The 112,270-nt window shown below is 71.1% G+C and carries 101 protein-coding genes and 8 pseudogenes (2 of these 109 running past the window's edge); 37 read left to right on the forward strand and 72 right to left on the reverse strand.

The window, feature by feature from the left end; all coding sequences use genetic code 11:
* The 5 genes from AB0D48_RS04510 to AB0D48_RS04530 all read right to left on the reverse strand — a co-directional run.
* Nucleotides 1-528, reverse strand: partial view of a dihydrodipicolinate synthase family protein gene (locus tag AB0D48_RS04510; RefSeq protein WP_362390692.1) — the 5' portion only. 411 nt of this gene lie to the left of the window's left edge; 528 of the gene's 939 nt are visible here — the first part of the coding sequence; its start codon is at nt 526-528; its stop codon lies off the left edge, out of view.
* A gap of 76 nt (nt 529-604) precedes the next feature.
* Nucleotides 605-2,158 (reverse strand): NAD(P)/FAD-dependent oxidoreductase, encoded by a 1,554-nt coding sequence (locus tag AB0D48_RS04515; RefSeq protein ID WP_362390694.1) that lies wholly within the window; start codon nt 2,156-2,158, stop codon nt 605-607.
* Nucleotides 2,159-2,165: 7 nt separating this feature from the next.
* Nucleotides 2,166-2,477 carry a (2Fe-2S)-binding protein gene (locus AB0D48_RS04520; protein ID WP_362391107.1) on the reverse strand — a complete coding sequence of 104 codons (312 nt, stop codon included), beginning with the start codon at nt 2,475-2,477 and terminating at the stop codon, nt 2,166-2,168.
* Nucleotides 2,478-2,608: 131 nt separating this feature from the next.
* Nucleotides 2,609-3,808: an FAD-binding oxidoreductase gene (locus AB0D48_RS04525; RefSeq protein WP_362390696.1), complete on the reverse strand. Its 1,200-nt coding sequence runs from the start codon at nt 3,806-3,808 to the stop codon at nt 2,609-2,611.
* A gap of 72 nt (nt 3,809-3,880) precedes the next feature.
* Nucleotides 3,881-6,271: a collagenase gene (locus AB0D48_RS04530; RefSeq protein WP_362390698.1), complete on the reverse strand. Its 2,391-nt coding sequence runs from the start codon at nt 6,269-6,271 to the stop codon at nt 3,881-3,883.
* A gap of 193 nt (nt 6,272-6,464) precedes the next feature.
* On the opposite strand from AB0D48_RS04530, the gene AB0D48_RS04535 reads away from it, so the two are divergent.
* Nucleotides 6,465-7,835: an aminopeptidase P family protein gene (locus tag AB0D48_RS04535; protein ID WP_362390700.1), complete on the forward strand. Its 1,371-nt coding sequence runs from the start codon at nt 6,465-6,467 to the stop codon at nt 7,833-7,835.
* Between the two features lie 12 nt (nt 7,836-7,847).
* Here AB0D48_RS04535 and AB0D48_RS04540 read toward each other — a convergent pair whose 3' ends face one another.
* Nucleotides 7,848-8,756 (reverse strand): LysR family transcriptional regulator, encoded by a 909-nt coding sequence (locus tag AB0D48_RS04540; protein WP_362390702.1) that lies wholly within the window; start codon nt 8,754-8,756, stop codon nt 7,848-7,850.
* A 110-nt stretch (nt 8,757-8,866) separates the two neighbouring features.
* Here AB0D48_RS04540 and AB0D48_RS04545 point away from each other — a divergent pair, with 110 nt between their 5' ends.
* Together AB0D48_RS04545 and AB0D48_RS04550 are read left to right on the forward strand one after the other, a co-directional pair.
* A complete protein-coding gene (locus tag AB0D48_RS04545) occupies nt 8,867-9,601 on the forward strand; it encodes an SDR family oxidoreductase (protein ID WP_362390704.1) in 735 nt (244 codons plus the stop codon).
* Between the two features lie 36 nt (nt 9,602-9,637).
* Entirely contained in the window at nt 9,638-9,844 is a 207-nt protein-coding gene (locus AB0D48_RS04550; RefSeq protein WP_362390706.1) for a 4-oxalocrotonate tautomerase family protein, read from the forward strand.
* Nucleotides 9,845-10,115: 271 nt separating this feature from the next.
* Here AB0D48_RS04550 and AB0D48_RS04555 read toward each other — a convergent pair whose 3' ends face one another.
* Both AB0D48_RS04555 and AB0D48_RS04560 read right to left on the reverse strand, forming a co-directional pair.
* The gene (locus tag AB0D48_RS04555) at nt 10,116-10,514 is read right to left on the reverse strand and encodes a RidA family protein (protein ID WP_362390708.1); all 399 of its coding nucleotides are present in this window, start codon (nt 10,512-10,514) and stop codon (nt 10,116-10,118) included.
* Nucleotides 10,511-11,638 carry an acyl-CoA dehydrogenase family protein gene (locus AB0D48_RS04560; protein WP_362390710.1) on the reverse strand — a complete coding sequence of 376 codons (1,128 nt, stop codon included), beginning with the start codon at nt 11,636-11,638 and terminating at the stop codon, nt 10,511-10,513. The genes AB0D48_RS04555 and AB0D48_RS04560 overlap by 4 nt, the downstream gene beginning before the upstream one ends.
* Nucleotides 11,639-11,756: 118 nt before the next feature.
* Here AB0D48_RS04560 and AB0D48_RS04565 point away from each other — a divergent pair, with 118 nt between their 5' ends.
* The 3 genes from AB0D48_RS04565 (at nt 11,757) to AB0D48_RS04575 (ending at nt 15,151) form a co-directional block, all read left to right on the forward strand.
* On the forward strand, nt 11,757-13,415 hold the full coding sequence (locus AB0D48_RS04565; protein WP_362390712.1) for an AMP-binding protein: 1,659 nt from the start codon (nt 11,757-11,759) through the stop codon (nt 13,413-13,415).
* Between the two features lie 4 nt (nt 13,416-13,419).
* Nucleotides 13,420-14,220, forward strand: coding sequence for a PaaX family transcriptional regulator C-terminal domain-containing protein (locus tag AB0D48_RS04570; protein WP_362390714.1), 801 nt, complete (start codon nt 13,420-13,422; stop codon nt 14,218-14,220).
* A gap of 91 nt (nt 14,221-14,311) precedes the next feature.
* Nucleotides 14,312-15,151 carry a GNAT family N-acetyltransferase gene (locus tag AB0D48_RS04575; RefSeq protein WP_362390716.1) on the forward strand — a complete coding sequence of 280 codons (840 nt, stop codon included), beginning with the start codon at nt 14,312-14,314 and terminating at the stop codon, nt 15,149-15,151.
* Nucleotides 15,152-15,181: 30 nt separating this feature from the next.
* On the opposite strand, the gene AB0D48_RS04580 is transcribed toward AB0D48_RS04575, so the two are convergent.
* The 9 genes and pseudogenes from AB0D48_RS04580 to AB0D48_RS04620 form a co-directional block, all read right to left on the reverse strand.
* The gene (locus AB0D48_RS04580) at nt 15,182-17,446 is read right to left on the reverse strand and encodes a bifunctional salicylyl-CoA 5-hydroxylase/oxidoreductase (RefSeq protein ID WP_362390718.1); all 2,265 of its coding nucleotides are present in this window, start codon (nt 17,444-17,446) and stop codon (nt 15,182-15,184) included.
* A 4-nt stretch (nt 17,447-17,450) separates the two neighbouring features.
* Complete coding sequence (locus AB0D48_RS04585; RefSeq protein ID WP_362390720.1) at nt 17,451-18,278, reverse strand: enoyl-CoA hydratase family protein; 828 nt, start codon at nt 18,276-18,278, stop codon at nt 17,451-17,453.
* 233 nt (nt 18,279-18,511) lie between these two features.
* The gene (gene argF, locus AB0D48_RS04590) at nt 18,512-19,534 is read right to left on the reverse strand and encodes an ornithine carbamoyltransferase (RefSeq protein WP_362390722.1); all 1,023 of its coding nucleotides are present in this window, start codon (nt 19,532-19,534) and stop codon (nt 18,512-18,514) included.
* 93 nt (nt 19,535-19,627) lie between these two features.
* A complete protein-coding gene (locus tag AB0D48_RS04595) occupies nt 19,628-20,854 on the reverse strand; it encodes an arginine deiminase (protein WP_362390724.1) in 1,227 nt (408 codons plus the stop codon).
* 46 nt (nt 20,855-20,900) lie between these two features.
* Entirely contained in the window at nt 20,901-21,413 is a 513-nt protein-coding gene (locus AB0D48_RS04600) for a hypothetical protein (RefSeq protein WP_362390726.1), read from the reverse strand.
* Between the two features lie 188 nt (nt 21,414-21,601).
* A complete protein-coding gene (locus AB0D48_RS04605) occupies nt 21,602-24,157 on the reverse strand; it encodes a polynucleotide kinase-phosphatase (protein WP_362390728.1) in 2,556 nt (851 codons plus the stop codon).
* A complete protein-coding gene (locus AB0D48_RS04610) occupies nt 24,154-25,644 on the reverse strand; it encodes a 3' terminal RNA ribose 2'-O-methyltransferase Hen1 (protein ID WP_362390730.1) in 1,491 nt (496 codons plus the stop codon). The genes AB0D48_RS04605 and AB0D48_RS04610 overlap by 4 nt, the downstream gene beginning before the upstream one ends.
* A 38-nt stretch (nt 25,645-25,682) precedes the next feature.
* A pseudogene (mmuM, locus tag AB0D48_RS04615) lies at nt 25,683-26,557 on the reverse strand (homocysteine S-methyltransferase).
* A 17-nt stretch (nt 26,558-26,574) separates the two neighbouring features.
* Nucleotides 26,575-27,498, reverse strand: a complete 924-nt coding sequence (locus AB0D48_RS04620; protein WP_362390732.1) for an LLM class F420-dependent oxidoreductase — start codon at nt 27,496-27,498, stop codon at nt 26,575-26,577.
* A gap of 214 nt (nt 27,499-27,712) precedes the next feature.
* Here AB0D48_RS04620 and AB0D48_RS04625 point away from each other — a divergent pair, with 214 nt between their 5' ends.
* A complete protein-coding gene (locus AB0D48_RS04625; protein WP_362391129.1) occupies nt 27,713-27,961 on the forward strand; it encodes a hypothetical protein in 249 nt (82 codons plus the stop codon).
* Nucleotides 27,962-28,011: 50 nt separating this feature from the next.
* Here AB0D48_RS04625 and AB0D48_RS04630 read toward each other — a convergent pair whose 3' ends face one another.
* From AB0D48_RS04630 to AB0D48_RS04645, 4 genes are all read right to left on the reverse strand, one after another.
* Complete coding sequence (locus tag AB0D48_RS04630) at nt 28,012-28,497, reverse strand: DUF6099 family protein (protein ID WP_362390734.1); 486 nt, start codon at nt 28,495-28,497, stop codon at nt 28,012-28,014.
* Nucleotides 28,498-28,621: 124 nt separating this feature from the next.
* Nucleotides 28,622-28,963, reverse strand: a complete 342-nt coding sequence (locus AB0D48_RS04635; RefSeq protein ID WP_362391109.1) for a nucleotide pyrophosphohydrolase — start codon at nt 28,961-28,963, stop codon at nt 28,622-28,624.
* A 119-nt stretch (nt 28,964-29,082) separates the two neighbouring features.
* Complete coding sequence (locus AB0D48_RS04640; RefSeq protein ID WP_362390736.1) at nt 29,083-30,417, reverse strand: ATP-binding protein; 1,335 nt, start codon at nt 30,415-30,417, stop codon at nt 29,083-29,085.
* A 67-nt stretch (nt 30,418-30,484) separates the two neighbouring features.
* Entirely contained in the window at nt 30,485-30,880 is a 396-nt protein-coding gene (locus AB0D48_RS04645; protein ID WP_030012729.1) for a cell division protein SepF, read from the reverse strand.
* Between the two features lie 159 nt (nt 30,881-31,039).
* Between AB0D48_RS04645 and AB0D48_RS04650 the strand changes: the two genes are divergently transcribed.
* On the forward strand, nt 31,040-31,756 hold the full coding sequence (locus AB0D48_RS04650) for a DUF2470 domain-containing protein (protein WP_362391111.1): 717 nt from the start codon (nt 31,040-31,042) through the stop codon (nt 31,754-31,756).
* Between the two features lie 45 nt (nt 31,757-31,801).
* Nucleotides 31,802-32,722: an NADP-dependent oxidoreductase gene (locus AB0D48_RS04655; protein ID WP_362390738.1), complete on the forward strand. Its 921-nt coding sequence runs from the start codon at nt 31,802-31,804 to the stop codon at nt 32,720-32,722.
* A gap of 117 nt (nt 32,723-32,839) precedes the next feature.
* On the opposite strand, the gene AB0D48_RS04660 is transcribed toward AB0D48_RS04655, so the two are convergent.
* The 6 genes and pseudogenes from AB0D48_RS04660 to AB0D48_RS04685 form a co-directional block, all read right to left on the reverse strand.
* The gene (locus AB0D48_RS04660; RefSeq protein WP_362390740.1) at nt 32,840-34,183 is read right to left on the reverse strand and encodes an LLM class flavin-dependent oxidoreductase; all 1,344 of its coding nucleotides are present in this window, start codon (nt 34,181-34,183) and stop codon (nt 32,840-32,842) included.
* Nucleotides 34,184-34,193: 10 nt separating this feature from the next.
* Nucleotides 34,194-35,237 (reverse strand): ABC transporter permease, encoded by a 1,044-nt coding sequence (locus AB0D48_RS04665; RefSeq protein ID WP_362390742.1) that lies wholly within the window; start codon nt 35,235-35,237, stop codon nt 34,194-34,196.
* Nucleotides 35,234-36,028 carry an ABC transporter ATP-binding protein gene (locus AB0D48_RS04670; protein WP_362390744.1) on the reverse strand — a complete coding sequence of 265 codons (795 nt, stop codon included), beginning with the start codon at nt 36,026-36,028 and terminating at the stop codon, nt 35,234-35,236. The genes AB0D48_RS04665 and AB0D48_RS04670 overlap by 4 nt, the downstream gene beginning before the upstream one ends.
* Nucleotides 36,029-36,034: 6 nt before the next feature.
* Entirely contained in the window at nt 36,035-37,075 is a 1,041-nt protein-coding gene (locus tag AB0D48_RS04675) for an ABC transporter substrate-binding protein (protein ID WP_362390746.1), read from the reverse strand.
* 39 nt (nt 37,076-37,114) lie between these two features.
* On the reverse strand, nt 37,115-37,675 hold the full coding sequence (gene ssuE, locus AB0D48_RS04680) for an NADPH-dependent FMN reductase (RefSeq protein ID WP_362390748.1): 561 nt from the start codon (nt 37,673-37,675) through the stop codon (nt 37,115-37,117).
* 35 nt (nt 37,676-37,710) lie between these two features.
* Nucleotides 37,711-38,674 (reverse strand): annotated as a pseudogene (locus tag AB0D48_RS04685) (TauD/TfdA family dioxygenase).
* A 2,272-nt stretch (nt 38,675-40,946) separates the two neighbouring features.
* Here AB0D48_RS04685 and AB0D48_RS04690 point away from each other — a divergent pair.
* From AB0D48_RS04690 to meaB, 3 genes are read left to right on the forward strand one after another with little or no spacing between them, the layout of a single operon-like run.
* Nucleotides 40,947-42,812 (forward strand): methylmalonyl-CoA mutase family protein, encoded by a 1,866-nt coding sequence (locus tag AB0D48_RS04690; RefSeq protein ID WP_362390750.1) that lies wholly within the window; start codon nt 40,947-40,949, stop codon nt 42,810-42,812.
* Nucleotides 42,809-44,995, forward strand: a complete 2,187-nt coding sequence (scpA, locus tag AB0D48_RS04695; protein WP_362390752.1) for a methylmalonyl-CoA mutase — start codon at nt 42,809-42,811, stop codon at nt 44,993-44,995. Before AB0D48_RS04690 ends, scpA begins: the two co-directional genes overlap by 4 nt.
* A 10-nt stretch (nt 44,996-45,005) precedes the next feature.
* The gene (gene meaB / locus AB0D48_RS04700; protein WP_362390754.1) at nt 45,006-45,986 is read left to right on the forward strand and encodes a methylmalonyl Co-A mutase-associated GTPase MeaB; all 981 of its coding nucleotides are present in this window, start codon (nt 45,006-45,008) and stop codon (nt 45,984-45,986) included.
* Nucleotides 45,987-46,043: 57 nt separating this feature from the next.
* Here meaB and AB0D48_RS04705 read toward each other — a convergent pair whose 3' ends face one another.
* On the reverse strand, nt 46,044-47,045 hold the full coding sequence (locus AB0D48_RS04705) for an asparaginase (protein ID WP_362390756.1): 1,002 nt from the start codon (nt 47,043-47,045) through the stop codon (nt 46,044-46,046).
* Between the two features lie 149 nt (nt 47,046-47,194).
* On the opposite strand from AB0D48_RS04705, the gene AB0D48_RS04710 reads away from it, so the two are divergent.
* Complete coding sequence (locus tag AB0D48_RS04710; RefSeq protein WP_362390758.1) at nt 47,195-47,650, forward strand: Lrp/AsnC family transcriptional regulator; 456 nt, start codon at nt 47,195-47,197, stop codon at nt 47,648-47,650.
* Between the two features lie 74 nt (nt 47,651-47,724).
* On the opposite strand, the gene AB0D48_RS04715 is transcribed toward AB0D48_RS04710, so the two are convergent.
* The 3 genes and pseudogenes from AB0D48_RS04715 to AB0D48_RS04725 all read right to left on the reverse strand — a co-directional run.
* Entirely contained in the window at nt 47,725-48,084 is a 360-nt protein-coding gene (locus AB0D48_RS04715; RefSeq protein ID WP_362390760.1) for an ABC transporter permease, read from the reverse strand.
* Nucleotides 48,085-48,345: 261 nt separating this feature from the next.
* Nucleotides 48,346-49,313: pseudogene (locus AB0D48_RS04720) on the reverse strand (ATP-binding cassette domain-containing protein).
* 91 nt (nt 49,314-49,404) lie between these two features.
* Nucleotides 49,405-49,863 (reverse strand): annotated as a pseudogene (locus AB0D48_RS04725) (3-deoxy-7-phosphoheptulonate synthase); the annotation flags it as partial.
* Between the two features lie 10 nt (nt 49,864-49,873).
* Here AB0D48_RS04725 and AB0D48_RS04730 point away from each other — a divergent pair.
* Together AB0D48_RS04730 and AB0D48_RS04735 are read left to right on the forward strand one after the other, a co-directional pair.
* Nucleotides 49,874-50,476 carry an ATP-binding protein gene (locus AB0D48_RS04730; RefSeq protein ID WP_362390762.1) on the forward strand — a complete coding sequence of 201 codons (603 nt, stop codon included), beginning with the start codon at nt 49,874-49,876 and terminating at the stop codon, nt 50,474-50,476.
* Nucleotides 50,477-50,580: 104 nt separating this feature from the next.
* Nucleotides 50,581-50,766 (forward strand): annotated as a pseudogene (locus tag AB0D48_RS04735) (helix-turn-helix transcriptional regulator); the annotation flags it as partial.
* Between the two features lie 116 nt (nt 50,767-50,882).
* Here AB0D48_RS04735 and AB0D48_RS04740 read toward each other — a convergent pair.
* On the reverse strand, nt 50,883-51,536 hold the full coding sequence (locus AB0D48_RS04740; protein WP_362390764.1) for a response regulator transcription factor: 654 nt from the start codon (nt 51,534-51,536) through the stop codon (nt 50,883-50,885).
* Nucleotides 51,524-52,690, reverse strand: coding sequence for a histidine kinase (locus tag AB0D48_RS04745; RefSeq protein WP_362390766.1), 1,167 nt, complete (start codon nt 52,688-52,690; stop codon nt 51,524-51,526). The genes AB0D48_RS04740 and AB0D48_RS04745 overlap by 13 nt, the downstream gene beginning before the upstream one ends.
* Before the next feature lie 178 nt (nt 52,691-52,868).
* Between AB0D48_RS04745 and AB0D48_RS04750 the strand changes: the two genes are divergently transcribed.
* The gene (locus AB0D48_RS04750) at nt 52,869-53,042 is read left to right on the forward strand and encodes a hypothetical protein (RefSeq protein WP_362390768.1); all 174 of its coding nucleotides are present in this window, start codon (nt 52,869-52,871) and stop codon (nt 53,040-53,042) included.
* Nucleotides 53,043-53,075: 33 nt separating this feature from the next.
* Here AB0D48_RS04750 and AB0D48_RS04755 read toward each other — a convergent pair whose 3' ends face one another.
* The 6 genes and pseudogenes from AB0D48_RS04755 to AB0D48_RS04780 all read right to left on the reverse strand — a co-directional run bounded on the left by AB0D48_RS04755 (nt 53,076) and on the right by AB0D48_RS04780 (nt 60,176).
* On the reverse strand, nt 53,076-53,879 hold the full coding sequence (locus AB0D48_RS04755; RefSeq protein WP_362390770.1) for a hypothetical protein: 804 nt from the start codon (nt 53,877-53,879) through the stop codon (nt 53,076-53,078).
* Nucleotides 53,880-53,955: 76 nt separating this feature from the next.
* Nucleotides 53,956-55,125, reverse strand: coding sequence for an aminotransferase class V-fold PLP-dependent enzyme (locus AB0D48_RS04760; RefSeq protein ID WP_362390772.1), 1,170 nt, complete (start codon nt 55,123-55,125; stop codon nt 53,956-53,958).
* Between the two features lie 3 nt (nt 55,126-55,128).
* Entirely contained in the window at nt 55,129-56,403 is a 1,275-nt protein-coding gene (locus AB0D48_RS04765) for a SidA/IucD/PvdA family monooxygenase (RefSeq protein ID WP_362390773.1), read from the reverse strand.
* Between the two features lie 2 nt (nt 56,404-56,405).
* The gene (locus AB0D48_RS04770) at nt 56,406-57,620 is read right to left on the reverse strand and encodes an ATP-grasp domain-containing protein (RefSeq protein WP_362390775.1); all 1,215 of its coding nucleotides are present in this window, start codon (nt 57,618-57,620) and stop codon (nt 56,406-56,408) included.
* Nucleotides 57,617-58,828 (reverse strand): annotated as a pseudogene (locus tag AB0D48_RS04775) (MFS transporter); the annotation flags it as partial. The gene AB0D48_RS04770 and the pseudogene AB0D48_RS04775, both read right to left, overlap by 4 nt.
* 73 nt (nt 58,829-58,901) lie before the next feature.
* Nucleotides 58,902-60,176 (reverse strand): DinB family protein, encoded by a 1,275-nt coding sequence (locus AB0D48_RS04780; protein WP_362390777.1) that lies wholly within the window; start codon nt 60,174-60,176, stop codon nt 58,902-58,904.
* An 868-nt stretch (nt 60,177-61,044) separates the two neighbouring features.
* Here AB0D48_RS04780 and AB0D48_RS04785 point away from each other — a divergent pair.
* Nucleotides 61,045-62,259, forward strand: coding sequence for a lysine 2,3-aminomutase (locus AB0D48_RS04785; protein WP_362390779.1), 1,215 nt, complete (start codon nt 61,045-61,047; stop codon nt 62,257-62,259).
* Complete coding sequence (locus tag AB0D48_RS04790; RefSeq protein ID WP_362390781.1) at nt 62,256-63,197, forward strand: GNAT family N-acetyltransferase; 942 nt, start codon at nt 62,256-62,258, stop codon at nt 63,195-63,197. The genes AB0D48_RS04785 and AB0D48_RS04790 overlap by 4 nt, the downstream gene beginning before the upstream one ends.
* A 2-nt stretch (nt 63,198-63,199) precedes the next feature.
* Here AB0D48_RS04790 and AB0D48_RS04795 read toward each other — a convergent pair whose 3' ends face one another.
* Complete coding sequence (locus AB0D48_RS04795) at nt 63,200-63,643, reverse strand: rhodanese-like domain-containing protein (protein ID WP_362390783.1); 444 nt, start codon at nt 63,641-63,643, stop codon at nt 63,200-63,202.
* A gap of 164 nt (nt 63,644-63,807) precedes the next feature.
* Here AB0D48_RS04795 and AB0D48_RS04800 point away from each other — a divergent pair, with 164 nt between their 5' ends.
* The gene (locus tag AB0D48_RS04800; protein ID WP_362390785.1) at nt 63,808-64,368 is read left to right on the forward strand and encodes a GNAT family N-acetyltransferase; all 561 of its coding nucleotides are present in this window, start codon (nt 63,808-63,810) and stop codon (nt 64,366-64,368) included.
* A gap of 153 nt (nt 64,369-64,521) precedes the next feature.
* On the opposite strand, the gene AB0D48_RS04805 is transcribed toward AB0D48_RS04800, so the two are convergent.
* The 5 genes from AB0D48_RS04805 to AB0D48_RS04825 are packed head-to-tail and all read right to left on the reverse strand — an operon-like array spanning nt 64,522 to nt 69,393.
* Nucleotides 64,522-65,757 (reverse strand): aminotransferase class I/II-fold pyridoxal phosphate-dependent enzyme, encoded by a 1,236-nt coding sequence (locus AB0D48_RS04805; RefSeq protein ID WP_362390787.1) that lies wholly within the window; start codon nt 65,755-65,757, stop codon nt 64,522-64,524.
* A complete protein-coding gene (locus AB0D48_RS04810; RefSeq protein WP_362390789.1) occupies nt 65,747-66,484 on the reverse strand; it encodes an alanyl-tRNA editing protein in 738 nt (245 codons plus the stop codon). Before AB0D48_RS04810 ends, AB0D48_RS04805 begins: the two co-directional genes overlap by 11 nt.
* Nucleotides 66,477-67,460, reverse strand: coding sequence for a pyridoxal-phosphate dependent enzyme (locus AB0D48_RS04815; protein ID WP_362390791.1), 984 nt, complete (start codon nt 67,458-67,460; stop codon nt 66,477-66,479). The genes AB0D48_RS04810 and AB0D48_RS04815 overlap by 8 nt, the downstream gene beginning before the upstream one ends.
* Nucleotides 67,457-68,494 (reverse strand): DMT family transporter, encoded by a 1,038-nt coding sequence (locus AB0D48_RS04820; protein ID WP_362390793.1) that lies wholly within the window; start codon nt 68,492-68,494, stop codon nt 67,457-67,459. The genes AB0D48_RS04815 and AB0D48_RS04820 overlap by 4 nt, the downstream gene beginning before the upstream one ends.
* On the reverse strand, nt 68,491-69,393 hold the full coding sequence (locus AB0D48_RS04825; protein WP_362390795.1) for a hypothetical protein: 903 nt from the start codon (nt 69,391-69,393) through the stop codon (nt 68,491-68,493). Before AB0D48_RS04825 ends, AB0D48_RS04820 begins: the two co-directional genes overlap by 4 nt.
* A 323-nt stretch (nt 69,394-69,716) precedes the next feature.
* Here AB0D48_RS04825 and AB0D48_RS04830 point away from each other — a divergent pair, with 323 nt between their 5' ends.
* Nucleotides 69,717-70,661, forward strand: coding sequence for a LysR family transcriptional regulator (locus AB0D48_RS04830; protein WP_362390797.1), 945 nt, complete (start codon nt 69,717-69,719; stop codon nt 70,659-70,661).
* 41 nt (nt 70,662-70,702) lie between these two features.
* Here the strand turns inward: AB0D48_RS04830 and AB0D48_RS04835 are convergent, their stop codons facing one another.
* Entirely contained in the window at nt 70,703-71,536 is an 834-nt protein-coding gene (locus tag AB0D48_RS04835) for a hypothetical protein (protein ID WP_362390799.1), read from the reverse strand.
* Complete coding sequence (locus AB0D48_RS04840) at nt 71,533-72,168, reverse strand: ABC transporter ATP-binding protein (protein WP_362390801.1); 636 nt, start codon at nt 72,166-72,168, stop codon at nt 71,533-71,535. The genes AB0D48_RS04835 and AB0D48_RS04840 overlap by 4 nt, the downstream gene beginning before the upstream one ends.
* A 324-nt stretch (nt 72,169-72,492) precedes the next feature.
* Between AB0D48_RS04840 and AB0D48_RS04845 the strand changes: the two genes are divergently transcribed.
* From AB0D48_RS04845 to AB0D48_RS04860, 4 genes are all read left to right on the forward strand, one after another.
* Nucleotides 72,493-73,794, forward strand: a complete 1,302-nt coding sequence (locus tag AB0D48_RS04845) for an NAD(P)/FAD-dependent oxidoreductase (protein WP_362390803.1) — start codon at nt 72,493-72,495, stop codon at nt 73,792-73,794.
* A gap of 435 nt (nt 73,795-74,229) precedes the next feature.
* Entirely contained in the window at nt 74,230-74,439 is a 210-nt protein-coding gene (locus AB0D48_RS04850) for a hypothetical protein (RefSeq protein ID WP_362390805.1), read from the forward strand.
* A 412-nt stretch (nt 74,440-74,851) separates the two neighbouring features.
* Nucleotides 74,852-75,247 (forward strand): STAS domain-containing protein, encoded by a 396-nt coding sequence (locus AB0D48_RS04855; protein ID WP_362390807.1) that lies wholly within the window; start codon nt 74,852-74,854, stop codon nt 75,245-75,247.
* A complete protein-coding gene (locus tag AB0D48_RS04860) occupies nt 75,223-75,876 on the forward strand; it encodes an acyl-ACP desaturase (protein ID WP_362390809.1) in 654 nt (217 codons plus the stop codon). Before AB0D48_RS04855 ends, AB0D48_RS04860 begins: the two co-directional genes overlap by 25 nt.
* Nucleotides 75,877-76,408: 532 nt before the next feature.
* On the opposite strand, the gene rpsN is transcribed toward AB0D48_RS04860, so the two are convergent.
* The gene (gene rpsN, locus AB0D48_RS04865) at nt 76,409-76,714 is read right to left on the reverse strand and encodes a 30S ribosomal protein S14 (protein ID WP_362390811.1); all 306 of its coding nucleotides are present in this window, start codon (nt 76,712-76,714) and stop codon (nt 76,409-76,411) included.
* Complete coding sequence (gene rpmB / locus AB0D48_RS04870; RefSeq protein ID WP_362390813.1) at nt 76,714-76,950, reverse strand: 50S ribosomal protein L28; 237 nt, start codon at nt 76,948-76,950, stop codon at nt 76,714-76,716. The genes rpsN and rpmB overlap by 1 nt, the downstream gene beginning before the upstream one ends.
* A gap of 69 nt (nt 76,951-77,019) precedes the next feature.
* Between rpmB and rpmG the strand changes: the two genes are divergently transcribed.
* The 4 genes from rpmG to rpsR are packed head-to-tail and all read left to right on the forward strand — an operon-like array spanning nt 77,020 to nt 78,867.
* Nucleotides 77,020-77,184, forward strand: a complete 165-nt coding sequence (rpmG, locus tag AB0D48_RS04875) for a 50S ribosomal protein L33 (protein WP_030162346.1) — start codon at nt 77,020-77,022, stop codon at nt 77,182-77,184.
* A 29-nt stretch (nt 77,185-77,213) separates the two neighbouring features.
* Nucleotides 77,214-77,462, forward strand: a complete 249-nt coding sequence (locus AB0D48_RS04880) for a type B 50S ribosomal protein L31 (protein WP_362390816.1) — start codon at nt 77,214-77,216, stop codon at nt 77,460-77,462.
* Complete coding sequence (locus tag AB0D48_RS04885) at nt 77,459-78,601, forward strand: GTP-binding protein (protein WP_362390818.1); 1,143 nt, start codon at nt 77,459-77,461, stop codon at nt 78,599-78,601. The genes AB0D48_RS04880 and AB0D48_RS04885 overlap by 4 nt, the downstream gene beginning before the upstream one ends.
* Before the next feature lie 26 nt (nt 78,602-78,627).
* Nucleotides 78,628-78,867 (forward strand): 30S ribosomal protein S18, encoded by a 240-nt coding sequence (rpsR, locus tag AB0D48_RS04890; protein WP_362390820.1) that lies wholly within the window; start codon nt 78,628-78,630, stop codon nt 78,865-78,867.
* Between the two features lie 284 nt (nt 78,868-79,151).
* Here rpsR and AB0D48_RS04895 read toward each other — a convergent pair whose 3' ends face one another.
* From AB0D48_RS04895 to AB0D48_RS04940, 10 genes are read right to left on the reverse strand one after another with little or no spacing between them, the layout of a single operon-like run.
* Complete coding sequence (locus AB0D48_RS04895; RefSeq protein WP_362390822.1) at nt 79,152-80,672, reverse strand: ATP-binding cassette domain-containing protein; 1,521 nt, start codon at nt 80,670-80,672, stop codon at nt 79,152-79,154.
* Nucleotides 80,669-81,487 (reverse strand): ABC transporter permease subunit, encoded by an 819-nt coding sequence (locus AB0D48_RS04900; RefSeq protein WP_362390824.1) that lies wholly within the window; start codon nt 81,485-81,487, stop codon nt 80,669-80,671. Before AB0D48_RS04900 ends, AB0D48_RS04895 begins: the two co-directional genes overlap by 4 nt.
* The gene (locus AB0D48_RS04905) at nt 81,484-82,431 is read right to left on the reverse strand and encodes an ABC transporter permease (RefSeq protein ID WP_362390826.1); all 948 of its coding nucleotides are present in this window, start codon (nt 82,429-82,431) and stop codon (nt 81,484-81,486) included. Before AB0D48_RS04905 ends, AB0D48_RS04900 begins: the two co-directional genes overlap by 4 nt.
* Entirely contained in the window at nt 82,428-83,993 is a 1,566-nt protein-coding gene (locus tag AB0D48_RS04910; RefSeq protein ID WP_362390828.1) for an ABC transporter substrate-binding protein, read from the reverse strand. Before AB0D48_RS04910 ends, AB0D48_RS04905 begins: the two co-directional genes overlap by 4 nt.
* On the reverse strand, nt 83,990-84,808 hold the full coding sequence (locus AB0D48_RS04915; RefSeq protein ID WP_362390830.1) for a class I SAM-dependent methyltransferase: 819 nt from the start codon (nt 84,806-84,808) through the stop codon (nt 83,990-83,992). Before AB0D48_RS04915 ends, AB0D48_RS04910 begins: the two co-directional genes overlap by 4 nt.
* Nucleotides 84,805-86,082, reverse strand: coding sequence for an MFS transporter (locus tag AB0D48_RS04920; protein WP_362390832.1), 1,278 nt, complete (start codon nt 86,080-86,082; stop codon nt 84,805-84,807). The genes AB0D48_RS04915 and AB0D48_RS04920 overlap by 4 nt, the downstream gene beginning before the upstream one ends.
* Nucleotides 86,079-87,140: a dipeptide epimerase gene (locus AB0D48_RS04925; RefSeq protein WP_362390834.1), complete on the reverse strand. Its 1,062-nt coding sequence runs from the start codon at nt 87,138-87,140 to the stop codon at nt 86,079-86,081. The genes AB0D48_RS04920 and AB0D48_RS04925 overlap by 4 nt, the downstream gene beginning before the upstream one ends.
* On the reverse strand, nt 87,137-88,258 hold the full coding sequence (locus AB0D48_RS04930) for a pyridoxal-phosphate dependent enzyme (RefSeq protein WP_362390836.1): 1,122 nt from the start codon (nt 88,256-88,258) through the stop codon (nt 87,137-87,139). The genes AB0D48_RS04925 and AB0D48_RS04930 overlap by 4 nt, the downstream gene beginning before the upstream one ends.
* On the reverse strand, nt 88,255-89,088 hold the full coding sequence (locus tag AB0D48_RS04935; RefSeq protein WP_362390838.1) for a DUF364 domain-containing protein: 834 nt from the start codon (nt 89,086-89,088) through the stop codon (nt 88,255-88,257). Before AB0D48_RS04935 ends, AB0D48_RS04930 begins: the two co-directional genes overlap by 4 nt.
* On the reverse strand, nt 89,085-90,371 hold the full coding sequence (locus AB0D48_RS04940; RefSeq protein WP_362390840.1) for an ATP-grasp domain-containing protein: 1,287 nt from the start codon (nt 90,369-90,371) through the stop codon (nt 89,085-89,087). The genes AB0D48_RS04935 and AB0D48_RS04940 overlap by 4 nt, the downstream gene beginning before the upstream one ends.
* Before the next feature lie 181 nt (nt 90,372-90,552).
* Between AB0D48_RS04940 and AB0D48_RS04945 the strand changes: the two genes are divergently transcribed.
* On the forward strand, nt 90,553-91,140 hold the full coding sequence (locus AB0D48_RS04945; protein ID WP_362390842.1) for a GNAT family N-acetyltransferase: 588 nt from the start codon (nt 90,553-90,555) through the stop codon (nt 91,138-91,140).
* A 253-nt stretch (nt 91,141-91,393) separates the two neighbouring features.
* Here the strand turns inward: AB0D48_RS04945 and AB0D48_RS04950 are convergent, their stop codons facing one another.
* Nucleotides 91,394-91,558 (reverse strand): hypothetical protein, encoded by a 165-nt coding sequence (locus AB0D48_RS04950; protein ID WP_362390844.1) that lies wholly within the window; start codon nt 91,556-91,558, stop codon nt 91,394-91,396.
* 21 nt (nt 91,559-91,579) lie between these two features.
* On the reverse strand, nt 91,580-92,209 hold the full coding sequence (locus AB0D48_RS04955) for a sulfite exporter TauE/SafE family protein (RefSeq protein WP_362390846.1): 630 nt from the start codon (nt 92,207-92,209) through the stop codon (nt 91,580-91,582).
* Nucleotides 92,210-92,673: 464 nt separating this feature from the next.
* Between AB0D48_RS04955 and AB0D48_RS04960 the strand changes: the two genes are divergently transcribed.
* On the forward strand, nt 92,674-92,874 hold the full coding sequence (locus AB0D48_RS04960) for a hypothetical protein (RefSeq protein ID WP_362390848.1): 201 nt from the start codon (nt 92,674-92,676) through the stop codon (nt 92,872-92,874).
* Between the two features lie 29 nt (nt 92,875-92,903).
* On the opposite strand, the pseudogene AB0D48_RS04965 reads toward AB0D48_RS04960, so the two are convergent.
* Nucleotides 92,904-93,225, reverse strand: a pseudogene (locus AB0D48_RS04965) (metalloregulator ArsR/SmtB family transcription factor).
* 842 nt (nt 93,226-94,067) lie between these two features.
* Between AB0D48_RS04965 and AB0D48_RS04970 the strand changes: the two are divergent.
* Together AB0D48_RS04970 and AB0D48_RS04975 are read left to right on the forward strand one after the other, a co-directional pair.
* Nucleotides 94,068-94,634 (forward strand): hypothetical protein, encoded by a 567-nt coding sequence (locus AB0D48_RS04970; protein ID WP_362390850.1) that lies wholly within the window; start codon nt 94,068-94,070, stop codon nt 94,632-94,634.
* Nucleotides 94,635-94,711: 77 nt separating this feature from the next.
* Nucleotides 94,712-95,548 carry a DUF4097 family beta strand repeat-containing protein gene (locus tag AB0D48_RS04975; protein ID WP_362390852.1) on the forward strand — a complete coding sequence of 279 codons (837 nt, stop codon included), beginning with the start codon at nt 94,712-94,714 and terminating at the stop codon, nt 95,546-95,548.
* Nucleotides 95,549-95,676: 128 nt separating this feature from the next.
* Here AB0D48_RS04975 and AB0D48_RS04980 read toward each other — a convergent pair.
* Nucleotides 95,677-96,054: pseudogene (locus tag AB0D48_RS04980) on the reverse strand (histidine kinase); the annotation flags it as partial.
* A gap of 227 nt (nt 96,055-96,281) precedes the next feature.
* Here AB0D48_RS04980 and AB0D48_RS04985 point away from each other — a divergent pair.
* The 3 genes from AB0D48_RS04985 (at nt 96,282) to AB0D48_RS04995 (ending at nt 100,639) form a co-directional block, all read left to right on the forward strand.
* Entirely contained in the window at nt 96,282-98,528 is a 2,247-nt protein-coding gene (locus AB0D48_RS04985) for an MMPL family transporter (protein ID WP_362390854.1), read from the forward strand.
* Nucleotides 98,529-98,816: 288 nt separating this feature from the next.
* A complete protein-coding gene (locus tag AB0D48_RS04990; RefSeq protein ID WP_362390856.1) occupies nt 98,817-99,818 on the forward strand; it encodes an ATP-binding cassette domain-containing protein in 1,002 nt (333 codons plus the stop codon).
* Nucleotides 99,815-100,639: an ABC transporter permease gene (locus tag AB0D48_RS04995; RefSeq protein ID WP_362390858.1), complete on the forward strand. Its 825-nt coding sequence runs from the start codon at nt 99,815-99,817 to the stop codon at nt 100,637-100,639. The genes AB0D48_RS04990 and AB0D48_RS04995 overlap by 4 nt, the downstream gene beginning before the upstream one ends.
* Nucleotides 100,640-100,824: 185 nt before the next feature.
* Here the strand turns inward: AB0D48_RS04995 and AB0D48_RS05000 are convergent, their stop codons facing one another.
* From AB0D48_RS05000 to AB0D48_RS05015, 4 genes are all read right to left on the reverse strand, one after another.
* On the reverse strand, nt 100,825-101,244 hold the full coding sequence (locus tag AB0D48_RS05000; RefSeq protein WP_362390860.1) for a hypothetical protein: 420 nt from the start codon (nt 101,242-101,244) through the stop codon (nt 100,825-100,827).
* A 42-nt stretch (nt 101,245-101,286) separates the two neighbouring features.
* Nucleotides 101,287-101,607 carry a hypothetical protein gene (locus tag AB0D48_RS05005; protein ID WP_362390862.1) on the reverse strand — a complete coding sequence of 107 codons (321 nt, stop codon included), beginning with the start codon at nt 101,605-101,607 and terminating at the stop codon, nt 101,287-101,289.
* 43 nt (nt 101,608-101,650) lie between these two features.
* Nucleotides 101,651-102,988 carry a class I SAM-dependent RNA methyltransferase gene (locus AB0D48_RS05010; RefSeq protein ID WP_362390864.1) on the reverse strand — a complete coding sequence of 446 codons (1,338 nt, stop codon included), beginning with the start codon at nt 102,986-102,988 and terminating at the stop codon, nt 101,651-101,653.
* Nucleotides 102,989-103,102: 114 nt separating this feature from the next.
* Nucleotides 103,103-105,151 carry an APC family permease gene (locus AB0D48_RS05015; RefSeq protein ID WP_362390866.1) on the reverse strand — a complete coding sequence of 683 codons (2,049 nt, stop codon included), beginning with the start codon at nt 105,149-105,151 and terminating at the stop codon, nt 103,103-103,105.
* 197 nt (nt 105,152-105,348) lie between these two features.
* On the opposite strand from AB0D48_RS05015, the gene AB0D48_RS05020 reads away from it, so the two are divergent.
* Both AB0D48_RS05020 and AB0D48_RS05025 read left to right on the forward strand, forming a co-directional pair.
* Nucleotides 105,349-106,017: a TrkA family potassium uptake protein gene (locus AB0D48_RS05020; RefSeq protein ID WP_266614489.1), complete on the forward strand. Its 669-nt coding sequence runs from the start codon at nt 105,349-105,351 to the stop codon at nt 106,015-106,017.
* Nucleotides 106,014-106,676, forward strand: coding sequence for a TrkA family potassium uptake protein (locus AB0D48_RS05025; RefSeq protein ID WP_362390869.1), 663 nt, complete (start codon nt 106,014-106,016; stop codon nt 106,674-106,676). Before AB0D48_RS05020 ends, AB0D48_RS05025 begins: the two co-directional genes overlap by 4 nt.
* Before the next feature lie 196 nt (nt 106,677-106,872).
* On the opposite strand, the gene AB0D48_RS05030 is transcribed toward AB0D48_RS05025, so the two are convergent.
* The 5 genes from AB0D48_RS05030 to AB0D48_RS05050 all read right to left on the reverse strand — a co-directional run.
* Nucleotides 106,873-107,619 carry a DUF3159 domain-containing protein gene (locus tag AB0D48_RS05030; RefSeq protein WP_362390871.1) on the reverse strand — a complete coding sequence of 249 codons (747 nt, stop codon included), beginning with the start codon at nt 107,617-107,619 and terminating at the stop codon, nt 106,873-106,875.
* A 3-nt stretch (nt 107,620-107,622) separates the two neighbouring features.
* Nucleotides 107,623-108,042 (reverse strand): OB-fold nucleic acid binding domain-containing protein, encoded by a 420-nt coding sequence (locus AB0D48_RS05035; protein WP_362390873.1) that lies wholly within the window; start codon nt 108,040-108,042, stop codon nt 107,623-107,625.
* 24 nt (nt 108,043-108,066) lie between these two features.
* Nucleotides 108,067-108,753 carry a response regulator gene (locus tag AB0D48_RS05040; protein ID WP_362390875.1) on the reverse strand — a complete coding sequence of 229 codons (687 nt, stop codon included), beginning with the start codon at nt 108,751-108,753 and terminating at the stop codon, nt 108,067-108,069.
* Complete coding sequence (locus AB0D48_RS05045; RefSeq protein ID WP_362390877.1) at nt 108,750-111,344, reverse strand: sensor histidine kinase KdpD; 2,595 nt, start codon at nt 111,342-111,344, stop codon at nt 108,750-108,752. Before AB0D48_RS05045 ends, AB0D48_RS05040 begins: the two co-directional genes overlap by 4 nt.
* 272 nt (nt 111,345-111,616) lie before the next feature.
* Nucleotides 111,617-112,270: the 3' portion of a DUF3710 domain-containing protein gene (locus AB0D48_RS05050; protein ID WP_362390879.1), read on the reverse strand. The gene runs 135 nt beyond the window's last position; only the last 654 of its 789 coding nucleotides appear in the window; its start codon lies beyond the right edge, outside the window — the gene reads right to left on this strand; the stop codon is at nt 111,617-111,619.

Here is a 112,270-nt window from a genome sequence, read left to right on the forward strand (position 1 = left end):
GATGCTGCCGTCGGCGTGCAGCCGGGCGAGGAGGGCCGGGGTCAGGTCCACCTTGGTGTCGATGGGGTTGTTGTACGCGACGACGGGCAGCCCCGCGCGGGCGACCTCGGCGTAGTGGGCGCGTACGGTCCGCTCGTCGGCCCGGTAGGCGTTGGGGGGCAGGAGCAGCACCGAGCCGGCCCCCGCCTCCGCCGCCTGGTCCGCCCAGCGGCGGGCCTCGGCGCTGCCGTAGGCGGCGACGCCGGGCATGACGCGGCCGCCGTCACCGGCCGCCTCGACGGCGGTACGGACGACGCGGGCCCGCTCGTCGTCGGTGAGGGTCTGGTACTCCCCGAGGGAGCCGTTGGGAACCACGCCGTCGCAGCCGCCCTCGATCAGCCAGGCCACGTGCTCGGCGTAGGCGTCGTAGTCGACGGTGAGGTCCTCCCGCAGGGGCAGTGCGGTGGCGACCATGATTCCGTGCCAGGGGCGGGCCCGCGTGGCCGGGTGGGCGTCTGTGCGGGGCGCGGGGGTGGGCGCGTGGGTCATGTGGTGACTCCCTAGTGTGGTGTGTGACATTTTACTAGTGGGTGTGAGGCGGCCACAAGGGTCCGGGAGGACCTGATCAGCCGTCTGCGGCGGGAAGTTCGGCGAGGTGGCGCAGCGGGACCGGGCAGGACAGCGGCCGCCGGTCGGGTGCCGGGGCTTCCCCGGCGAGGGCGGCGACGGCCGGACCGCACATGCGGCCCTGGCACCAGCCCATGCCGGCGCGGGTGAGGAGTTTGACGGTACGGGCGTCCCGCGCGCCGAGGTCATCGGCGGCTTCGCGGATCCGGCCGGCGGGCACCTCCTCGCAGCGGCACACGACGGCGTCGTCCCGCAGCCAGCCGGTCCAGCCGGGGCCCGGGCGGTGCGCGGCGGCCATCGCGTCGGCGAAGGCGCGGAGCCGCGAGCGGCGGCGGGTGAGGGGTGCGGGGACGGGCCGTCCGGCGATCGCGTGGGCCGCGATCTCCCCTTCGGTGATCGCGAGTGCGGCCCCGCCGATGCCGCCGGTCTCGCCTGCGGACCAGATGCCGGGGACGGAGGTGCGGCCGTCGGCGGCCAGGTCCAGGGCGACGGTGCCGTCGGGGCCGCGGCGGGTGGCGCAGCCGAGGCCGGTGGCGAGTTCCAGCTGGGGCACGAGGCCGTGACCGACGGCGACGGCGTCGCAGGGGATCCGGCGGGCGGCGGCGGGCAGCGGGCGCCAGTCCCGGTCGAGCCGGGTCACGGTGACGGCCTCGACGCGGTCGGTGCCGTGCACCTCTGTCACGGCGTGCCGGGTGAGGAGGCGGACGCGGTGTCTGAGCAACGCGCTCCCGTACGTCGCGCCTTCGACGAGCTTGGCCGGGTTGCGGAGCAGGACGGCCGCCCTGCCCGCGTACGCGGTGTACGCCGATGCCTCCACCACGGCGGGCACGGTGGCTCCGGCGGCGGCGAGGGAGCCCGCCACGGCGAGCAGGAGCGGGCCGCTTCCCGCGACGACGATCCGCTTGCCGGGGAGGACCAGGCCGGCCTTGAGCATGGCCTGGGCCCCGCCGGCCCCGACCACACCGGGCAGGGTCCAGCCGGGGAAGGGCAGCTGGCGTTCGTACGCGCCGGTGGCGATCAGGACGGCCCGGGCCCTGACGGTGGCTGCGGCGCCCTCGTCCCCGGTCACGGCGTGCAGGGTCCACGCCGTGGACCGCGCGGCGGGCTCCCCGGTACGCGCGGCGCCGCGGGCGGCCGGCGGAGCGGAGGCGGGGTCCGCGACCACCGTCCAGACGTGGTGACCCGCCAGGCAGGTGATCCGGCCGGCCGACTCATGGGCGCGCAGGGCGGCTTCGCGGTTCGCGAAGGCGGCCCAGTCGTGGTGCAGGGCTTCCGGGCGGGCGGCTCCCAGGCCGGGTGCGGGGTGGCGGTAGAACTGCCCGCCGGGGCGGTCGCCCGCGTCGAGGACGGTGACGCGCAGGCCGAGGCCGGCGGCGGCGACGGCGGCGGCGAGCCCGGCCGGGCCCGCCCCGACGACGGCGAGGTCGGCCAGGTCGGCCGCGTCGTCGGCCCGGTCGGCCGCATCGGTCAGGTCGGCCAGGTCGGTCCGGTCGGTCCGGTCGGTCCGGTCGGTCCGGTCGGTCCGGTCGGTCAGGTCGGCCTGATCGGTCATGGGCGGGTCAGACGGCAAGCTCGGCACGGCCGGTTCCCTCCTGGGTGGTCACGACGTCGCCCTCCCGGGCGGGGACGAGGCAGGCGCGCTGGTTCGGGCGGCCGTTGACGGTGACGAGGCAGTCGTAGCAGCTGCCGATCCCGCAGAAGGCGCCGCGCGGGGCGCCGCCGTCGCGGGTGGTCCGCCAGGCGAGGATCCCGGCGGACCAGAGGACGGCGGCGATGGACTGGCCCTCCTGCGCGGGGAGTTCGCGGCCGTCGAAGTCGACCGTGTACTGCGACGCGGGGCTGCCGCCGACCAGCTTGCGGGGGCTGCGCATCTGGGGGTCCTCCTCGGGGGGCGTGGTGCGGGCCGGGGCCGGGGCCGGGGTCGGGGTGTCGTCCGGGACTGCATGATTCATGGCGCCCTGGGTCTTGCTTCGGCTCTTACGGGCCGAAGCCGCGCCACTGATCACGTTTTACGTCCCGGACAAGACCCCGGCCCGTCCCCGTCCCCGGCCTTGTCGGACGGTTCCTCGCCGAAGCGTTCCGGGCGGAAGGGGGTCAGGGGGAGCGGTGGTTCGGCTCCGGTGAGGGCGGCGGCGATCAGTGCGCCCGTTGCCGGGGCCAGGCCGATGCCCGCGCCCTCGTGGCCGCAGGCGTGCAGCAGGCCGGGGCGGCGCGGGTCCGGGCCGATCGCGGGGAGGTGGTCGGGGAGGTACGGGCGGAAGCCGTGGTAGGTGCGCAGGACCCGGACGTCCGCCAGGACCGGAAAGAGGGCCGCCGCCTGGCCGGCGAGACGGCGCAAGGCCTCGGTGGAGAGCGTGCGGTCGAAGCCGACCCGTTCGCGGGTGGCTCCGATCAGGACCGGGCCCGAGGGGGTGCCCTCGACGACCGCCGAGGACTGCAGGGCCGCGGAGCCGCTGGCGACGTCCGCGATGTAGTCGGCCGCGTAGACCTTGTGGCGGACCACGCGGGGCAGCGGTTCGGTGACCAGGACGAAACCGCGGCGCGGGAGGACGGGCAGGCTCACGCCCGCGAGCTCCGCCACGCGGCCGCCCCACGTCCCCGCCGCGTTGACCACGGCCGGAGCCAGGAGTTCGCGGTGCGTGGTGCGGACCCCGCGGACCGTCCCGCCGGAGCGCAGGATGCCCGTCACCTCCTCACCGAGATGGACCTCGGCGCCCGACGCCGCCAGCAGGCGGGCCGCCGCCTGGGCCGGCTGGACCTGGGCGTCCTGCGGGTACAGGAATCCGCCCGCGAGGCCCGGGGCCAGGTGGGGTTCAAGGCCGGGCAGGTCGTCGGACCCCGCCTCGACCGCGTCGACCCCGGCCTTGCGCTGGCCTTCCGCGAAGCTCCGCAGGGCCTCCAGCGCGGCCTGGTCCGGGGCGACGACGAGGCCGCCCTTGGCCTCGTACTCGATCTCGTGGGGGAGGACGCGGGCCAGTTCGGTCCACAGGCCGGTGGACAGCAGGGCCAGGTCGAGCTCCGGTCCCGCCCCCTTGTCGGAGACGAGCAGGTTGCCTTCGCCGGCGCCCGTCGTGCCGCCCGCGACGGGGCCGCGGTCGACCACGGCCACGGAGAGTCCGGCGCGGGCCGCGTAGTACGCGCACGCCGCTCCGACGACGCCGGCGCCGATGATCACGGCGTCCAGAGAGTGTCTCTTGAGCACGGCAGTAATATGTCACATTCCTTAGTGGCTGCCCAGACCGGTCCCGCGGGTACGGGACCGGTCCGGGAGGGGTCAGCTGCGGAGCGGGCCCTCACAGCTGTAACTCGACGAGCCCGCCTTCTTGTTGCTCCATATCTCCAGCGGACCGAAGGAGCAGTTCATGTCGGCGAGGTTGTTGGAGGCCGTGCCGGCCCGGTCGAGGATGAAGTAGTCGACCGTCTCGGACATGTCCTTGAAGTTCTGGTCGTCGTTGCGCCAGTTCTTCAGGTTCGCGGTGATCCGGCCGGTACAGGTGAAGCGGCGCTTGCCGGGGTCGCCGTTCTCCACGCAGTCCGGGGTGTTGTACGTGGCCGTGGCGAAGGCCGACTTCACCGACGCCAGCGCCGAGTCACGCAGCTGGTCGTTCGGGGTGAAGGAGGTGTTCGGCACGAAGAGCTGGTCCACCTTGGCGATCTGCGCGTCCAGGAAGCGGTCGTAGTCGCGCTGGAGGTAGGTGTCGGCACCCATCCGGTGGCGCCAGGCGTCGTACGCGGCCACGTCGTTGCCCCGCAGGTGCGTGTACATCTCGCGCAGCAGGGTGGGCTTCTCGGTCCACAGGAACTCGAAGAAGGTGCCGGCGTAGCTGTAGAAGCGGAAGCCGTCGCCGTCGTAGGTGGCGTTCAGCAGCTGCTCGACGCTCATGCGCGGGCCGCCGCCGGCCGTGTCGCTGATGATGCTCTTGACCAGGGACTTGCGGACGGCGATGCCGTTGTCGCGGGTGGCGCCGTCGAAGAACTCGGCCGTCCCCTCGTCCATGGCGGTCGTACGGTCGCCCTCGTACCAAGGGCCCTCGCCGAAGAAGCCGGGGACGGCGAAGCGGCCGTTGAGGTAGTGCGTGTACTCGTGGCGGAAGAGCTCCTCGAGGGTGAGGGAGGAGTCCTGGGGGACGCGGCGCTGGTAGGTGTAGAAGGTGGCGCCGTTCTCGATGTAGATGCCGCCGTTGTTGGTGCCGTAGCCCGTCAGGATCGGGTGGTAGTTCTCGTAGTCCGCGCGTGAGGCGTAGAGCACGATGTTCAGCGTGGTGTTGGGGTCGCCGGCGAGCGGCTGGTCGGTGCCGAGGACCCGGTGGAACTGGGTCTTGACCTGCTTGCTCGCGTAGTAGAGCTGGTCGACGGTGGCCCGGTCGAGGGCGGTGCGGACCTTGATGCCGCCGTTGTCGTAGGTGTAGGTGTACGGGAATATCTGCTTCTCGATGTCCTCCTTGCAGACCCCGTACTGCTTGCACGCCCCGTAGTAGTTGAGCCAGGAGACGATCTTGGCCCACGGCTCGCTGCCGAAGGTGGACTTCACCGGCTCCAGCAGGGTGCCGAGGTCGGCGACGATCTGGTCCTTGAGGGCCGGGATCTGGCCGAAGCGGCCGTACTCGCCGAGCGCGTCGCGCACCACCCAGGCGTTGCCGGTTCCCTTGAGGTGGGTGTAGCCCGAGAAGGCCTTGAAGACGGCCCGGTAGGCGGGGTCGGCCGCCACCGCCGCCTGGAAGGCGGTGTCGTGGTTGCCGTCGTAGACGCCGAGGTAGTTGACGGAGAGGGCGGCGAGCGCCGCGCCCGCCCAGCCGGCGTCCAGGTTCGTGGCCGGGTGGGCCGGGTCCATGGTGGCCAGGACCTTCTTGATGAGGCCCAGCTGGTGCTGGCGCAGGCCCGGCGCGCTGCCCGCGTAGAGGGCCTCGCGCAGGGTCCGGGCGTTGGAGGCCGTGACGTCGAAGGTGTGGGCGGCGTTGCCGAAGTCGGCGATGGCCTGGCGCATGGCGTTCACGGTCGGCGCGTCGGTGACGTCGATCTCGTCGCGCGAGTAGTCGTGGTAGGCGACCGCGTGCAGGTAGGTGAACATCTCCTCCAGGTGGGAGGAGTTACGGCCGTCGTGGGCGGCGGCCAGGCCGGATATCCGGCGCGAGACGGCCTGGACGTGCGCGTCCGACATCACCGGGGCGAGGCGGGCGTCCCAGGTCCAGATGAGGCCGCGCAGGCAGCCGTCGGCGAGGACGGCCTGGTCGCCGAGGAAGTCGGCGAACTGCTCCGGGGTGAGGTTCGTGATCCCGTCGAGGGTGCAGGGGACGCCCGCGGCGACGCTCCGCGCTGTGGGGGCGGTCCGGGCGGCCGCCTTGCCGCTCTTCTCGGCCCGCTCGGCGGTGGCGGCGGTGGCGGCCGTCGCGGCGCCGGGGACCTGCCCGGTGAGGGCCTGCCCGCCCGGGGCCGGGGCGGGCGCGGGGTCGGTCTTCGGCGCGTTGGCGAGGTGGTCGACCTCGTCGAACGGGTTCGCGCCGGGGCCGGGGGCCGGGGTGGCGGGGGCGGCTGACCGGGCGCCGGTGAACGCGGCCGGGGCCCCGGGCTCCGCGGCCTGCGTGGTGGCCTGGCCCGCCGTGGCGAGGAGGGTGACCGCGACGGCGGAGGCGAGGAGGGACGAGCGCACAGCTCTGTGCTGGAACACCGAGAACTCCTGATTGGAGAGGGTGAGGTGGGGGGTGGTGCGTGTGAACTGCCCTGGTTGCTTCAACTGCTCTGTGTCACACGGCGTTTGACGGGGATTAACGTGCCGCGGTGTGAGCTGTAACATAGTAATGTGAAATTGCACTGACAAGACCTGTGCGCCCACCAGTTCGCATCTTCTTGAGGGAGACCCCGTGACCGACACCTCCTCCCGCCTCAACACGGGCAGCCACGACCTGCCGGTATCACCGGAGTTGTCCCGGTACATGGCAGGCAATTGGGCCGCTTCCCCGCTGCCCGGCTCCGCCCGGGTGCCCGGCCACGCCGTCACGCCGGCCCGCCGGGCGCGCCTCTCGGCCCGCTTCCCGGGCGAACGGCTGATCATCCCGGCCGGCGGGCTGAAGGTCCGCTCCAACGACTGCGACCACCGTTTCCGCCCGCACAGCGCGTACGCCTGGCTGACCGCCCTGACGGGCGAGGACCAGGTGGGCCACGTCCTGGTCATGGAGCCCTCGGGCCCGCACGGGCACGAGGCGGTGCTGTACCTGCGGCCGCGTTCGGCGCGCGCGGACGGCAGCGGGGAGTTCTACCGCGACCGCCGGTACGGGGAGTTCTGGGTGGGCCGCCGGCCGGACCTGGCGGAGGCGGAACGCCTCACCGGCATCCGGTGCGCGCACCTGGATGAGCTCGGGTCGCCGGCGGGCCGGAACGCGTCCACCGACGCGGAACTGGCCGCCGCGCTCTCCGAGTTGCGCCTGGTGAAGGACGCGTGGGAGGTGGAGCAGCTGCAGCTGGCCGTCGACCACACGGCGGCGGGCTTCGAGGACGTCGTACGGGCGCTGCCGCGCGCGCTGGCCCATCCGCGCGGGGAGCGGTGGATCGAGGGGGTCTTCGGCCTGCGCGCGCGGGCCGAGGGCAACGGCACCGGGTACGAGACGATCGCGGCGTCGGGCGCGCACGCGTGCACGCTGCACTGGATCCGCAACGACGGCCGGCTGAACGGGGACGAACTGCTGCTCCTGGACGCGGGCGTGGAGACGGACACCCTGTACACGGCGGACATCACGCGCACCCTCCCGCTGTCGGGCCGCTTCTCCCCCGTCCAGCGCCAGGTGTACGAACTGGTCCTGGCCGCCCAGGAGGCGGGCATGGCGGCCCTGCGGCCGGGGGCGAGCTTCGGGGACTTCCACCGGGCCGGGATGCGGGTGATCGCGGAAGGCCTGGCGGAGTGGGGCGTCCTGAAGGACGCGGAGGGCGACCTGCACCGGCGGTACACGCTGTGCAGCAGCGGTCACATGCTGGGCCTGGACGTCCACGACTGCGGGAAGGCGCGGGCGGAGACCTACCTGGAGGGCGTCCTGGAGGAGGGCCAGGTCCTGACGGTGGAGCCGGGCCTGTACCTCCAGCCGGACGACGAGACCCTGCCGCCGCAGCTGCGCGGCATCGGGGTCCGCATCGAGGACGACCTCGTCATCACGGCGGACGGCGCCCGCCTGATGTCGGGCGCCCTGCCGCGCACGGTGGCGGGCATCGAGGAGTGGATGGGCCGCCTGCTGGAAGGCTGACCCGGACAGCCCTCAGCCGCTCACGGGGGCTGTGAGGCGGCTCGTCAGCTCCTCGACGAAGGCGTCCACGTGGGGCGGGCGCGGGCCGGGGCGGGTGGCGCAGAACCAGGTGCGGGTGAGCGGCCGGGCGCCGATGCGGACCAGCGCGAGGCCGTGCGAGGACGCGTACGGGGCGGCCACCCAGTTGGGCAGCACCGTCACGCCCTGGCCGCCCGCCACCATCTCGACCACCAGGTCGGTCACCACAGGCATGGTGGTGATCCTGGCCGGCCGCGCCCCGGCCGGGATCGGCAGCGGCATCGACGGGATGCGCTTCTGGTCGTAGAAGTCGTACAGGACCAGGTCGGCGCCGTCGAAGTCACGGGCGGTCAGGTGCGCGCGGGAGGCCCACGGGTGTCCGGCGGGCACCACGGCCACCATCTCGTCGTCGAACAGTCTGGTCAGGGACACCCGGTCCATCTGCAGGTCCGGCTTGGTGACCAGCGCGACGTCGACCAGGTCGGCGAGCAGCGCCGGGATCGGCGCGTCGTCGGCGACGGTCTCGATGCGCACGTCGATGCCCGGCTCGCGCTCGCGGAAGGCGCGCAGGACGGGCGGCAGCCACGGGAAGGTGGTGCTGCACTGCGCGGTGAAGCGGACCCGCCGGTCGCGCCCGTCGCGGAGTTCGCGCAGGTCGCGGGAGGCCGACTCCAGTTCGCCGAGGACGTGGCGGGCGGCCACCAGCAGCCGGCGGCCCGCCGCGTTGGGGATCAGGCGCCGGCCCTTGCGGTCGAAGAGGGGCATGCCGAGGCGGGCCTCCAGCCGGGTGAGCCGCTGACTGAGGGCCGGCTGGCTGACGAAGAGCCGCTCGGCGGCGGCGGTCAGCGAGCCGGCCTCGGCGGTGGCGTCGAGGAGCTCCAGGTCACGCAGGTCCACATCCATAACATGGGATTATGACATGCTCCAATATCCGTCGTGGTGTTATGAGTTGAGAGTTCGTACGTTTCTGGTGTCACCGGACGAACTCCCCCGCCGCGAAAGGCGCATGAACCATGAACACCAGCACCGCATTGATCACCGGCTCCTCCAGCGGCATCGGCCTCGACATCGCCCGCGCCTTCCTGGCGAGCGGCGCCGGCGTCGTCCTCAACGGCCGGGATCCCGAGCGTCTCGCGAAGGCCGCGGCCGGTCTCGGCCATCCGGAGCGGACCGCCTGGGTCGCGGGCGCCATCGCCGATCCGGCGACCGGCGAGTCACTCGTCCGTACCGCACTCGACCGCTTCGGCCGGATCGACGTCCTGGTCAACAACGCAGGTACGTTCGCCCCCAAGCCCTTCACCGAGGTGACGGAGGAGGAGCTCGACGGTTTCCTGACCGGCAACCTCAAGGGCACCTACCTCACCACGCAGGCCGTGGTGCGGGCGCTGCGCGCCCAGGGCGAGGGCGGCAGCATCGTCAACATCGGCACCGTCCTCGTGGACCACGGGCTGGCCGGTTTCCCGGCCTCCGCGCCGGTGGTCAGCAAGGCCGGTGTGCACGCGCTGACCACGAGCCTGTCCGCGGAACTCGCGGCCGACGGCATCCGCGTCAACCTCGTCTCGCCCGGCATCATCCGCACGCCGCTGCACGCGGGTTCCGACGTGGACTCCTTCGGCGGTCTCGCCCTGCTGAACCGGGTCGGCGAGGTCTCCGAAATCGCCGAGGCCGTGCTCTACCTCGCGGGCGCCACGTTCGTCACCGGCCACGCCCTGCGGGTGGACGGGGGCCACGTGACCGGCCGCGCCTGATCCGCGCTCTCCCCTGACCCAGGAAGGACGTCCACCATGCCGTACGTCAATGTCAAGATCACCCGTGAGGGTGCCACCGCGGCCCAGAAGGCCGAGATCATCGCCGGGGTCACCGACCTGCTGGTCCGGGTCCTCGACAAGGACCCGGCCACCACGTTCGTCCTCATCGACGAGGTCGCCCTGGAGGACTGGGGCGTGGGCGGCGTCCGGACGGACGAGTACCGCCGGCGCGTGCGCGGCTAGCCCCCGGGGCCGGGCCGCTGCCGCGGGGCCTCCCGGGCGCCCCCCGAACCCGCGCCTCAATCGCCGGGCGGGGCTCGAAGACCGGGGCTCCGCCCCCGGACCCCCGCGCCTCAATCGCCGGCGGGGCCGGAATTGCCCTGCGGGCGATCCAGCCCCGCGTGTGCCGTGTGCCGTGTGCCGTGTGCGGACGGCATCAGCCAAATCCAGCCCCGCCGGCGATTGAGGCGCGGGGTCTGGGGCGGAGCCCCAGTGGCGGCGGGCCCCGGCGGGGCTACGGCAGGATCGCGACGCCGTCGAGTTCGAGCAGGGCCTGGGTGTCCCAGAGGCGGGTCACTCCGATGACGGCCATCGCCGGATAGTCGCGGCCCGCCAGCCTCCGCCAGATCCGCCCGAGTTCGGCGGCGCAGCCCCGGTACGCCGCCACGTCCACCGCGTAGACGGTCACGCGCGCCAGGTCCCCCGGCGCGCCGCCGGACTCGGCGAGGGCGGTCAGGAGGTTGGACAGGGCCCGCTCGAACTGCTCGGGCAGGGTCTCGCCCACCACCTTGCCCGCCGGGTCCAGCGCGGTCTGGCCCGCCAGGAACACCAGCCGCGAACCGGTCGCCACCACCGCGTGCGAGAAACCGGCCGGCGGCGACAGCTCGGCCGGATTGATCCGCTCCAGACTCATCGCGGCGCCACCACCCGGTACAGCTCCTTCGCGATGATCGTGCGCTGGACCTCGCTCGCGCCCTCGTAGATCCGCGGGGCCCGCACCTCCCGGTAGAGGTGTTCGAGCAGGTGGCCCCGCTGGAGGGCCACGGCTCCGTGCAGCTGGACCGCGTGGTCCACCACGTACTGGGCCGTCTCCGTCGCGAGGAGCTTCGCCATGGCCGCGCGGCGCGGGACGTCCGGCGAGCCGCCGTCGTACGCTCCCGCCGCCGCGTAGACGAGGAGCCGGGCGGCCTCGGTGCGCGTCGCCATCTCCGCCACCCGGTGGGCCACCGCCTGGAGGTCGCCGAGCACCCCGCCGAAGGCGGCCCGGCCCGCCGTGTGCGCGAGCGTCGCGTCGAGCGCCGCCCGGGCCATGCCCACCGCGAACGCCCCGACGCTCGGCCGGAAGAGGTTCAGCGTGTCCATCGCGACCCGGAAACCGCGCCCGGGCTCGCCGAGCAGGTCCTCGGGGCCGACGGGGACCCCGTCGAAGGCCAGCGAACCGATGGGGTGCGGGGACAGCATGTCGAGCGGCTCGCCCGTGAGCCCCGGCCGGTCCGCCGGGACCAGGAAGGCCGACACCCCCTTGGCGCCCGGCCCTTCACCCGTCCGGGCGAACACCGTGTAGAAGTCCGCCTCCGGGGCGTTGGAGATCCAGCACTTCTCCCCGTCGAGCCGCCAACCGCCTCCGGAGTCCGGGACCGCCGCCAGCGCCAGCGCCGCCGCGTCCGAGCCCGCTCCCGGCTCGCTCAGGGCGAAGGCCGCCACGGCCCGTCCGGCGCGCACCCCGGGCAGCCAGCGCGCGCGCTGCGCCTCGCTCCCCGCGCGCAAGACCGGGTACGCCCCCAGCCCCTGGAGCGCGAGCGCCGTCTCGGCCTCCGTGCAGCCGTACGCGAGGGATTCCCGCAGCAGGCACAGCTCCAGCGCGCCGGAGGCGAACACCCTCTCCAGCAGGCCCAGTTCACCCAGGGCCGCGAGCAGCGGCCGGTTGATCCGCCCCGGCTCGCCCTTCTCGGCCAGCGGCCTCAGCCGGTCGGCCGCCAGTGCGCGCAAGTGCGCGCACCACTCCTCCTGGTCCACCCCGAGCGCGAATCCGGTCATCCGAACATCCCCGCTTCTATCGCGTCCTGTTGACTGCCGTCACCATCACGATACGCTCGTGTGGTACCGCACGGCCGGCTCCACCCCAATCCGGACGTTGCAAGGGGGCGTACCCGCCTTGGAGCTCAAGCCTTCCGCTCACGCCGACACCTTCGCCCGCGACCATCTGCCGCCCGCCGACACCTGGCCGGAACTCCTCTTCGAGCTGCCCGAACTGGCCTACCCGGACCGCCTGAACTGCGCGGCCGAGCTGCTCGACGCCACCATCGCCCGGTTCGGGCCCGGCGGCGCCGACCGCCCCGCCTTCCGCAGCGGCACGGGCGACGTGTGGACGTACGGCGGCCTGCGCGAACGCGTGGACCGCCTCGCCCACGTGCTCACCGTCGATCTCGGCGTCGTCCCCGGCAACCGGGTGCTCCTGCGCGGGCCCACCGGCCCCTGGCTCGCCGCATGCTGGCTCGCGGTGGTCAAGGCGGGGGCGGTGGCGGTGACCGTACTGCCCCAGCAGCGCGCCCAGGAGCTGGCCACGGTCTGCGCGATGGCCCGGGTGGGCCACGCCCTGTGCCACGCGGATGTGCTGGACGACCTGGTCAAGGCCGAGGTGCCGGGGCTGCGCATCACCGCGTACGGCGGCGAGGCCCCGGGCGATCTGCTGCACCTCGCCGAGCGGCACGCGGGCCGGCCGTTCCCCGCCGCCCCGACCTCCTGCGACGACGTCGCCCTGATCGCCTTCACCTCCGGGACCACCGGACGGCCGAAGGGCTGCATGCACTTCCACCGTGACCTGCTGTCCGTGGCCGACACCTTCTCGCGCGGCGTGCTGCGCCCCCGCCCGGACGACGTCTTCGCGGGCAGCCCGCCGCTCGGGTTCACCTTCGGCCTCGGCGGCCTGGTCGTCTTCCCGCTGCGGGCCGGGGCGTGTGCGCTGCTGCTGGAGGAGGCCGGGCCGCGCCACCTGCTGCCCGCGCTCGCCGAGCACGGGGTGACGGTGCTGTTCACGGCGCCCACCGCGTACCGGGCGATGCTGGACGCTCTGGGCCCTGACGACGTGGGCCCGAACGACGTGGGCGCGTACGACCTCTCCGCGCTGCGCCGCTGCGTCTCGGCCGGGGAGAACCTGCCCGCCGCGACCTGGCAGGCCTGGTACGAGCGCACCGGCCTGCGGATCATCAACGGCATCGGGGCGACCGAGCTGCTGCACATCTTCATCTCCGCCGCCGACGAGGACATCAGGCCGGGTACGACCGGCCGGGTGGTCCCGGGCTGGCAGGCGCGGGTGGTGGACCGGTCCGGCCGGCCGGTCGCGGACAACGAGCCGGGGCTGCTGGCCGTACGGGGCCCCGTGGGCTGCCGCTACCTGGCCGATCCCCGGCAGGGGGAGTACGTACAAGGCGGCTGGAACCTGACGGGCGACACCTACGTGCGTGATCCGGAGGGGTACTTCCGCTACGTCGCCCGCGCCGACGACATGATCATCTCGGCGGGCTACAACATCGCGGGGCCCGAAGTGGAAGAGGCCCTGCTGCGTCACCCCGACGTGCTGGAGGCGGCGGTGGTGGGCCGCCCGGACGAGCGACGCGGGCAGGTCGTGGTGGCGTACACCGTCCCGCGTGACGGTGTACTGCTCACGGAGGAGGACCTGCGAGCCTTCATGCGGACCGAGCTGGCCCCCCACAAGTGCCCGCGCTCCTTCGTCTTCCTCCCCGCCCTCCCCCGCACGGCGACGGGCAAGCTGCAGCGCTTCCGCCTGCGGGATCCGGGACAGGTCCTAGAGTGAACCCGTGGCCGAGCAGCACACTCCGCGATCTCTGATCGTCACGTTCTACGGCGCCTACGGGCGGGCCTTCGAGGGTCCGGTCCCGGTGTCCGCGCTGGTCCGCCTGCTGGGCGCGGCCGGCGTGGACGCCCCGTCGGTCCGCTCGTCGGTGTCCCGGCTGAAGCGGCGCGGCTTCCTGCTGCCCGCGCGCGCCGCCGACGGCTCGGCGGCGTACGAGCTCTCCGACGAAGCCCGGCAGCTGCTGGACGACGGCGACCGGCGGATCTACGGCAGCCCACAGCTGTCGGACGAGTGGCTGGTGGCGGTGTTCTCCGTCCCGGAGCAGGAGCGGCACAAGCGGCACCTGCTGCGCTCCCGGCTGGCCCGGCTCGGTTTCGGCGCGGTGGCTCCGGGCGTGTGGATCGCCCCGGCCCGGCTGGCCGAGGAGACCGGACACACCCTGGAACGGCTGCACCTGACGCCGTACGTGGAGCTGTTCCGCGGCGCCCACCTCGGCTTCGCGCCGACCGCCGAGGCCGTGGCCCGCTGGTGGGACCTGACGTCCCTGGCCAAGCAGCACGAGGAATTCCTGGATCTGCACGGACCCGCCCTGCGCGCCCTCCAGTCGGGCCCGGACCCGACCCCCGAGGAGGCCTACCGCGGCTACCTCCTCGCCCTGGACAGCTGGCGCCGCCTCCCGTACGCCGACCCGGGCCTGCCGCGCGAGCTGCTCCCGGCGGACTGGCCGGGCGACCGCGCGGCGGCCGTCTTCGCCGAACTCCACGCGCGGCTGCGGGACGTGGGGGAGCGCTTCGCGCAGCCCTGACCTCCCGGCCTCCCGGGAGGCCGGGAGGCCGGGAGGCCGGGAGGCCCGAAACTCGGGTGCGCGGGGGTCGGGTGCCGCGCCAGGATGGGCCATGACCTGGACCTTCACCTCGGACCTGGCGGCCTATCTGGCCGCGGCGGGCCCGGCCGTGGCCGCGGATCCCGTTACCAACACCCTCCTGCTGACCGTGACCGACGGACTGCAGCGGCGCGGGACCGCCGCCTACGGGTCCGGCGCGCCCTTCTTCGGCTGGTGGACCGGCGCCGAGGGGACCGTTGCCGGGGGCCTGTTGTGCACCCCGCCGTTCCCGCTGCTGCTCAGCGCGGTGCCCGAGGAGGCGGTCCGGACACTCGGGGCCGCTCTCACCACCGAGCCGCTGCTCGCCGGGCTCCACGGGATCAACGCTCGCCGCCCGGACGCGGACGCGCTGGCCGGGGCCTGGGGGCGGCCCACCCGGATCGCCGAGGAGATACGCCTGTACCGGCTGGACGGGCTGGTCGCCCCGGATCCCGCACCGGCCGGGCGCGCCCGGCTCGCCGCCGAGGCGGACCTGCCGCTGCTGAAGGTGTGGATCGAGCATTTCAACGCCGAGGCCGGGGTCCCGGGCTCCGCCTCCGAGGCGGTCCTGCGCGACCGGATCTCGTACGAGGGCATCCTGCTCTGGGAGCACGAGGGCGCCCCGGTCTCGCTGGCCTCCTTCAACCGCCCGATCGGCTCGGCCGCCCGCGTAGGCCCGGTCTACACCCCACCCGGGGCCCGTGGCCGCGGCTACGCCGCCGGGGTCACGCACGCGGCGAGCGAAGCCGCGTACGCGGCCGGTGCCTCCGAGGTGCTGCTCTTCACCGACCTGGCCAACCCGACCAGCAACGGTGTCTACCTGCGCCTGGGCTACGTCCCGGTGGAGGACCGCGCCGAGATCGTCCCCGCCTGATCCGCTGACCTGCCCGCCGCCGCCCTGGCTTCAGCCGCGGCCCGTCGGGGGTTTGCGGCTGCCCGCCCGGTAGGGCAGGGGCCAGGGTGCGGCCGGGCCCTCGTAGGACTGGTCAGCGGCCGCGTGCAGGGTCCAGTGGGGGTCGTACAGGTGGGGGCGGCCGAGCGCGCAGAGGTCCGCGCGCCCGGCCAGCAGCAGCGAGTTCACGTCGTCCCAGGAGGAGACGGCTCCGACGGCGATGACGGGGACGCCGAGCGCGTTGCGGATCCGGTCGGCGTACGGGGTCTGGTACGAGCGCCCGTATTCCGGGGCCTCGTCCGCGACGACCTGGCCGGTCGAGACGTCGATGGCGTCCGCGCCGTGGGCGGTGAAGGCGGCCGCGATCTCCACGGCCTCCTCGGGCGAGGTGCCGCCCGGTGCCCAGTCGGTGGCCGAGAGGCGGACCGTCATCGGGCGGTCCTCGGGCCACACGGCGCGCACCGCGTCGAAGACCTCCAGCGGGAAGCGCAGCCTGTTCTCCAGCGGGCCGCCGTAGGCGTCCGTGCGCCGGTTGGTCAGGGGCGAGAGGAAACCGGAGAGCAGGTAGCCGTGGGCGCAGTGCAGTTCGAGCAGGTCGAAGCCGCAGTCGGCGGCGCGGACCGCGGCGGCCGCGAAGTCCGAGCGGACCGCCGCCATGTCGTCCGCCGTGAGGGCGCGCGGGACGGCCGATACACCCGGCCGGTAGGGCAGCGCCGAGGCGGCCGTCAGCGGCCAGCCGCCCTCCGGGAGGGGGTCGTCCATCCCCTCCCACATCACGCGGGTGGCGCCCTTGCGCCCCGAGTGCCCGAGCTGGACGCCGAGCGCGGCACCGGGCGCGGAGGTGTGCACGAAGTCGGTGATCCGCTGCCAGGCGGCTGCCTGCTCCTGCGTGTACAGGCCGGTGCAGCCGGGGGTGATGCGGCCCTCGGCGCTGACGCAGACCATCTCCGTCATGACCAGGCCCGCCCCGCCGAGCGCCCGCGCGCCCAGGTGTACGAGGTGGAAGTCGCCCGGGACGCCCTCCTCGGCCGAGTACACGTCCATCGGTGAGACGACGACCCGGTTGCGCAGGGTCAGCCCGCGCAGGGTGAACGGAGTGAACATGGGCGGGGTCCGCTCGTCCGGGCAGCCGAAGTCCCGTTCCACGGCCCGGGTGAAGCGGTCGTCGCGCAGCCGCAGGTTGTCGTGGGTGACCCGTCGGCTGCGCGTGAGCAGGTTGAAGGCGAACTGCCGGGCGGGCTGGCCGACGTATCCGGCGGCCTCCTCGAACCAGCGCATGCTGGCGGCCGCCGCCCGCTGGGTACTCTCCACCGCGGGCCGCCGCGCGGCCTCGTACGCCGCGAGCGCGGCGGGTACGCCGGGCTCGGCGGCCACGGCTCCGGCGAGCGCGAGGGCGTCCTCGACGGCGAGTTTGGTGCCGGACCCGATGGAGAAGTGGGCGGTGTGCGCCGCGTCGCCGAGCAGGGCGACGTTGCCGTGCGACCAGCGCTCGTTGACGACGGTACGGAACTGCGTCCAGGCCGAGCGGTTGCCCTGCAGCGGCCGGCCCCGCAGGGCTTCGCTGAAGGTCTTGGCGCAGCGGGCCGCCGACTCGTTCTCGTCGCACAGGTCGAATCCCGCCGCCCGCCACACCTCCTCCCGCATCTCGACGATCACCGTGGAGGCGTCCGCGGAGTAGGGGTAGGCGTGCAGTTGCATCACCCCGTGCTCGGTTTCGGCGATCTCGAAACGGAAGGCGTCGAAGGCGAAGTCGGCGGCGAGCCAGATGTACCGGCACCGCCCGCCGGTCACGGTCGGCCCGAAGTGGGCGGCGCCCGCCTCGCGGGTCGCGCTGTGCACTCCGTCGGCCGCGACCACCAGGTCGTGGGAGGCCGCGAGTGCCGCGGCGTCCACCGCGCCGGTACGGAAACGCAGCCGGACGCCCAGCCCGGCGCAGCGCTCGTGCAGGATCTCCAGCAGCCGGCGCCGCCCGAGGGCGGCGAAACCATGGCCGCCGGAGGTCAGCAGCCGTCCCCGGTGCACGACGTCCACGTCGTCCCAGCGCACGAACTCCGCGCTGAGGGCCTCGTAGACCACGGTGTCGGCCTGTTCGATGCCGCCGAGGGTCTCGTCGGAGAGGACGACGCCGAAGCCGAAGGTGTCGTCGGGCGCGCCCCGTTCCCAGACCTCCACGGTGTGGCCCTGGCGGGCCAGCAGTGCGGCGGCGTACAGCCCGCCCGGTCCCCCGCCGACGACGGCGACCCGCATGGCGCCTGCGGACATCCGGCGCGCTGACATCTGACTACCTGCCCTTCCACTCCGGCGGCCGTTTCCCGGTGAAGGCCGCGTGGAACTCCGCGTAGTCCCGGCCGTTCATCAGCAGGGCCTGGGTGTTGGCGTCCAGCTCGACGGACGCGGCCAGCGGCATGTCCAGCTCGGCGGTGAGCAGCGCCTTGGTCTGCGCGTAGGCGAGGGCGGGACCGGCGGCCAGGTGCGCGGCGAGTTCGGCGGCCCGCACGTGGGCCTTGCCCTCCTCGGTGAGTTCGCTGAGCAGGCCGATCCGTTCGGCCTCGGCGGCGCGTACGGGCTCTCCGAGCATCAGCAGCCGGGTGGCGTGGCCGAGGCCGACGACGCGGGGCAGCAGGTATGCGGCGCCCATGTCCCCGCCGGAGAGGCCGACGCGGGTGAAGAGGAACGCGAAGCGGGCGCTGGGGTCGGCGATCCGGAAGTCGGCGGCGAGCGCGAGGACGGCTCCGGCTCCGGCGGCGACACCGTGCACGGCGGCGATGACCGGGAAGGGGCATTCTCGGATGGCCCGGACCACCTGGCCTGTCATCCGGTTGAAGTCGAGGAGCTGGGCGGTGTCCATGGCGAGGGTGGCGCCGATGATCTCGTCCACGTCCCCGCCGGAGCAGAAGCCGCGCCCCTCGCCGCCGAGCACCAGGGCGCGTACGGACCGCTCACGGGACAGTTCGGCCAGCAGATCGCGCAGGTCGGCGTAGGCGCCGAAGGTGAGCGCGTTCAGCTTCTCGGGGCGGTCGAAGGTGACGGTGGCCACGCCGTCCTGCCGGGTCACCCGGAGGTGGCGCCACCGTTCGGTCGCTTCTGTGGAACCGGTGAAGGGGCTCACACGATCGACGGTATCACCAGATCGTGACTGCCGTCAGAGAAGCGCGACATGTTCCAGCACCCCACCCCGGCAGGAGCACGGCGGCGGGCAGCTGCTGATCCACACCCACAGTCCACGTGCGGGCGCCGCCCCACGACACACGGCAGGGCGGCACGGTTCACCGAGCCGGCCCGCGTATGACTATGCGAGGGGCGGCCCCGGGGCGGTGCGGGGCCGTGCGGGGCCGTGCAGGACTATGCGGACGGCTGCGCGACGGGCTTTCCGAGCGTGGCGACCAGCACGGCCTTGATGGTGTGCAGCCGGTTCTCGGCCTCGTCGAAGACGACGGAGTGCGCCGACTCGAACACCTCGTCCGTCACCTCCAGCGATTCCAGCCCGTGCCGCTCGTGGATCTCCCGCGCCACCTTCGTGCCGAGGTCGTGGAAGGCCGGCAGGCAGTGCATGAACTTCACGTCCGGGTTCCCGGTCGCCCGCAGCACGTCCATGGTCACCGCGTACGGGGACAGGGCCGCGATCCGCTCGTCCCAGACCTCCTTGGGCTCGCCCATGGACACCCAGATGTCGGTCACCACGAAGTCGGCCTGGGCGACGCCCTCCGCGATCTCCTCGGTCAGGGTGATCCGGGCGCCGCTGCGCTCCGCAAGTGCGCGCGCCGCGGCCACCACGGGCCCGGCCGGCCAGTAGGCCTTGGGCGCGACGATCCGTACGTCCATGCCCAGCAGCGCACCGGTCACGAGGTAGGAGTTGCCCATGTTGAACCGGGCGTCGCCGAGGTAGGCGAAGGAGATCCGCTCCAGCGGCTTGGCAGTGTGCTCGGTCATGGTGAGCACGTCGGCCAGCATCTGGGTGGGGTGCCAGTCGTCGGTGAGGCCGTTGAAGACGGGCACGCCGGCGTGGGCGGCGAGCGCCTCCACGGTCTCCTGGCTGTCGCCCCGGTACTCGATCCCGTCGAACATCCGGCCGAGCACGCGGGCGGTGTCCTTGACCGACTCCTTGTGGCCCATCTGCGAGCCCGCGGGGTCGAGGTAGGTGGTGCGGGCACCCTGGTCGGCGGCGGCGACCTCGAAGGCGCAGCGGGTGCGCGTGGAGGTCTTCTCGAAGATCAGCGCGATGTTCCTGCCCTGGAGCAAGGGCTGCTCGGTCCCGGCCTTCTTGGCCGCCTTGAGGCCTGCGGCGAGCTCGATCAGACCGCGGAACTCGTCGGCGGTGAAGTCGAGCTCCTTGAGAAAACTGCGGCCGGCGAGGTCGGGGGCCATGGGGTCGCTCCAGCGTCACGGTGACAGGGAATGTTGGAAGTCTATACGATCCTTTGCATTGATATACAGATGCGTCTCGTGCAGGCGAGGACTTCAGGCCGCGTCCCGCTCGACCGGACAGCTCATGCATCGCGGTCCGCCGCGGCCCCGCCCCAGCTCGCTGCCCGGAATCTCGATGACCTCGATGCCCTCCTTGCGCAGATGGGTGTTGGTCGTCACGTTCCTCTCGTACGCGACCACCACCCCCGGCTCCACGGCCAGCACGTTGCATCCGTCGTCCCACTGCTCGCGCTCCGCCGAGTGCACGTCCTGCGTCGCGGTCAGCACCCGGATCGAGTCCAGGCCGAGCGCCGCCGCGATGGCCCGGTGCATGTGTTCCGCCGGATGGTCGGTCACCTTCAGCTCGCCCGGGCCGTCACCGGGCTCGATCGTGTAGGAGCGCAGCATGCCGAGCCCTGCGTACTGAGTGAACGTATCTCCGTCGACCATCGTCATCACCGTGTCCAGGTGCATGAAGGCCCGCCGCTTCGGCATGTCCAGGGCCACGATCGCGGTCGCCGACCCGGCGGCGAACAGCCCCCGCGCCAGCATCTCCACCGCCTGCGGGGTGGTCCGCTCGCTCATCCCGATGAGCACCGCGCCGTTCCCGATGACCAGCACGTCACCGCCTTCGATGGTGGAGGGGTAGTCGACCTGCCCCTGCGACCAGTAGTGGAAGGCGCCGGAGGAGGTGAAGAGCGGGTGGTGCTTGTAGATCGCCTCGAAGTGGACGGTCTCGCGCTGCCGCGCGGGCCAGCGCATGGCGTTGATGGACACCCCGTCGTAGATCCAGGCGGAGGTGTCCCGGGTGAACAGGTGGTTGGGCAGCGGGCCCAGCAGGAAGCCGTCCAGTTCCAGGGCGTGGAAGCGCACCGACACCGGCTCGGCGTGCCGCTCCAGGAACTCCCGTTTGGTCATCCCGCCGACCAGCGCCTCGGCCAGGGCGGCCGAGCTCAGCCCGTCGAAGGCCGACCGGAGGTGGTCGGTGGCGAGCGGCCCGTACTCCTTCTCGTCGAAGACCCGGTCCAGTACGAGGCGTCTCGCCTCCGGGATGTCGAGGGCCTCCGACAGCAGGTCACCGAAGAGGTGGACCTCCACGCCCCGGTCGCGCAGCACGTCCGCGAAGCCGTCGTGCTCCTGACGGGCCCGGCGCACCCACAGCACGTCGTCGAAGAGGAGCGCGTCCTTGTTGCTCGGTGTGAGCCGCTTCAGCTCCAGGTCGGGCCGGTGGAGGATGACGCGGCGAAGCCGCCCGGTCTCGGAGTCGACATGGAATCCCATGCCGTACACGTTCCCAGACGGGGCGGCCTTTTGACGTGGCGTCTGCTCAGCGGGGGGTGCCGAGGCCGAGAAGCGCCGTCGGAGCGCCGATGAGTTCCGGGGCGGTCAGGCCCAGTTCGGGCATGGTCAGGTTCGGCACCCCGGAGTTGGAGCCGTCCGGCATCGTCAGCAGACCGCCGGCGACCACGCCGGGGGTCCGGGCGAGCAGGTCGGTTGCCGGCGCCTCCAGGGAGCCCTCGCCGTCCGTCTCCGGCTTGCCCAGCAGGTTCGGCACCGGCGAGGTGACGAGGGTGCTGCCGAGTTCGGTGCCGATCGGGACCACCGGGAGCAGTGGGGTCGGGAGCATGCTCCCCTTGTGGAAGCGGGGCGCCTCGGGCGCTCCCACGACCGGCACCGGCACCGCGGACGCCACACGGGGGGTGTCCACCCCCAGCGTCGTCTTCACAGCGTCCAGCGGGACACCGACCGGCACCGAGTCGGCCACGGCCGGGGTGGCCGCGCCGGCCGCGGCCATACAGGTCATGAGTGCCGCAATGCTTCCGCGCGCGGTCATCTTCATAGGTGACGTTCCGTCCTTCCAGGGTCGCGGACATTCCGCTGCCCTGGATGAACGATCCCGCCGGTGGGTTTCCCGGAGTTCTCCGCGAAAGTTCCCCCATACGACCTAATTCGAGGCCGTACGGGGGTCCTGGCTTTACGCACCGGTTTACGCCCGGTCCACGGGCCCGGTTTCCGGCCGGGTGGATCTCAGAGCCGGGGGTCGACCGGCTCCGACTCCAGGGCGAGCACCGCGAAGACGGCCTCGTGGACCCGCCACAGCGGCTCCTCGGCCGCCAGCCGGTCCAGCGCCTCCAGCCCGAGCGCGTACTCGCGCAGGGCGAGCGAGCGCTTGTGCCCGAGGAACCGCTCGCGCAGCCGCTCGAGGTGGTCGGGGCGCGTGTACTCCGGACCGTAGATGATCCGCAGGTACTCCCGCCCTCGCACCTTGACCCCGGGCTGGACCAGGCGGCCCTTCCCGTCGCGGGCGTACGCCTGGAGCGGCTTGACGACCATGCCCTCGCCGCCCGCGGCCGTCAGCTCCAGCCACCAGTCGGTGCCCGCCCGTACCGAGTCCTCGTCCGCGGTGTCCACCAGGATGCGGCCGGTGCGGCGCAGCAGCCCGGTGCCCGCCGCTTCGTCGGCGGCGACGAGGCGGTCCAGCCAGAACAGCTGCTCGTCGTGGGGCACCGCGGCCAGCGACCGCCCGGCCGCCGCCAGCAGCTGGAAGGGCGCGAACCGTACGCCCTCCAGCCCGTCGGTGGTCCAGCAGTAGCGCCGGTAGGCATCGGTGAAGGCGGCCGCGTCGCCGGCCCGGCCGCGCTGGCGCTCCAGCAGTCCTCCGGTGTCGATGCCCCGGGCGGCGGCCGCCTCCAGGGCGGCGATCGCGCCCGGGAAGACGGCACCCGAGGCCGCGCCCACGGCGGCGTACTGGTTGCGCAGCAGGCCGGCGGACTTCAGGGACCAGGGCAGCAGTTCCCCGTCGAGCAGCAGCCAGTCCGTGCCGAGCTCCTCCCAGAGACCGGCGTCGGTGACGGCCGAGCGGAGCCGGGCCAGGACCTCCTCGGTGACCTCGGGGTCCTTGAAGAAGGGCCGCCCGGTGCGGGTGTAGACGGAGCCGCTGGGCCCGTCCACCCCGAACCGCTCGCGCGCCGCGTCGGCGTCCTTGCAGACCAGGACGGTGGCGCGGGAGCCCATGTGCTTCTCCTCGCACACCACCTGGGCGATGCCGTCCTTGCGGTACTGGGCGAAGGCGTCGGCCGGGTGCTCCAGGTAGCCCTCTTCGCGGGAGGTCGCGGTCGGCGCCATGGTCGGCGGCAGGTACGGGACCAGCCGGGGGTCGACCGCGAAGCGGCTCATGACCTCCAGGGCGGCCGCGGCGTTCTCCTCGCGCACGTTGACGTTGCCCAGGTGCCGGGTCTCGACGATCCGGCGGCCGTGGACGTCGGCCAGGTCGAGCGGGCGCCCGTCATGTCCGCCCGGTGCCTCGGCGGCGAGCGGACGCGTGGGCTCGTACCAGACCTTCTCGGCCGGTACGTCGACCAGTTCGCGCTCGGGCCAGCGCAGGGCGGTCATCTTGCCGCCGAAGACCGCGCCGGTGTCGAGGCAGATGGTGTTGTTGATCCAAGCGGTGTTCGGGACCGGGGTGTGGCCGTAGACGACGGCGGCCTTTCCGCGGTAGTCCTCGGCCCACGGGTAGCGCACGGGCAGGCCGAACTCGTCCGTCTCGCCGGTGGTGTCCCCGTACAGGGCGTGCGACCGGACCCGGCCGGAGGTGCGGCCGTGGTACTTCTCGGGCAGCCCGGCGTGGCAGACCACCAGCTTGCCGCCGTCGAGCACGTAGTGGCTGACGAGGCCGCGGATGAACTCCCGAACCTCCTCGACGAACTCCTCCGGCTCGTGGCTGAGCTGCTCGACGGTCTCGGCGAGGCCGTGGGTCTGCTGGACCTTGGCGCCCTTGAGGTAACGGCCGAGCTTGTTCTCGTGGTTCCCGGGCACGCACAGGGCGTTGCCGGACTCGACCATTCCCATGACGCGGCGCAGGACGCCCGGGCTGTCGGGGCCCCGGTCGACGAGGTCGCCCACGAAGACGGCGGTGCGGCCGTCGGGGTGGACACCGTCCTGGTAGCCAAGCTCGGCGAGCAGGGTCTCCAGCTCGGAGGAACAGCCGTGGATGTCGCCGACGATGTCGAAGGGGCCGGTGAGGTGCGTGAGGTCGTTGAACCGCTTCTCCAGGACGACTTCGGCGCTCTCGGCCTCCTCGGCGGAGCGCAGCACGTGGACCTTGCGGAAGCCCTCGCGCTCCAGGCCGCGCAGCGAGCGCCGCAGGTCGCGGCGGTGCCGCTGGATGACTGCGCGGGGCAGGCCGGCCCGGTCGGGGCGGGCCGCGTTGCGCTCGGCGCAGACCTCTTCGGGCATGTCCAGGACGATGGCGATGGGCAGCACGTCGTGCTCGCGGGCGAGCTGGACCAGGCTGCGGCGGGCCTCGGCCTGGACGCTGGTCGCGTCGACGACGGTGAGGCGGCCGGCGGCGAGGCGCTTGCCCGCGATGTAATGCAGGACGTCGAAGGCGTCCCGGCTGGCGCTCTGGTCGTTCTCGTCGTCGGAAACCAGGCCCCGGCAGTAGTCGGAGGAGATGACCTCGGTGGGCTTGAAGTGCTTGCGGGCGAAGGTGGACTTGCCCGATCCGGTGGCCCCGATCAGGACGACGAGGGACAGGTCGGTGACGGGAAGTACACGCGTACGGTGGGTCTCGGTGCTGGTCATGCTGCCTCGCCCTCCTTCGGGGTGTCGGTGTCGGTATCGGGGTCGGTGGCGGCCTGGGTGAAGACGGCCATCTGCGTCGGCGGCCCGACCTCGGGGTCGTCGTCCCCGACGGGGACGTACGCGACTCCGTAGCCGTGGCGCTGCGCGACGGCACCGGCCCAGGCCCGGAACTCCTCGCGGTTCCACTCGAAGCGGTGGTCGCCGTGACGGACCTGCCCGGCGGGCAGGGTCTCCCAGCGGACGTTGTACTCGACGTTCGGGGTGGTGACCAGGACCGTGCGGGGCCGGGCCGATCCGAACACCGCGTACTCCAGCGCGGGCAGCCGCTCCGGATCCAGGTGCTCGATGACCTCGCTGAGCACCGCCGCGTCGTAGCCGGCCAGCCGCTTGTCCGTGTACGCGAGCGATCCCTGCAGGAGCCGGACGCGCGTGCTCTGCCGCTCCCCCATCCGCTCCAGCCGCAGCCGCTTGGCGGCGAGGTTCAGCGCCCGCATGGACACGTCCATGCCGACGATCTCGGTGTACGCCGGGTCCTTCAGCAGGGCCTGCACCAACTGGCCCTGCCCGCAGCCGAGATCCAGTACGCGCTGGGCGCCCGCGCTCCGCAGGGCGCCGAGGATCGCGTCGCGCCGCTGCACGGCGAGCGGTACGGGCCGCTCCTCCGTGTCGCGGTTCTCGTCCACGGCGTTGTCGAGCTCCTCGACCTCGCTGCCGTCGGCCTCGGCGAGGCGGACCAGCTCCAGGCGCTCCAGGGCGTCCTGCGTCAGCCGCTTGTGGCGGGCGAGGTAGCGGGAGCTGATCAGCCCGTTCTCGGGGTGGGCGGCGAGCCAGCCGTCTCCGGCGCGCAGCAGCTTGTCGACCTCGTCGGGGGCGATCCAGTAGTGCTTGGCGTCGTCGAGCACGGGCAGCAGGACGTACAGCTGGCGCAGGGCGTCGGCGAGCTTGAGCTCGCCCTCCAGTACGAGGCGCACGTAACGGGAGTCCCCCCATTCGGGGAACTGCTCGTCGAGCGGTACGGGCTCGGCCCGTACGAGGTCCCAGCCGAGCGGGTCGAACAGCCGGTGCACCAGCTCGGGCCCGCCGCGTGCGGGCAGCGCCGGGATCTCGACGCGCAGCGGCCGTTCCTGCTCGGGCAGTTCCGGGCGGACGGTGCACTGGCCCTTGAGCGCGCTGCGGAACACCCCGCTGAGCGCGACGGCGAGCAGCGAGGACGCGGCGTACGGGCGGTCGTTGACGTACTGCGCGAGCGCGGCGTCGGGCGCTCCGCCCCGGCCCTTGCCCTGACCGCGCCGCACGAGCGCGACGGGGTCCACCTCCAGCAGCAGGGCCGCCGTGCACCGTTCGGCCGTGGCCTCGGGGTAGAACACGTGGGCGGTGCCGTGGGAGGTGGAGAACGCCTGCGTCTTGCCGGGATGCTTGTGCAGCAGGTAGCCCAGGTCGGTAGCGGGTCGTTCAGGGGAGCCGGTGGTGGAGATCGTCAGGAACACACGACCGATTGTTGCTGGTCACCCGCCCTGGCTGCGCCCTATTTTCCGGCGGCCAGATCCGCGATCCGGGCGGGGCCGATGCGGCAGCAGCCGCCGATGAGGCGGGCGCCCGCCCGGTGCCAGGCGTCGGTCGGCCAGGGGACGGCGGTCCGGGGGACTGCCAGGTGCGGGTGGCGGCGTCCCAGACGGAGCCGTCGTTGGGGTAGGCGAGGAGCGGTTTGCGGGTGGTGGCGGCCGCCTCTTCGAGGGCGGGCAGGACTTCCGCCGGATCGCAGCAGTTGACGCCGACCGCGATGACCTCCGGCGCTGCGGCCGCGAGGGCGAACGCCTCGCGGAGGGCGCCGCCGGAGCGGGTACGGCCGTCGGCGACGGTGTAGCTCAGCCAGGCAGGTGCGCCCGTCTCCGCGAGGACGGTGAGCAGGGCCTCGGCCTCGTCCGGGTCGGGGAGGGTCTCCAGGGCGAGGACGTCGGGGCCCGCGGCGAGCAGGGCCTCGACGCGGGGGCGGTGGAAGGCGGCGAGCTCGCGCACGCTCAGGCCGTACCGTCCCCGGTACTCGGAGCCGTCCGCGAGCACCGCTCCGTACGGGCCGACGGAGGCGGCCACCCACACCTCGTGGTCGGCGGCCTCGGCGACGCGGGCGGCGAGGTCCACGCTGCGGTGGAGCAGGTCGGTGGCACGGGGGTGGCCGGGGCCGATCTGGTAGCTCGCGGTGATCAGCACCTCGGCGCCGGCCCGTGCGTACGCCGTGTGGGCGGCCTCGACCTGGTCGGGCCGCTCGGCGAGCACCCGGCCCGTCCAGAGGGCGCCGGACAGGTCGCCGCCCTGGTCGGCGAGCTGGTTGCTCAGCCCGCCGTCCAGGAACACGGTCCTGCGGGCCAGGGCTTCGGCGAGCGGGCCGGACGCGCGTGGCATCGGTTCCGGGTCCTCGGTCAGCCGAGCTGGGAGAGGACCTGGGCGGAGATCAGCTCCAGGTGGTCCAGGTCGTCGAGGTCGAGCAGCTGGAGGTAGACCCGGGAGGAGCCGATGGCGCCGTAGGCCCCGATCTTGTCCACGACCTCCGCCGGGGAACCGGCCAGGCCGTTGGCCTTGAGCTCGGCCGCGTCGCGGCCGATGGCGGCGGCCCGGCGGGCGACCTCGGCGTCGTCCTTGCCGACGCAGACCACCAGGGCGTTGGAGTAGACCAGGTCGTCGGGCTTGCGCCCGGCCTCTTCGGCGGCCTCCCGGACCCGGCCGAACTGCCGCTCGCTGTCCGGGACCGAGGCGAAGGGCATGTTGAACTCGTCCGCGTACCGCGCGGCGAGCCGCGGGGTGCGCCGGGCGCCGTGGCCGCCGACGAGGACGGGCACCCTGGCCTGGGCGGGCTTGGGGAGCGCGGGCGACTTCTCCACCCGGTAGTGGCTGCCCGCGTAGTCGAAGGTGGCGCCCGCCTCGGTGGCCCACAGGCCGGTGACGATCGCCAGCTGCTCCTCCAGCCGGGCCATCCGGTCCGCCGGGAAGGGGATCCCGTACGCCCTGTGCTCCTCCTCGAACCAGCCGGCGCCCAGGCCCAGTTCGACCCGGCCGCCGGACATCTGGTCGACCTGGGCCACCTGGATGGCGAGCACACCGGGCAGCCGGAAGGTGCCGGCCGTCATCAGCGTGCCGAGGCGGATCCGCTCGGTCTCGCGCGCCAGGCCCGCAAGGGTGATCCACGCGTCGGTGGGTCCGGGCAGGCCGTCGGCCGAGCCCATCTTCAGATAGTGGTCCGAGCGGAAGAAGGCGTCGAAGCCCAGGTCCTCGGTGGCCTTGGCGACGGTCAGGAGGGTCTCGTAGCTCGCACCCTGCTGGGGCTCGGTGAAAATGCGGAGGTCCATACCCTCCATCCTGCCCTCCGTCCCGCCCTCCCCGCCCCTGCCGGGTGAATCGCGTCAACCGGACGTGTCCGCCCCGGCTCCGCCAGTGACCAGCCCGGAAGGGGATCGTTGGCTCGGACGGAGCCGGACCGCCCGGCCCGCGCGCCGGCGGCCCTTCGCCGGTGCGTCCACCGCCCCCTTCCGCCTTGGAAGGGCCAGGGCCGAGGAGGCCGCCATGTCCCATGAGTCCGTGCCCGAGCACACCGGACAGACCGGACAGGCAGCACACGACCACGCACGCCAGGAATCCGCCGCGCCCGCCCAGGGCGGCGCGCCGAAGGGCCTGCTGCAGCAGATGGAAGAGCTGATGGCGGCGCTGAACGCCGACCTCTCGCAGCTCGACGCCGACCTCCAGTCCTCCACGGACCGCACGCCCGGCGGCCGCGCCCCCGAGAGCGAGCGCCCCACCTACCGGTCGCACTGACCGTGCGGGTCCCGTCGTGCGCGGCGGGACCCCTCGTACCACCCCGCTCCTCAGGCCACGCCCGAGGCCGACCCCCGCTCGCGCACCGCCATGCGGCGCAGGATCGCCCGGACCCGGTCGCTCGACTCGTCAGCCGCGTCGATCGACTCTATGCACTGCCAGTACAGGGTCTCGTCGTCCGTCCCGCAGGCGACCCCGACCAGGGCTATGCCCACTTCGCCCAGCAGCGCCTGGAGTCCGAGCAGTGCCTGCCGGACATCCGACACCTCCGTCAGCTGCGCGGCCCGCGGCGGATACTCGGGCGCGCTGCCCTCGCCGCGCAGCGCCGCCCGGTCGAGCACCCCGCAGCCTCTGCTTCCCGCTTCCCCCAGTCCCCGTGCCTCCGCTCTCATTTCCGGCGGTCCGGTGACCGCCAGATAGCCTCCTACACCCTGCGCGAGCGCCTGGGCCTGCCAGGCCTCGCCCACGATGTCCCACTCAGCCCCGCTCTGTGCCAGCGCGTGCCGGCCGACCGCGATGAGCCGTACCGCATCCATATGCCGTCCCCCGTCCGCACGACATCCCACCGTTCCTCACCACTACCCAGAGTGAGGGCAACGGGCCAGTAAAGCCAGGGGTATTCGGAAAATGTGGACACAAACGTGATTGTGCAGGAGTCCATCACTCCGAAGAGTGACAATTGGATGTCGAACCGCCCGGGACGGGGAAGCGGAGTTCGTTCCTCTCGATCTTCGCGGCGAGCGCATCCAGCACATCCACCCCGAGGACCTCACAGAACTGCAGCAGATACGCGAGAACGTCGGCCACCTCATCGGCCACGCGGTGGGCCGTCTCCGGCTTCTCCATGACCCTCGCCGACTGTTCGGGCGTCAGCCACTGGAAGATCTCGACCAGTTCCGATGCCTCCACGCTCAGCGCCACCGCCAGGTTCTTGGGCGTGTGGTACGGCTCCCAGCCGCGCGCCGCCGCGAAGTCGACGAGCCTTCGCCGCAGTTGGTCCAGCCGGTCACCGGCGGGCGGCGCGGGGGTCTCGTCCGTCCGGTCCTGGCCCGCGCCGCCCCCGCCGTCCGCGCCGCCCGCGCCGTCCGTGCCGCCCGCGCCGTTCATGTCGTTCATGTCGTTCACGGGTTCAGGTCTACCACCGTGACCCCCGGGAGGCGGCGGGCTGCCGCCGCGGTCCCCTCCCCCACCGCCGCCGCCAGCCGGACGTGCCCACGTCCGCAGGACAGCAGGGCCAGGCGGAGCAGTTCGGCGCTCTGTGCCCGGTCGAGGCCCCGGTCGAAGCCGTCGGCCAGGACCGTCAGCGCCTGCCGCGCGGAGAGCAGTTCGGCGGCCGGGTCCATGGCGAGCACGCCGGGCCCGGTCAGCAGGACCAGCGCCAGCGCGAGGAAGCGCAGTTCGCCCGCGCCGAGGCGGGCCAGTTCCGTGGCGGGCCGGGCGGGGCCCCGGTCGAGGACCGCCGTGACGGGGCCGCCCGCGAGGACCCGTACGTCCAGCCCGGCGACCGGCCCCGCGCAGCCGGTGCGGGCCGCCTCGGCCAGCAGCGCGTGCCGGGTGCCGCATTCGTGGCGGGTCCGGCGCAGTACGTCGGCGAGGTTGGCACAGTCCCCCAGCAGCCGGCCCTCCCCCGGCGGGACGGGCGCGCGCATCCGCGCGGGGCGGGGGTCGCAGGGGAACACCGAGCGCAGCGCCACCACGACCTGCTCGGCGGAGGCCAGGACCTGGCGCTGGCCGGCCGTGGCACCGGCCACGCGGAGCGGGAGCAGGGCGGTGCCGAGCCGGTCGTCGGGCAGCGGGGCCCGGGTGACGCCGACGGCGCCGCCGGTCAGCCAGGCGGCCTGCACGCAACGCCGGCCGGGGTCGCGCAGGGCGGTGGCGAGCAGGATCCGCCCGTCCTGCGAGAGCCGTTCGCCGACGATGCGCAGGGTCGGCTCGGCCTGGACGGCGAGGTCGAGGCGGACCGGACCGACGGGGCCGTCGACCGTGCAGCCGATGCGGAAGCCGCGTCGCCGCTCGGCGTCGGGGACGGCCAAGTCGGGGATCCGGGCACCGGGGTCGGGGAAGACCTCCTCCAGGGTGGCCCCGGAGGCGAGCGCTGCGAGGGCCTCATAGGCGGCCAGCGCCTGGGACTTGCCGCTGCCGCTCGGCCCGGTGAAAAGGGTGACGGGCCCGAGCCGGAAGGCCGCACCACGGTGCGGCCCGAAGGCGGAGAGCCGTAACTCGGTGACCACGGGCCGCGGCTGCGCGCGGCCCGCCTGCGCGGGAACGGCGGGAACGGCGTGCGCGGGTTCGCCGCCGGAATCGGCGGGAAAGGCGGGAGCGGGGGGAAGGGCGGAACCACCGAAGTCGGCGGAACCACCGAAGTCGGCGGAATCAGCGGAGTCGGCGGGATCGGCGTCGGCTAACGCGACCGCGGCGGGGGCGAGGCCCGCCGGCGCGTCGAGGGGGGCGTCCATGCGCGGGACGGTACGGGCCGCCGGACCCCCCGTGGACCCGGCGAACCGTTCCGTCGCGGCGACCTTCCTACGATCGGGGGACGGCGGCGGCCGCGATCCCCTCGACCTCGGTCCCGACGGGCGCCAGCAGGAAGACGTTCCGGTCGACCCGGTGCATTCCGCTGCCGAGGCCGAAGACGACACCACTGCTGAAGTCCAGGATCCGCTTGGCCACTTCGCTGTCCGCGCCGGTGAGGTCGAGCAGCACCGGGATCTGCGCGATCAGATACTCCGCCACCTCCCGCGCGTCCGCGAAGATCTGAACCCGGATCACCACGAAGCGCCGCTGCTCCGCCGCCGACGCCCCGGGCGCCGTGGGAATGGTGCGGTGGTCCACCCGGGAGGGCCATTCGTTGCGACTGCGCAGGGGGACCACCTGCGCGAGCCCCTCCCACTGTTCGTCGGTGACGTCGTACCTGCTCACCGGGCCGCCTCGGCCGCGTGCTTCATGTGCATCCCCCCATCCTCTCGCGTTTCACCCGTTCAGCCCAACACCGACACGACCGGACCGGTCTACTCCCCGCGAACGAAATAGGTTAGGTTAGGCATACCTAACCAACTCGCGATGATGGAGAAGATCCAGATGCGCATGTCCGGTGCCCCTGCCCACCCGGCCGCCCGCCCCACCGATGCCGAGCGGGTGCGGTCGGTCCTGGCCGCCGCCCACTCCATGACCGTGGTCACCGACGGGCTGCGCACCGAGGTCCGCCACCTCGACGGCACGGACCCCATGGGCCGGCTGCACCTGCATCCCGCGGAGCCCGGCGGCGACGCCGAGCTCCGGCCCGCGGTCCGGCTGGAGTTCACCGACGTCGCCCCCACCCCCGTCCGCGACCGGGTGCGCGCCCGGGTGACCCTCCTGGGCCGCCTGCTCACCCCGTACGCCCATGACCCGGACGAGAGCGCCGACTCCACCTGCGTGGAGTTCGGACAGGCGGTCCTGGAGACCGCGGACGGCTTCTCGTACGTCGGACTCGACGAGCTGGAGACGGCCCGCCCCGACCCGCTGGCCCCGTACGAGGCGGGCATGCTCACGCACCTCCTAGACGACCACGCCGACCTCGTCACCCTGCTCCTGCGCCTCGTCCAGCCGCTGCCCGCCGCCGCCGTGGTCCGCGCCCTGCCCGTCGCGATGGACCGGTACGGGATCACCTTGCGGCTGGAGGAGCGGCGCGGCCATCACGACGTACGGCTGCCCTTTCCCTCGCCGCTCGACGACGTGGAGCAGTCGGGTGCCCAGATCCAGGCCCTGTTCAGCGCGGCCAGGCGGCGCTCGCACCGCAACACCCTGCCCGCCTGACCCCGTCCGGGAATAGCGGGGCGCCACGCCGGGTTGGCGGTGATCATGAAGGCCATCGCATACAGCGCATACGGAACTTCCGAGAACCTCACGCTCGTTGACGCACCGGAGCCCAAGGTCGGACCGGGCGAGGTACTCGTCCGCGTCAAGGCCGCGGGCGTGAACCCGGTGGACTGGAAGCTCGCCGCCGGATACCTCGACCCCATCCTCGAAGTCCGCTACCCCGTCATACCCGGCTGGGACGTGGCCGGGATCGTCGAGGCGGTCGGCCCCGACACCTTCGACTACGCCGTGGGCGACGAGGTGTACGGCTACGTCCGCAAGGAATGGGTGGAGCTCGGCACCTACGCCGAACTGGTCACCGCCCCCGTCCGCACCCTCGCCCGCAAGCCCCGTGAGCTGACCTTCGAGCAGGCTGCGGGCATCCCGCTGGCCGGGCTCACCGCCTACCAGTCGCTCACCCGCGTGGGTCTCAAGGCCGGCGAGACGGTCGTCATCCACTCCGCGGCGGGCGGCACCGGCTCCTTCGGCGTGCAGATCGCCGTCGCGCTCGGCCTGCGGGTCATCGGCACGGCGGGCGCGCACAACCACGACTACCTGCGCGCGCTCGGCGCCGAACCCGTGCTGTACGGGGACGGCATGGCCGACCGCATCCGCGAGCTGGCGCCCGAAGGCGTCGACGCGGGCCTCGACTTCTTCGGGGACGACGTCATCGGGACACTCCAGGCGCTCGTGAAGCAGCGCGACCGGGTGGTCTCCATCGCCGACTACGAGGCCGCGGCCAAGGGCGCCCACCAGCTGTGGGTACGACCGGACACCGCCGACCTGACCTTCCTGGCGGAACTGGCCGACGCCGGCCGCCTCACCGTCAACGTGGAGCACGCGCTGCCGCTCGCCGAGGCCGCCAAGGCCTGGGAGCTGAGCGCCGCGGGCCGCACCCGGGGCAAGATCGTCCTCACGGTCTGACGCTCCGGCGCTCTTCATGCCGCCAGGTCTGCAGACCTGCCGGCATGAGGAGGGGGCGGTCCGCCGCGGGCCGCCCCCGTACTCACTGGGTGACGGGCCGCGCCGCCGGACCCGCGGTCATGCGCTCTGCCCGGTACTGACGTAGCGGTTGGCCGGGCGCGGAAGGCCGTAGTGCTCGCGGAGGGTGCGGCCGGTGTACTCGGTGCGGAACAGCCCGCGCCGCTGGAGGATCGGCACGACGTGGTCGACGAAGTCGGTCAGGCCGGTGGGCAGGACGGGCGCCATGATGTTGAAGCCGTCGGCGGCGCCCTGGGTGAACCACTCCTCCAGTTGGTCGGCGATCTGCTCGGGGGTGCCGGCGAAGACCCGGTGGCCGCGGCCGGCGCCGAGGCGGGCGATCAGCTCGCGCAGGGTGAGGCCGTCACGGCGGGCCAGTTCGGCGACGAGGGTGAAGCGGCTCTTGTTGCCGTTGATGTCCCGCTCCTCCGGGAGCTCGGGCAGGGTGCCGTCGAGGGGGTGGCCGGTGAGGTCGACGCCGAGCATGGTGGAGAGCTGGGCGAGGCCGTACTCCGGCACCTGGAGGTCGGTGAGCTGCTGCTCCAGTGCCTTGGCCTCGGCCTCGGTGGAGCCGATGACGGGCGCGATGCCGGGCAGGACGAGCAGGTCGCTCCCGGTGCGGCCGTACTTCGCCAGACGGGCCTTGAGGTCCTTGTAGAAGGTCTGGCCGTCGGCGAGGGTCTGCTGGGCGGTGAAGACGGCCTCTGCGTACTGGGCGGCGAACTCCTTGCCGTCCTCGGAGGATCCGGCCTGCACCAGGAGCGGGCGGCCCTGCGGGGAGCGGGGCACGTTGAGCGGGCCGGCCACGCCGAAGTGCTCGCCGCGGTGGGCGGCGGGGTGCAGCTTGTCGGTGTCCGCGTAGATGCCGCGCTCCTTGTCGAGGACGATCGCGTCGTCCTCCCAGCTGTCCCAGAGCTTGGTGGCGACGTCGAGGAACTCGCGGGCCCGGTCGTAGCGGAGGCTGTGCTCCAGGTGCTCGTCCCGGTTGAAGTTGCGGGCCTCGTCGACGCTGCCGGAGGTGACGACGTTCCAGCCGGCGCGGCCCCCGCTGATGTGGTCCAGGGAGGCGAACTTGCGGGCGGTGTGGAACGGCTCGTTGAAGGTGGTGGAGACGGTGGCGATCAGCCCGATGTGCTCGGTGACGGCGGCGATCGCGGAGAGCAGGGTGAGCGGCTCGAACCCGCCGACGGCGTTGTAGCGGGCCTTGCCCCAGAGGGCGACCCCGTCGGCGAAGAAGACCGAGTCGAGCCGGCCGCGCTCGGCGGTGCGGGCCAGCTCCTGGAAGTACCGCAGGTCGGTGACGCGTTCGGGGGTGCTGTCCGGGTGGCGCCAGGCGGCGTCGTGGTGTCCGGCGTTCATGAGGAAGGCGTTGAGGTGGAGGGTCCGGGGCGTCTGGTCGGTCATGTGGGTTTCCCTAGGAAGAGGCGGGGACGCGCCAGAGGCTGAGGCGGCGTTCGACGGTGACGAGGAGCTGGTTGAAGGCGACGCCGATCGCGGAGATCGTGATGATGCCCGCGTACATCTGCGGGATCGCGAAGTTGAACTGCGAGGCGTTGATCAGATAGCCGAGTCCCGCTTTCGCGCCGATCATCTCGGCGGCCACGAGGACGAGGATGGAGACGGCGCCTGCGAGCCGGATGCCGGTGAAGATGGCCGGGACCGAGGACGGGAGGATCACCTTCTGGAACAGGCGGGGCGTGGAGAGGTCCATCGACCGGGCGAGCCGGATCAGGGTGGGGTCGGCGTTCCGGACGGCGCTGATGGTGTTGAGCAGGACGGGCCAGAGGCAGGCGTAGACCACGATCGACACCTTCGAGGTCTCGCCGATGCCGAGGAGCAGCACGAAGACCGGGAGCAGCGCGAGGGCCGCGGTGTTGCGGAAGACCTCCAGCAGCGGCCCGAGGAAGTCGGCGAGGGGCCGGTACCAGCCGATGAGCAGGCCGAGCGGGACGGCGATGGCCACGGCAATGCCGAAGCCGCCGAAGGAGCGGATCAGGCTGGCCCGGGTGTGCTCGGCGAGCTGGCCGTCGCCGGCCAGCTCCCACCAGGCGACGGCGACCTCGCTGATGGGAGGCAGGAAGGTGGCGTCGACCAGGCCGGCGCGCGGGGCGATCTCCCAGAGGGCGATCAGGGCGAGGATCGCGGCGGTCCGGACGGCGACGGCCTTCAGGACGCGTACGACCGCCGGTGCGCCGGACTTCGTACGGGTGGAGGCAGGGATCGACGCCGGGGCGGGGGCCGCGGCAGGGGTGGGTGCCGGGGCAGGGGTGGGTGCCGGGGCAGGGGTGGGTGCCGGGGCAGGGGTGGGTGCCGGGGCAGGGGTCTTGATGACAGGGGCTCCGGCCGGGGCGGTCCCCGCGGCGGCCGCGGTGGTCCCGGCGGCGGGGGCGGGCTCGGACGGGGCCGGGGCCGTGGGGCCCGCGGCCGCCGGGGCGGTGGTGTCGGTTCCGGTGGTCATGCGGCTGCCGCCTCCTTCTCCAGTTGCTGGGCTCGGGCCACCTCGTCGTGGAGGAGGTTCCAGATCTCGTGCCGGTAGCGGGCGAACTCCGGGCTGGACCGCAGGGCCTCCCCCAGCAGTCCCTCGCGGTCGCCGAAGGAGACCGGGACGACCTCCTTGACCCGGCCGGGCCGGGAGGTCATGACCGCCACCCGCTGCCCGAGGTAGACGGCCTCCTCGATGCCGTGCGTGATGAAGACGACGGTCTTGCCGGTGCTCTGCCAGATGCGGCGCAGCTCGTCCTGGAGGGACTCGCGGGTCTGCGCGTCGAGCGCGGCGAACGGCTCGTCCATCAGCAGCACGTCCGGGTCGTACGCCAGCGAGCGGGCGATGGCGACGCGCTGGCGCATGCCGCCGGACAGCTGGTGCGGGTGCCGGTCCTCGAAGCCGGTCAGCCCGACCAGGTCCAGGAACTCCTTCGCCCGGGCAGCGCGTTGCCGGCGTGGCACACCGGTGGCCTCCAGGCCGAACTCGACGTTGCCCTGGGCGGTGCGCCACGGCAACAGCGCGTACTGCTGGAAGACGATGCCCCGGTCCAGCCCCGGCCCGGTGACCTGCTTGCCGTCGAGCAGGATCCGCCCGGCCGTGGGGGCCGACAGTCCGCCGAGGAGGTCGAGGAGCGTGGACTTGCCGCAGCCGCTGGGGCCGACGACCACGAGGAACTCCCCGCTGCGGATCTCCAGGTCGATGCCGTCGAGAGCGGTGAAGTCCCCGAAGGTCTTTCGCACTCCCTCGAACACGATCTTCGCCATGTCGGGTCAGCCCTTTCCGTAGCCGTTGAACTCATTGGTGTAGAGGTCGGACGGCTCGAACCGGCCCTGCTTGATCTCGCCCCGCTCGCCGAGCCAGTCGAGCCAGAGCTGGAACTCCTTGTCGGGTATCCGGCCGCCCGTCTCGGCGATCCCGTACGAGCGCCAGTACTGCAGGGCGGAGGTGTCCTCGTTGCGGCCGCGCTTCTTGACGATCTCGGTCATCCGGGCGACGGCCTCCTCGCGCGGAGTGGTGCGGGACCACTCGATGGCCTTGGCCACGCCCGTGACGAAGGTCCGTACGGTGTCCGGGTTCTGCTTGATGAAACGCTCGGTCATGATGTAGGTGCCCGCACTGAACGGGCCGAGCAGATCCACATCGGTGAACAGCGGGCGGATGCCGCCGGAGGCGATGGCCTTGTCTCGCAGGATGCCGGTGAGCACCCCGACCTCGATCTGCTTGGCGCGCAGGGCCTGTTCGGTGTTGACGGGCGGTACGACCAGGGCCTCGACCTTGGCCGCGTCCGCCTCGGACAGGCCGTTGCGGCTCAGGTAGGTGTCGAGCAGGGCCTGGTAGTGGGCGCCCAGGGTGTTCATGCCGACCTTCTTGCCGATCAGGTCGCGGGCGGAGCGGATCGGGCTGTCCTCCAGGACGAAGTAGCCGGCGTAGGAGTACTGGTCCGAACCGTAGGAGGAGATGACCGCCTTGATAGGCGCGTTGCCGGCGGCGAGCTTGATGACCGCGCCGTTGAAGGCGCTGCCGAAGTGGGTCTGGCCGGTGGCGGCGGACTGGATGTCCTGCGGGCCGCTGATGGTGTTGCCGACCCATTCGAGTTTTACGTCCTCGAAGTAGCCGAGGTCCGCGGCGAGTTCGGGGAGCGTGACCGCGCCGACCGAGCCCTGGTACTTCAGGGTCTTGACCTGCGGGCCGGAGCCGGATCCGCCGCCGGTGGCGGTGGCCGTGCCGCAGCTCACCGCGGCCGCCGAGATGCCGAGCAGGGTCAGGAACTGGCGCCGGGAGGTGGAGGTCGAGGCGAGGGCTGCAGGCATGACGGTTCCTTGTGGGTGCTGGTCGCGGAGCGGGCTGTATTACGGGGCGGCGGTGAGCGCGGTGGTGTGCGTCGCGGAACGCAGGGCGTCGGCGAACTCGTCGACGGCCTGGAAGAGGTCCAGCTCCGCCTCGGGCCGCAGCCGGTCGGGGCCGGAACCGCGCTCGACCGAGGAGTCGAGGACGAACCTCCCGGCGGTGACGTGCCGGGCGCCGAGGGCGGCGAGCACGGGGCGCAGGGCGTAGTCGATGGTCAGGACGTGGGCGAGACTGCCGCCGGTGACCAGCGGCAGCACCGTCTTGCCGGCCAGGCCGTCCTGCGGGAGGAGGTCGAGGAAGGCCTTGAGCAGGCCGGTGTACGAGGCCTTGTAGACCGGGGTCGCGATGACGATCCCGTCGGCCCCGGCAACGGCTTCGAGTGCCCGGCGGATCTCGGGCTCGCCGCGCCGGGCGGAGAGCAGGTCGGCGGCCGGGAGGTCGCGGACGGGGAGGTGCGCGGTGTCGAAGCCGGAATGGGAGAGGCGGCCCAGCACGTGGTCGGCGACGACCTCGGTACGGGAGTGGAGCGACGGGCTGCCGGTGAGGGCGAGCAGGTGGGGCACGGGGGCTCCTTGGGTGTCGTACGGGAGCTGGACGGTCAGGCGGAGGCGGTGGAGGTGGTGGAGGCCGTGGAGGCGTTCGAAGCTCCGGAGGCGATGCCGAAGGAGGGGTCCGGGACGGCCTCCGGGCTGATCAGCCGGGAGGGCTCGCCGTTGGGGCCGACCGGGATGTCGCCGTCGACGGTGACGCGGCGCAGGATGCGCTCGTGCTCGTCGGAGTCGTCCACGCCGTAGTGCTGGGTGGCGCGGTTGTCCCAGATGGCGACGTCGCCGGCCCGCCACTGCCAGCGGACGGTGTTCTCGGGACTCTCGATGTGGGCCTGGAAGAGGTCCTGGAGGAGGCGGGAGTCGCGGCCCGTGAAGCCCTGGATGCGCTGGACGAAGTTGCCGAGCAGCAGGGTGCGTTCGCCGGTCTCGGGGTGGACGCGCACCACGGGGTGCTCGGTGCGGAACGCGGTGGAGGTGAAGACCTCGCGGTACTGGGCCAGCGCCTCGGGCAGGGCGTCGGGCTTCAGCGCGGCGTAGTCGTACTCGTTGGAGTGGACGGCGCGCAGGCCGTCGGCGAGCGCCCGGAGGGGCTCGGGGAGGTTGCCGTAGGCGGTGGCGGTGTTGGCCCAGAGGGTGTTGCCGCCGTACGGGGGGGATGGTGACGGCGCGGAGGATGGAAAAGGCCGGGTAGGCGGGGACGAAGGTGACGTCGGTGTGCCACTGGTTGGCGCGGGCGCCGTGGTGGGAGTCGATGCCGAGGGCGTAACGGCCGTCGGCGGAGGGGACGGTGGGGTGCGCGACGGGCGTGCCGAGCAACTGGGCGAAGGCCTCGTGGCCGGCTTCGTCGAGGTGGTCCTGGCTGCGGAAGAAGACGACCTTGTGGGCGAGGAGCGCGGCGCGGATCTCGGCGACGGCGGCACCGGGCAGATCGCCGCCGAGGCGTACGCCGCTGATCTCGGCGCCGATGCGGCCGCCGATCTTCGTGATGGTGACGGGGGTGACTGCGGTGGCCATGGGGACTCCCTGGGGTCGATTCCGGCAGCGGAGTAAACGGGCATACGGGGCGGGCCGGCGGGCGGAGGGGACACGGAGCCGGCCGGGGGCGGAGCCGGCCGGGGGCGGAGCCGGCCGGGGGCGGAGCCGGCCGGGGGCACGGCGGGGCGGGCGGGCGGGCGGCCACGGCCTCCCCGGACGGTGGGCGGGCCGAGCTTGCGGTCGGGCCGTGGGGACGGGGCCGTGGCGTCGACCCTTCGGTCCGGACCTTGACGCCGGGCCGTGCGGGCGGAGCCTGGGGCCGGGCCTCGGGGCCGAGCTTGAAGCCGGAACCTTGGAACCAGGCCTCGGAACCAGAACCTGGACCGGACCTCGGAACCGGACCTTGAACCAGGCCAAGGACCCCAGCCGTAGAGCCGAGACCTCGGAACCGGAGCCTGAGACCGGACCTTCGAACCAGGCCTCGGAACTGGCGCCTGAGACCGGACCTTGGAACCAGACCTCGGGACAGGACCTTGAACCAGGCCACGGAACCCGGCCGTAGAGCCGAGACCTCGGAACCAGAGCCTGAGACCGGACCTTCGAACCAGGCCTCGGAACCGGAGCCTGAGGCCGGCCCCTCGAACCGGCCCTGGGACGGGGCCCCGGGACGGGCTTCCGAGCCGGACCATGGAACCGAGCCATGGAGAACCGGGCCGGACTTCGGAACCGGGGGCCTGAGGCCGGACCTCGGGGCCGAGCCCGGCCCGTGAAACCGGATCATGAGGCGGACCGAGGCCGGTCCACGAGGCTGGGCTCAGGGCCGGACGTAGGGCTGGGCCTTGGACCGGGTCTTGGGGGCAGCCGGGTCAGGCGCGGCGCGGGGCCGGACAGCGGCGGCCCGGACACTCGCCCGGCCCAGTACAACAGAGGCCGGTGGTGTGGAGCCGCGGGGCGAGGAGTTCGTTCGCGGACATGGCTCGGAGCGTGTCAGCGCTCCCGCCACCGGTCAACCCTCGGCGGGCGGCCACCCCTGAGGCCTCGGCCGGGCCCGTTCACCCACTGCGACCTGGGCTTTCCTGTACCGAGAGAGGTACGTCGTCCTGGTCATGGCGGCCGAAAACCGTGGCCGGATTTCATGGCCCCGCAACGCGGCGGCCACGCACTCGCCGAGATCCGGCCGCCGCAGCCCGGATCCCTCCCCCACCCAGCCCCTTCCCGGAACCGTGGGCTCCGCCCCCGGACACCCGCGCCTGGATCCCCCCAGCTCCCACCGGGAGGTGCCCCCGGGCGCGGCTCCAACACCTGACAAAGCTGCCGGGCGCGGCCACCCCCACACCCCGTCAGGCTCCCGGCAGGGGCCCGCACCGCCCCGCCGCCTCCGGCGCAGCCGAACCCCGCCCCGTCCCCGGCCCCGCGAAGTCCTGCCAGGACACCGCCGAATCCCGGACCGCCGCAGCCGAGGCGCCCTGCCCCGGGCCGGCGAACCGAACCCCCACCCCGCCGAGCCCCCGGCGTAGCCGGACCGACCGTCCGGTCCTCGGCGGTCCTTCGCCAGGCGGCCGGTCGACGGTGGGCCCGGGCACGGGGGTTCGTCATGCTCTGAGGGGACGCCCCCAACCCCCGCCCCCGCCCCCGAGGACCTCGTGACGCGTACGGCCGGTGCTGGTCGGGCGGCCGTCAATGCCCCGGCTCTCGGCAACGGGGGGACCGTGCACCAGGGCCCCGGCCCGGGCTCGGCCTGCGGGCGGCCTTGCCCAGCTGCAGGTGCCCCGCTCATGGACTCCCGGTGCGTGTGGACGTACCGGCTGCCTCCGGGCGACGGCGTCCGGCACCGCGATCGGCGCCGAGTCGGTGCGCCGCGGCGGTGCGCCGCGGCGGTGCGCCGCGGCGTCATGCCGGCGGACCCGTCCGGCGAGCTGCCGGTGGCCGCGGCCGCCACCGGCGACCCTGTGGACGCGCCCGATCGGCTGCTGCTGCGCGAGCGCGCCCGCGTAGAGCGCCGCGTGGCGGCTCTTCTGTGGGATGTCTTCAATCCGGCGGTCATGGTCGTGACCGAGCGGCCGGGTGTCCTGCACGAGGGACATCCTGAGGAGATCCTGCGGAGATCCGGGGCGCCGCGACGGAGCTCCCGCACGTCCGCACCGGCCTCCCACGGATCGTCGGTACCGCGCGCGGGACCTGCCGTACTCCCGGAGAGGCGGCAATCGTGCTGCTCAGCCTGGTTTCCAGGATCCGTTCGGTACGCCGTGAGAGGGCGAGATCACACCGCTCGGTATGGTGCCACCTGAGCGCCCTCCCCTACATTCGAGCCATGACGGTCCTGCCTGACGACGGGCTCTCCCTGGCCGCCGAGTTCCCTGACGCGACGCATGAGCAGTGGCAGCGCCTTGTAGAGGGCGTACTGCGCAAGTCGGGCAAGGAAGCCTCCGGCGAGGCCGCTGAAGAAGCGTTGTCCACCCCACTCGAGGACGGGCTCACCACCCGCCCGCTGTACACCGCGCCGCCCGACGGGGCGGCTCCCGACACCGGTTTCCCCGGATTCGCCCCCTTCGTACGGGGCGGCAGGCCGGAAGGCACCACCGCGAGCGGCTGGGACGTGCGCCAGCGCCTCGCGGGCACCGATCCCGCACGCGTGAACGAGGCGGTCCTCGCAGACCTGGAGAACGGGGTCACCTCCCTCTGGCTGACCGCGGGCCGCGGCGGCGTCCCGGTCGACGGGCTCGCCCGGGCGCTGGACGGGGTCTACCTGGACCTCGCCCCGGTCTCCCTGGACGCCGGAGCCGAATACGCGGAGGCCGCGCGGGCGTTCCTCGGCCTGTGTGCCGAGCGCGGGATGCGGCCCACCGCGGTACGGGCGAGTCTCGGCGCCGACCCCCTGGGCCACGAGGCCCGTACGGGCGAGGCCCTCGACATGGCCGACGCCGTGTCCCTGGCCCGGGAAGCCGCCTCCGGTTACCCCGGGGTCCGCGCCCTGACCGTGGACGCCCTGCCGTACCACGAGGCCGGCGGCAGCGCCGCCGAGGAGCTGGGCCTGTCCCTGGCCACCGGCGTCGCCTACCTGCGCGCCCTCACCGAAGCCGGCCTGAGCACCGCGGCGGCCCTCGGCCAGCTGGAGTTCCGCTACGCGGCCACGGCCGACCAGTTCCTCACGATCGCCAAGCTGCGCGCCGCGCGCCGCCTGTGGGCCCGTGTCGCCGAGGCCTCGGGGGCCCCGGAGGCGGGCGCCCAGCTCCAGCACGCGGTGACCTCGCCGGTGATGATGACCCGCCGCGACCCGTGGGTGAACATGCTGCGCACCACCGTGGCCTGCATGGCCGCGGGTGTGGGCGGCGCGGACTCCGTCACCGTGCTCCCCTTCGACAACGAGCTGGGGCTGCCGGACGCGTTCGCGCGCCGGATCGCCCGCAACACCTCCACGATCCTGCTGGAGGAGTCGCACCTGGCCCGCGTGATCGACCCGGCGGGCGGTTCGTACTACGTCGAGCGGCTCACCGACGAACTCGCGAACGCTGCCTGGGAGTTCTTCCAGACCGTGGAGAAGGCGGGCGGCCAGGCCGCCGCCCTGCGCTCCGGGCTGGTCGCCGAACGGCTGGCCGCCACCTGGGCCGTCCGCTCGAAGAAGCTGGCCAAGCGCCGCGAACCGATCACCGGTGTCAGCGAGTTCCCGCTGCTGTCGGAGAAGCCGGTGGTCCGCGAGAGCGCACCCCCCGCGCCCACCGGGGGGCTTCCCCGGGTCCGGCGCGACGAGGCGTACGAGGCGCTGCGCGCCCGCAGCGACGCACACCTGGCGGCGACCGGCGCCCGGCCGAGGATCTTCCTGGCCGCGCTGGGTCCGGCGGCCGCGCACACCGCGCGGGCCACCTTCGCCTCGAACCTGTTCCAGGCGGGCGGCATCGAACCGGTGCACGACCCGGTGTCCGTGGACCCGGCGACGGCCGCCGAGGCGTACGCCGCGAGCGGCGCCGACGGCATGGCCGTGCTGTGTTCCAGCGACGCGCTGTACGAGGAGCAGGCCGAGGCGGTGGCCGGGGCCCTGCGCGACGCGGGTGCCACGACCGTGTTCCTCGCCGGCAAGCCGGGTACCGCAGAGGCTTCCGTGGACGAGTACGTCTTCGCCGGCTGTGACGCCGTCGCCGTGCTGTCCTCCGTACTCGACCGGATGGGAGTGCCGTCTTGAGCATCCCCGATTTCTCCGAGCTGGCGCTCGGCCCCACCGCCGCCGCCGGGGTCTGCGAGGACCAGTGGCGCTCCGCGGTGAAGGAGTCCACCGGCACCGCGGCCGCGGACCTGCTGTGGGAGACCCCCGAGGGCATCGGCGTCAAGCCGCTGTACACGGGCCGGGACCTGGAGGGCCTGGACTTCCTCCGGACCTACCCGGGCGTGGCCCCGTACCTGCGCGGCCCGTACCCGACGATGTACGTCAACCAGCCCTGGACGATCCGGCAGTACGCCGGTTTCTCCACGGCCGAGGAGTCGAACGCCTTCTACCGGCGCAACCTGGCGTCCGGTCAGAAGGGCCTGTCGGTGGCCTTCGACCTGCCGACGCACCGCGGCTACGACAGCGACCACCCGCGCGTCACCGGCGACGTGGGCATGGCCGGCGTGGCCATCGACTCGATCTATGACATGCGGCAGCTGTTCGACGGGATCCCGCTCGACAAGATGTCGGTGTCGATGACGATGAACGGCGCGGTGCTGCCCGTTCTCGCCCTGTACATCGTGGCGGCGGAGGAGCAGGGCGTCTCCCCCGACAAGCTCGCCGGGACCATCCAGAACGACATCCTCAAGGAGTTCATGGTCCGCAACACCTACATCTACCCGCCCAAGCCCTCGATGCGGATCATCTCCGACATCTTCGCGTTCACCTCGCAGAAGATGCCGCGGTACAACTCGATCTCCATCTCCGGCTACCACATCCAGGAGGCCGGGGCCACGGCCGACCTGGAGCTGGCGTACACCCTCGCGGACGGTGTGGAGTACCTGCGGGCCGGGCAGGCCGTCGGACTGGACGTGGACGCGTTCGCGCCGCGCCTGTCGTTCTTCTGGGCGATCGGCATGAACTTCTTCATGGAGGTCGCGAAGCTGCGCGCCGCCCGCCTGCTGTGGGCGCGCCTGGTCAAGCAGTTCGACCCGCAGAACGCCAAGTCGCTGTCGTTGCGCACGCATTCGCAGACCTCCGGCTGGTCTCTGACCGCGCAGGACGTCTTCAACAACGTGACCCGCACGTGCATCGAGGCGATGGCGGCGACCCAGGGCCACACCCAGTCACTGCACACCAACGCCCTCGACGAGGCGCTCGCGCTGCCGACGGACTTCTCGGCGCGCATCGCCCGCAACACCCAGCTGCTGCTGCAGCAGGAGTCGGGGACCTGCCGGTCGATCGACCCGTGGGGCGGCAGCGCGTACGTCGAGAAGCTGACGTACGACCTGGCCCGGCGGGCCTGGCAGCACATCGAGGAGGTCGAGGCGGCCGGCGGCATGGCGCAGGCCATCGACGCGGGCATCCCGAAGCTGCGCGTGGAGGAGGCCGCGGCGCGGACGCAGGCGCGGATCGACTCGGGCCGGCAGCCGGTGATCGGCGTGAACAAGTACCGCGTGGAGACGGACGAGCAGATCGACGTCCTCAAGGTCGACAACTCCTCGGTCCGCTCCCAGCAGATCGCCAAGCTGCGGCGACTGCGCGAGGAGCGCGACGAGGCGGTCACCCAGGACACCCTGCGGGCGCTGACGAACGCGGCCGGGCGCGGCGACGGCAACCTGCTGGCCCTGGCGGTCGACGCGGCGCGCGCCAAGGCGACGGTGGGTGAGATCTCCGACGCATTGGAGAAGGTGTACGGGCGGCACGCGAGCCAGATCCGTACGATCTCGGGTGTGTACCGCACCGAAGCAGGCGAGTCCCCGTCCGTGGAGCGCACCCGCGCCCTGGTCGACCGGTTCGAGGAGGCGGAGGGCCGCCGTCCGCGCATCCTGGTCGCCAAGATGGGCCAGGACGGCCACGACCGCGGCCAGAAGGTGATCGCGACCGCCTTCGCCGACCTGGGCTTCGACGTGGACGTCGGCCCGCTGTTCCAGACCCCGGCGGAGGTGGCCCGCCAGGCCGTCGAGGCGGACGTCCACGTGGTGGGCGTCTCGTCGCTGGCGGCCGGCCACCTGACCCTCGTACCGGCGCTGCGCGAGCAGTTGGCGGCGGAGGGCCGCGAGGACATCATGATCGTCGTGGGTGGGGTCATCCCGCCGGCCGATGTCCCCACGCTGCTGGAGATGGGCGCCACGGCGGTGTTCCCGCCCGGCACGGTGATCCCGGACGCCGCCCACGACCTGGTGACGCGGCTGGCCGCGGATCTGGGCCACGAGCTGTAGGCGGCTGCCGGTGCCGAAGATCGACATCCAGGCCTACGCGAAGGGGGTGCTCGACGGGAAGCGCGCGTTCATCGCGCGCGCGATCACGCTCGTCGAGTCCACCCTGCCCGCGCACCGGGCCCTGGCCCAGGGCCTGTTGACGGAACTCCTCCCGCACGCCGGGAAGGCGCGCCGGATCGGCATCAGCGGGGTGCCGGGGGTGGGCAAGTCCACGTTCATCGACGCGTTCGGCACGATGCTGACCGGCCTGGGCCACAAGGTCGCGGTCCTGGCGGTCGACCCGTCGTCGAAGCGCACGGGCGGCTCCATCCTCGGCGACAAGACGCGGATGGAGCGGCTGGCGGTCGACCCGGCGGCCTTCGTCCGCCCGTCGCCCTCGGCCGGGACGCTGGGCGGGGTCGCGAAGGCCACGCGCGAGTCGATGATCGTGATGGAGGCGGCGGGTTACGACGTGGTCCTCGTCGAGACGGTCGGCGTGGGCCAGTCGGAGACCACGGTGGCGGGGATGGTCGACTCCTTCCTGCTGCTCTCCCTGGCCCGCACGGGCGACCAGCTGCAGGGCATCAAGAAGGGCGTCCTGGAGCTGGCGGACGTCCTCGCCGTCAACAAGGCGGACGGCCCGCACGAGCGGGACGCCAAGGCGGCCGCCCGTGAACTGTCGGGCGCGCTGCGCCTGATGCACCCGGCCGACGCGGCGTGGACCCCGCCGGTCCTGACGTGCAGCGCCCGCGAGTCGGCAGGCCTGGACGAGGTGTGGAACCGCCTCGAACAGCACCGCACCCTGCTGGCCGCGGGCGGGCGGCTGGCGGCGAAGCGGGCGTCCCAGCAGGTGGAGTGGACCTGGTCGATGGTCCGCGAGGAACTGCTGGAGCGGCTTCGTTCGGACCCGTCGGTACGGGACCTGGCGCCCGAGCTGGAAGCCGCGGTGCGGGCGGGCTCGGTCACGCCGACCTCGGCGGCGGACCGGATCCTGGCGGCCTTCGGGAACTGAACGGCCGGACGGCGCCCACCGGGCGCCGTCCGGTCAGGTGCAGCGCAGGGTGACGTACTAGGCCCCGACCAGGACCGGGCCCTCGGCGGAGAGGGCTTCGCGCAGGACGCGGGTCTGCTCCGCGCTGTCCGTGGAGGACAGCAGTGCGGAGAGGACTGCGATGCGGGCCTGGCCCGCGCGCAGGGTGCCCGTCGGTACGGCTCCGGCCGCGACCAGGTCCACCGCGCCACCGTGGGTGTATATCTCGGTGACCGGGCCGGCCATCACACGCGTGGTGAGCGCGACCAGCACGCCGCGCCCGATGGCGGCCTTGACGGCGTCCACGATCTCGGGGGTCGCGTTGCCCGCGCCGGTCCCGACGAGGACGAGGCCCCGCGCGCCGGCCGCGACGGCGGCGTTCAGCAGCACCGGGTCGCCGTCGGCGTGGTGCACCACCACGTCCACGCGCGGCGGGAGTTCGGGCATCGCGGGCAGCGGGAGGGGGGCGGGGCGCTGGGGGGTGCGCAGGACGGCGACCTTGCCGAAGCCGACCTTGCCGAGGAGTTCCTTCGAGGGGTCGGCGAACGCGTCCAGGTCCACGGCCTGGGTCTTCACGGTGCCGCGGGCGGCGTGCACCCGGCCGGCGAAGGCGATCAGCACGCCCAGCCCGCGGGTGGTGGCGGCGGTGAGCAGCGCGTCGTAGAGGTTGCCCGGTCCGTCGCCGTCGGCGGTGCCCATGGGCCGCTGCGAGCCGGTGAACACCACGGAGCGCGGGTCGTGGTGGTGCAGGTCGACGAGGAACGCCGATTCTTCGAGGGTGTCCGTGCCGTGCGTGACGACGATGCCGTCCACGCCGGGGTCGGCGAGGACCTCGTGCACGGTACGCAGCAGGGTGAGCTGGTGGGCCGTGGTGAGCCGCGGGCTGTTCACGCTGAACAGGTCCACCAGCTCGACGCTGATGCCCTCGGGCAACGGCGCGGTGGCCATGACCTCGCTGCCGTCGGCGTCCGCCGCGAAACCCGAGCCCTGCCAACGGCTGGCTATCGTCCCGCCGGTGCTGATGACGACGATCCGTCCCATGGCCGTGGCCGCCCTTTCCTCGTATTCCTGGTCACTCGCGCGCGCGAACTCGCACACGTGTACTGAAACGGCAATCATAGGGATATCTACGCGCAATGCGATTGCTTCTTTGGCCCCCGTTGTCACACTGGGTGGGTGATAATTGCGCAATGGATGCCATCGACCGGGATATCTTGCGCGAGCTCCAGGCGGACGGCCGGCTCAGCAACCAGGAGCTCGCCCAGCGCGTGGGACTGACCCCCTCCCCCTGTATGCGCCGGGTGCGGCAGCTGGAACAGGACGGGGTGATCCAGGGATATCGCGCCGTGATCTCCCCCGAGGCGGTCGGCCGTGGGTTCGAGGTGCTCGTCTCGGTGGAGGTGCGCCGTGACCGTGAGGCGGTCGAGGCCTTCGAGGCGGCCCTGCAGGACATCCCCGACGTCATCGAGGCGTACCGCCTCTTCGGCAGTCCCGGCTGCCTGCTGCGGATCGCGGTCGCGGACCTGCGCGCGTACGAACGCCTGTGGATCGAGAAGCTGACCGCACTGTCCGGGGTCACCGAGGTCAACTCGCAGATCATCATGAAGCGCATCAAGGAGCCGACCGGTCTGCCCGTCGAACGGTGAGCGGAGGCGAGGACGCGAGACGGGGCGGCAGCTGCCCCCCGGCCGCTGCCGCCCCTGCGTTCCCTTCCTCCGGGCTACCTGCCCAGGCGGTGCCGGTACGCGCGCATCGACAGCGGGAAGAACACCGCGAAAAAGGCCGCCATCCAGGCCAGACCGCCCAGCAGCGGGCCCGTCAGCGGGCCCTCGCCAAGCAGCAGCGAACGGTTGACGTCGGTCATCAGGGTGACCGGGTTGATGTTCACCCAGGTCTGCAGCCAGCCCGGCATGGTCTCGGCGGGGGCGAAGACGTTGCTGCCGAAGCTGAGCGGCATGACCGCGCCGATCAGGACGCCGGGGACGGCCGCCGGGGTGCGGACCAGGATGCCGGCCAGGATCGAGGGGAGGCTGCGCAGCCGGTAGAAGAAGCCCTTGGAGATGTCCGTGCACAGCGCCACTGCCGATGGTGACGAACAGCGGGCTGAACACCAGCAGGCCCGGGACGAGTTGCTGGAGGTAGCCGTCCCGGTCGCCGCCGGCGATGGCGCCGCTGAACAGGAACGTGAACATGAACAGCATCAGCAGCGGCTGGAGCGTCACGTCGACCAGGGCGTCAGGGTTCTTCCTGAGCTTGGTGACGTTCCGGGAGGCCAGGGACAGCGCGTTCCCGACCGCTTCCAGCGGGCCTATGCGGCGGCGCGCCGCACGGGTGGGGGTCGTCATCGAAGCTTCTCTTCCGTGAGGGGGGCCCGTACGCCGCCCGGGCTGGTGATCGCGAGGAACGTCTCGTCCATCGTGGGCAACCGCAGCCCGAGCTCGTCGAAGGCCACGTCGGCCCCGTCGAGCTTGTGGACCAGGGCGGAGAGGATCATCGGGTCCTGCACCGGCACGGTGAGCCGGCCGGTGTCCTCGTCGCGTGCGGGCAGCTGGCCGGTGAGGCCGAGCATGATCTGGGCGACGGTGTCCACCTGGTCGCGCCGGGCGGCCCGTACCTCCAGCGTCTGGCCGCCCGCCATCCGCTTGAGTTCGTCCGGACGGCCCTCGGCGACGACCGTGCCGTGGTTGAAGACGGTGATGTGGTCGGCGAGCTGGTCGGCCTCTTCGAGGTACTGCGTGGTGAGCAGGACGGTGACCCCGCCCGCGAGGAGGCCCCGGACGGTGTCCCAGACCTCGTTGCGGCTGTGCGGGTCGAGGCCGGTGGTCGGCTCGTCCAGGTAGAGCACCAACGGCCGGCCGACCAGGCTGGCCGCGAGGTCGGCGCGGCGGCGCATGCCGCCCGAGTACGTCTTCACCGGGCGGCCCTCGGCCTCGGTGAGACCGAAGTCGGCGAGGAGTTCACGGGCGCGGGCCCGCGCGTCGGCGGCCGGCAGCCGCAGCAGCCGGCCGATGAGCGTGAGGTTCTCGACGGCGCTGAGTTCCTCGTCGAGCGCCGCGTACTGGCCCGTCAGGCCGATCACGCCGCGCACCCCGACCGGGTCGCGGATCAGGTCGTACCCGCCGACCGTCGCCCGGCCGGCGTCCGGGGTCAGCAGGGTCGCGAGGATGCGTACGGCGTCGTCTTCCCGGCCCCGTTGGGGCCGAGGACGCCGTGGACGGTGCCGGCCGGCACCGCGAGGTCGACGTCCCGCAGGGCCGTCGTCTCCCGGTACCGTTTGACCAGTCCCTCGGCCTCGATCGCGAGCGGCATGGGAGTTTCCCTTTCGTAGGCTGGCGTGCGAGATGTTTCCACCCGCCCGATCGGCGTCACAAGGTCCTTAAGTCCTCGCCTAATCGCCCGCTCAGGCGGAATACCCCGAGCGCAGCAAGTCGCCTACGGCAAAGGCGAGTTCGAGTGACTGCACGGCATTGAGCCGCGGATCGCAGGCCGTCTCGTACCGTGTGCCGAGCTGCCCGTCGACGATCTCCTGCAGATCACCGCCGAGGCATTCGGTGACGTCGTCACCGGTGAGTTCGAGGTGAATTCCCCCGGGGTGCGTGCCCTCTTCCCGGTGTACGGCGAAGAATTCGGCGACTTCGGCGGTGACATCGGACAGCCTGCGGGTCTTGTAGCCGCTGTCGGAGACGATGGTGTTGCCGTGCATCGGGTCGCAGGCCCACACCGGCGCGTGTCCGGCGGAGCGTACGGCTCGCAGCAGCGGCGGCAGCAGGTCGGCGGCCTTCCCCGCGCCGAGGCGGGTGATCAGGACCAGCCGGCCGGGCTCCCGGGCCGGGTCCAGCCGTTCGCACAGCTCGCGCAGGCCCTCCGGGGTGGTGCCGGGGCTGTCGGCGATCACCCTCAAGGGCGAGCTGATCCACCGGCTGATCCCCTCCCATCCGGGACGCGCGATGGAGGAGGTCAGCGAAGTGCTCGCCATATCCCGCCAGTCGCTCGCCGACGTGCGCGTGGTCTCCAGCGGCCTGCGCAGCATGTCCCTGGAACAGGAGATGCGTTCGGCCCAGTCCCTGCTGGAGGCCGCGGACGTAGAGGTGCGGGTGGAGATCCGGCTGGATTCCACCGTGGACCGGCAGGTCGACTCCGTACTGGCCGCCGTCCTGCGCGAGGCGGTCACCAACCTGCTGCGGCATTCCCGCGCCACCACCTGCACGATCACGGCGACCCAGGACGACGACTGGGTGCGCCTGTCCGTTTCCAACGACGGTGTGGACCCCTCCTACCGTGACGTGTCACCCCACAGCGGCAGCGGTCTGGGCAACCTGCGCGAACGGCTGCTGTCGGCCTCCGGCGTGCTCACCGTCACCCGCGGCTCCGGCGACACCTTCGAGCTGGTCGCCCGGGCCCCGGCACGGCCGCTGCGCAGACTCGCCGACCCCGACGACACCGAGCTCGGCGTCCGGGACCCCGCCGCCTGAACCGGGAGGACCCTTCCCCATGACGATCCGCATCCTGCTGGCCGAAGACATGAACATGGTGCGCGGCGCCCTGGTGGCGCTGCTGAACCTGGAGGACGACCTGGAGCAGCCGCGAGACCGAAGTGCTGCGACTGGCCGCGGACGGACTGGAGCCGGTCGAGATAGCCAGACACCTCCAGCTCTCCCTCGGCACCGTTCGCAACTACCTGACCACCACGGTGACCAAGCTGCAGGCCCGGAACCGGGTGGACGGCATCAAGATCGCGCGCGACGCCGACTGGTTGCTGTAGTGGCCGCAGTTGCCGTCGCCGCCGTGGTCGCTGTCCCGCTCGATCATCAAGAACGAGTATGCGGGCGGGACTTCAGCGCGCGGTAGCGCCAGACTCACGTTTCCGGCATGAATATTTCACGTACGGAACCTCTTGTTCAGGTAGGCGAGGACCGCCAGGACCCGACGGTGGCCGCTGTCGCTCGGCGGGAGCCCGAGCTTGAGGAACACGTTCCCGATGTGCTTGCTCACCGCCCGCTCCGTGACCACCAGGTGCGCGGCGATCGTGGCGTTGTCCCGCCCCTCCGCCATCAGCTGCAGGACCTCCCGCTCGCGCGGGGTCAGGGAGTCGATCGGATCGTCCTTGCGTTTCGCGAGGAGTTCCGCCACCACCTCCGGGTCCAGCGCGGTACCGCCCGCGGAGACCCGGTCCAGGGCGTCGAGGAACTCGTCGACCCGGCCGATCCGGTCCTTGAGCAGATAGCCGACGCCGCTCGCGCCGCCGCCGAGCAGTTCGGCCGCGTAGGTCTCCTCGACGTACTGCGACAGCACGAGCACCGGGAGTCCCGGTATCTCCGCCCGCGCCGCGAGCGCCGCGCGCAGCCCCTCGTCCCGGAAGCCGGGCGGCATCCGCACGTCCAGCACGGCCACGTCCGGCCGGTGTTCGAGCAGCGCCGGGAGCACCTCGGGGCCGCTGGCCGCGACGGCGACCACCTCGTGGCCCGCGGAGGTGAGCAGCAGTACGAGTCCTTCCCGCAGCAGGGCGTTGTCCTCGGCGATCACCACACGCACGGAAGCTCCACTTCGATCACGGTCGGCCCCCCGACGGGGCTCGACACCTGGACGATGCCGTCGAGCGCCGCGATCCGCCGCCGCATGCCGAGCAGCCCGCTGCCGCCCGCCTCGTCGGCGCCCCCGTGTCCTTCGTCGCGCACCACGATCTTCAACGCGCGGGTTGCCCGGGACAGTTCCACCCGGGCTCGCTCGGATCCGCTGTGCTTTGCGGCGTTGGTCAGCGCCTCGGCGACCGCGAAGTACGCCGCCGCCTCGACCGCGGCCGGCGGGCGCGAACCGCCCTCCAGGTCCTCCTCGGCCACCTCGACCTCCAGCGCGCTGCCCGCGGCCAGCGCCCGTACGGCGCCGGTGAGTCCGCGGTCGGTGAGGATCGGCGGATGGATGCCGCGCACCACGTGGCGCAGTTCGGTGAGGGCTTCCTGGACCTGGTCCTGCGCGTCGTCGAGCAGTTTGCGAGTGGCGTCCGGGTTGTTGTCGTACGCCCTCCTGGCCAGCCCCACCCGCATCGACAGGGCGACCAGGCGGGCCTGGGTCCCGTCGTGCAGGTCACGCTCGATGCGCCGCAGTTCGGCGCCGTGCGCGGCGACCGCCCCGGCCCGGGTGGCGGTCAGCTCCTCGACGCGCTCGGCGAGTTCCGCGCTGCGCCGGGCGTCCGGGGAGGGCTCCAGCAGAGTGCGGGACCAGGCCGCGTCCAGGGCGGCCAGCCGCCCGATGTGGGGCAGCAGCACGGCCCGGTGCCCCAGCACCCCGCACCAGATGCCGTCGACCATCAGGCCGATGATCCAGACGAGCAGGGCGGCGTAGGCCAGCAGCCAGCCGTAGAGGAAGTGCGCGGCCAGCCACCGCAGGTCCCGGTAGGTTCCGGGATCGGCGACCGCCGTCCGTACGCGGACCGAGAGTCCGCCGACGAGGGGTACGTACGCCTCCGGGACCTGCTCACCCGTCCAGTTCTCCACCTCGCGGCGCTTGAGCCCGGCGACCCTGCGCAACAGCAGGACCGTTTCGGGCAGTACGCCCGCGCCGATCACCAGCAAGGTGGCGACCGCGGTGAACCCCGCGACGGGCAGGAACAGGAGCGAGGCCAGGGCGAGGCCGGCCGATCGCAGCAGCTGCCTCGTCGCCCGCCATTCGAGCCACAGCCTCTCTTTCATGAGCTTCAGATTAGGCGAACGCCCTGGCCGGCGAAGGCGTGCGCGCCACCCGGCCCTTGGTGTAGCGGACTACACCAAGGGTCCGGTACACCGCCCCCTCGCTCCCGCGCCCGGCGAGCGGGCATCGTGGTGTCCACAAGGGGCAGAACGGCCCCGACCCCCGACGAAAGGAACGGCCATGAAGGCCCTGCTCTGGATCCTTCTCGTGGCAGCCGTCGCCGTGAACGTCTCCACCAGCTTCGCCTTCGACGGCGGCAAGCAGATCGCCATCAGCGTCAGCACGGGCACGGTGGCCCTCGCCTCGGCCCTGGCCCTCTTCCTCCTGCGCACCAAGCGCCGCACGAACGCCTGACCGGAGCGACAGGTCAGGCAGCCCGCCCGTGGTTCATGCGGCTTCGGCGCAGCTGACCGCCAGTGCCGCGCGCACCAGGTCCGCCACGGACCGGTGGGACGCCCGGGACGGAGGATGTGACCGCCGGGCCTGCACCGGGAGCTCCGTGCCTCCTTGGAGCACCTGGAGGAGCAGGCGGTTCTTGTCCACGTCCGGGAGGCGGTGGATCCACTGGCTCAGCTTCTGTTGATGCGCCTGGGAATGGGACTGGGCATCGGGACTCGCGCTGCCGGCGACCTCCAGCAGCCGGGGGTCCACACAGAGGATCTCCGCGAGCGAGCAGAGGCCGGGCCCCAAGGTGGTCAGTCCGGCCGGAACCGGCGGCTCCTCCTCGGCTTCCAGTTCCTGCACCTCGGACGCGCTGTACTGGTCCGGGTTGCCCAGTGAGGCGAGCCATGCGAGGTACAGGGCGCGGCGGCCTCCGGCCGCGAGCTCCGCGCGTACACCCGCCAGCCGGCTGAGCGCGTCCTCGCCGTGCGCGTACGCCGCGCCGCCGGCGAAGTCGGTGCGGAGCACGACCAGCGTGTGCTCGTCGACGGTCCAGGCCTCCACGCCGTACCGCCTGGCCAGCGGGACGGAGAGGCATTCCTGCGGCAGCCTGAAGATGACCTCGCGGGTTCCCCACGGGGAGACGGCGAGATGGACGTCGAAGTACCGCTCCATCAGTGCCCGCGGGTCCGCGTGGAACGGCCTGACGGCCGAGCTGGCCACGAGGGTCTTGGGACTGTCGCACGACCAGTTGGCCAGCATCTGCACATCGGCCAGTTGCATCTCGTCGAGCGGTGCGTCGACGGCCATGAATTCGTATGTATGGGATTCGATCATTTGTTCACGCCCAGAGTTGCTGGTGGGGGCTCCATGGCGGTCCGTCGGTTCAGAAACCGGCGACCGCGTTGATGAGTTGTTCCTGCTCGGCAAGGGTGTTGTAGTAGTGGACCGACGCTCGGACGACGACCGCGGGCTTGTCGGGCCGGGTGTCGAACCGGGCTCGGGACGGCAGGGAGAAGTCGGTGGTCACGCCTTCCTCCCGCAGCCTGGCGACGAGGTCCTCCGCGCTCCAGCCGTCCTTGACGAACGTCACGATGCCGCTGCGGACCGCGCCGCGGTCGCAGACCGTCACCCCCGGCAGGCGGGAGAGACCGAACCGCAGGCTGTCCGACAGCAGCGCGATCCGCTCCCGAACCGCCTCGATGCCGAGGTCGAGGACGTCGTCGACCGCGGCTCCCAGTCCGAGCAGCCCCGCCACGTTGCGCTCCCAGGTCTCGAAGCGCTTCGCATCCGCCTTCAACTCGAAGGACTCAGGACCGGTCCAGGTGGCCGCCCGCAGATCGAGGAGCGGCGGGTCCAGTTGGTCCACCACCTCCTCGGACACGTACAGGAAGCCCGTGCCGCGGGGTGCCCGCAGATACTTGCGCCCGGTCGCCGAGAGCAGGTGGCAGCCGATACGCCTGACGTCCACCGGCAGCTGGCCGACCGACTGGCAGGCGTCCAGCAGGTAGAGGGCGCCCGCGCGGGCGGCCAGCTCTCCGATTTCGGCCGCCGGGTTCACCAGGCCGTCGTAGGTCGGCGCATGGTTGACGGCCACGAGCCGGACCCCGCCCTGGCCGAGCCGTTCGGCCAGGGCGTCGAGACAGAGCTGCCCGTTCCCGTCGTCGGGGACGGCCTCGACCTCGACCCCGAAGCGCTCGCGTGCCTGGAGGAAGGCGAGGGCGTTGCTCGGGTACTCGCTGCGTGACGTGAGGATGCGGTCACCCGGCTTGAACGGGATGGCGTAGAAAGCCATGTCCCATGCGCGTGTCGCGTTCTCCACCAGGGCGATCTCATGTGGCTTCGCGTTGATCAGACGGGCCACGGAGGTGTAGACCGCGTCCAGCCGGCCCGCGGCGGCGTCCGCGGCGACGTAGCCGCCGACCCGTTGCTCCAGGAGCAGATGGTCGATGACGGTCCTGGTGACCCGTTCCGCGGGAAGTGCGGAACCCGCGTTGTCGAAGTAGGCGGATTCCGCACAACCCGGTGTCTGCACGCGCAGCTGTGCAACGTCCATGATCTATTCGCCCGACGCGGAGACCAGGTCCGTAACGATGTCCGCCGCGCGGGTCGCCATGGTGCTGAGCAGGGAGTCCGCGATGCCGTGGGTGGTTTCGTTGACACCCTGCAGGTACAGGCGAGCGCTGTCGGCGGGCCCGTCGTCACCCTTGGCCGTCCTGACCCGGTAGTTGCGCGTGACCTCGAGTTCCGTCAGGCCCAGTTCGTCCCCGAGACGCCGCACGCCGGCGGGCATGGACGGTTCGTAGCCGGTGCCCAGGAGGACATGGTCGCAGCGCAGCTCCGATTCCAGACCGGTACGGCGGTCGCGCAGGGTCAGTACGGCGCAGTCCTCTTCCTCGACGGCCGAGACGACGTCGGTGGCGGTGAGGATGCGCAGGGCTTCCTTCCCGTCCAGCCGGTCGCGGTACATCTGGTGGTAGAGGCTGTCGAGCAGTTCGGGCGTGACGCCCGAGTAGTTGCTGCGCGCCATTTCCGAGAGGACGAGTTCGCGTCCCTCCGTGCCCAGCTCGAAGAACTCCTCGGAGGCGGCCGCGGAGTAGAAGCGGCTGGTGAACTTGGACGACACGTACGGAGTGAGTCCGATGCCGCGGACCACGAGGACCGGGGAGCAGTTCGGCACGTCCTGCCGGACCGCCTGCACCATCTCGACGGCGCTCTGGGCACCGCCGATGACGGCGATCCGCTGCGGGACGTCCCTGGGCAGCTCCGCGATCCGTACGGAGTATTCGCTGCTGTGGACGACCCGTTCGGCCGGGAGCCCCTGGAAGACCTCCGGTACCCGCGGGTCCCGGCCGCCCGCCACCACGAGATGGCGGGCCCTGACCTGTGAGCCGTCGGAGAAGTGGACGTCCCAGCGGGAGAGCGCGCCCGACTCGTCGCGTACGGGGTCCACGCGTACCGCCCGGCGGTTGTACTGGACCCGCACCCGCTCCAGGGAGGCGACCACCCACTGCAGGTAGTCCGATATCTCACTGCGGTACGGGGTGAAGGTTCCCAGGCTCATGAAATCGTCGAGCCGGCCCGTCTCGTGCAGGTAGTTGACGAAGGTGAAGCGCGAGCGGGGGTTGCGCAACGTGGCGAGGTCCTTGAGGAAGGAGACCTGGCTCTGCGCCCAGGGGATCAGCAGGCCCCGCTGCCACACCGTGCCCTCGCTCTGTTCCACGAGGAGCGTCTCGCCCGCCAGTTCGGGGGCCAGTTCCTCCAGGGCGACCGCCAACGCGAGGTTGGCGGGGCCCGCACCGATGCCGAGTACTGCTACTTCGCTGCCTGCCACGTTCAGCCTTCCTCGGTGTGTACGTCGATCTTGTAGTGCGCGCCGACCGCGGCGATGCGCTGCTGGACCTGTTCCTCGGAACCGGCCCTCACCAGTACCAGGCCCGCGAAGGTCGCCGAGTGGACCACGCCCGTCTCGGTGTCCCCCGTCGTGGCCCGGACATCGGCGTGGACGACACCGGGCACCTCGAGCAGCTCCTCGGCGGTGCTGATGTGCGTGATGGTGCCGGGCGGGCGCGGCAGCATGTACTGGATGAGGTGGTCCTCGGGCTCCAGTTGGACGCCCGTGACCGGGTCGTCGAGGGAGGTGGCGAGGAACTCCATCCAGATGTCGACGCCGTACTGGTGCAGAAGCTGTTCGGCGATGCCGCCACCGCCCGGGCGGCAGGCCACCTCACCGATCAGGTATCCCCGGGAGCACTTGAGGACCTCCAGGTGGGTCACCCCGTCGCTGAGGCCGAGGGCCTTGACCGCGGCCGCGTGCTGCTCGGCGACGGCGATGGCATCCGGGTGGCCGCCGGGCAGGGTGTACGAGCCGACGAGCGCGCCGACACTCTTGAGGACGGGGGTGAAGTACCGGGAGACGGCGGCGAAGTGGACCTGTCCACCCACGACGACGGCGTCGCAGTGGAATTCCGCCTCGATGTCGATGAACTCCTCGGCCAGCATGGGGTACGGAGACTCCCGGAGCTGGGCGGTGAGCTCCGCGGTGGCCAGGTCCTGGACCTGCGCCTCGTCCCGGAGGACGAAGACGTCCTCGGAACCGCCACCGATGGCGGGTTTGACGGCGACCGGCCAGCCGAGCGTCCGCGCCGCCTCGGAGGCATCGGTGAACTGGCTCAACTGCTGGAAGCGGGCCACCGGCAGCCCGGCCTCGGCGAGGCGCTGCTTCATCACGTGTTTGTTGGAAAAGGCGTTGGCGACCTCGTACCCCGCGCCGGGCAGGCCGAAGTAGGAACGGATGTATCCGCCCGCCTGAAGGCTCAGCTCCGAGGGCGAGACCACGTACTCGAACGGGTTGCGCCTGCGGATCTCCAGGGCTGCGTGGCGGACCTTGGTGAGGTCCTCGACGCTGTCGACGACCACGACGTCCGCGTCGTCCGCGTAGAAGCGCCGATAGCCCGGTGTGGTGATCACCGACAGCTGGATGCCGGCGCGCTCCTGCATCAAGCGGGCTGCGGGCTCCGAGCTGGTGTTGATCAGCAATACCCTCTTCATGCCCCAGCCCTCGTGTCGGTTGCGGAAATCAGGTCCGGTGCGGGCTTCTGTCCCGCTCCGCCTCGTGCGAACGCCCAGACACAGACGGCCAGGAGGGCGGTGATGGTCACCGGGAAGAACACCTGCAGCGACCCGGACAGGTTTGCGGTGAGGCCCAGCAGCAGGGCCGAGACCGGCACTGCGCCGGTGATGAACGTACGGATCACCGCGTTGACCCGGCCGGACAGTTCGTCAGGGATCTCCTGCTGCCGGTAGGCCATGGTCGCCGCGTTGACGCCTCCCTCACCCAGGCACAGGATGCAGAATCCGACGACCACCGCGAGGGGGGCGCTCACGAGCAGGCCCAGCGAACCGACCGCCGCGACGCCCAGCCACAGGGTGACCTGTCGTCGGCGGTTGTCACCGACCAGGGCACGCGGACTGAGCCAGGCGCCGAGCGCGGCGGCCACGGCTCCGCACGAGACCGCGACACCGAGCGCGGTGGGGGACCAGTTCCAGTGGTCCCCGCCGACCGTGAGGAGGGTGGGTTCCAACGCGCCCGCGCCCAGGTTGTACAGCGCGACCGCCATGGTCAGTCTGCGCAGGTCAGGCCTGGCGCGGAAGTACGCGATCCCCTCCTTGAGCATCGTGGTGAGGGACGCGGTGACCGTTTGGGGCTCGGCCTTCGGCATGAAGACGACGACGAAGGCCGTGAGGAGGAACGTCGCGGCGTCGATCTCGAGCGCCCACGTGGTTCCCACGGCCGCGATGGTGAAACCGGCCAGGGCCGGACCCACGAAGCGGGCGACCAGGAGGATCGAGGTGAACTGGCTCGACGCCTTGTCCAGGCGGTCGCGTGGGACGAGGGCGGGGATGAGGCCGTAGTCGCCGGCGACGTCCGAGATCACGTTGGCCAGGCCGAGGACGAAGAGCGATACGAAAACCGCCGCGACCTGGTGATAGGCGAGGAGGAGCGGGATGATCGCGACGGAGGCGCCCTGAACCAGCTCGCCGCCTGCGAACAGGACTCGGCGGTCGTAGCGGTCGATGAACGTGCCGAGGAACGGCGCCGCGAGGTACGGCGCGGTCTGTGCGGCAACGCTGAGGACCGCGAGCAGGCTCGAGTCGGTCGACTCCAGGAGAGCCCACGGTATTGCTATGTAGAGAAATGTGTTGCCTACCGTGGAGACCGCGGAGGCTCCCGTAAGCAGCCAGAAGGCTCTCATGAATGATTCCTCGAGTCTGGAGCTGGACCCGGTCCCGCAGTCCGTGGGTGCGGGACCGGACCCGTTTGACCGGTGATCAGACCGCGGCGACCTGGCTCAGCAGCCGCACGGCCTCGTCAGCACGCTCGTTGATCGTGGCCGTGAGGGCGTCCACCCGGTCCGACATGAAGCCGTCGGCACCGACGAGTGCCGCTTCGGCCGTGCCCAGACCGCTGAACAGGCGTGATGCGAAGCGGTGGTTGGCCGTGTGGCGGTGACCGGAGGCGTCGAGGATCTTGTCGATCGAGACGGCGTGGTCCCGCGGGTGCCAGATGTACCGCTTGAGGCGGAACCGCAGCTCGACCGGACCGAGCTCCCACCAGGCGGACCTGATGCCCAGTTCGTTCTCGGTGATGCCCGAGTAGTCCTGGGTGTTCCGCAGGTGAAGGCGCTCGTACAGGGCGAGGAGCTCGTGCAGGCTCTCGTGGCTGCCCAGCGGTTCGCCGTGCTCGGCCACGGTGTCGGTGGCCGGCACGACCTCCGGCGACAGGCCCGCGCGACCGCGTTCCAGCGCGTGCAGGATCTGCGGCCGGTACGCCCACCACTCGGCCATGATCACGTGTGCGAGGTTCTCGCGGATCGACCGCTCGGAGCGCAGCGGAGTCTTGTCCAGGAGCGAGTCGGGCACGCCGACGAAGAGCGACTGGAACTCGCGGTACGCGAAGCGGTGCTGGCCCAGCAGGCGGTGCGTGTCGTTGAACTCCGGCCCGTGCTTGGCACGTTCGCGCTCGGCGACGACGGCGAAGTCGCACAGCTCCTGGTAGCCCTGGAGCACGACCTCACGCAGGCAGTCGGAGTACCACTGCCAGTCGCCCGGACCCGGCTTGCCGATCCAGTCCTTCATGAGGACGCTGTCCGGCAGGGCGGCCACGGTCTGCGCGAAGCGCTCCACCGCGGCGGCGAGCGGAGACGTCGTGACCTGCTGCCGCATGTCCCACGAGGTCTCGATCGTGCCGCTCTCGCCGGCGACCTTGCGCCAGCGCTCGGCCTCCTCGACGGTGACCCGGTCGTGGGGGTGACGCGTGATCGCCTCGTCGAAGAGACGGATCGCCTCCCCGTACTTCTTCTTGCGGAGGGCCGCCTTGCCGCGTCCGACCAGCAGCTGGGCCCGGAACGACTCGGGGGTCAGGTGACCGGCGGTGTCGTGGAAGACGGACTGGTAGCCGACGGAGAGCCGGGTACGCCGCGGGGCGCCGTTCCACTCGTGGTAGCGGGTCTGGTCGGGTGCGACCAACTGCACGGTCGGCGACCAGATGAAGATGTGGTTGTTGATGATGTCGGTGCTGGCGCGGTCCGGGTTGGTCGTGACCACACGTACCGGAAGCGTGTATTCCATAATGTCCCGAGCTATCTCGGGGTCGGAATAGATACTCCGGTCATGGCCGGTACAGCCTGAACACTCCGGCGAATGAAGGTCCAGTAGTACGGGCTTGTCTTCGACCTCAGAGCGCTTCAGAAGAGCCTGAAAATCATGCTGGTCGGCCCACTTGATTGCCAAGGTATGTCCTTTTCTGCGGCTTTCTCCGATACCGGCGGGGAAGGAACGGAGCAGACTCTCTCCCCCCTCCGCGATCACGAACCTACAGGTCCGGGATCATGGACTGTCAAGCGACATACTCACGGTTGCTCATGAAAAATGTCCACCACGTGGACGGGAGTAACAATCACAATAAGTCGGACATCTTGCCGAATAGTGGGCGGTAGCATTCACTCCGTTTGTTTTATGTCTGCAGCATTAACGCATCCAAAGCGGCAGGTCAAGTCTTGATCGACATCATTACTCTCAGGTAGAGATGGGGGCGATCACGTCAGGGGCGGAAGCTACGGGCTCATTTACTGGAGGTTCACGTTAGCGAAGTCGCTCCCTGTTGAGACTGTCACTGAGCGTCGCAGGACTGGCTCCTGGGCTGCCTTGAGCGTTGGGTCTGCATAGCATGAAGATTCAGATCAATTCGGACCATCTTCCGCATTCATCGATAGATTCACCGAATGCGGTGCGAGCGCCCCAGCCATACGAGTACACATTTCGGCCACTGGCGGAACCGGACTGGTCGAGGTTTCCGGGATGGGCCGACGTAACTGCCGACGAATGGGCCTCGGCTCAATGGCAGCGGTCCAACTGCATCAAGAACATCCGTCAGCTCGAGTCTGTTTTCGGCCAACGGCTCGACCCGTCGTTCGTGGCCGACCTCACGCGGGACCAGAGCGACCGGGCCACCATGTCCATGCTGATCACGCCTCAGATGGTGAACACCATGGTGGCGGACCTGGCCCCGGGCGACTCGGGCTACACCGAGCGGCTGTACGCGGATCCGGTGCGCCGCTACATGCTGCCGGTCTACAGCGACCGGCACGCCGAATGGCCCTCGCACCCGTTCGCGAGCCGCGACTCCCTGCACGAGGCCGAGATGTGGGCCGTCGAGGGACTGACCCACCGTTACCCCACGAAGGTCCTGGCAGAGTTGGTCGCCACCTGCCCCCAGTACTGCGGGCACTGCACCCGCATGGACCTGGTCGGCAACTCGACCCCCCAGATCACCAAGCTCCGCCTGGAACTCAAGCCGAACGACCGCCTCGAGCGGATGCTGGAATTCCTGAGGTCCAGCCAGAGCATCCGCGATGTCGTGGTGTCCGGCGGGGACGTGGCCAACGTGCCGTGGCCCCGGCTGGAGGCCTTCCTCTACGCGCTGCTGGACATCCCGAGCATCCGCGACATCAGGCTCGCGACCAAGGGTCTCGTCGGACTCCCGCAGCACTGGCTGCAGAAGGACCTCCTCGACGGACTGGCGTCGGTGTGCGCGAAGGCCCGCCAGCGGGGCGTCCAGATTTCGGTGCACACGCACGCCAACTCGGCCCAGTCCGTCACCCCGGCCGTGGCCCGTGCCACCACCGCGCTGTTCGAGGCGGGCGTCCGCGATGTGCGCAACCAGGGCGTCCTCATGCGCGGAGTCAACGACTCCGTCGAGGCCCTCCTCGACCTGAGCTTCGCCCTGCTCGACGGAGCGGGCATCATGCCCTACTACTTCTACCTCTGCGACATGATCCCGAACAGCGAGCACTGGCGGGTGGCCGTGTGGGAGGCGCAGGCGCTGCAGCGCGGAATGATGGGCTACCTGCCCGGATTCGCCACCCCGCGCATCGTCTGCGACGTCCCGTTCGTCGGGAAGCGCTGGATCGACCAGGTGGACTCGTACGACCGCGAACGCGGCATCTCGTACTGGACGAAGAACTACCGTACCCCTCTTGAGATCAGCGACCCCTCAGCCGCCCAACAGGCCTACCCGTTCTATGATCCGATCCCGACCCTCCCCCAGAGCGGCCAGGACTGGTGGAGGAAGAACGATGCTTCCGTCGCGTCCGGAAGCGAGGCGCAGACATCCGAGGACACAGCATGAAGATGATCGATGAGCACGGACTCTCCGTTGCCCTGATCGAAGCCACCGATCTGACCGCGGAGCCCTGGCTGTCGTCGGACCAGCACATCGACGTGGTCAGAATGCTCAAGCCGCCGGCCGACGTCTGGGACGACCTCATCGCCCGCGGGTTCATACGCAAGCCGGAGATGCTCACTTGGCTCGCCCGGCTCGAATCCGACGAGGAGCAGTTCCTCGCCCGCCTGGACAACAAGTCCCGCCAGGACATACGGCGAGCGCAGCGCAGGGCCGCCGGATCACTGCGGGAGGTCGTGCAGGACCAGGTCGACGCGGAGACACTGGACCGGTTCCTCACGCTCTACGAAGAGCGGGTGGCCGGCATGCAGTTCGGCGTCCCGTACGCCCGGCGGCACCGGGAGGCCGTGCTGCACGGACCCCAGAAGTACTTCGCGCACTTCGCCTTCGACGGTGACGAGATCGTGGGCGGCTGCCTGGTGCTGGAATGCCCGGAGGAGGACGCGATCCGCATCCGCTTCTCGGCCGTGAGCGAGTCCTGGCGGAAGTCGAGCCTGGCCCGCACCCTCTACTTCTCGGCCATGCAGACCGCACGGCGCAAGGGGTACACCTGGGCAACGCTCGGGGACGAGCCGAATCTGTACGGCCACCTGACCCAGGCCGGGCTCTTCTCGTTCAAGGTCAACATGGGGTTCACGGCGGTCCCCTCACAGGATTTCGCCGACCCGACCGGCTGCGACGAAGCGGATCTCGTACTGAGCCTCACGGCCTTGAACGATCCCTGCCTGATCCTCGGCTACGCACATTCTTCGGACGCCACGGACAGGGCGCTCGACGGAATTCTGATAACCGAGTCCGCCATCGACTCCAATAAATTCTCCGCGCCGTTCCTCGCCGCAATGGAAACGCGTCCCCCGGGGGATCCCCGGGGAACGCGGAACTGACGTTACGATGCGTTCGGATTCCCGGATTCGACCGGGAATCCGTCACGCTTCCAGTATTCGAATCCGCCGATCATTTCCTTGACCCGGAAACCCAGGACGGCGAGCTTCGCGGCACCCTTGGTGCCGGCGTTGCAGTCGGGCCCGAAGCCGTAGGTGACGTAGGTGACATCGCGGTCCAGGCCCACGACGTGCTCCGACGACAGGTCGCGGTGCGGCAGGTTGAGAGCACCGGGGATGTGGGCTTCCTGGTAGGACTCCGCGCTGCGCGTGTCGATGACGGCCACTCCCGGAATCTTGTGGGAGATGTCGTGTTCGACGTCCGACGGGTCGCATTCGGCGGCCAGCTTCGCCAGAAAATACGTAGCCGACAGCTCTGCCGTAGTGGGTACCCCGGCTATCTTGCTCTCGGCCTTGAGAAGCTCGAAGAGCTCGTGACTCTCGGACACTTTTACTCCTTGACGAATCATTTCAGTTCGGTCCGTCACAGGCTATGAGCTTGATCAGCATCTTTGCAAGCAGCTGCAGAAAATGGATGCGGCCGTATCGAGAAGGAGTTGGGGGCCGAGCAGCGATGTGACAAGCGCCGGGCTCATACGCGAGGCTCGGCGCCATGCGGATCAGAGCAGGTTCACCGGGCGACATCGAGCAGATCGCGACTCTTCACGCCGACAGCTGGCGCACGGCTTATGCGGGAATCATGCCGCACAGCTACCTGAGCCGCTCATTGTCCGGGGACAAACTGGCACTCTGGCACGGGCGGTTGACCGTGCCCGATCCGGCTGCGGGGCTGTTCGTGGCCGTGGAGGAGGGCGTGATCGCCGGGTTCGTGTACCTCACCCCGTGCCCCGACGGCCGCCTCCTCCTGGACAACCTGCATGCCCGGCCGGGCCGTACGGGTACCGGAATCGGCGGCCGGCTGCTGCGGCACGCTCTCGCATGGGCCGTCACGGAGCACCCCGGGCGGGACGTCTACCTCGAGGTGCTGCGCGCCAACACGCGCGCCATCGCCTTCTACGTGCGCCACGGCGCCATTCGTACGGCTGAACGCGTCTGCCGGTTCGAGCAGGGCTTCGCCCTGCCCGAGCTCGAGTACACCTGGGCGGCGCAATCACTGATGACTTCGGGCCCGTCCTTCACGCTGACCGGCCAGGGCCCCGACCCCCACGCGTGAGACGGCATCAGGCAAACCCCGCCCGGACCCGGCCGGCAGGCTCGTCCATCGCAGTCCGGGGTAATCGCTGTTCGGTTGGAATCCGCGCAGGTCACTTGGTGACGAGGCGAACGGCTCGTCCTGCGCGGGTTCCAACCGATGACAGCAGGGTCCTCAGCCGCGTGGGCTTCGGCGGGGTCCCTCCTCCGACAGCGCCACCCCGATCCGGTCGAACGCCTCGCCCAGGACCGCTGGATGGCCGGCGGCGTTGATCCGGAAGTACCCGGCGTAGGCATCGCCCCCGAAAGCGGCTCCGGGAAGGACGTGGACCCGGGCGGCGGCGAGGGCGTCGGCGAAGCGCTCCGCCTGGCCCGGCGCGTGAAATCCGGCCCACACCAGATAGGTGGCCTCGGGTGCGACGACGTCGACCGTCAAGGGGAGCCGGGCGAGTTCCATACGGACCGATTCCACGCGCTCGGCGAGTGCGGCACGCAGTGCGGCAAGCCATCCGCTGCCCTGCTCGTAGCAGGCGACCGTGGCTATGGCGCCGAGGCTTCCGGGACGCCCGAGCAGGCTCTGCGGCAGCCCGGCGAGCGCCCCGGCCGTGCGGTCCGAGGCGTAGACCGTGGCGCTCTTCAGGCCGGCGATGTTGAACGCCTTGGACGCCGAGGTGAAGCCGAAGACCCGGGCCCGGTGGACGGCGGGGTCGGCGAACACCGAGCGCGGCTGGCTCGCGAGGCCGAGCGGCATGTGCACTTCGTTCGCGAGCAGCAGCAGATCGTGTTCCAGGGCGAGGGAGAGCGCCGCGGCGATCTCCTCGGTGTCCCAGGCGCGCCCCACCGGATTGTGCGGCTGGCACAGGATCCAGGCCCGGCCACCGGCCGCCGCGGCAGCGGCGAGTGCGCCGAAGTCGTGCCGGTAGCCGGCCGCGTCCCGCAGCAGGGGCACGCCCACCGGGCGCATGCCGGCCTCTTCGATCACCGTGAACAGGTCGCCGTACACCGGTGTCTCCACGATGACCCGGCTGCCGGGCGGCAGTTGGTCCCGGAGGAGCGACCGAAGCCCGGTCAGTATGTCGGTGGTGCAGCGAAGCCCTGCTGTGGAGGCGTCGTGCTCACGCGCCAGATGGCGTGCGCAGGCCTGTTCCTGTTCGCCGGTGAGGCCGTATCCCGTCTCGCCGTCCCGCACGGCGCGTTCGAGGGCGTCCCGGAGGAACTCCGGCATCTCCAGATCCATTTCCGCCACGCCGAGGCAGATCCGGTCCGGGTCGGGCGCGCCCACCTGCCACTTCAGGGTGCGCCGGCCGCGCAGGACATCCGCGTCCGCTATGAACCGGGGGACATCTGCACGCGGCGGGGCGACCGCTCGGACCGGCGATCCCTCCTGCGTGCGGCAGTCGTCAGTCGGCATCGCGGTCCAGCTCGACGTAGAGGCGGGTGCCCCCCTTCCCCTTGGTGCGGCGGCGCACGGTGATGCCGCCCCGGATCTCCTTGGGGTGCCGCACGTGGGTGCCGCCGCAGGGGATCTCGATCTCTCCCGAGCGCCAGACGAAGACGTCGTCGGCCCCCGGCAGGGGGGTCACGACCGCTTCCCCGGCGGACCCGAGGAGGGCGAGGACGCGCTCCTGGATCTCCGGCACGGCCTCGGTGGGGATCGCACAGCCGAAGTCGAAGCGGGCGGCGCTGTCGCTGATGTGACAGCCGCGGGTCGAGCGCGTCTGGCCGTGCGCCATGAGGTACTCACCGGTGGCGTGGAACAGGAAGTGCGCCAGGGTGTGCATCTGCATGTTGCGGAAGCGGCGTTCCCAGTCGATCTCCATGGTGACCTCCGCTCCCACCTCGAGCGAGCAGGGTTCCTCGAACACGTGACAGAACACCGCGTCGATCGTGGCGACCTCACCGTTCGGCAGCTGGTAGGGCCGCCCGCCCGCCTTCTGTACGTCCACCACTCGCCGTCCGTCCACGGTTCCCTGGTCGGCGACCTGTCCGCCGGACTCGGCGTAGAACAGCGAACGGTCGAAGACCGCGTGGTGCCCCTCGACCGCCAGTACGACGGCCGTCGCGGTCGTCGCGTACGGGTCGTGGTGGTAGAGCTGGGCCGTGGCGGGAGCCTTGCTCCACAGGGCGGGGTTAAGCATCCGTCCGTCCTCCGTTCAGCAGTGTGGTTCCGTACAGTTCGCCGCGGTCGGCGAAGAAGGTGAGTATCTCGCCGTCGTCGGACGGTCCCAGGTCCGCAGCGAGTTGGCGCGCGCCCATGAAGCAGACGCCGGACGATCCGCCCACGCTGAGCCCTCTGGCGGCCAGCTCCCGGACGCCGTCGCAGGCTTGTGCGTCGGACACCTGGTACACGCCCGCGACCCGGGCCCTGGCCGCGTCGATCACGGCGGGGATCCGATTCTGATTGCCTGTGCCGCGCAGGATGCTCCGGGCCGGCGAGCCGCCGAAGGTGATCGAACCGTCTCGGTCCGCCACGTAGGACGGGATGCCCTTGGCCTCCAGCATCGCGGACAGCGCGGAGAAGTGGCCGCCGCTGCCCACGCAGAAGATTCCGGCGGTGATCCGGGAGAAGTCGAGGACGGCCATCAGGTGCGGCACGACCCAGCGCGTGTAGACCTGCGGGTTGAGCGGGCTGTCGTTCTGGTTGGTCCAGTAGTAGTCGGGGTGCTCGGACAGGATGGTCCGCAGCAGGTCGTCGCGGGCCTGCTGGCTGCCGAGGACCGGATGAGGGGTCCCGGCGATGTGGAGCACCCCGCCGACCAGTTCGATCTTCCGTCGGGTGATGTCCGGGATGCCGGGGTCGCTGACGAGGTGAACAGGGTGCCCGAGCAGGCGGCCGGCCACCGCCAGGCCGAGTCCGAGGGAACCCGAGGTGGACTCGATGACGGTCTGGCCCTCGGCGAGCAATCCCTGCTCACGGGCGAGGAGGAGCAGTCCGAGGCCGAGGATCGACTTGAAGCTGGACTCGGTGGCCGGGCTGCCGTGGATCGCGCGCAACCGCGGTCCGCCCGACTCGAAGCCGCCGCAGTCCACGGTGGTCAGCCGACTGAGCTCTTCGATGAGTTCGTAGGGGTCGGGGCCGCGGTGGTGCGGCACCGAAGAGCGGGACGGGCTCACTTCTTGCCCTCCAGGAGGTTCTTGGCCCAGAAGATCGAAACGAGCAGCACCCCGATGCCCGCCATTTGCACCAGGCTGAGACGTTGGTCGAACAGGACCAGGCCGTAGACGGCCGCGGCGACCGGCTGCAGCAGCACGAAGAGCGCGGCGAGCTGGAGCGGGAGGAACTTCACGGCGTGTGCCATCAGGGTCTGGCCGAGCAGCTGCGACGTCACCGCGAGGGCGATCAGCACGAGCCAGCCCTTCACGCTGTGGGGCCACATGCTCTCGCCGAGCAGGGCCGCCACCCCGAAGCAGGCGACTCCGCAGACCAGGCTGAGCGTGGCCATGATGCGGGTGGCTTCGTGGCGTTCGCGCAGCCCCTTGGCCACGACGAGGAACAGCGCGTAGAAGACGGCGGTGGCCAGTGCGAGGAGGTCACCGCGCAGATGCTTGGGGTCCAGGCCGGTCCCGAGGATGACCAGGATGTACAGGCCGACCAGCGCGAGCAGGGCGGGCAGGGCGAGCCGCCAGGGCAGTCGGTCGCCGAAGAGCAGGAAACAGAGCGGGGCGATGATGAACGGCACCAGGTTGGCCAGCAGGTTCGCCTCGGCCAGCGAGGTGTAGAGGAACGAGATGTTCCACAGGCACAGGTCGGCGGCGAGGAACAGCCCTCCCAGGACGATCAGGAGCTGGTCCCGCCGTCCGATCCGAGTGGCGCCGCCGGGCGCGCCGTCGCCGGAGGCAGTGGGGGTGAGGGCGTTCACGCGGCTGCGCCGGGCGGCCGCCAGGGACATGCCGAGCAGCATGGGCGCGGCGAGCAGCGAACGGTATCCGCCGGTGGCCACCGGGCCCACCTCGCTGATCCGGACGAAGACACCGCCGAGGGCGAGGCAGCAGACCGCGAGGAGCACCATGAGCTGGGAGCGGGCCCGGTTGCCCGGCGTTTCCTCCGCCGCTGGTTCCGCCCCGGCCGGGACGGGTCCGTCCGGGACCGGTCCGGGGAGCTCGTGGGCCGGTTCTGTCGTCGAGTCCGTCGTGACTGTGCGGCTCATGAGCGCCCCGACTCCTTCAGTGTGTAGAGGTCGCTGTCGTAGCCGAGGGAACGAAGTGCCCTCCGGGATTCAGCGACACGAAGATCGTGGTCCGTCTGGTGTCTCGAGAAGATGAGTCCGGCCACCGTTCCGCTGTGTGCCACGCACACCCCGAGTGCCCCCCATTCCTCCTTGACCGCCATGAGGTCCCCCAGGGACTTCTTGGGGAGCCGGTCGTTGTGCAGTTCGCTGCTGAGGGTCGCTATTTCCGCGGCCGCCTCACCGTCATTCGCGAGGAGCGCCGCGTCGAGTTCGCCGAAGAGCCGCTCGTAGACGCGGGCCTTCCCCGGGTCCTCCGGGACTTCTCGGTGGAATTCCTCCGTGCGCACCCAACCGCCCTCGTCCACCCCCACGATGCTCCATCGCAAGTCCGTGTGGTATTTCGCGATCAGGTTCTGCGACCGCTGGGCGCAGGAGGCGATTCCGGGGTGCAGCAGATAGTCGCCGTATTCGAGCCTCCGGGCCACGGAGAGCGCGAGCGCGTGCGCCACGGGCGCCGGGGTCGCCGGGTAGGCCTCCCGGACGCACAGCAGGGCGACGGCCAGGATGTCGGCGGTCGAGCTTGCATGTCCCTTGGCCACGGGGATGTTCGACGTGATGTCGATGGCGAGGCCGGCGCTGGAGAACCCCAGTTCGGCGCTGAGGGTTTCGAAGGCGGAGAGTGCCTTGGTCCGGTCGGCCGGGCTGATCGTGAGCGCCTGCGTGCCAGGGCCCTCGGCCCGCCGCAGCTGCGCTGCGCAGCGCAGCTCCTCGACCGGTGCCGTGAAGAGAAAGTGCTCGAACCCCTGCGCACCGACGGTGTATCCCTGAAGTATTTCTCCGAATGAGCCGTGGACGGCGCTGTCGATCTTGTCGTGCATGGCGTCGTTGTACGCGCCATCGAGCACACCCGGCAACCAAAGCCAAGCTGCTGGCTGCCATAAGCGAGGGCATCGCCGAGCCGACGGCGAGTCCCAACGCGCGGACGGTTTGCTCCAGTTGCCCTGATAGGCGCCCCGTTCAAGATCATCTTACTTATGGACACAGAAAGGGCTTCTTATGCGAACCCCTCCCTCGGGACTCATGTTCAAGACTTGGCAAAAACACCTGTGTACCCACCGGCCTATCCGCGCATAACGCCCCATATCCCCGTGCCATAGCGGCAAGTTGCTCGCTGCCATTCCTCCTGCTTACGTTTCGCCCCATGATCGAAACGCGTCACCTCCGCACGCTGCGCGCCGTTGCGCAAACGGGCTCTTTCGCTGCCGCGGCACGGCAGTTGAGCTGTACCCAGCCCGCCGTGAGCCAGCAGATGAAGTCCCTCGAACTGGCCATGGGCACTCCGCTTCTGATACGCACCAGCCGTGCGGTGCGGGTCACCGAGGCCGGCGCGGCCCTGGTGCGCCACTCGGCCGGAGTGCTGGCCGGGCTCCACGCGGCCGAGGAGGAGATGGCGGCGTTCGCGGGGCTACGTACCGGCCGGGTCCGGCTCACCTCCTTCCTGAGCGGTACGTCGGCACTGATACCGTCGGCCATCGCCGCGATGCGCGCCGCCCACCCGGGCATCGAGGTCTCTCTGGTGGAGGCGCCTCCTCCGCGCTCCATCGACCTCCTCCGCAATGCCGACTGCGACATCTCCCTGGCCTTCCGCTACCCGGAGATCCCCGGCGCGGGCGCGAAGACCCAGGCCGAGTGGCAGGGCCTCGCGGTCCGCCCGCTCCTCGCCGACTCTCTGGTCGTGTTGGTGCCGGAAGGGCACCGCCTCGCGGAGAGTGGGCAGGTGGAACTGGCCGAACTGGCCGACGAGCCCTGGGTCATGGGCTGCCACCGCTGTCGCCGCCATCTGGTGCAGCTGTGCGAGCACGCCGGTTTCGAGCCGCGCGCCGAGTACAGGACGGACGACTATCCGACCGTGATCGGACTGGTCGCGGCGGGCCTGGGGGTCGCCGTCCTGCCGGAACTGGCCCTGAGCGGAGCGCCGTCGACGGCGATTCGGCTGCTTCGTCTGCAGCCCACGGTGCACCGGGAGGTGGTGGCCCTGTCCGTGCAGACCTTCCCCTCCGTCCCGGCGGTCGGACTCATGCTCAGTGAACTGGAACGGTCCGCCGCCCGTCTGCGGGGGACGACGGTTCACGGCGGCCCGGGCTAGGTCGCTCGAATGAACCCCGGGCCTTCGCTCGGCGGCAACACTCAGCCGCGCTGTGACTTCGCCAGGCTCCGAGCCCGTTGTCCAGGCGGTGTCTTCACCGGTGTCCTGTGGGACCACGGGGAGCAGGAGGGGCGGTGGGCGTGGAGGACGACCAGCGCCAGGGCACCGGTTGCTGCGGACCAGGTGAGGGAGAGCAGGCCGTGGGACCAGGGGATGTGTGAGGTGAGGGCCGAGCTCAGTGCCAGCTGGTTCACGCCATACAGAGGAAGCGCGGACACGCCTGCCACATCCATGAGCGTGTTGAAGACGGGGTTCTGCAGGCCGGTGTCGACCAGGCTCAGCATGATGATGAGGAAGAAACCCTCCAGCTCGCCGCGGACCAGGGAGCCGAGCAGAAGGCCGATGCCCCCGTAGGCGAGGCCGGCGCCTGCAAGGGCCAGCGCCAGGGGGCCTGCGTGGCGTACGGGCATGGAGATCCACAGCAGGATCGTGGTGTAGAAGGCCAGCAGGGCGGCGGTGAGGGCGACGGCAGCAAGTTTGGCCAGCAGTATCGGCAGCCGGGGGTAGCCGGCCAGCAGCAGACGGCGGTCCATCTGCCGGGACTGAAAGGTCTCTGTGAAGGTGACGAAGCCGGCGACCAGGGTGACGGCGCCCAGCGCACTGGCCACCTGGCCCACCCGGCTGGCCCGGGCGGAGGCGGAGGCACTGATGGCGTCCAGCCAGATGCGTACCACTTCGTCCGAAGTGCACAGGCGTGCCACGGCGATCCACACCGGGATGAACGCGACCGCCAGAGACAAGGCCAGCCGGTTGCGCAGGTGGCCCAGCAGAGTGCAGCGCAACAGTGCGGTGAATGCCGTCCAGGAGAGCCTCAACGGCTGGTCTCCTCGAAGTGCAGACGCCCCTGGCGCAGATGAGCGATCGCGTCGAAGTGGTGCAGGTCGTGCAGCAGATGCGAAACCACGATGATCGACCGGCCCTGATCGCGCAGATCGGCGGCCAGGGTCCAGAACCGCTGATGGGTCTCCCAGTCGAAGCCCTGATAAGGCTCGTCCAAGACCAACAACTGCGGATCATGCATGAGAGCGATCAGCAGGTTCAGTTTCTGCCGCGTTCCGCCACTGAGCTCGCCGGCCTGCTGTCGCCGGCAGCCGGTCAGTGCCAGCAGCTCCATCAGCTCGCCGGCGCGCTCCAGCGACGGCAGCCGGTAGGCCATCTGGAACAACCGCAGATGCTGTCCGACGGTGAACGCGTCGTTCAGTACCGCTCGCTGCGGGCAGTACCCCACGGCACCCGTCCGTGTCACTGTTCCGCGGTCGGGTGCAAGTTGTCCCACGGCGATCTGCATCAGAGTGCTCTTGCCCGCCCCGTTCTCGCCGACGACTCCTACCAGCGTCCCGGCGGGCACATCCAGGTCGACGTCGCACAGGACCTGCCTGCCGCCGTACGCCTTGCGGACTCCGCTGATCCGCAGCCGTGGCCGGTGGCTCGTCGTTACTGCCTGCACATGAGCCCCTCGAAAGATCGGATAGGCGTAGCGAGCCGGCCCCGGAGGTGAAGCCCGCCGCAGAGGCCGGGGCCGCACAGGCTTACGCCCACCGGATTGTCCGGATCCTGGCCGATCAGCTGCGCTCGGCCCGGGACGGCTCAGCCCTGGGCGGACCTGTTCGCCTGCGCGAGGTGGCGCGCCGGTGCCCGGTCTCAACGAGTCCGGACGGCCGGTGTAACGGCAGACACGGCCATTCGGGTGGCCATGTCAGCAGCAGCCGCCAAGGGACTCTGTCTCCACGACGAGCGTGACGTGAGCGGCGGTCCGCCGTTGTAGGAGGCGATGCCCCCGACACCACAGCGAGACTTCAGCGCTCCCACGATCGTGATCGGAGCCGGTGCCCACGGCCTGGCGGCCGCCGCGCTACTGCGCCGCTCCGGCGCGCCGACCGTGATCCTGGAACGGTCGGACCGAGTAGGAGCGAGCTGGGCGCAGCGGTATGACCATCTGAGCCTGCACACCACTTCAGGCACCTCGAAACTCCCCGGCCTGCCGGTGCCGCGCCGGGCGGGCCCGTGGGTGAGCCGGGACGACTATGTGCGATACCTGGAGCGTTACGTCGCCCATCTCCGACTCGACGTCCGGGTGAGCACCCCGGTGCAGCGCATCGAACGGGCCGAGCCCGGTTCGGGAGCACAGTGGCTGGTCCACACCCCCGACGGCCCAGTGCCCGCGGGTGCGGTCGTGGTGGCCACCGGCCGCTGCCATACCCCGAACCTCCCCCACTGGCCCGGGCGTTCGACCTTCACCGGCACGCTGCTGCACTCGGCCCACTACCGCTCTCCGGCCCCCTACCGCGGGCAACACGTCCTGGTGGTCGGCGCCGGCAACAGCGGTACCGAGATCGCCGGCTTCCTGGCCGGGGCCGGAGCCGAACGGGTACGGATCGCAGTCCGTACCCCACCCAACATCCTGCCCCGCTCCAGCGCCCGATGGCATGCGGTCGGCCGGCTGACAGAGGTCCTCCCGCTCGCGTGGCGCGACCGCACCTCCCTGCTCACGCAACGTTTCGCGGTGCCCGACCTGACCTCACGGGGACTGCCACGGCCCCGCACGGGCCTGTACACCCGCAATGTCCGCGAAGGGGTCAACCCGGTGCTCGACCACGGCTTCGTGGACGCCGTCCGGTCCGGGCGGGTGGAGCCGGTCGCGGCCGTCCAGTCCTTCGACGGCCCCGACGTGTTGCTGGCCGACGGCACCCGGCTGCGACCCGACACGGTCATTGCCGCCACCGGGTACCGGCCCGGCCTGGAAGGCCTGGTCGGGTCCCTGGGCGTGCTCGATGAGGCCGGGCAACCCCTCGCCGTTGGGGCACAGACCCATGCCGAAGCCGCGCGCTTGTACTTCGCGGGATACACCAATCCCCTCACGGGCGTCCTTCGCCAGGCGGGCATCGAGGCGCGCGCCATCGCCCACGCGTTCCGGCGCGAGACGGCGCGGGCACCCCTCCCAGCCCCCCGCGTTGGCGACCGCGGGGCCGACACGTTGCACAGAGGGCACACTCCCGCGCCATACCAAGGGCGCGAAGAAGAGCAGGCGTCCATCGCCCGCGACCGTCATGCGGATGCTGCACGACCACGATGAGTAGACGGCCGCGGCCGCGCTCGCCGAGAGGCTGAGCGACCCCCGAGCAGCAGTCAGCCCTTGATGGCCCCAATGGCTGACACCGCACCCGCGCAAAGGACTGGAACGCAGCTGGCCGATTGCAGGAAGTGGGACTCCGAGGCGAGGCCACCGGACGCAAACGGCTGGCCGGCCTTCAGGCAGCACGGGAGAAGCGGCGGCAGTGGGAAGCCGCAGTGCAACAGGCAAAGATCGGTTACGCCGAGGCAGCCCGCGTCCAGCGACTCGAAGCGCAAGAAAAAGCATGGCGCCGCGCCGCCTTCCGACGCCGCCACGTCGGGGACGGGCGTCACCCGTGTGCCTCGCTTCGTAGTCGCCGTGATGCAGACCGTCACGGTGCGTGTCAGCGTGATCCGAGAGCAATCCGTACCCCACACATCAAGAGGAGTCGCCGTCATGGACGGTACGCAGGACAAGCGCCAGGAGCCGGGCAAGGGCCGCGAGGCACAGGAGCACCACCGCCCCGGAGACCCCGCGCACCCCCAGCCGGGCAAGCCGTCCCGCGAGCAGGCACAGAAGCAGGGCAAGCAGGGCCAGAAGGAGACCTCGCGCCGCCGCGAGGACGACCTGCTGCGCGAAGAGGACCTGCACGACGAGAACCTCTGAGCAGAGCACCACTCGCCCATACACGCAGGCCCGGCCGGTCCACAGCCACCTGGCCGGGCCTGTCACGTCCCTGCAAGCTCAGTAACAGGGCTGGCGCTCCACGAACTCTGCAGGCTGCTTCACCTCGGCCGGTACAGCCGCCGATCTTCTCTTCACCGTTGGACAGCACGGGGCGTGCCCCAGTGGCCGGGCGTCGTCTGGACTGCGGCCATGACTTCTGGGACTGTAAGGGGGACAACCAGCCTGGTCTGGTGGGAGACCCCGCACCGCCCCTACGGCCATATCCATGGCCAAGGCCTGGTACGGGTGGTCTCGCTCGGCTGCGCGCGGCCCTACGCCGCGCGCTCAGCGGCCCTCTTTCCCGCATCGGCGGGCGACCGTGATGGGCTCGACCCCTGAACGGGGGCGAACCATGAACGACGGCATCCGCATCACCATGAGCCACGATCCAGAAGGCACAGTCATCACGGTGGCCGGCGAACTGGACATGGACACCTGCCCGAGCCTGCACCAGGCCACCACCGCCGCGGCAGCCAATGGCGCCCCCTTACACCTGGACCTCATCCGCGTGCCCTTCATGGACGTCATCGCACTGCACCTGCTGCTCGGCCTCCAGCGCGACTTCCAGCGGCGTCAGCCACCGTTGACCATCAGCGGATTCCAGCGGCAGCCCGCACGGCTCCTCACCCTCACCTCCAACGATCACCTGCTCCGCAGCACCCCGCCACGCGACGTCATCTTCCCGCCGGTCTTCTCGGAGTCGGGGCCCGGTCCCATCAGGGCGTGTTGCACGGGCTCGCTTATGTGACGGTGCAGGAACTGGCGACGCGGGTGGCGTACCGCAATGCCGACCGGCACAGCGGCGATCCGGTGTGCGAACGGCTCATGATGCGGATCGCGGCGGACGAGAATTTGCACATGGTGTTCTACCGGGAGCTGTTGCGCGCAGCGCTGGAGATTGCGCCGGGGCCCGCGCTGGCCGCGATTTTGCAGGACGTGCGCGATTTCCGGATGCCTTCCTATGCGTCTCCGGACTTCGCCCGGCTGGCGATGGACGTCGCGCTCGGCGGTATTCATCACGTCGGGCACTTCCATGAGGAGGTCGCCGTACCGCTGCTGCGGTCGCTCGGAGTGCTCGATCTGGTGGCCGTGGGGTCGGCGGGCCGACGGTGCCAGGAGGAACTGGGTGGTTTCCTGGAGTCGTTGCGGGAGGAGGCACATGGCTTTGAGGAGCGTCGTCGCCGGTTGCTGGAGCGCCGGGCCAGGTGGGAAAGGTCATCCGGGGTCGACGGGCCCGCCCCTGCCGGAGTCGGCGGGCCCGCACCCGTCCGCCAGCCGTGCGTGAGGATGACGACGACGTTGTGGCCGCCGAATCCGAAAGAGTTGCTGGCCGCGGCTCGGATGTTCTGGGCGGCGGCTCGTTTTTGTGACCGGTGAACGCAGCCGATGTCGGCCATGAAGGCCGCCGGGTCGACACCGACCAGTACCGGCGCGGGGTCGTAGTGGTCGGACACCGCGCTCACGCCGATCCGCGGCTGCCACAACTCCACCAGGAACGGCAGGACATCAAGCTCCGGCGGCAGGGTGAAGACGACGTGGGGCTCCCCCATCGCCCGCCGGATGGCCATCAGGTCCTGGCGGAGGATCACCACCGGATCACCGGTCGCCCCACACGTCAGGCGCACTCCCAGCTCCGCATCCGCCCCGGCACCGAAACGCTGCACAACCGGGTATCCGGTGCTGCGGCCATGGATCGAAACGGACAGCACCACCGCATGCGGGCTGCTGCCCAGCAGTTGATCCACCACCAGGCCCCGGGCGTACGGGGAGTTGCCTGCCACCACGCTCAGCAGACCCTTGGACATTCGGTTTCCCATCAGTTGAGGCACGCGACACGCCGGGTGGTGCGCGCGGGCGCCCACATCCCGCCGGAGATGTGGGCCCGCGCGCGCTCACCCGGCAGGCAGCACTACCAGGACGACTTGGTGACTCCGGGGAGGAACCCGGCGTGCGCCTGCTCCCGCATCCGGACCCGGGAGAGCCCGAACTTCCGCAGGTGGCCGCGGGGCCGGCCGTCCACGCTGTCCCGGTTGCGCACCCGGGTGGCGCTGGCGTTGCGGGGCTGCTTGCGCAGCTCCGCCACAGCGGCACGGCGCTCGGCCTCCGTCGAGGACGGCCGCCGCAGGACCTCCTTCAGCTGGGCCCGCCGGGCCGCGTACCGCTCGACGATCTCTTTGCGCTTCTCGTTCTGCGCGATCTTGCTCTTCTTCGCCATCAGACCTTCACCCCTCGGGCCCTGATCCGGGCCACGGCCGCCTCGACGCCGATCACGTCGACGGTCTTGATCGCCTTCGCGCTGAGAGTGAGGCGGACGTGCCGCCCTTCGCTCGGCAGCCAGTAGCGCTTGCGCTGGATGTTGGGGTCGAAGCGGCGGGAGGTGCGCCGGTGCGAGTGGGAGATGCTGTTGCCGAAGCCCGGCTGGGCCCCGCGCAGTTGGCAGTGGGCGGACACGGTGTTACCTGACTCTCTTTGAACCGGAACTGTTATTGGAAATGATTTCCATTCCCGTATAGTAGCGGCATGGCACGCAACGAAGTACGCCCGATCGTCAAGCTCCGCTCCACCGCAGGCACCGGCTACACCTACGTCACCCGCAAGAACCGCCGGAACGACCCGGACCGGATGGTGCTGCGCAAGTTCGACCCGGTGGTGCGCCGGCACGTCGACTTCCGCGAAGAACGCTGATCCCACTCCCCTGCCTGAAGGACACCGTCATGAAGCCTGGAATCCACCCCGCCTACGGCCCCGTCGTCTTCCGCGACAAGGCCGCCGACTTCGCCTTCCTCACCCGGTCCACGGCGACGAGCACCAAGACCGTCGAGTGGGAGGACGGCAACACCTACCCCGTCATCGACGTCGAGATCTCCTCCCAGAGCCACCCCTTCTACACGGGCACGGCACGGGTCCTGGACACCGCCGGCCGCGTCGAGCGCTTCGAGCGCCGCTACGGGAGCAAGGCGTGAGCCTGCCCGTCGTCATCGTCGGCGGGCTCCACTCCGACGCCCGCAAGGAGGTCGTGGACCGGTTGCTGCACGCCGTGCCGGGCAGCGTCGCGGTCCACCACGACCTGGCCACTGCGCCCACGGGCACGGTGCTGCGCCTGGTGCGCGACGCTTCTGGCAAGCTGTCCCGAGGGGAGGCCACGCTCTTCAACGACTGCGCCTGCTGCGCGCTGCGCGAGGACCTGGTCCCCGAACTGGAACGGCTGGCCGACAGCGGCATGGCCCGGCTGGCTGTCGTCGAGCTGTGGGACTCCGTCGAGCCCAAGGCGATGGCGGAGGTCGTCGTGGAACACGGCGCCGACATACTCGAGCTCACCGGCGTGATCACCGCAGTCGACCCCGCCCTCGTCCTGCCCTACCTCGTCAACGGCGACGACCTGGCCGACGTAGGCCTCGCCGCGGCCGCCTCGGACCAACGAACCGTCGGAGACACCTGGGCACGGCAGCTGGAGTACGCCCCCGTACTCGCCCTCGTCGACAGCGAAGAAGCCGACGCTGAGGACCGCGCCCTCCTCGCCCAGCTCCACCCGACCGCCCGCCAGGTGCCGGCCGGATCCGGAGAGCTCGCCCAGCTGGCCTTCGCCGGCTTCGACGTGGAGACGGCGGCCGCCGCCCAGCACCCGGCCTGCGCCCTACTGCCCCAGGAGGCCGACGAGGCAGGAGTCACCACCCTCGTCTGGCACCGCAGCCGCCCCTTCCACCCCGAGCGGCTCTACCAGGCGCTGGAAGACCTCTGCTGCGCGGCCGCCCGCAGCCGCGGCCGCTTCTGGCTCGCCGACCGCCCCGACACCCTGCTGGCCTGGGACGCCGCGGGCGGCGCTTTGTCCGTGGAGAACGCCGGCCCCTGGCTCGCCTCCCTCCCGGACGCCGCGTGGGAGATGGTGCCGCCGATGCGCAGGGCTGCAGCCTCGCTTGACTGGCACCCCGAACACGGCGACTGCTGCCAGCACCTCGTCTTCACCTCACCCGGTCTCGACCGCGACGGAGTGGAGCGGCTCCTGGAGTCCTGCCTGCTCACCGACGCCGAATACGCGGCAGGACCTGAGGCGTGGAGATCCCTCCCCGCCGCCTTCGACTCCCTCCTCGACCCCGTCTCCTGACCACCCACGCTCCTCAAGGAACCCCGATGGCTCGCCGCCAGATCCCGAACAAGCCGCTCAAGTCCCGTCCCAACCCGCTGGACGCGGCAAAGATCACCTACATCGACTACAAGGACACCGATCTGCTGCGGAAGTTCATCTCCGACCGGGGGAAGATCCGCAGCCGCCGCGTCACCCGCGTCACCGCGCAGCAGCAGCGCCTACTCGCCGCAGCGATCAAGAACGCGCGTGAAATGGCCCTGCTCCCCTATGGCAACAGCCGGTAGGGCCGGTACGTCTTCCTCGTCGGGGAGGAACAGCTGGGATGAGCAGGGCCCCTTTGCCCCTGGAACCCCGCCTCCGAACCGCGATTGACGTCCTTGCTCGAGTCGGCGTCACTCCTCCACACACTCGTGGGCGCCGTCGGATCGCCCCTCAACATCGTGCTGCCGGAACGGATCGCGGGGAACGTGGAGCCCGGATCACGGCGACCGGGCCCAAGGACCCGGAGTTCTTCCGGCTTGCCGCACGTTCGGGATCCAGCCCCGTGCTGGTGGCCGTGCGCTGAGGGTCACCGGAATTCGGGGGCGGGCGCCGTCCCTCGCTGCCGAGGCTCCGTGGCCTGGGCAGCCGCGTGCAGCAGGGCTCTGGTGAACGGGTGCTGCGGTTCATTGATCAGTTGGTGAGCCGGTCCTTCTTCGACCACGCGTCCCGCGTCCAGGACCGCGACCCGGTCGGCCAGGACCCGGGCGGCGGCGAGGTCGTGCGTGATGAACACCAGGGTGAGCTCCTTGCGTTCCCGGAGCGCGCCGAGCACGCCGAGGATGGCGTGCCGGGTGACGGCGTCGAGCCCGGAGGTGATCTCGTCACAGACGAGGACCTTCGGCTCCGCCATCAGGGCCCTGGCCAGCGCGGCCCGCTGGAGTTCGCCGCCGGAGAGAGCGCCGGGGCGTCGTTCGGCCAGGCTCTCGGTCAGGCCCAGCCCTTCCAGTGTCCGTACGGCCACTTGGCGCGCGTCGTCCTGGTCCACACCCTGCAAGCGCACGGCGGTACGGGCAATCTGATCGAGGACGGGCCGATGCTCGTCGAACGCCGCCTTCGCGTCCTGGAACACGTACTGCACGGCGGCCAGTTCGGCGCGGCTGCGGGAGCGCAGGCTGTGCGGCAGCGGGGCGCCGTCGAGCAGGACCGTGCCTTCGTACGCGGAGTGCAGGCCGGCCAAGCAGCGTCCCAGCGTGGTCTTGCCGCTGCCGGAGCGGCCGACCAGCGCAAGGCATTCGCCCACCGCGGCCGAGACCCCGATGTCGCTCAGTACCTGGATCGTGCCCCGCGCTGTGCGGTGCGTCGCGGTCAGGCCTCGTGTGTCCAGGCGCACGGATCCGTCCCGGCGTCCTGTCGGCCCTACGGCCAGCACCTCCTTCGTCGGGTCGGTGAGGACCGACGAGGCCGGTCCGCGGTCCACGACCCGGCCGTCCCTCATCACGACGACCTCGTCGGCCAGTTGCCGCACCACGTCGAGATCATGGCTGAGCAGGACGACGGCGATGCCCTGCTCTGCCACAGCTGCCAGTTCCGCCACGATGCCCTGCTTGGTGAGCACGTCCTGGCCGGTCGTGGGTTCGTCGGCGACGATGACCCGGGCGCCCAGCAGCAGCGCCTGTGCCAGGACGACCCGCTGCTGCTGCCCTCCGGAGAGCTGGTGGGGAAAGCGGCGCATCACGTCGGCGGGATCCGGAATCTGGGCAAGGCGGAGGGCCCGGTGGACGCGTTCGCGCATCTCCCGCCGGTGGCCTCCCTGACCGATGGCGATATCGCGCAGCAGCGCTCCGACCCGCCGTGCGGGGTTGAGGACGGATGCCGGGTGCTGGGGGACGTACCCCACCGCACCCCCCGCCGTACGCACCGTTCCTTCGACCTGGGCACCCGCCGGGTACTCACCCAGGAGGGCGAGTCCGGTGGTGGTCTTGCCGCTGCCGGAGGGACCGATGACAGCGATGACCTTGCCCGCATGGGCCTCCAGGCTCACACCGTCGACGATGGCCCTTCCGTCGATCTCCACCCGCAGACCCTGCACTTCTACGACGGGGTTCATCGTCTGGCTCCTTTCCAGCGGTCACGTTTTTGAAGGGCCGCGTCGAACAGCAGGTTGGTGCCCATCGACAGCGCCGCGATGAGGAGAGCCGGTACGACCACGGCCCAGGGCTGCAGGAAGAGCCCGGTCCGGTTGCGGTCGACCATCACCGCCCAGTCGGCAGCGTCGGGCTGCACCCCGACTCCCAGGAACGCGGCCGTGGACACCAGGTACAGGGCGCCGGTCAGCCGGATCCCGGCGTCCGCGGCCAGGATTCGCCGCATGGAGCGGGCCACGTAGCCGATGGCCGTGCGCCACCAGGATTCGCCTTGCATCCGCAGGGCCTCGACCGCGGGCCGGGAGGAGATCTCCACGGCGGCCGCGTGGACGACCCGCGCCGCGTCGGGTACGGCGGCCAGCCCGACCAGGACGGTCAGTCCGACGGGACCCGGTGTGAGGGTGGCCGCGACCAGGAGCACCAGGAGCAGCGAGGGCACCGCGATAAGTACATCCAAGGGCCTCATCAGGCTCTCCTCCAGCCAGGTGCGGCGGGTGAGGGCTGCAGCGAGCCCCAGGGGGATCGCGATGAGGTAGGTGAGGGCAGTGGCGGCAAGCGCAACGAGCACGACGGACCGGCCGCCGAGCAGCACCTGCCGCCAGACGTCACGGCCGGTGAAGTCGGTCCCGAGCCAGTGCCCTTCGCCGGCGCTGAAGGAGACGGATCGTGGCCCGGCGGAGCCTGCCAGGTGCGGCCCCAGGAGAGCCAGCAGCAGAGGCAGGGCGATCAGCGCAACGGCGAGCGCGTACCTCGGCAGGGTCTGCCGGGCGTGCTTCATGCCGCCACCTCCGAACGCGGGGCGAAGCGGCGCGCGACCAGGTCCGCGGCGAGGTTGACCAGGACGGTGACGACACCGAAGACGACGGCCATGCCCTGGACGACCGGTACGTCGCGGGCGGTGACGGCCTCGATCAGGACCGTGCCCAGGCCCGGGACGACGAACAGGGCCTCCACGACGATCACTCCGCTCAGCAGCCAGTCGCAGGTGCGGGCCAGTTGCTGGGTGGCGGGCGCCAGTGCGTTGGGCAGGGCATGCGTCCAGCGGATGCGCCACGGGGGGACCCCGTAGCGCCGTGCCTGCGCGACGTACGGCGAGGCCATCGCGTCGATCGTCCCGGCGCGCACCAGGCGGCTGAGGGTGCACACCGGCCGGGACAGCAGGACGAGGACCGGCAGGACCAGGACGGCGGGTTCGGAGAAGATGTCCGCACCGACGGCGGTGGGTGGCAGCCAGCCGAGCCACAGCCCGAAGAGCGTGGCCAGCAGCACCCCGAAGGCGAATTCGGGTACGGCGTGCACGGCGAGGGTCAGGGTGCTGACGGTCCGGTCCAGCAGGCCGCCTTCGCGGCGGGCCGCGAGCACTCCCAGGCCGACGGAGAGCGGGACGAGCAGCGCGAAGGTGGCGCTGGCGAGGAGCAGGGTGGGGCCGAGGCCTGCCGTGAGGTAGCCGGTGACGGGCCGTCCGGTGACCAGGGAGGTGCCGAGGTCGCCGTGCAGTATGCCGATGACCCAGTGCAGGAGCCGTTCGGCGGCGGGCCGATCCAGGCCCATGGCCTCGCGGATACGGGCGATGCGCTCGGGGTCGGGCTGGTCCCCCGCGAGGGCCACGGCGGCGTCGCCGGGCAGGGCCTCGGTGAGCAGGAAGATGAAGAGGACGACGGCCGCCGTCTGCCCCAGACCGAGGAGCAGACGGCGGCCGACCCATGAGAGGTGGAGTGTCACGCGAGCCAGATCTTGTCGAAGCGCGCCCAGTCGAGGGTGTTGGCGGGTGCCGCCTTGGACACCCCGCGCACCTTGGGTGCGGTGGCGACGATCCAGTCGGCGAATCCCCAGATCAGGAAGCCGCCCTCGTCGTACAGGCGGCGCTGCATGCGCTCGTAGAGGGCGCCGCGCTGCGTGACGTCACGGGTGGACTGGGCCTGCTGGTACAGGTCGTCGAAGTCCTTCTGCTGCCACTTGGTGGCGTTGGTCGTGGACCCGGTCAGCAGCCGCTGCGAGATATGGGACTCGATGGGCATGGCCCCGGACCGGTAGGAGGCGAAGGTGCCCGAAGACAGGATGTCCTTCCAGTACGTGTCCTTGTTGCCGACCTTGACCTCGACGGTGACGCCGGCCTTGGCGGCCTGCTCCTTGAAGATGCCGGCGGCCTCGACGAAGCCGGTGGCGGCGGGAGCGGTGTCGAGGGTGACCTTGAGGCCTTCGGCGCCTGCCTCCTTGAGCAGGGCGCGGGCCTTGTCCAGGTCCTGGATGCGCTGCGGGAGCCCCGCGGGGTAGTACTGGTAGCCCTTGCCGAACAGGTCATTGCCGACCTCGCCGGCGCCGGAGAGGGCTCCGTCGACGAGTTCCTTACGGTCGGTGATGAGGAAGAAGGCCTGGCGGACGCGCGGGTCGTTGAACGGCGGACGGTCGGTCTTCATGACGAAGCCCTGCATCGCGCTGCCCGCGAGGCGGACGATGTCGATCTTGCCCTTGCCCTCGTGCGTGCGAGCGGTGGCCGGGTTCAGCTCATGGGCGTACTCGACCTGACCGCCGAGCAGGGCGCTCACGCGTGCCGATTCCTCGGACGCGACGACGAATTCGAGTTCGTCGAGGTGCGGAGCGCCTTCCCAGTAGGCGTCGTTGCGCCTGACGACGAGGGAGCTGCCCGGCTTGAAGGAGACGAAGGTGAACGGTCCGGAGCCGATGGGCTTGTCGAAGGCGGTGGCGTCCTTGGGGACGATGTAAGCGCCGAAGGCGGCGAGGACGTTGGGGAATTCGGCGTACGGGCGCTTGAGCTGGAACTCGACGGTGGACGCGTCGATGGCTCGGCTGGCATCGAGGTCGATCGGCTCCAAGGATGCCTTGGCACGGAAGGTGCCCTTGGGATCGGCGATGCGCCGGTAGCTGTAGAGGACGTCTTCGGCGGTGACCGGATTACCGTCGTGGAAGGAGGCCTTGCGCAGGGTGATGCGCCAGGTGTCGAGAGCCTCGTTGGGCTCCCAGCGCTCGGCGAGCCTGGGGACGGCGGCGAGGTCGGCGCCGAAGTCGGCGAGCTTGTCGAAGAGGGCCTTGGCGCGGGCGGCGTCCACGAACAGGTTGGCGGCGTGCGGGTCGAGGGTCTCGTTGGCCCCGCCGCCGGCGAAGGCGGCCCGCAGCCGGCCGCCCGCCTTGGGGGTTCCCGCTGCGGCGTTCTTGGCATCGGGGGTTGTGGCGCCGGAGCCGCAGGCGGCGCTGAAGGTGAGGGCGGTGGCGCCCGTGGCGATCAGAAAACCTCGACGGGCGAGGCTGGAGCGGGCGTCGTTCATGGGGCGGTGTCTCCGTTGCTGGGGTGAGGCGTGAGCCGGGCGACGACGTGGAGGCGGTCAGAACTCGTGGTCGCGTGCTGGGCCTCGCCCTCGCTCCACGGCGGTTCGGTGCGCGGGCCGGGTCCGTCGTACAGCGCGAGGACTTCGAACCCGGCGGTGCTGAGGAAGTACCGCAGCTCCTGCGGGAAGAGGAGCCTCCAGGCGGAGTGCTGCTCGTCCGGAAGGGAGCCGTCGGCGGTCCAGGTCCGTCGGCGGCGCAGGAGTTGCGCGCCATGATCGATCCACAGGGTGGTGTGGGAGGTGTACGTGGTGCCGCGCCAGGCGAAGGTGTTGGTGCGCGGGCCGTCGAGGAGTTCGGTGTTGCCGAGGAAGAAGGCTCCGTTGCGCATTTCGGCGACGAGCAGGCCGCCGGGATTGAGGTGGGCGCGGCAGCGGGCCAGGAAGGCGGTGAGGTCCTCGTTGGCGTGGCAGTAGAGCAGGGCGCTGTCCAGGCAGACGATCGCGTCGAAGGTGGCGTCGAGGTCGAAGTCGCGCATGTCGGCCCGGTGGTAACCCGGGCCGGGGTGGCGTGTGCCTGCGTGGGCCAGCATGGCCTGCGATGTGTCTATGCCGGTGACCTCGCGGCCGGCCCTGTGGTGCAGCCAGGCGGCGTCGCGACCGGTGCCGCAGCCGACGTCGAGGACGCGGGGTCCGGCCCCGTGGCGTGCCAGCACGTCCTCGGTCCAGCGGGCCGCCAGGCGGTCTGGGTCGGGGAAGCGCTCTTCGTAGAGCTCGGGGTGGTCGGTGAGCAGGTTGCCAGTGGTCGTCTCTGTCATCGGGTCTCACTTCGGGGCCGGTCGGGGAGCGCGGGAGCCGTCGGATCGGGTGCTTCCACCGCGGGCAGGGCGCGTCTTCGCTGCAGGTACGCCACAGCCCCTGCCGAGAACAGCCCGAAGGCGAGGCAGCAGACATAGGGCAGCCAGGCCAGGCCCGTGTGGCGGGCGGCGGTGTCCATGGACCAGCCGATGGCCGCACTGCCGACCGCGGCCGCGACGCCGGAGATTGCGTAGAAGAGCCCGTAGAACGTGCCGGTCAGGTTGGCTCGGCCGAAGGCCGGTATCAGCTCCATCACGAACGGCGAGGCGATCATCACCCCGAGGTGCAGCAGCAGGGCCCCGGCGAGCACCGGCAGGAGGCGCAGCGGGTGTGCGGTAGACGTGCCCGCCACGAGTATCGGGGGCAGGAATCCCAGGCTCATGACGCTCAGGCCGGTGGCAATCCAGCATCCCCTGCTGCCCCGGGCTTTAAGGGCGCGGGTGATGCGGAGCTGGAACAGCAGGTTGGCGATGGTCCCGGCGAGGAACAGCAGGCTGACCGAGCCGCCCCAGTCGGAGGCGTCGGTCGCCGCGCGGGGCAGCAGCAGGTACAGCTGGCTCTCCAGGCCGTACATGCCGACCATGGCGAGGGAGAACGCCAGGAACCGCCGGTTGCCCATGACTTCGCGCCAGTCGCCGAGCATTCTGGTCTCAGGGGCCCGGGTCTCCCGAGCGGGCAGCACCAGCAGCTGCGCGAGGGTGAGGGCGGCGAACACACCGGCCGCGGTGACGGCGGCGGCCCGGAAGTCCACGAGCAGCAGCAGGCTGCCGAGCAGCGGGCCGAGCAGCGCCCCGGTGGTGGCGAAGACGTTGAACAACGCGAAGGCCTCGGCCTTGCGGTCGCCGGCCTCCTGGGCGACGTAGGTGCGTACGGCGGGGTTGAAGAGGGCCCCCGCCAGCCCGCTGAGTATGGACGCGGTGATCAGCAGCGGCAGGCTGTCGCCGAGGGCGAACAGGACGAATCCCAACGTACGTACGGCGCAGCCCGCGATGATGACGCCGCGGGCGCCGAGCCTGTCGGCGGCCGAGCCGCCGATCAGGAAAAGGCCCTGCTGGCTGAGGTTACGCAGGCCGAGGACGATACCGACGACGGCAGCCGACAGTCCCAGATCGTCGGTGAGGTGGGTGGCCAGGTACGGGATGAGCAGGTAGAAGCCGGTGTTGACGCCGAGCTGATTGACGAGGAGGAGGCGTACGGCGAGCGGGAAGCCGCGCATCGAGCTGAGGATCTTCACCGTACGACCGCCATGTGAGTGCGCCGGACGCCGAGTCCGGCCCGGTCAGCAGCGGCCCGTACAGTGCCGTCCGTGCCGCCGATGCCCGTCCAGGGGTCGTCGGCGAGCAGCAGGTGCCCGTCGAGGTCGACCCATCGGGCCCGGTCGGCGAGGTGCACGGCCGGGGCGATGCCGAGCGAGCTCGCGGTGAGGCAGCCGAGCATGAGGTCGGTGCCGCTGCCGCGCAGGGCCTCGTGGATGCGCAGGGCGGCCCGTACGCCGCCGCATTTGGCGAGCTTGACGTTGACGCCGTGGACCCGTCCGGCGAGCGCCACGGCATCCTCGTACGAGACCGCGTCCTCGTCGGCGATGACGGGGACCGGGGATTCCTTGGCGACACGGGCGAGCGCATCGGGGCTGCCCGGCGCGATGGGCTGTTCCACGGCGGTGACGCCGAGGTCGGCGAAGCGCGGGAGCAGGTCGATTGCCTGGCGCTCGGTCCATGCTCCGTTGGGGTCGAGAAGCAGGCTTACCCCTGGGGCTCCGACTTGTACCGCGCTCAGCCGGGCGAGGTCCTCCGCCGGATGGGGCGATCCGGCTTTGATCTTGAGGACGGTGAAGCCGTTCAGGGCGAGGCGGGCGGCCTGTGCGGCCGCCTGTAGGGGCGCGACGATGCCGATCGTACGGGCGGTCTGTGCGGCCGGCGCGGTGTGTGCGCCCAGCAGCTGGTGGGCGGGTCTGCCGGCCCTCTTTCCGATCAGGTCGAGCAGGGCAGCCTCCAGTCCGGCGAGTACACCGGCCGACAGCTGCGAGAAGTCGGGCAGCGTCTCGGCGACGTGTTCGTCCCAGGCGGTCTCGGGGTCGGGAAGGTGTTCGACGGCGGGCCGCGCCGTGGTGAGGTGCCGGACGATGCGGGCGGTGGGTAGGCCGAGGTAGTCACTGCTGACCACCTCACCCCATCCGGTCAGCCCGCCGTGCTCGATCGCGATCCAGACGGCGTCGCGGCGGGCCATCACGGAGCGGGAGATGCGGAGCGGCTCGGCCAGTTCCAGCTCCGTGGTGTGCCAGGTCAGTCTCATGCGGCACCGTCCCGGGCCGGTGCCGGCAGGAGCGGACGGCTCACCGCGAGCGGGTCGACGAGGGTGCGGCAGCGGGTCCAGCCCATGGCCTCGACCGCGTGCGGGTGGGGAATCTCCACGGGGCGGACGGCGAGGTCGGCCCGGTCAAGGCCGTGCGCGTGGCAGTAGTCGTCGTCATAGACGGTGCCGAGGTAGCGGTGTGGACCGTCGGGGAAGACCGTCGCGACCACCGCTCCGGTCTCGACGCGGGCCGCCCAGGCGGAGACCAGGGCGACGGCGCCGGTGCTCCAGCCGCCGCTGACGAAGCTGGTACGGGCGAGCCGACGGCAGGCGTCGACGGCCTCGGCGGGGCCCACCCAGTGGACCTCGTCGAAGGCGCGGTGGGCAACGTTGCGGGGGTGGATGCTGCTGCCGAGCCCGCGCATCAGACGGGGTCGCGCGGGCTGGCCGAAGATGGCGGAGCCGATGGAGTCGACGCCGATCACCTTCAGCCGAGGCCAGCGACGGCGCAGCGGGCCGATGAGGCCGGCACTGTGTCCGCCGGTGCCGACGCTGCACACCAGCACGTCCAGGTGCTCGATCTGCTCACAGAGTTCGGCCGCCATGGAGAGGTAACCCGCGGCGTTGTCCGGGTTGTTGTACTGGTCGGGCCAGTAGGCATCCGGCGTCCGGGACAGGACCTCGCGCAGCCGGGCGATCCGGGCGGCCTGCCAGCCGCCTTCGGCAGCGGGCCGCTCCACCAGTTCCAGCTGCGCTCCGTACGTCCGCAGCAGCTGCCGCATGGACGGCTCGAGCTCGCGGTCACCGATGAGGACGACCGGATGCCCGAGGGCCTGCCCGGCGAGGGCCAGCCCGATACCCAGGGTCCCGGAGGTGGATTCGACCACGGTGGCGCCCGGACGGAGTTCGCCGCGCTGTCGGGCACCGCGCAGCATGGACACGGCGGACCGTGCCTTCATGCCGCCGACGCCGAGGCATTCGAGCTTGGCCCAGAAACCGGGGTGCGGATAGGGCAATTCCGCGCGGATCCGGGCGAGGGGGGTGCGGCCGATCAGCGTCAGCAGCTCCGGGTGTGCGCTGCGGGCCGGCGGGCGGTGCAACGGGAGTGCGGTGGTCACCGGGCACCTCCGTAGCGGTGGATGACTCCCGGGCCGCCGTCGAGCCAGAAGAAGGGGTACGGCTCCGCGGACACGGCTCTGACCCCGGCGCCCAGGAACCTCGGCAGGATCGCGCTGCCCGTCTGCGCGAACATCACCAGGGGCTTACCGGTTGCGGCGGCATGGTCGAGCAGCGGCTGGAAGCTGCCGTTCCCCAGGGTCATGCCGGAGGCGAGGACGGCGTCGCAGTGCTCCAGCTCCGCGAGGGCATCGGTCCGTACGGACTCGCCCCACTCGGTGGCACCGCCCTTGAGGTCGCAGGGCACGTACTCCAGGCCGCGCGCACGCAGCTGTTCCAGCAGGGAGTTGACCACGCCGACGACGAGGATCCGGCGGATCCCGGTCGCGGGCAGCAGATCGACCACGGCGCGGGCCCGGGCTCTGGACCGGTGCAAGGAGCCGCCGGCCGGTATGGCGTAAGGGCGGGCGCCATGGTCGGGGGTGTGGGGGCGGACATGGCTCAGGTAGGCGTCGAGTGCGGCGACCTGCACGGGAAGGATCGGGTGGTCGAGGAGCTCGGCCACCGAGACGCCGACACAGTCGTCGAGTGCCGCCGCGGGCATGGCTCCCGGCTCCACGGCGCAGGATCCGACCGCCGCGTGCAGGCGCAGGCTGAGGACCTCGTTGCGGTATCCGCTGCTCCGGCCGGTATGGCGGACCGCCTGGGCGGTGGTGAAGGCGAGCGCGATGCGTTCCTGGGCGGGGTCGGGGCCGTAGCCGCCGCCGCGGACGTGCGCGATGAGCTGGTCGAGGGTGCGTACGGCGGGCTCGTGGAGCGTGGGCGCGGTCATGCGGGCACCGCCGAGGGGAGCTCGGCCGAACACTCCTCATAGGTGGGGTGCAGGTGCGCGAGGAGCCGCTCGGCGGCCTCCCGGGCGCCACTGCCACGGGCGTCAGCGGTCATGATGTGGCCGAGGTACTCGTTGTTGCTGGTCGCGGCACGTACGGCACGCCCCGGCTCGGCCAGGGTGAGCTCCAGCATCCCGGGCTGCGCCCGGACCTCGTCGGCGCCCTTGATACCGGTGAGGGTGCCGACGGTATCGGGGAGCAGAAAGGCGATGGCGGCGCTGCGCACGCCGGTCGGGCGCGGCGTGAGATCGGGCGTGCGGCCGAGGGCGACGTCCACGCAAGCTGCGGCCAGGTCGATGCCCGTGACGTGGCGGACCAGCTCGGTGATCCGGTTGCCGGCGGGCCGAGGGTTGACCTCGACCACCTTGGGCCCCTCGGGGGTCAGTTTGATCTCGGTGTGGCACACGACGTGGTCCAGGCCGAGGGCCTTGATCGCGGTCACAGCCGTGTCGGTGGCCGCCCGCTCCGAGTCCGGCGCAATGGCGGCCGGGAACATGTGACCGGTCTCGATGAAGGCCGGCGCACCGCCGATGCTCTTGTCCGTGACACCGACCACGCTCGGGGCACCGCCGAAGGAGACGGTCTCGACGCTGACTTCGGGGCCGGTGAGCAGCTCTTCGAGAAGGACGACGGGCATCCGGTCCTGGCCGCGTGCGTTGACCGGGAACTCGGCCAGGGCACGGCAGGCGAGCTCCAGCTCCCGCCCGTCCCGGACCTGACGGACCAGCATCCCGGCGCACAGGTCCACGGGCTTGACCACCAGCGGATAGCCGATCTCCCGGGCGGCGGCAGCGGCCTGCACCTCGTCCGCGCAAAGGGCGAAGCGGGGGCCCGGCACTCCTGCTTCGGCCAGCACCCGGCGGGTCAGGTCTTTGCGGCAGGCCGCCTCGACCGCTTCGGATACCGGGCCGGGCAGGCCCAGCCGCTCGGCAATCCGGGCTACAGCCGGCAGGTAGTAGTCGCAGGAGGAGACCACGCCGTCGAAGGCGAGCACCGCGTGCAGCCGTTCCAGGTGGGGCAGCAGCTCGCCGATGTCGTTGGTGTCCGCGGTGATGATGTTGCGCGCTGCGAGCAGCGGGTGTGGGCCGTCGGATCCGGCCGCGCGCAGGTAGTGGTGCAGGTCGCGGGTGACGAAGGTGAACTCGTGCCCGCCTTCACGGATCGCTCTGGGCAGCAGCCTGCTCATCGACCCCACCCAGCTCTCGACAACCAGCAGATGCGCCAAGGGACTTCCTCTCGAAATACCGCCGCGACCGCGGGGCATACCTGCGAAGCGGGCCGCCCGACGGGAGGCGGCCGTACCGAACCGAGAAGAAGCTATCTGAAATCGTTTTCATTTCCAATAGACCAGATTTCCGGTAGCCTGCCGCTCACGAGACCGGAGCACCGGAAGGGGCCCCCGAGCCATGAGAGACCTGACGCAGGGGCAAGAAATCGGGCCGTACGTGGTGCGGCACGCCAGGACCGAGGACGTACCCGGCGCGCGGAGCGTCATGCTCGACACGTTCTACCGGGAGTTCGACTACGGGTATGTGCCCCAATGGCACGACGACGTCGTCGACATCGAAAGCACCTACCTCGCACACCCTCGCCATGCCCTCGTCGTGGCAGTCCTGGGTGAAGAGGTGGTCGGCACCACCGCACTCAACTCCCGGGGCCCCGCCCACCCCCCGCACCCCCGCTGGCTCACCCAGCGCTACCCGTCCGGGCGCACGGCCCAGCTCCTACGGGTGTACGTACGCCCGGACCACCGCAGGCACGGCCTGGCGCGAGCCATGGTCAGGGCTGCCTGCGAGTTCGCCGCGGGCGTCCCCGGCTACGACACCGTCTACCTGCACACGAACGTCGACATCCCCGGCGCGGAAGCCTTCTGGCGCAGCATGGCCGACGAAGTCTGCGACGCGCGGACGACGGGCGAGCACGGCGGATACGGGACCGTCCACTTCGAGATCCCGATTCATGTCGCTGCCACCGTCGGCCAACTCTGCAGCTAGCGGACGAACCACTACTCCAGTGGGGCCCGCCTGACTACGTCGTCACCGACGCGAGGGAGGCGCAGGATGCGGCCGACCGCGCCGGTGCACCTTTCGGCGGCACGCAGGGCGACCTCGTCTCCTACAGCGGGCAGGGCCGCGGCCGGGGCGGAGGTCCGGACGGCGACCGATCGGCCGTCGTCCAGGCGCAGGCAGGCAGTGAGTCATGGCCGTAGTCCTCTCGGCGGCTCGGACACCACCGCCGGGCCATGGATCACTTGTGCCGGGCGAGCTTGACGGCGGACACAAGCAGGATCACGGCCAGCGCGGGGATGAGTATCAGGTCCGAGAACAGCCCCAGGAGCAGCCCACCCAGCACGGCACCGGCGATCGAGCCTGCGGCCATGACGAGCGTGAAGCGGAGGTTGGCGCCCAGCACCGCAAAGCTGCCATCCCGGCTTTAGCGGGCGAAAGCCACCAGCATCGTCGGTAGTGAGACCAACAGGGAAAGACTTCCGGCGGTCTTGATGTCCTCCCCGAACAGCAGCACGATCGTCGGGATCAGCAGCTCCCCGCCTGCCACGCCCATGATCGCCGCGACCACACCGATGCCGAAGCCCACCATCACCCCGATCGGAACCTGCGCGGCCGGGGGAAGGACAAGGGTTCTCAAGGTGGTGGCGTGGGTGGCCACCAGTGCCGCGGCCATGAGGACCATCAGTGCGGCCAGCACCTTATAGAGGGTGGAGCTGCGCATCCGTAGTGCCCACGATGCTCCGGCCCACGCGCCCAGCAGGCTGCCCGCCAGCAGGTTGACGGCGACGGGCCATCGCGCGGCCACCTCGGCGGCCGGGACCGCTGTCAGACGGGCGGGCAGCGCCACCAGTACGACGACCAGGCTCATCGCTTTGTTCAGGATGACCGCTGAGAGGGCGGCGAACCCGAAAAGTCCGATCAGCAGCGGCAGACGGAACTCCGCGCCGCCCAGCCCGATCGTCCCGCCCAGAACGCCGATGGTCGCTCCCGTGCCGAACACCAGAGGAAGGGAGCCCGTGGCACGTACGGGGATGAGGTTCTGGTCGGTGGCCATAGCAGGCATCCTTGCTGTCGTGGCCCCGCCCGCCACGAAAGGCCCCCAACTTGGGGAGAAGGCACCGACCCCCTCACCGCAACTCGTCCGGACCTCCAAGCAGCGGGGAGGCCGCCCCGGCCGGTGCTCCGCCGCTCGAAGCAGAAGTCGATCTCCTGCGGGGTGATCGGGTCCGGTAGGCCATTCGGAATGGCATGGGCCTCAGCGGTGGTGAGGGTCGGCTGTGACGGTGTCGGCGCGGGTTGGCCTGCTGGTTGGGCGGTTCGGGGCAGGGCGCCGAGCAGTTTCAAGCTCCACTGGAGCGTCCTGCGCACACTCGGCATCTGCGCCGCCCTCGGGCTCGGCCCAGCGCTCACCGGGGTTCCCGGCATCTGAGCCGCTGGCCACAACACCATGGGATCCCCGACGGGCGGCGCAACGAGCATCCGGCCCCAGGCGTGCCCCTCATCGGCCACCGGCGCAGAGTGCCGGGCGATGTCTCCAAGGTCTTCTCCGAGACCCTGGCCGGCGACAAGACGGCCAAGACCCTCGCGGCGGACACTGGCCTGAAGCCCGACATCCTCGACCCCCTCAAGAGAATCACCGACAGGCCCCAGGACGCCGACTACTTCGAGGTCATGCGGTCCACCGTGAAGAACCCCCAGAAGGCCCTCGGAGCCAAGTAGCGCGGCGAGTCCTGATGCGCCTCCCTCGGCTACGCCTCGGCGGGAGCGTCCCGCAGGCCGAGACGCAGGTGCTCGACGTGGAAGAGGGCCTGGTCGACAAGTTCGGCGACGTGGTGGTCATACAGGGCATGGACGATGGAGCGGCCCTGGCGTTCGCCGGTGACCAGGCCGAGGTTGCGCAGCAGGCGGAGCTGGGGGGAGCAGGCGGACTGCTCCATGCGCACGGCCTCTGCGAGGTCCCACCGCACAGGGCCCTTCCTGCAGGCGGGCCAGAATCCGCAGCCGGGAGGGGGTGGCCAGGGCCTGGAGCGTGGCGGCTACGTCCGCAGCCCTCGCCCCTGCCCGTGGCATCGCTTCCTACGCGTCCACACGGCGCCCTGGGTGCAGGGACCACCGCGACCTCGTGAGTGATCGGCCGTACCGGGGCGGGGCGGGCCGGCACGCCCCGTCGCCGTGGGCGTCGCCTCGGCCATCGCAGCGGATGCGTCGGTGAGGTCGGCATGCGCGTGGGTGCCGGCGTCGGCAACGGAGGGCGGGGCGTGAGCCGCCACTCGGGTGTAGTTCGCCGGTGGCCAACGAGCAGCCATGCCTATGTCCGTCCGAAGCCTCCTCGTTGTCTGCCGACCCTTGAACCCCTCTCCAGCCCGCAAGCCGGGCGCCGTGACTGAGAGCATGCCGATGAGGCCTTCGCCACGGTGAGGAATACAGATGCCGCGACAGCTAAACGAACGGCAGCAACAGGTGCTGCAACGGTTTGGCCGAGGATGCCCTGACGGCGTCTGGGAAGGAACCGGGCACAAGCTCAGCTGCCAAGCCCTACAAAGCCGGGGGACTGGTCAAAATCTCCCCGAGACCAAGGAGCTGCACGCAGGCTGGTGCAACGACGGATACGAGATCCGGCTGGTCGACACCCCCGCCTGGCGCTTGGCCGTGCTGTCACCCGTTCCCGTACCGGTACGGCTCACCACGCCACACCCCAGTGGTCAAGCTCTGCAGGCGCACCCCAGCCCATGGCGCTGACGAAATCTGTGCAGGGTAGAGCCTTCCGTCTCATCCACGCATTGCTCACCGCAAACCAGAGGCTGGGGGTATGCCAGCGCGTTCGGCACGGCCGAGAGTGAGGCGCAAATGGTGCACCATCGTGGCGCCATGACAAGCTTGCCATGGCGCCACGATGGTGTCATGATTGCGCTATGGACCTCACTCCCTACGTCGACAACCTCCGGCACGAACTCGGCGTCGCCGCCGAGGCAGGTGGAGACGAAGCCCGCGCCCTGGCCGAGCGGCTCAGCGCCCCGCTCGAGTCGGCCGCCCGGCTCACCCTGCTGAACGCCCTGTCCGACGCGATGGAGGAGGTCACCCGCGACCTGGCCCCAGGCTCGGTCCATGTACGACTGCGCGGGCTCGACCCCGAGTTCATGGTCTCGGCCCCGCCCACCCCGGACACCTTCGATGAGGGCTATGCCCCGGTGGCGCCGCCGCCACCGGCGCCCACGCCGCCGGCCCCGGTGGACATCGAGGACGGCGCCACCTCGCGCATCAACTTCCGCCCGCCCGCCCAGCTCAAGGTCCGGGTCGAGGAGGCCGCGAGCCGCGAAGGACTCTCGGTCAACGCCTGGCTGGTCCGGGCCGTCGCCGCTGCCCTGGAACCCACGGCGAACCGCGGCACGGGCGACTCGGGCCGGGCGCCCGCAGCCGGACAGGGGTTCACCGGCCGGACGCCCGCAGCCGGGCAGGGATTCACCGGCTGGGTGCGCTAGCCAACCTCGCACCTCTCACGTAGTCCCGCGCAACACGTACTCCTGACAGCACACAACAGCCAAAGGACGGCTCAGCCATGCCTACTTTCGACACCCCCGGGCCCCTCTCCGCCACCCTTGACCTCGGCATGGGGCGGGCCCGGTTCATCGCGGGCAAGCGCACCGACACCGTGGTCGAGGTGACGCCGAGCGACCCCGGCAACGAGCGGGACGTACAGGCCGCCGAGGACACCCAGGTCACCTGCGCGGGCGGGGAGCTCGTGGTCAAGGGCCCCAAGAGTCGCTCGCCCTTCGGAAAGATCGGTTCGGTCGATGTGACCGTCGAACTGCCCGCCGGCTCGGACCTGACCGGCAAGACGGGTCTCGGTGACTTCATCGGCGAGGGGCGGTTCAGGAACTGCCATCTGACGACGGCCACCGGTGACATCCAGCTGGAAGAGGCCGTGTCGGTACAGCTGAAGACCCCGCACGGGGACGTCCTCGTGGACCGTGCGACCGGCGGGGTCGACATCCAGGGATCGGGTCGGGTGCGGCTCGGCCGGGCCGACTCCACGGCCACCATCAAGAACCTCAACGGCGAGACCGCGATCGGGGAGATCCGCGGGGAGCTGACAGTGCGCTCGTCCAACGGACCCATCAGCGTCCAGCACGCGGGCTCCTCCGTCACGGCCAAGTCCGCGAGCGGCGCCATCCGGCTCGCCGAGGTGGTGCGTGGGCAGATCACCCTGGAGACCTCGGCCGGGGCGCTCGAGATCGGGATCGCCGAGGGGACTGCGGCCTGGCTGGACGTACGGTCCAAGGCGGGGCGTGTGCGCAACGAGCTCGGGTCGGCGGAGGGGCCCCAGGCGTCCGAGGAGACGGTCGAGGTCCGGGGCCGGACCAGCGCCGGCGACATCGTGATCCGCCGGGCCTGAGCCACCCAGCGACCAAAGAGGACCCGAGCCGCTCACCGGCCAAGACGGCCGGAGCCGCTCACCGCTCCAAGAGCGCCTGCCTCGCCCACAGCGTGGGCACCCCATGGTGAGGCCGACGCCCGCCCCACATCCCCATAGCGCTGGAAGGGCTCGAAGACGCAGCCCTTGTCCTCGTCCGGGACGCCTGGAACTCGGTCGACGATACGGACCTCGACGCACTCGCCGAGGGTGCCGTCGGCGACCCCTACCACCCCGTCGAGGTCGATCTCGCAGATGAGCGGGATGACCGTACCGGTCTGCGGGCGGGACACATCGAAGAGGGCCCCGCTCAAGTGGCCCAGGCCGCCCGCGCCGATCCTCGTCCGACCGGTGCACGCTTCCGAGCGCAGAGACGTGGCAGAGGCCTTGATGCCGTGGCTGACCGCCGCGAGTAGCGCCGTACGGATCCGGTTGCCCTCCGCCAGGCCGCGCGCCGGCTGAGGTTCCCCCTGCAGCCGCCGCCGGTCCTGACTACCCCACGGAAGCCGTGGCGCCAACTGGTTCCCACATGGCGCCGCTCTCACACCATGACGACAGCCGCGGGCCTTGACCATTCCCCGCGCGCTTTACCGACACCACTCGTGCACCCAGTCAGGCACAGCCATGCGCTGTCCCGTGGCGCCATTCGTGCTGCCCGGATGCCGATCGCCGACCGCTCAAGCAACCACACGACCGATCCGACGGGAGTCCCACCGTGGCTACGTTCCTTTCCAAACTGGGCCGCCTCGCCTTCAGGCGCCGGGGGGTGACCCTGCTGCTCTGGCTGCTGATATTCGGCGGCATGGGCTTTGCCGCCTCCTCCGCACCGGCGCCACCCGCCGAGACGTTCTCGATGCCCGGCACCGAGTCACAGGAGGCCTTCGACCTGCTGACGGAGAAGTTCCCGGACGCGAGCGCCGACGGTGCCAGTGCCCGGGTCGTCGTCCGGACCCCCGAGGGCCAGAAGATCACCAACCCCGAACAACGGGCGGAAGTCGGCCGCCTCGTCGCCGAGTTGGGCAGGTCCTCCCCGCAGGTGGTGGGTGCCGCCGACCCCTACGCGACCCCCGAGGTAAGCATCAGCAAGGACGGTATGACCGCCTACACGGTGGTGACGTACAAGGTCCCCGCGATGGAGGTCAGCGACGAGGCGCACGACGCGCTCGACGCAGCCATCGCGAAGGCCGACGGGGCGGGCCTGACCGTCGAGGCCGGCGGTGACGCCGTGAAGATCGACCAGGCGATGGGCGGCACCGGTGAGCAGATCGGCATCCTGGTCTCCGCGATCGTCCTCGTCCTGACCTTCGGCTCGATGATCGCGGCCGGAATGCCGCTGATTACCGCGCTGATCGGGGTCGGTATCGGAATCTCCGGCATCACGGCACTCGGTTCCACCCTCGGCCTGTCCGGCACCACTTCGACCCTCGCGATGATGATCGGCCTCGCGGTCGGCATCGACTACGCCCTGTTCATCGTGTCCCGGTTCCGTGCCGAGCGCGCCGAGGGGCGCAGCCCCGAAGAGGCCTCAGGCCGGGCCGTCGGCACCGCGGGTTCAGCGGTCGTCTTCGCGGGGCTGACGGTCATCGTGGCCCTCGCCGGACTGGCCGTCGTCAACGTCCCGATGCTCACCAAGATGGGCCTCGCCGCGGCCGGCACCGTCGCGGTCTCCGTGCTCGTCGCGATCACCCTGGTCCCCGCCCTGCTCGGCTTCGCGCCGGTCAAGGTGATGGCCCGCAAGGGGCGCCTGCAGTACGCCGTCAAGCCGCTGTCGGAGCGGGCGCAGCGCAAGGCCGCCAAGCGCGCCGCAAGGCTGAAGAAGAAGAGCAAGCCCAACCTCGGCTCTCGCTGGGCCAGCTGCGTCCTGCGCCACCCCGTGGCCGTGCTGCTCATCGGCGTCGTCGGCCTCGGCACGGTCGCCGTACCGGCCGCGAGCCTCGAACTAGGGCTGCCCGGCGAGGGCTCGATGTCGACGAAGACCACCCAGCGCAAGGCGTACGACATGCTCTCGGAGTCCTTCGGGCCCGGGTTCAACGGACCCCTGATGATCACCGTGCAGGCCGAGGACGCCAAGAAGGCGGCCGAGTCCGCGGGCATGGTCTTCGCCCGGAACCCCGGCGTGGCCTCGGTCTCCCCCGCCACCGGCAACGAGGCGGACGACACCGCGGTCATCAGCATCATCCCGAAGAGCGGCCCGACCGAGAAGGAGACCGAGGAGCTGGTCCGCGAACTCCGCGACACCGCCGGCGGCTTGGAGCGGAGCAACGCGTCCCAGATCCTGGTGACCGGCCAGACGGCGATGTTCATCGACTTCTCGCAGACCCTGGACGACGCGCTGCTGCCCTACTTGGGCCTGGTCGTCGGCCTCGCCTTCCTGCTCCTGATGGTGGTCTTCCGCTCCATCCTGGTCCCGCTCAAGGCGGCCCTGGGGTTCCTGCTCTCGGTGGCCGCGGCCCTCGGTGCCGTCGTGGCGGTCTTCCAGTGGGGCTGGCTCGCGGATGTCCTCGGCATCGAGCAGACCGGCCCGATCACGAGCACAATGCCGATCTTCATGATCGGCGTGGTCTTCGGCCTCGCGATGGACTACGAGGTCTTCCTGGTCAGCCGGATGCGTGAGTCGTACGTCCACGGAGCACGTCCCGCCGAGGCGGTCGTCGACGGCTTCCGCCACGGCGGCCGGGTCGTCGCCGCGGCCGCGGTCATCATGATGAGCGTCTTCTCCGGCTTCATCGTGGAGGACAACGACTTCATCAAGATGATCGGCTTCGCCCTCGCGATCGCCGTCTTCTTCGACGCCTTCATCGTCCGCATGGCGATCGTGCCGGCGCTCTTCGCGCTGCTCGGCGAGTCCGCCTGGTGGCTGCCGAAGTGGCTGGACCGGATCCTGCCCCGGGTGGATGTCGAGGGCGAGAAGCTCGACCGATCCGCACCGCGCTCTCGACGGGAGGGCACCCTCGCCGGCTGAGCGAGCTGCAAGATGGCGCCATGATGGCACCCCCGTACCGGTTTCCTGCTGGTGCGGGGGTGCCATTGCGTGAGCCCTATCTGTGCAGGTCGGGCGGGGTGGCGTGCGCCAGAAGGAAAATGTGGCGCCATGTGGGCTCGCTATGGCGCCACACATGTGCCATCATGGTGACGCAAGCACGGCACGGAACAAGTGCATTGCGCCAGACTTGCGCCACCCTGCGCCATGGCCGGCCCGCCGGCCACTCGATCCGTCCCCGGACTCCCCGAAGAGAAGGGCCCGCCCACCATGAACACCGCGACCCAGGTGTCCACCACCACGCGAGCAGCCGCGATCTCAGCGATCGGTCTGCGCAAGTCGTACGGCGACAAGGTGGTGCTCGACGGCATCGATCTGCGGATCCCCGAGGGCACGGTCTTCGCCCTGCTCGGCCCCAACGGCGCCGGCAAGACCACGACCGTGGAGATCCTCTCCACGCTGGTCACGGCCGACGGAGGCCAGGCGCGGATCGCGGGCCACGACGTGGCCACCGAGGCCGACGCGGTGCGCCACCAGATCGGCGTCACGGGACAGTTCGCCGCCGTCGACGGACTGCTCACCGCCGAGGAGAACCTGCTCCTCATGGCCGACCTGCACCACCTGAGCAAGCGCGAGGGCCGCCGCCGCGCCGCCGATCTCCTGGAGCGGTTCGAGCTGACCGAGGCGGCGCGCAAGAACGTCGCCACCTTCTCCGGCGGTATGCGCCGCAAGCTCGACCTGGCGATGACGCTGGTCGGCTCGCCGCGGATCATCTTCCTCGACGAGCCGACCACCGGCCTCGACCCGCGCAGCCGCCGCGTCATGTGGGATCTCATCCGGGACCTGGTCGCGGATCAGAGCGTGACCATCTTCCTCACCACGCAGTACCTGGAGGAAGCCGACCAACTCGCGGACCGCATCGCGGTGCTGGACCACGGCAAGCTGGTCGCCGAGGGCACCGCCGACGAGCTGAAGCGCAAGATCCCCGGCGGCCATGTCCGCCTCCGATTCGCCGACGAGACCCACCTCGCCACGGCGGCCGGGATCTTCTCGATCGCCACCCGCGACGACGAGTCGCTCACCCTGCAGATCCCCAGCGACGGCTCCCTCACCAATCTCCGCGCCATCCTCGACGTCCTCGACACCACCGGCGTGCAGGCCGAGTCGCTCACCGTGCACACGCCCGACCTCGACGACGTCTTCCTCACCCTCACCGGCCAGCAGAACGCCGCCGCCACCTCCGCGACCGCCCAGAAGGAGTCGAACCGATGAGCACCGTCACCATGTCCCCGGCCGCCAAGTCCGCCAAGCCGACCCGCTCGTACGCGCTGCGCGACTCCATGACGATGCTGCGCCGCAACCTCAAGCACATGCAGCGCTATCCGTCGATGACGGTCATGATCGTCATGATGCCGATCGTGATGCTGCTGCTCTTCGTGTACGTCTTCGGCGGCGCGCTGGGCACCGGCATCGGGGGCACTGGCCGCGGCGACTACACCAACTACGTGGTGCCCGGCATCATCCTGATGGCCGTGACCTCCGGCGCCATCACAACCGCCATCACCGTCTGCACCGACATGACGGAAGGCATCGTCAACCGCTTCCGTACGATGTCGATCTCGCGCGGATCCATTCTCACCGGCCATGTGTTCGGCAGCGTCATCCAGGCCGCGGTGATCCTCATCCTCATCATCGGAGCCTCCTTCGCGGTGGGCTTCCGCCCCGACGCCTCGCCCGTCGAGTGGATCGCCGCCATCGGTCTGCTCCTCTTCTTGTCTTTCGGCCTGAGCTGGATGACCGCCGCGATGGGCCTGGGTGCCAAGACCATCGAGGCCGCGTCCAACGCCCCGATGCCGCTGACCTTCCTGCCCTTCCTCGGCAGCGCGGTCGTCACCCCGGAGTCCATGCCGACCGTTCTGCGCTGGTTCGCCGAGTACCAGCCCTTCACCCCGATCAACGAGACCCTGCGCGGCCTGCTGCTCGGCACGCCGATCGGCAACGACGGCTGGATCGCGCTCGCCTGGTGCACCGCGCTCGCCCTGCTCGGCTACCTGCGCTCGCGCGCCGTCTTCAACCGCAAGGTCACTCGTTGACCGTCACGTGTTGAGCCAGCGAGACAGACAGGCGAAGGGGCGGCTCCCAGATTCCACCGGGAGCCGCCCCTCTTGCTGCCTCTTTCCCTCTCCGTCTTCGAGGACTCCTGGGAACAAGTCGAGGCATCCGGCGCATGGGGAGCTCCGTCGAAGCTGACGCCAGAACGAACGTCGGCGCTAATTGATCACCTGCTCCACGACCGCTCATGCCCTTCCGGACCGCGCGGACTTGAGCCCTTCAGGTACGGCTTCAGCTCCTCGGGCTCGGGATGACGAGGCACAGGCATCCCGAGCAGCTCCCGCAACGGGTACAAGGATCTTACGTAGGCCCGGGCCCAGTCCAGCCACTGCCGGGTGGAGACTGCTTCCGGGGCTGCCGAACCGTCCGACGCGGCCAGCCGGCGCTCCATTGCATCGCAGTACTGGCTCAGCGACCTCGCCTGATGCCAGTCATCCGCCTGCTCACGCAGGACAGTGGCGAGCTGGGCCTGAAGCGCCTGCTCCCGCGCCGAGTCCATCGCCGCCTGCCACCGGACCTTCCGGTCCGCCTCGGCCCGCTCCTCGTCGATCCGGCGTTGAGCGTCTTCCCGCGAGCGGACTTCCACCTCGCGCAGGACCGCGCCCAGAACGTCCTCCAGCCTCCACCGCTACCGGTCGGCCCACTTGCCCTGTCGGCCCGATCGACCGTACGAGAGCTCGACCATCAAACTCTGCGCCCGGTCCGGGTCCTCGGACAGCGGGAACTCCTGCTTGATGGTCACCGTGTACGTGAAGTCGCCGACGACCAGGTCCAGCTCGCCCTCACGCCGGGACGGACGAGAGGGGATGTACGTGCCGCCGTATCCATAGGCACGGCTGCGGTAGTTCTCGTCCATCGGGTGCTCGCGTACCCCGTAGCCGCGTTTCACCGCTTCCGTGCACAGGCCCTGGATCAGGCGCAGAGCCCTGCTCCGAAGCGTCGCGGGCACGGCGAGACGGCGCCGCTCTTCCGCGCGCCGACAAACCTGCAGGTCAGGCGCCCTTCGCGATCGGTTCAAGGATCGCGACGCACTCCACGTGGTGGGTCATCGGGAACAGGTCGAAGACGCGCAGCGTGCGGATCCTGTAGCCGTTCTCCTTGAAGTAGCCCAGGTCGCGGGCCAGCGCCGCCGGGTCGCAGGCCACGTAGGCGATGCGGCGGGCGGAGAGGCCTGCGACGTGGCGGACCGTCTGCTTGCCGGCGCCCGCGCGGGGCGGGTCCAGGACGACCAGGTCGCATTCGGTGATCCCGGTCTTCGGGAGGATCTGCTCGACCTTGCCCTGCTCGATCCGGACCCGGGGGAAGTCGGCCAGGTTGTGCCGGGCGTCCTCCACCGCGCGCTTCGTGGTCTCGATGCCGAGCACCGCGCCCGTGTCGCCGAGGCGTTCGGCGAGGGCGCCCGCGAAGATGCCGACGCCGCAGTAGAGGTCGAGGGCCATCTCGCCCTTGCGCGGCATCAGGCCCTGCATGACGGCCTTGATCAGGGTGTCGGCGGCCTGCGGGTGGACCTGCCAGAAGCCGCCCATGCCGACGCGGTACGTACGGCCGTCCGCGCGCTCCCGTACGAAGGGGCGGCCGTGCACCCGGTGGACGCCGCCGTCCTTCTCCTCGACCCGCAGGACCGAGACCGGCTTGTCCAGCTCCACCAGGGGAAGGCGGCCGCCCGGGCGCGGGGTGAGCACGACCTGGCGGTCGCCGGAGCCGGAGGCCGCGATGGCCTCGACGGTGGCCATCTGGGGCCAGTCCTGCTTCTCGATGCCCAGCTCGCTGACGCCGGGCGCCGCGATCATGCAGTGGTCGATCGGCTCGATGTCGTGCGAGCGGTGCTTGCGCAGGCCGACGGTGCCGTCCTCGTCGATGGCGAACTGCACGCGGGTGCGCCACTGCGGGACCTGCCCCGCGGGCAGCTTGTCGCCCTCGGCCGGCATGACGGTGCCGTCCCAGCCGGCTTCCTCCGGGGTGAGGCCCGCGAGCCGCTTCAGCTGCTCGGCGACGACCTCGCCCTTGAGCCGGCGCTGTGCACCGGGCTTCGCGTGCTGCCAGTCGCAGCCGCCGCACTTGCCGGGGCCGGCGTACGGGCAGGGCGCCTCGACGCGGTCCTTGGAGGCCTCCAGCACGGTGATCGCGTCGGCGCGGAGGAACCGGGAGTCGACATCGCCCTCGGTGACCTTCGCGACGACCTTCTCGCCGGGCAGGGTGTGACGGACGAACAGGACCCGGCCCTCGGCGGTCCGGGCGATGCAGTGGCCGCCGTGCGCGACGGGCCCGACCTCGACCTCGTACTCCTCCCCGACCAGTGACTGCTTCTCGTTCTGCTCGGCGCTCGTCATGGTGGGGAGACTCCAAAAAACTGAAAAAGGGGAACGGCCGGACGACCGACCCACCAGTTTACGTGGATCTCGTCCGGCCGTTCGCCAACCCTGTACGGCGCTGCTCCGCCGCCGTTACTTGGCCGCCTGGTCCTTCGGCCGCGCGGTGTCCACCGGGCCGCGGCGCACCGCTCCGGGGGCGTTCCACTCCTGGCGCTTCTTCGCCCGCTTCTTCGCGAGCTCCGAGGACTGCAGCTGGTAGGGCACCGAGGTGACCATGACTCCGGGGGTGAAGAGGAGCCGGCCCTTGAGCCGCAGCGCGCTCTGGTTGTGCAGCAGGTGCTCGTACCAGCGGCCCACGACGTACTCGGGGATGTACACGCTGACCGCGTCGCGCGGGTTCTCGGTGCGCAGTCCCTTCACGTACTCCACCACGGGCCGGGTGATCTCCCGGTACGGCGAGTCGAGGATCTTCAGCGGGACGTTGATCCCGCGCCGCTCCCACTCCGCCTTGAGCGCCTTGGTCTCGTCCGGGTCGACGTTGACGCTGAGCGCCTCCAGCCGGTTGGAGTGCAGCAGCTTGGCGTAGGCGAGGGCCCGCAGCGTGGGCTTGTGGAGCTTGGAGACCAGGACGACGGAGTGCACCCGCGAGGGCCGCACGTACTCGTCGGGGCGCTCCTCGGCGGCGGCGATCTCGGTGGCCACCCGGTCGTAGTGCTTGCGGATCGCCGTCATCGTGCCGTAGAAGATCACCATGCCGAGCAGGGCGACCCAGGCCCCGTGGGTGAACTTGGTGGCGAGGACGACGACCAGCACGAGGCCGGTGAAGAAGGCACCGAAGGCGTTGATCGCGCGGGAGCGGATCATGTGGCGGCGCTTGGCGGGGTCCTTCTCGGCCTTCAGGTGGCGGTTCCAGTGCCGGACCATGCCGGTCTGGCTGAGCGTGAAGGAGACGAACACGCCGACGATGTAGAGCTGGATCAGCTTCGTCGAGTCGGCTCCGTAGAGCCAGGTGAGCAGCGCGGCGGCGCCCGCGAGCAGCACGATGCCGTTGGAGAAGGCGAGCCGGTCGCCGCGGGTGTGCAGCTGGCGCGGCAGGTAGCGGTCCTGGGCGAGGATCGAGCCGAGCAGCGGGAAGCCGTTGTACGCGGTGTTCGCGGCGAGGAACAGCACGAGCGCGGTGGCGGCGGCCAGCAGGATGAAGAGGAACGAACCGTCGCCGAAGACCGCCTCGGCCACCTGGGAGATCACCGGGTTCTGGACGTATCCGGCGCCGACCGCCACACCGTCGTGGAGCAGGTCCTCGGCGGGGTTCTCGGCCATCTTGACGTCGGTGGCCATGGCGAGGCCGATGATGCCGCAGAACATGGTCACGGCCAGGGCGCCCATCAGGGCAAGCGTCGTCGCCGCGTTCTTGCTCTTGGGCTTGCGGAAGGCGGGCACGCCGTTGCTGATCGCCTCGACGCCGGTCAGAGCGGCACAGCCGGAGGAGAAGGCGCGCAGCAACAGGAAGACCAGGGCGAACCCGGCCAGTCCCGCGTGTTCCGCCTTGATCTCGAAATCGGCCGTCGGTGCCTTCATGTTCTCGTCGAGGACGATGCCGCGCCAGGCACCCCAGACGATCATGATGAATACGCCCGCGACGAAGACATAGGTCGGAATCGCGAAGAGCTTGCCGGATTCCTTCATGCCCCGCAGATTCATCAGCGTGAGCAGCACGATCATCCCGATGGCGCAGAGCACCTTGTGCTCGACCACGAAGGGGACGGCCGAGCCCAGGTTCTCCACGCCCGAGGCGATCGACACGGCGACGGTCAGGACGTAGTCGACGAGCAGGGCACTCGCGACGGTGAGACCGGCCTTGGGCCCGAGGTTGGTATTGGCGACCTCGTAGTCACCGCCGCCGCTGGGGTAGGCGTGGACGTTCTGCCGGTACGAGGCGACCACGGTGAACATCAGCACCACGACCGCCACGGCGATCCACGGGCTGAAGCGGTACGCCGACACGCCCGCGATCGACAGAACCAGCAGGACCTCACCCGGGGCATATGCCACGGAGGAGAGCGGGTCGGACGCGAAGACAGGGAGGGCGATCCGCTTGGGAAGGAGAGTTTCCCCGAGGCGGTCGCTGCGTAGCGCCCGGCCGATCAGGATCCGTTTGGGCACGTCGGTCAGTTTGGACACGCAGAGGATCGTAAGCGTTCGAAATCCGGCTGACGAACCCCCCACCCCTTCCCGCCGCGATTCACCACCGACTGCACACCAAGAGGTCACACTGGTGACCGCCCGTGTGTAGCTTGGGCCATGGTCTGAGACCCTGTTAAGCCAGAGCATGCAATAAGGCTGGGAACCAGCGAGCGCTGACAGCCGGAAGGACGGCCGTGCACATCGTCATCATGGGCTGCGGAAGAGTGGGCTCCGCCCTCGCGCAGACCTTGGAACAGCAGGGGCATACGGTCGCTGTCGTCGACCAGGACCCCACCGCATTCCGCCGGCTGGGAGCCGGATTCGGCGGCCGCCGTGTCACCGGGGTCGGATTCGACCAGGACACCCTGCGCGAGGCGGGGATCGAGGAGGCGGGAGCCTTCGCCGCGGTCAGCAGCGGTGACAATTCCAACATCATCGCCGCGCGCGTCGCCCGTGAGATGTTCGGCGTCGAGAACGTCGCCGCCCGCATCTACGACCCCAAGCGCGCCGAGGTCTACCAGCGCCTCGGCATCCCGACGGTCGCCACCGTGCGCTGGACCGCCGACCAGATGCTGCGCCGGCTGCTGCCCTCGGGCGCCGAGCCGCTGTGGCGCGACCCGAGCGGCGGCGTGCAGCTCGCCGAGGTGCACACCTCGGCCGCCTGGATCGGCCACAAGGTCAGCCAGCTGCAGGAGGAGACCGGCGTCCGCGTCGCCTTCCTCACCCGACTGGGCGAAGCCATGCTGCCCACGTCGGCGACGGTCCTGCAGGAGGGCGACCTCGTCCACGTGATGATGCGCACGGACGAGATCGACAAGGTCGAGGCGGCCTTCGCCGAGGGGCCTGAGGAGGCACACGCATGAGGGTCGCGATCGCCGGAGCGGGCGCGGTGGGCCGCTCCATCGCGGGCGAACTGCTCGAGAACGGCCACGAGGTGCTCCTGGTCGACAAGGCCCCGACCGCCATTTCGGTGGAACGGGTGCCGCAGGCCGAGTGGCTGCTGGCCGACGCCTGCGAGATCACCTCGCTGGACGAGGCGGCGCTCCAGCGCTGCAACGTGGTCATCGCGGCCACGGGTGACGACAAGGTCAACCTGGTCGTCTCCCTCCTGGCCAAGACCGAGTACGGGGTCCCGCGCGTGGTGGCCCGCGTCAACAACCCGAAGAACGAGTGGCTCTTCAACGAGTCCTGGGGCGTCGACGTCGCGGTCTCCACGCCGCGCCTGATGTCGGCCCTGGTCGAAGAGGCCGTCAGCGTCGGCGACCTGGTCCGGCTGCTGCGCTTCAGCCACGGCGACGCCAACCTCGTCGAGCTGACCCTGCCGGCCGACTCCTCGTTCGCGGGGACCCAGATCAGCGAGATCACCTGGCCCGAGGACACCTCGCTGGTCACCATCATCCGCGGCAACCGGGTCCTCACCCCGAACGCCGAGGAGACCCTGGAGCCCGGCGACGAACTCCTCTTCGTGGCCGCGCAGGCCCGCGAGGAACAACTGGAGGACCTCCTCCAGGCCCGCCGCTAGCCCTGCGGGCACGCTCGCACGACGAAGGGGGCGGGACGACCGACCGGTCGTCCCGCCCCCTTCGCACTGCCGCGGACTGCCCGGTACCGCCAGCGGTACCGCCAGACACCACCGGCCCGGACGGACCGGATGACCCGGACGGACCGGCGGACCGGCGGACCGGCGGACCGGCGGACCGGCGGACCGGCGGACGGAATCAGACGCCCGGTTCCTTCGTGGCCGCCTTCGCCGCCTTCGCCGCCTTCTCGGCGGCCTCCTCGGCCTCCCACTCCGCGATCACGTTGATCGGCGGGGGAGCCTTCGCGAGGAACACCCACGTGAAGTACACCGCGAGCACCATCGGCGGCAGCTTCAGCGCGATCAGCACCCAGCCCAGCTGCGTCGCGTCACCCCACCAGTACAGCGGGAAGAGGATCGCGTACTTGGCGAGGAAGATCAGCCCCCAGGCCAGGCTGGCCTTGGTGTACGCCTTCTTGCGGCCGGGGTTGCGGGTGCGCCAGGACAGGTTCTCCTTGAACACCGGTCCCAGGATCACGCCCAGCAGCGGGAAGCCCACCAGCGCCGAGAGCGTGAAGGCTACGCCCAGGCCGACGCCGTAGATCATGCCGGGCAGGTAGAAGCCCTTCGCGCTGCCCGTGAACAGGGCGAAGGCCACGCCCACGCCCACGCCGAACACCCCGCTGAAGGCGTGCTTGACCGTGTCCTTGCGCAGCAGCCGCACGATCACCAGAAGGACCGCGACCGCGCCCGCCGCGATGGCGGACAGCTTCACGTCCTTGTTGATCGTGTAGATCATGACGAAGAGCAGCCCGGGGAGCATCGTCTCCACGGTGCCCCGGATGCCGCCGAAGGCGTCGAAGAGCGCCGCCTGCGTCACCGCCTTCTGGTCCTCGGCGGGAGACGCGGCGGGGTCTGGGGGGGTCGGTTTGTCGAGTGACGTCACCGGTCAGTGCTCCTGTCCGAGCGGTCGGAGTTCGTACTTCGGGTTGAAGAGCACCCGACGGCCGTGGGCCATGGAGATGCGTCCGGAGGCGATCATGCGGCGACCGGGCTCGATTCCCACGATCGAGCGACGCCCGAGCCACACCACGTCCAGCGCGGCCGAGCCGTCGAACAGCTCCGCCTCCAGCGCGGGGACGCCCGCGCGCGGACGCAGGGTGACGGTACGCAGAGTCCCGGTCACCTTGACTATCTGGCGATCGTGGAGGTCGCAGATCCGCGTGCATCCCGCAGCTTCTGCGTCCTCCTGCAGCTCCGCCGAATGCAGCTCCTCCTGCGAGGTGGACAGCCGCTCTATCATCCGGCGGAACCGGCCCGCCGGCCTGGCAGGCTTCGCGGGCTTCTCGGGACGCGGTTCAGCACTCATACAGGAAGCGTACCGGCGCCCCCACTACCTCTCGAAGCGGTATCCCATGCCCGGTTCGGTGATGAAGTGCCGCGGATGCGAGGGGTCCGCCTCGAGTTTGCGGCGCAGCTGCGCCATGTAGACGCGCAGGTAGTTCGTCTCCGTGCCGTACGAGGGCCCCCAGACCTCCTGGAGCAGCTGCTTCTGGCTGACGAGCTTGCCGCCGTTGCGGACCAGCACCTCCAGCAGGTGCCACTCGGTGGGCGTGAGCCGTACGTCGCGCCCCTCGCGTACGGCCTTCTTGGCGGCCAGGTCCACGGTGAAGGCCTCGGTCTGGACCACCACCTCGTCCTCGCCGGTGCCGGCGGCCGGCTCGGCCCGGCGGACGGCGGCGCGCAACCGGGCCATCAGCTCGTCCATGCCGAACGGCTTGGTGACGTAGTCGTCGGCGCCCGCGTCCAGCGCCTCGACCTTCTCGTCGGAGCTGTGCCGGGCGGACAGCACGAGGATCGGCACCCGGGTCCAGCCGCGCAGCCCCTTGATCACCTCGACGCCGTCCATGTCCGGCAGTCCGAGGTCGAGGACGACCACGTCGGGGTGGCGGGCCGCCGCGAGTTCCAGGGCGCCCGCACCGTCGGTGGCCGCGTCTACCTCGTACTTGCGTGCCTTCAGATTGATCACGAGGGCTCGGACGATCTGCGGCTCGTCTTCCACCACGAGCACCCGGGTCATCGAGGTCCTGCCTTCTGTCGCGTCCGATCACGTTCGTGATCACGTTCCACCATGTCTGCCGGGGCGTCCGCGGAGGCCGGTGTCCCGTCCCGGGCGGCCGCGCGCAGGGTGAGCACCATGGTCAGCCCGCCGCCGGGAGTGTCCTCGGCCGTCAGCGTGCCGTCCATGGCCTCGGCGAAGCCCCGGGCGACGGCGAGACCGAGTCCGACCCCGGACCCGCGCGGGGCGTCCCCGTACCGCTGGAAGGGCGCGAAGATCCGGTCCTTGGCCTCCTCGGGCACGCCGGGCCCCCGGTCGACGACCCGCACCTCGACCCGGTCGCCGAGGAAGCTGGCCGCCACCAGCACCCGCTCCCCCTCCGGGCTGTACTTCACGGCGTTCTCCACCACGTTGGCCACGGCCCGTTCCAGCAGCCCCGGGTCCACCGCCACCATCGGCAGCGTCTCCGGCACGTCCAGCACCACGCTGTCCTCCGGTACGCCGCCCAGCGCCATCGGGGCCACCTCGTCGAGGTCGATCTCCCGGATCAGCGGGGTGACGGTGCCGGTCTGCAGCCGGGACATGTCGAGCAGGTTGCCCACCAGGTGGTCGAGGCGGTCGGCGCCGCCCTCGATCCCTTCGAGGAGCTCGGCCCGGTCCTCCTCGGACCATTCCACGTCGTCGGAGCGCAAGGAGCTGACGGACGCCTTGATCGAGGCCAGCGGCGTACGCAGGTCATGGCTGACGGCGGCGAGCAGCGCGGTCCGGATCCGGTTGCCCTCGGCCAGCCGGCGGGCCTCCTCGGCCTCCCCGACCAGCCGCTGCCGGTCCAGTACCACCGCGGCCTGTGCGGCGAAGGCGCCGAGCACCCGGCGGTCCTCGGCGGGCAGCACCCGCCCGGACAGCGCCAGCGCCATGTGGTCCCCGATGGGCATGTCCACATCTGCGTCCTCGGGCCGGGCGGCGGGGTTCGGGCCGACGCTGCCCGCCCGCTTCCAGGGCTCGGTGTCGCCAGCCCGCTCCAGCAGGGCCACGGACTCCATGGCGAAGGTCTCGCGCACCCGCTCCAGCAACGCGTTCAGCGTGGTCTCTCCGCGGAGCACGCTCCCGGCGAGGAAGGACAGGATCTCGGACTCGGCGCGCAGCCGCGCAGCCTGGTGCGTGCGCCGGGCGGCCACTCCGACCACCGAGGCCACCGAGACGGCCACCCCGAAGAAGACGGCCACGGCGACGATGTTCTTCGGGCCGGCGATGGTCCACAGGTGCAGGGGCGGTACGAAGAAGTAGTTCAGCAGCAGTGAGCCCAGGGCGGCCGAGGCGAGGGCCGGCCAGAGCCCGCCCAGCAGCGCGGAGGCCACCGTCAGCCCCAGGAAGATCAGCATGTCGTTGGCGAGCCCGAGGTCCGCGTCGACGTGCGTGAGCAGCAGGCACAGGAGCACCGGGAAAACCACGCCCACCACCCAGCCGGCGACGGTCCGGGGTCGCCCGAGCCGGGTCGCCGAGCGGACCACGGGCAGACCGCGCCCCTTGGCCACCTCGTCGTGGGTGACGATGTGGACGTCGAGGTCGGGTCCCGAGTCGCGGGCCACGGTGGCGCCGACGCCGGGGCCGAAGACGTACTGCCAGGAGCGGCGGCGGCTGGAGCCGAGCACGATCTGGGTGGCGTTGACCCCGCGCGCGAAGGCGAGCAGCGCGTCGGGGATGTTGTCGCCGATCACGTGGTGAAACGTTCCGCCTAGGTCCTCGACCAGGGTCCGCTGGACCGCGAGTTCCTTCGGCGAGGCGGCCGTCAGGCCGTCGCTGCGGGCGATGTAGACGGCCAGGATCTCGCTGCCCGAGCCCTTGGCGGCCATCCGGGCGGCGCGCCGGATGAGCGTGCGCCCTTCCGGGCCGCCGGTGAGCCCGACGACGATCCGCTCCCGTGCCTGCCATGTGGAGCGGATGCCGTGTTCGCCCCGGTACTGCTGGAGGTACTCGTCTGCCCGGTCGGCCACCCACAGCAGCGCGAGCTCGCGCAGCGCGGTCAGGTTGCCGGGGCGGAAGTAGTTGGCCAGGGCCGCGTCGACCTTGTCGGACTTGTATATGTTCCCGTGTGCCATCCGCCGGCGCAGCGCCTGCGGGGACATGTCGACGAGCTCGATCTGGTCGGCCCGCCGGACCACCTCGTCCGGTACGGTCTCCCGCTGCCGCACTCCGGTGATCGACTCGACCACGTCCCCGAGCGACTCCAGGTGCTGGATGTTGACGGTCGACACCACGTCGATGCCGGCCCGCAGCAGCTCCTCGACGTCCTGCCAGCGCTTGGCGTTGCGCGAGCCGGGCACATTGGTGTGCGCGAGCTCGTCCACGAGGGCGATCGCGGGTCTGCGGGCGAGGAGCGCGTCCACGTCCATCTCGGTGAAGACGGCGCCGCGGTACGTCAGCTCCTCGCGCCCCACCTGTTCCAGGCCGTACAGCATGACCTCGGTACGCGGCCGCCCGTGGTGCTCGACGAAGCCGACGACGCAGTCGGTGCCCCGCTCCGACCGGCGGTGGCCCTCGGAGAGCATCGCGTAGGTCTTGCCCACACCGGGCGCCGCGCCGAGATAGATCCTGAGCCTGCCGCGTCCCATGCGCCCATTCTCGGGGACGTCCGGCCGCTCCACGTGCGGATGAGGGCCCCGGCGCCCATTCCTGACGGATCCCTGACGCCTCTGCCGGCGCGTGCACCGGCTCGCGGACCGTCACGGGCGCGAAAAGGCCGGGGCCCGAAGGAAGGCCGGTGAGCCCCACCCCGAAGGAAGGCCGTCCGCCCAAGGAAAGGCCGGTGGGCCCCACCCCGAAGGAGTGGGGCCCACCGGCCGAAAACGCACGTCTGCCCCCGCGCGCGGGGGTGACACCGGGGTCAGCGGACCTCGGTGATCTCCGGGCCGCGCTCCAGCTGGCCCATGCCGCCGCCGAAGCGGGAGCCTTCCTGCTCCTCCGTCTGCACGCCGTCCGGCACCATCTGGGCGTCGTTCGGCAGCTTCAGGACGATCGGGTCGCGCGGGGCCATCGGGCCGTCGCCGCGGACCACGACGGTGTCGCGGAGGATCTGCTCGAGGACACCCGCCGACTCGGGGCGCACGGCGCCCTGGCCGGAGATGACACCGCGCAGGAACCAGCGCGGACCGTCGACGCCGACGAAGCGGACCAGCTGTGCGCCGGTCTGCCCGTCCGGGAGCGGTACGGGCACCTGCGCGCGCAGCTCCCAGCCCAGCGGCCCCTCGACCTCGTCGATGATGCCGCCCTGCTGGGTGATGCCCGAGGCGATCTCCTCGCGGACCTCGCCCCAGATGCCTTCCTTGCGGGGCGCGGCGAAGGCCTGCAGCTGTACGGCACTGTCGCCCAGGACGACGGTCGCGGCGACGATCGCGTCACCGGCGACCTCGACCCGCAGCTCCATGCCCTCGACACCGGGTACGAGGATGCCGCCGAGGTCGACCCGGCCGTCGGCCGGGTTGCCGAGCACCTCGGAGATGTCCCAGGGGCCGTCGGGCCGCGGGGCCGGAGGCAGGTT

This window comes from Streptomyces sp. NPDC048269, assembly GCF_040652395.1.
Classification (GTDB): Bacteria; Actinomycetota; Actinomycetes; order Streptomycetales; family Streptomycetaceae; genus Streptomyces.

Excerpts from the sequence above, each read along its gene's own strand:
- AB0D48_RS04515 (WP_362390694.1), bottom strand. The coding sequence starts at position 2,158 with ATGACCGATCAGGCCGACCTGACCGACCGGACCGACCGGACCGACCGG.
- AB0D48_RS04520 (WP_362391107.1), bottom strand. The coding sequence starts at position 2,477 with ATGCGCAGCCCCCGCAAGCTGGTCGGCGGCAGCCCCGCGTCGCAGTAC.
- AB0D48_RS04540 (WP_362390702.1), bottom strand. The coding sequence starts at position 8,756 with ATGGATGTGGACCTGCGTGACCTGGAGCTCCTCGACGCCACCGCCGAG.
- AB0D48_RS04545 (WP_362390704.1), top strand. The coding sequence starts at position 8,867 with ATGAACACCAGCACCGCATTGATCACCGGCTCCTCCAGCGGCATCGGC.
- AB0D48_RS04550 (WP_362390706.1), top strand. The coding sequence starts at position 9,638 with ATGCCGTACGTCAATGTCAAGATCACCCGTGAGGGTGCCACCGCGGCC.
- AB0D48_RS04555 (WP_362390708.1), bottom strand. The coding sequence starts at position 10,514 with ATGAGTCTGGAGCGGATCAATCCGGCCGAGCTGTCGCCGCCGGCCGGT.
- AB0D48_RS04560 (WP_362390710.1), bottom strand. The coding sequence starts at position 11,638 with ATGACCGGATTCGCGCTCGGGGTGGACCAGGAGGAGTGGTGCGCGCAC.
- AB0D48_RS04575 (WP_362390716.1), top strand. The coding sequence starts at position 14,312 with ATGACCTGGACCTTCACCTCGGACCTGGCGGCCTATCTGGCCGCGGCG.
- AB0D48_RS04580 (WP_362390718.1), bottom strand. The coding sequence starts at position 17,446 with ATGTCAGCGCGCCGGATGTCCGCAGGCGCCATGCGGGTCGCCGTCGTC.
- argF (WP_362390722.1), bottom strand. The coding sequence starts at position 19,534 with ATGGCCCCCGACCTCGCCGGCCGCAGTTTTCTCAAGGAGCTCGACTTC.
- AB0D48_RS04595 (WP_362390724.1), bottom strand. The coding sequence starts at position 20,854 with ATGGGATTCCATGTCGACTCCGAGACCGGGCGGCTTCGCCGCGTCATC.
- AB0D48_RS04600 (WP_362390726.1), bottom strand. The coding sequence starts at position 21,413 with ATGAAGATGACCGCGCGCGGAAGCATTGCGGCACTCATGACCTGTATG.
- AB0D48_RS04605 (WP_362390728.1), bottom strand. The coding sequence starts at position 24,157 with ATGACCAGCACCGAGACCCACCGTACGCGTGTACTTCCCGTCACCGAC.
- AB0D48_RS04620 (WP_362390732.1), bottom strand. The coding sequence starts at position 27,498 with ATGGACCTCCGCATTTTCACCGAGCCCCAGCAGGGTGCGAGCTACGAG.
- AB0D48_RS04625 (WP_362391129.1), top strand. The coding sequence starts at position 27,713 with ATGTCCCATGAGTCCGTGCCCGAGCACACCGGACAGACCGGACAGGCA.
- AB0D48_RS04630 (WP_362390734.1), bottom strand. The coding sequence starts at position 28,497 with ATGGATGCGGTACGGCTCATCGCGGTCGGCCGGCACGCGCTGGCACAG.
- AB0D48_RS04640 (WP_362390736.1), bottom strand. The coding sequence starts at position 30,417 with ATGGACGCCCCCCTCGACGCGCCGGCGGGCCTCGCCCCCGCCGCGGTC.
- AB0D48_RS04650 (WP_362391111.1), top strand. The coding sequence starts at position 31,040 with ATGCGCATGTCCGGTGCCCCTGCCCACCCGGCCGCCCGCCCCACCGAT.
- AB0D48_RS04655 (WP_362390738.1), top strand. The coding sequence starts at position 31,802 with ATGAAGGCCATCGCATACAGCGCATACGGAACTTCCGAGAACCTCACG.
- AB0D48_RS04660 (WP_362390740.1), bottom strand. The coding sequence starts at position 34,183 with ATGACCGACCAGACGCCCCGGACCCTCCACCTCAACGCCTTCCTCATG.
- AB0D48_RS04665 (WP_362390742.1), bottom strand. The coding sequence starts at position 35,237 with ATGACCACCGGAACCGACACCACCGCCCCGGCGGCCGCGGGCCCCACG.
- AB0D48_RS04670 (WP_362390744.1), bottom strand. The coding sequence starts at position 36,028 with ATGGCGAAGATCGTGTTCGAGGGAGTGCGAAAGACCTTCGGGGACTTC.
- AB0D48_RS04675 (WP_362390746.1), bottom strand. The coding sequence starts at position 37,075 with ATGCCTGCAGCCCTCGCCTCGACCTCCACCTCCCGGCGCCAGTTCCTG.
- AB0D48_RS04690 (WP_362390750.1), top strand. The coding sequence starts at position 40,947 with ATGACGGTCCTGCCTGACGACGGGCTCTCCCTGGCCGCCGAGTTCCCT.
- AB0D48_RS04705 (WP_362390756.1), bottom strand. The coding sequence starts at position 47,045 with ATGGGACGGATCGTCGTCATCAGCACCGGCGGGACGATAGCCAGCCGT.
- AB0D48_RS04710 (WP_362390758.1), top strand. The coding sequence starts at position 47,195 with ATGGATGCCATCGACCGGGATATCTTGCGCGAGCTCCAGGCGGACGGC.
- AB0D48_RS04745 (WP_362390766.1), bottom strand. The coding sequence starts at position 52,690 with ATGAAAGAGAGGCTGTGGCTCGAATGGCGGGCGACGAGGCAGCTGCTG.
- AB0D48_RS04750 (WP_362390768.1), top strand. The coding sequence starts at position 52,869 with ATGAAGGCCCTGCTCTGGATCCTTCTCGTGGCAGCCGTCGCCGTGAAC.
- AB0D48_RS04755 (WP_362390770.1), bottom strand. The coding sequence starts at position 53,879 with ATGGCCGTCGACGCACCGCTCGACGAGATGCAACTGGCCGATGTGCAG.
- AB0D48_RS04760 (WP_362390772.1), bottom strand. The coding sequence starts at position 55,125 with ATGGACGTTGCACAGCTGCGCGTGCAGACACCGGGTTGTGCGGAATCC.
- AB0D48_RS04770 (WP_362390775.1), bottom strand. The coding sequence starts at position 57,620 with ATGAAGAGGGTATTGCTGATCAACACCAGCTCGGAGCCCGCAGCCCGC.
- AB0D48_RS04790 (WP_362390781.1), top strand. The coding sequence starts at position 62,256 with ATGAAGATGATCGATGAGCACGGACTCTCCGTTGCCCTGATCGAAGCC.
- AB0D48_RS04800 (WP_362390785.1), top strand. The coding sequence starts at position 63,808 with ATGCGGATCAGAGCAGGTTCACCGGGCGACATCGAGCAGATCGCGACT.
- AB0D48_RS04805 (WP_362390787.1), bottom strand. The coding sequence starts at position 65,757 with ATGCCGACTGACGACTGCCGCACGCAGGAGGGATCGCCGGTCCGAGCG.
- AB0D48_RS04810 (WP_362390789.1), bottom strand. The coding sequence starts at position 66,484 with ATGCTTAACCCCGCCCTGTGGAGCAAGGCTCCCGCCACGGCCCAGCTC.
- AB0D48_RS04820 (WP_362390793.1), bottom strand. The coding sequence starts at position 68,494 with ATGAGCCGCACAGTCACGACGGACTCGACGACAGAACCGGCCCACGAG.
- AB0D48_RS04825 (WP_362390795.1), bottom strand. The coding sequence starts at position 69,393 with ATGCACGACAAGATCGACAGCGCCGTCCACGGCTCATTCGGAGAAATA.
- AB0D48_RS04830 (WP_362390797.1), top strand. The coding sequence starts at position 69,717 with ATGATCGAAACGCGTCACCTCCGCACGCTGCGCGCCGTTGCGCAAACG.
- AB0D48_RS04845 (WP_362390803.1), top strand. The coding sequence starts at position 72,493 with ATGCCCCCGACACCACAGCGAGACTTCAGCGCTCCCACGATCGTGATC.
- AB0D48_RS04850 (WP_362390805.1), top strand. The coding sequence starts at position 74,230 with ATGGACGGTACGCAGGACAAGCGCCAGGAGCCGGGCAAGGGCCGCGAG.
- AB0D48_RS04855 (WP_362390807.1), top strand. The coding sequence starts at position 74,852 with ATGAACGACGGCATCCGCATCACCATGAGCCACGATCCAGAAGGCACA.
- rpsN (WP_362390811.1), bottom strand. The coding sequence starts at position 76,714 with ATGGCGAAGAAGAGCAAGATCGCGCAGAACGAGAAGCGCAAAGAGATC.
- rpmG (WP_030162346.1), top strand. The coding sequence starts at position 77,020 with ATGGCACGCAACGAAGTACGCCCGATCGTCAAGCTCCGCTCCACCGCA.
- AB0D48_RS04880 (WP_362390816.1), top strand. The coding sequence starts at position 77,214 with ATGAAGCCTGGAATCCACCCCGCCTACGGCCCCGTCGTCTTCCGCGAC.
- rpsR (WP_362390820.1), top strand. The coding sequence starts at position 78,628 with ATGGCTCGCCGCCAGATCCCGAACAAGCCGCTCAAGTCCCGTCCCAAC.
- AB0D48_RS04895 (WP_362390822.1), bottom strand. The coding sequence starts at position 80,672 with ATGAACCCCGTCGTAGAAGTGCAGGGTCTGCGGGTGGAGATCGACGGA.
- AB0D48_RS04900 (WP_362390824.1), bottom strand. The coding sequence starts at position 81,487 with ATGAAGCACGCCCGGCAGACCCTGCCGAGGTACGCGCTCGCCGTTGCG.
- AB0D48_RS04910 (WP_362390828.1), bottom strand. The coding sequence starts at position 83,993 with ATGAACGACGCCCGCTCCAGCCTCGCCCGTCGAGGTTTTCTGATCGCC.
- AB0D48_RS04915 (WP_362390830.1), bottom strand. The coding sequence starts at position 84,808 with ATGACAGAGACGACCACTGGCAACCTGCTCACCGACCACCCCGAGCTC.
- AB0D48_RS04925 (WP_362390834.1), bottom strand. The coding sequence starts at position 87,140 with ATGAGACTGACCTGGCACACCACGGAGCTGGAACTGGCCGAGCCGCTC.
- AB0D48_RS04935 (WP_362390838.1), bottom strand. The coding sequence starts at position 89,088 with ATGACCGCGCCCACGCTCCACGAGCCCGCCGTACGCACCCTCGACCAG.
- AB0D48_RS04945 (WP_362390842.1), top strand. The coding sequence starts at position 90,553 with ATGAGAGACCTGACGCAGGGGCAAGAAATCGGGCCGTACGTGGTGCGG.
- AB0D48_RS04955 (WP_362390846.1), bottom strand. The coding sequence starts at position 92,209 with ATGGCCACCGACCAGAACCTCATCCCCGTACGTGCCACGGGCTCCCTT.
- AB0D48_RS04970 (WP_362390850.1), top strand. The coding sequence starts at position 94,068 with ATGGACCTCACTCCCTACGTCGACAACCTCCGGCACGAACTCGGCGTC.
- AB0D48_RS04975 (WP_362390852.1), top strand. The coding sequence starts at position 94,712 with ATGCCTACTTTCGACACCCCCGGGCCCCTCTCCGCCACCCTTGACCTC.
- AB0D48_RS04990 (WP_362390856.1), top strand. The coding sequence starts at position 98,817 with ATGAACACCGCGACCCAGGTGTCCACCACCACGCGAGCAGCCGCGATC.
- AB0D48_RS04995 (WP_362390858.1), top strand. The coding sequence starts at position 99,815 with ATGAGCACCGTCACCATGTCCCCGGCCGCCAAGTCCGCCAAGCCGACC.
- AB0D48_RS05010 (WP_362390864.1), bottom strand. The coding sequence starts at position 102,988 with ATGACGAGCGCCGAGCAGAACGAGAAGCAGTCACTGGTCGGGGAGGAG.
- AB0D48_RS05025 (WP_362390869.1), top strand. The coding sequence starts at position 106,014 with ATGAGGGTCGCGATCGCCGGAGCGGGCGCGGTGGGCCGCTCCATCGCG.
- AB0D48_RS05035 (WP_362390873.1), bottom strand. The coding sequence starts at position 108,042 with ATGAGTGCTGAACCGCGTCCCGAGAAGCCCGCGAAGCCTGCCAGGCCG.
- AB0D48_RS05040 (WP_362390875.1), bottom strand. The coding sequence starts at position 108,753 with ATGACCCGGGTGCTCGTGGTGGAAGACGAGCCGCAGATCGTCCGAGCC.
- AB0D48_RS05045 (WP_362390877.1), bottom strand. The coding sequence starts at position 111,344 with ATGGGACGCGGCAGGCTCAGGATCTATCTCGGCGCGGCGCCCGGTGTG.